110 protein-coding genes and 1 pseudogene (1 of these 111 running past the window's edge) are annotated in these 113,375 nt (G+C 76.0%); 49 read left to right on the forward strand and 62 right to left on the reverse strand.

The window, feature by feature from the left end:
* The 3 genes from ACYVOF_RS15620 to ACYVOF_RS15630 form a co-directional block, all read right to left on the reverse strand.
* Window positions 1–849: ABC transporter permease (locus ACYVOF_RS15620; RefSeq protein WP_460868057.1), on the reverse strand; the 849-nt coding region annotated here is incomplete at its 3' end.
* A complete protein-coding gene (locus ACYVOF_RS15625) occupies window positions 846–2,336 on the reverse strand; it encodes an ABC transporter substrate-binding protein (RefSeq protein WP_460868059.1) in 1,491 nt (496 codons plus the stop codon). The genes ACYVOF_RS15625 and ACYVOF_RS15620, both read right to left, overlap by 4 nt.
* Complete coding sequence (locus ACYVOF_RS15630) at window positions 2,333–3,631, reverse strand: MFS transporter (protein ID WP_460868061.1); 1,299 nt, start codon at window positions 3,629–3,631, stop codon at window positions 2,333–2,335. Before ACYVOF_RS15630 ends, ACYVOF_RS15625 begins: the two co-directional genes overlap by 4 nt.
* Before the next feature lie 138 nt (window positions 3,632–3,769).
* Between ACYVOF_RS15630 and serC the strand changes: the two genes are divergently transcribed.
* The 8 genes from serC to ACYVOF_RS15670 all read left to right on the forward strand — a co-directional run bounded on the left by serC (window position 3,770) and on the right by ACYVOF_RS15670 (window position 13,027).
* Complete coding sequence (serC, locus tag ACYVOF_RS15635) at window positions 3,770–4,906, forward strand: phosphoserine transaminase (RefSeq protein WP_460868062.1); 1,137 nt, start codon at window positions 3,770–3,772, stop codon at window positions 4,904–4,906.
* 194 nt (window positions 4,907–5,100) lie between these two features.
* The gene (locus ACYVOF_RS15640) at window positions 5,101–6,900 is read left to right on the forward strand and encodes an ABC transporter ATP-binding protein (RefSeq protein ID WP_460868064.1); all 1,800 of its coding nucleotides are present in this window, start codon (window positions 5,101–5,103) and stop codon (window positions 6,898–6,900) included.
* Window positions 6,897–8,774: an ABC transporter ATP-binding protein gene (locus tag ACYVOF_RS15645; RefSeq protein WP_460868066.1), complete on the forward strand. Its 1,878-nt coding sequence runs from the start codon at window positions 6,897–6,899 to the stop codon at window positions 8,772–8,774. The genes ACYVOF_RS15640 and ACYVOF_RS15645 overlap by 4 nt, the downstream gene beginning before the upstream one ends.
* A gap of 106 nt (window positions 8,775–8,880) precedes the next feature.
* Entirely contained in the window at window positions 8,881–9,744 is an 864-nt protein-coding gene (gene sepH, locus ACYVOF_RS15650) for a septation protein SepH (protein ID WP_460868067.1), read from the forward strand.
* Window positions 9,745–9,782: 38 nt separating this feature from the next.
* Window positions 9,783–10,169 (forward strand): hypothetical protein, encoded by a 387-nt coding sequence (locus ACYVOF_RS15655; RefSeq protein ID WP_460868069.1) that lies wholly within the window; start codon window positions 9,783–9,785, stop codon window positions 10,167–10,169.
* Between the two features lie 5 nt (window positions 10,170–10,174).
* A complete protein-coding gene (locus tag ACYVOF_RS15660; RefSeq protein ID WP_460868071.1) occupies window positions 10,175–11,188 on the forward strand; it encodes a PHP domain-containing protein in 1,014 nt (337 codons plus the stop codon).
* A gap of 89 nt (window positions 11,189–11,277) precedes the next feature.
* Window positions 11,278–11,505, forward strand: coding sequence for a DUF6480 family protein (locus ACYVOF_RS15665; RefSeq protein ID WP_460868073.1), 228 nt, complete (start codon window positions 11,278–11,280; stop codon window positions 11,503–11,505).
* Window positions 11,506–11,524: 19 nt separating this feature from the next.
* Window positions 11,525–13,027 carry an acetyl-CoA acetyltransferase gene (locus ACYVOF_RS15670; RefSeq protein WP_460868075.1) on the forward strand — a complete coding sequence of 501 codons (1,503 nt, stop codon included), beginning with the start codon at window positions 11,525–11,527 and terminating at the stop codon, window positions 13,025–13,027.
* Here the strand turns inward: ACYVOF_RS15670 and ACYVOF_RS15675 are convergent.
* Both ACYVOF_RS15675 and ACYVOF_RS15680 read right to left on the reverse strand, forming a co-directional pair.
* Window positions 13,011–13,541: a DUF2537 domain-containing protein gene (locus ACYVOF_RS15675; RefSeq protein ID WP_460868077.1), complete on the reverse strand. Its 531-nt coding sequence runs from the start codon at window positions 13,539–13,541 to the stop codon at window positions 13,011–13,013. The two genes, ACYVOF_RS15670 and ACYVOF_RS15675, sit on opposite strands and share 17 nt — an antisense overlap.
* Window positions 13,538–14,347, reverse strand: coding sequence for a TrmH family RNA methyltransferase (locus tag ACYVOF_RS15680; protein WP_460868078.1), 810 nt, complete (start codon window positions 14,345–14,347; stop codon window positions 13,538–13,540). Before ACYVOF_RS15680 ends, ACYVOF_RS15675 begins: the two co-directional genes overlap by 4 nt.
* 97 nt (window positions 14,348–14,444) lie before the next feature.
* Here ACYVOF_RS15680 and ACYVOF_RS15685 point away from each other — a divergent pair, with 97 nt between their 5' ends.
* Window positions 14,445–15,941, forward strand: a complete 1,497-nt coding sequence (locus tag ACYVOF_RS15685; protein WP_460868466.1) for a glutamate--cysteine ligase — start codon at window positions 14,445–14,447, stop codon at window positions 15,939–15,941.
* Window positions 15,941–17,131 (forward strand): GNAT family N-acetyltransferase, encoded by a 1,191-nt coding sequence (locus ACYVOF_RS15690; protein WP_460868080.1) that lies wholly within the window; start codon window positions 15,941–15,943, stop codon window positions 17,129–17,131. Before ACYVOF_RS15685 ends, ACYVOF_RS15690 begins: the two co-directional genes overlap by 1 nt.
* Window positions 17,132–17,194: 63 nt before the next feature.
* On the opposite strand, the gene ACYVOF_RS15695 is transcribed toward ACYVOF_RS15690, so the two are convergent.
* Window positions 17,195–17,626 carry a MarR family winged helix-turn-helix transcriptional regulator gene (locus ACYVOF_RS15695; protein WP_460868082.1) on the reverse strand — a complete coding sequence of 144 codons (432 nt, stop codon included), beginning with the start codon at window positions 17,624–17,626 and terminating at the stop codon, window positions 17,195–17,197.
* 91 nt (window positions 17,627–17,717) lie between these two features.
* On the opposite strand from ACYVOF_RS15695, the gene ACYVOF_RS15700 reads away from it, so the two are divergent.
* Complete coding sequence (locus ACYVOF_RS15700) at window positions 17,718–18,044, forward strand: DUF2530 domain-containing protein (protein ID WP_460868083.1); 327 nt, start codon at window positions 17,718–17,720, stop codon at window positions 18,042–18,044.
* 12 nt (window positions 18,045–18,056) lie between these two features.
* Here the strand turns inward: ACYVOF_RS15700 and ACYVOF_RS15705 are convergent, their stop codons facing one another.
* Together ACYVOF_RS15705 and ACYVOF_RS15710 are read right to left on the reverse strand one after the other, a co-directional pair.
* Window positions 18,057–19,124, reverse strand: a complete 1,068-nt coding sequence (locus ACYVOF_RS15705) for a lysozyme (RefSeq protein ID WP_460868085.1) — start codon at window positions 19,122–19,124, stop codon at window positions 18,057–18,059.
* 200 nt (window positions 19,125–19,324) lie between these two features.
* Window positions 19,325–20,449, reverse strand: coding sequence for a DUF3027 domain-containing protein (locus ACYVOF_RS15710; protein ID WP_460868087.1), 1,125 nt, complete (start codon window positions 20,447–20,449; stop codon window positions 19,325–19,327).
* Window positions 20,450–20,469: 20 nt separating this feature from the next.
* On the opposite strand from ACYVOF_RS15710, the gene ACYVOF_RS15715 reads away from it, so the two are divergent.
* The 3 genes from ACYVOF_RS15715 (at window position 20,470) to ACYVOF_RS15725 (ending at window position 23,618) form a co-directional block, all read left to right on the forward strand.
* A complete protein-coding gene (locus ACYVOF_RS15715; protein ID WP_460868089.1) occupies window positions 20,470–21,297 on the forward strand; it encodes a glutaminyl-peptide cyclotransferase in 828 nt (275 codons plus the stop codon).
* Window positions 21,298–21,363: 66 nt separating this feature from the next.
* On the forward strand, window positions 21,364–23,070 hold the full coding sequence (locus tag ACYVOF_RS15720; RefSeq protein WP_460868090.1) for an MFS transporter: 1,707 nt from the start codon (window positions 21,364–21,366) through the stop codon (window positions 23,068–23,070).
* Window positions 23,071–23,102: 32 nt separating this feature from the next.
* Entirely contained in the window at window positions 23,103–23,618 is a 516-nt protein-coding gene (locus ACYVOF_RS15725) for a DUF2771 domain-containing protein (protein ID WP_460868092.1), read from the forward strand.
* A gap of 21 nt (window positions 23,619–23,639) precedes the next feature.
* On the opposite strand, the gene ACYVOF_RS15730 is transcribed toward ACYVOF_RS15725, so the two are convergent.
* From ACYVOF_RS15730 to ACYVOF_RS15740, 3 genes are all read right to left on the reverse strand, one after another.
* Window positions 23,640–25,067, reverse strand: coding sequence for an amidase (locus tag ACYVOF_RS15730; RefSeq protein ID WP_460868468.1), 1,428 nt, complete (start codon window positions 25,065–25,067; stop codon window positions 23,640–23,642).
* The gene (locus ACYVOF_RS15735) at window positions 25,064–25,468 is read right to left on the reverse strand and encodes a cold-shock protein (protein ID WP_460868095.1); all 405 of its coding nucleotides are present in this window, start codon (window positions 25,466–25,468) and stop codon (window positions 25,064–25,066) included. The genes ACYVOF_RS15730 and ACYVOF_RS15735 overlap by 4 nt, the downstream gene beginning before the upstream one ends.
* A gap of 117 nt (window positions 25,469–25,585) precedes the next feature.
* On the reverse strand, window positions 25,586–27,199 hold the full coding sequence (locus tag ACYVOF_RS15740; RefSeq protein WP_460868097.1) for an AMP-binding protein: 1,614 nt from the start codon (window positions 27,197–27,199) through the stop codon (window positions 25,586–25,588).
* 367 nt (window positions 27,200–27,566) lie between these two features.
* Between ACYVOF_RS15740 and ACYVOF_RS15745 the strand changes: the two genes are divergently transcribed.
* From ACYVOF_RS15745 to ACYVOF_RS15760, 4 genes are read left to right on the forward strand one after another with little or no spacing between them, the layout of a single operon-like run.
* Entirely contained in the window at window positions 27,567–28,805 is a 1,239-nt protein-coding gene (locus ACYVOF_RS15745; RefSeq protein ID WP_460868099.1) for a PrsW family glutamic-type intramembrane protease, read from the forward strand.
* Window positions 28,798–29,295 carry a hypothetical protein gene (locus ACYVOF_RS15750; RefSeq protein ID WP_460868100.1) on the forward strand — a complete coding sequence of 166 codons (498 nt, stop codon included), beginning with the start codon at window positions 28,798–28,800 and terminating at the stop codon, window positions 29,293–29,295. Before ACYVOF_RS15745 ends, ACYVOF_RS15750 begins: the two co-directional genes overlap by 8 nt.
* Window positions 29,280–29,831, forward strand: coding sequence for a hypothetical protein (locus ACYVOF_RS15755; protein ID WP_460868102.1), 552 nt, complete (start codon window positions 29,280–29,282; stop codon window positions 29,829–29,831). The genes ACYVOF_RS15750 and ACYVOF_RS15755 overlap by 16 nt, the downstream gene beginning before the upstream one ends.
* A 10-nt stretch (window positions 29,832–29,841) precedes the next feature.
* Window positions 29,842–30,576 carry a hypothetical protein gene (locus tag ACYVOF_RS15760; RefSeq protein WP_460868104.1) on the forward strand — a complete coding sequence of 245 codons (735 nt, stop codon included), beginning with the start codon at window positions 29,842–29,844 and terminating at the stop codon, window positions 30,574–30,576.
* A gap of 6 nt (window positions 30,577–30,582) precedes the next feature.
* On the opposite strand, the gene ACYVOF_RS15765 is transcribed toward ACYVOF_RS15760, so the two are convergent.
* Entirely contained in the window at window positions 30,583–31,218 is a 636-nt protein-coding gene (locus ACYVOF_RS15765) for a hypothetical protein (protein WP_460868106.1), read from the reverse strand.
* 153 nt (window positions 31,219–31,371) lie between these two features.
* Between ACYVOF_RS15765 and ACYVOF_RS15770 the strand changes: the two genes are divergently transcribed.
* Window positions 31,372–31,626 carry a hypothetical protein gene (locus tag ACYVOF_RS15770; RefSeq protein WP_460868108.1) on the forward strand — a complete coding sequence of 85 codons (255 nt, stop codon included), beginning with the start codon at window positions 31,372–31,374 and terminating at the stop codon, window positions 31,624–31,626.
* 89 nt (window positions 31,627–31,715) lie between these two features.
* Here the strand turns inward: ACYVOF_RS15770 and ACYVOF_RS15775 are convergent, their stop codons facing one another.
* From ACYVOF_RS15775 to ACYVOF_RS15795, 5 genes are read right to left on the reverse strand one after another with little or no spacing between them, the layout of a single operon-like run.
* Window positions 31,716–32,609 carry an isocitrate lyase/PEP mutase family protein gene (locus tag ACYVOF_RS15775; RefSeq protein WP_460868110.1) on the reverse strand — a complete coding sequence of 298 codons (894 nt, stop codon included), beginning with the start codon at window positions 32,607–32,609 and terminating at the stop codon, window positions 31,716–31,718.
* On the reverse strand, window positions 32,602–33,222 hold the full coding sequence (locus ACYVOF_RS15780; RefSeq protein ID WP_460868112.1) for an isochorismatase family protein: 621 nt from the start codon (window positions 33,220–33,222) through the stop codon (window positions 32,602–32,604). Before ACYVOF_RS15780 ends, ACYVOF_RS15775 begins: the two co-directional genes overlap by 8 nt.
* Window positions 33,223–33,226: 4 nt before the next feature.
* On the reverse strand, window positions 33,227–35,092 hold the full coding sequence (locus tag ACYVOF_RS15785; RefSeq protein ID WP_460868114.1) for a hydantoinase B/oxoprolinase family protein: 1,866 nt from the start codon (window positions 35,090–35,092) through the stop codon (window positions 33,227–33,229).
* 3 nt (window positions 35,093–35,095) lie between these two features.
* Window positions 35,096–37,156 (reverse strand): hydantoinase/oxoprolinase family protein, encoded by a 2,061-nt coding sequence (locus tag ACYVOF_RS15790; RefSeq protein WP_460868116.1) that lies wholly within the window; start codon window positions 37,154–37,156, stop codon window positions 35,096–35,098.
* Window positions 37,153–37,839, reverse strand: a complete 687-nt coding sequence (locus tag ACYVOF_RS15795; protein ID WP_460868118.1) for a GntR family transcriptional regulator — start codon at window positions 37,837–37,839, stop codon at window positions 37,153–37,155. Before ACYVOF_RS15795 ends, ACYVOF_RS15790 begins: the two co-directional genes overlap by 4 nt.
* A gap of 138 nt (window positions 37,840–37,977) precedes the next feature.
* On the opposite strand from ACYVOF_RS15795, the gene ACYVOF_RS15800 reads away from it, so the two are divergent.
* Together ACYVOF_RS15800 and ACYVOF_RS15805 are read left to right on the forward strand one after the other, a co-directional pair.
* A complete protein-coding gene (locus ACYVOF_RS15800; RefSeq protein ID WP_460868120.1) occupies window positions 37,978–38,382 on the forward strand; it encodes a YccF domain-containing protein in 405 nt (134 codons plus the stop codon).
* Window positions 38,379–38,957, forward strand: coding sequence for a DUF3817 domain-containing protein (locus ACYVOF_RS15805; RefSeq protein ID WP_460868121.1), 579 nt, complete (start codon window positions 38,379–38,381; stop codon window positions 38,955–38,957). The genes ACYVOF_RS15800 and ACYVOF_RS15805 overlap by 4 nt, the downstream gene beginning before the upstream one ends.
* A gap of 140 nt (window positions 38,958–39,097) precedes the next feature.
* Here ACYVOF_RS15805 and ACYVOF_RS15810 read toward each other — a convergent pair whose 3' ends face one another.
* Window positions 39,098–39,859, reverse strand: a complete 762-nt coding sequence (locus tag ACYVOF_RS15810; RefSeq protein ID WP_460868470.1) for an HAD-IIA family hydrolase — start codon at window positions 39,857–39,859, stop codon at window positions 39,098–39,100.
* A 73-nt stretch (window positions 39,860–39,932) separates the two neighbouring features.
* The gene (locus tag ACYVOF_RS15815; protein ID WP_460868123.1) at window positions 39,933–40,436 is read right to left on the reverse strand and encodes a GNAT family N-acetyltransferase; all 504 of its coding nucleotides are present in this window, start codon (window positions 40,434–40,436) and stop codon (window positions 39,933–39,935) included.
* 143 nt (window positions 40,437–40,579) lie between these two features.
* Here ACYVOF_RS15815 and ACYVOF_RS15820 point away from each other — a divergent pair, with 143 nt between their 5' ends.
* Window positions 40,580–41,965, forward strand: a complete 1,386-nt coding sequence (locus tag ACYVOF_RS15820; RefSeq protein WP_460868125.1) for a hemolysin family protein — start codon at window positions 40,580–40,582, stop codon at window positions 41,963–41,965.
* Window positions 41,962–43,014, forward strand: coding sequence for a hemolysin family protein (locus ACYVOF_RS15825; RefSeq protein ID WP_460868127.1), 1,053 nt, complete (start codon window positions 41,962–41,964; stop codon window positions 43,012–43,014). Before ACYVOF_RS15820 ends, ACYVOF_RS15825 begins: the two co-directional genes overlap by 4 nt.
* A gap of 1 nt (window position 43,015) precedes the next feature.
* On the opposite strand, the gene ACYVOF_RS15830 is transcribed toward ACYVOF_RS15825, so the two are convergent.
* The 3 genes from ACYVOF_RS15830 to ACYVOF_RS15840 are packed head-to-tail and all read right to left on the reverse strand — an operon-like array spanning window position 43,016 to window position 45,310.
* Window positions 43,016–44,092 (reverse strand): sulfate/molybdate ABC transporter ATP-binding protein, encoded by a 1,077-nt coding sequence (locus tag ACYVOF_RS15830; protein ID WP_460868129.1) that lies wholly within the window; start codon window positions 44,090–44,092, stop codon window positions 43,016–43,018.
* Window positions 44,089–44,853 (reverse strand): ABC transporter permease, encoded by a 765-nt coding sequence (locus ACYVOF_RS15835; protein ID WP_460868472.1) that lies wholly within the window; start codon window positions 44,851–44,853, stop codon window positions 44,089–44,091. Before ACYVOF_RS15835 ends, ACYVOF_RS15830 begins: the two co-directional genes overlap by 4 nt.
* 52 nt (window positions 44,854–44,905) lie before the next feature.
* Window positions 44,906–45,310 (reverse strand): TOBE domain-containing protein, encoded by a 405-nt coding sequence (locus ACYVOF_RS15840; RefSeq protein WP_460868130.1) that lies wholly within the window; start codon window positions 45,308–45,310, stop codon window positions 44,906–44,908.
* 136 nt (window positions 45,311–45,446) lie between these two features.
* Between ACYVOF_RS15840 and ACYVOF_RS15845 the strand changes: the two genes are divergently transcribed.
* From ACYVOF_RS15845 to ACYVOF_RS15870, 6 genes and pseudogenes are all read left to right on the forward strand, one after another.
* On the forward strand, window positions 45,447–45,788 hold the full coding sequence (locus tag ACYVOF_RS15845) for a histone-like nucleoid-structuring protein Lsr2 (RefSeq protein WP_460868132.1): 342 nt from the start codon (window positions 45,447–45,449) through the stop codon (window positions 45,786–45,788).
* Between the two features lie 63 nt (window positions 45,789–45,851).
* Entirely contained in the window at window positions 45,852–47,054 is a 1,203-nt protein-coding gene (locus ACYVOF_RS15850) for an acyl-CoA dehydrogenase family protein (protein WP_460868134.1), read from the forward strand.
* 67 nt (window positions 47,055–47,121) lie between these two features.
* A complete protein-coding gene (gene moaA, locus ACYVOF_RS15855) occupies window positions 47,122–48,189 on the forward strand; it encodes a GTP 3',8-cyclase MoaA (RefSeq protein ID WP_460868136.1) in 1,068 nt (355 codons plus the stop codon).
* A 1-nt stretch (window position 48,190) separates the two neighbouring features.
* On the forward strand, window positions 48,191–48,475 hold the full coding sequence (locus tag ACYVOF_RS15860) for a MoaD/ThiS family protein (protein WP_460868138.1): 285 nt from the start codon (window positions 48,191–48,193) through the stop codon (window positions 48,473–48,475).
* Window positions 48,476–48,926: 451 nt separating this feature from the next.
* Window positions 48,927–49,280 (forward strand): annotated as a pseudogene (locus ACYVOF_RS15865) (transglycosylase family protein); the annotation flags it as partial.
* Between the two features lie 763 nt (window positions 49,281–50,043).
* Window positions 50,044–50,655, forward strand: a complete 612-nt coding sequence (locus tag ACYVOF_RS15870) for a LysM peptidoglycan-binding domain-containing protein (protein ID WP_460868140.1) — start codon at window positions 50,044–50,046, stop codon at window positions 50,653–50,655.
* A gap of 90 nt (window positions 50,656–50,745) precedes the next feature.
* Here the strand turns inward: ACYVOF_RS15870 and ACYVOF_RS15875 are convergent, their stop codons facing one another.
* The 5 genes from ACYVOF_RS15875 to ACYVOF_RS15895 all read right to left on the reverse strand — a co-directional run bounded on the left by ACYVOF_RS15875 (window position 50,746) and on the right by ACYVOF_RS15895 (window position 54,017).
* Complete coding sequence (locus ACYVOF_RS15875; RefSeq protein ID WP_460868141.1) at window positions 50,746–51,174, reverse strand: molybdenum cofactor biosynthesis protein MoaE; 429 nt, start codon at window positions 51,172–51,174, stop codon at window positions 50,746–50,748.
* Window positions 51,171–51,647 (reverse strand): MogA/MoaB family molybdenum cofactor biosynthesis protein, encoded by a 477-nt coding sequence (locus ACYVOF_RS15880; RefSeq protein WP_460868143.1) that lies wholly within the window; start codon window positions 51,645–51,647, stop codon window positions 51,171–51,173. Before ACYVOF_RS15880 ends, ACYVOF_RS15875 begins: the two co-directional genes overlap by 4 nt.
* Window positions 51,640–52,116 carry a cyclic pyranopterin monophosphate synthase MoaC gene (gene moaC / locus ACYVOF_RS15885; protein ID WP_460868145.1) on the reverse strand — a complete coding sequence of 159 codons (477 nt, stop codon included), beginning with the start codon at window positions 52,114–52,116 and terminating at the stop codon, window positions 51,640–51,642. Before moaC ends, ACYVOF_RS15880 begins: the two co-directional genes overlap by 8 nt.
* Before the next feature lie 143 nt (window positions 52,117–52,259).
* Window positions 52,260–53,702, reverse strand: coding sequence for a malic enzyme-like NAD(P)-binding protein (locus ACYVOF_RS15890; RefSeq protein WP_460868146.1), 1,443 nt, complete (start codon window positions 53,700–53,702; stop codon window positions 52,260–52,262).
* Window positions 53,703–53,828: 126 nt separating this feature from the next.
* Window positions 53,829–54,017 (reverse strand): hypothetical protein, encoded by a 189-nt coding sequence (locus ACYVOF_RS15895; protein WP_460868147.1) that lies wholly within the window; start codon window positions 54,015–54,017, stop codon window positions 53,829–53,831.
* A gap of 88 nt (window positions 54,018–54,105) precedes the next feature.
* Here ACYVOF_RS15895 and ACYVOF_RS15900 point away from each other — a divergent pair, with 88 nt between their 5' ends.
* From ACYVOF_RS15900 to ACYVOF_RS15910, 3 genes are all read left to right on the forward strand, one after another.
* Window positions 54,106–56,403 (forward strand): helicase-associated domain-containing protein, encoded by a 2,298-nt coding sequence (locus ACYVOF_RS15900; RefSeq protein WP_460868150.1) that lies wholly within the window; start codon window positions 54,106–54,108, stop codon window positions 56,401–56,403.
* A gap of 78 nt (window positions 56,404–56,481) precedes the next feature.
* Window positions 56,482–58,161 carry a DNA repair helicase XPB gene (locus ACYVOF_RS15905; protein WP_460868152.1) on the forward strand — a complete coding sequence of 560 codons (1,680 nt, stop codon included), beginning with the start codon at window positions 56,482–56,484 and terminating at the stop codon, window positions 58,159–58,161.
* Between the two features lie 93 nt (window positions 58,162–58,254).
* The gene (locus ACYVOF_RS15910) at window positions 58,255–58,653 is read left to right on the forward strand and encodes an SRPBCC family protein (RefSeq protein ID WP_460868154.1); all 399 of its coding nucleotides are present in this window, start codon (window positions 58,255–58,257) and stop codon (window positions 58,651–58,653) included.
* On the opposite strand, the gene ACYVOF_RS15915 is transcribed toward ACYVOF_RS15910, so the two are convergent.
* The gene (locus tag ACYVOF_RS15915) at window positions 58,650–59,306 is read right to left on the reverse strand and encodes a MerR family transcriptional regulator (protein ID WP_460868156.1); all 657 of its coding nucleotides are present in this window, start codon (window positions 59,304–59,306) and stop codon (window positions 58,650–58,652) included. The genes ACYVOF_RS15910 and ACYVOF_RS15915 overlap by 4 nt on opposite strands.
* A gap of 62 nt (window positions 59,307–59,368) precedes the next feature.
* Between ACYVOF_RS15915 and ACYVOF_RS15920 the strand changes: the two genes are divergently transcribed.
* Window positions 59,369–59,926, forward strand: a complete 558-nt coding sequence (locus tag ACYVOF_RS15920; RefSeq protein ID WP_460868158.1) for a DUF4188 domain-containing protein — start codon at window positions 59,369–59,371, stop codon at window positions 59,924–59,926.
* Here the strand turns inward: ACYVOF_RS15920 and ACYVOF_RS15925 are convergent, their stop codons facing one another.
* The 6 genes from ACYVOF_RS15925 to ACYVOF_RS15950 form a co-directional block, all read right to left on the reverse strand.
* The gene (locus tag ACYVOF_RS15925; protein ID WP_460868160.1) at window positions 59,927–60,532 is read right to left on the reverse strand and encodes a cytochrome b/b6 domain-containing protein; all 606 of its coding nucleotides are present in this window, start codon (window positions 60,530–60,532) and stop codon (window positions 59,927–59,929) included. It abuts the gene before it with no gap.
* Complete coding sequence (locus tag ACYVOF_RS15930; RefSeq protein WP_460868162.1) at window positions 60,529–61,239, reverse strand: molybdopterin-dependent oxidoreductase; 711 nt, start codon at window positions 61,237–61,239, stop codon at window positions 60,529–60,531. Before ACYVOF_RS15930 ends, ACYVOF_RS15925 begins: the two co-directional genes overlap by 4 nt.
* A 106-nt stretch (window positions 61,240–61,345) precedes the next feature.
* Window positions 61,346–62,125, reverse strand: a complete 780-nt coding sequence (locus tag ACYVOF_RS15935; protein WP_460868164.1) for an SRPBCC family protein — start codon at window positions 62,123–62,125, stop codon at window positions 61,346–61,348.
* Entirely contained in the window at window positions 62,125–62,982 is an 858-nt protein-coding gene (locus ACYVOF_RS15940) for an FAD binding domain-containing protein (protein ID WP_460868165.1), read from the reverse strand. The genes ACYVOF_RS15935 and ACYVOF_RS15940 overlap by 1 nt, the downstream gene beginning before the upstream one ends.
* The gene (locus ACYVOF_RS15945) at window positions 62,979–65,471 is read right to left on the reverse strand and encodes a xanthine dehydrogenase family protein molybdopterin-binding subunit (protein ID WP_460868167.1); all 2,493 of its coding nucleotides are present in this window, start codon (window positions 65,469–65,471) and stop codon (window positions 62,979–62,981) included. The genes ACYVOF_RS15940 and ACYVOF_RS15945 overlap by 4 nt, the downstream gene beginning before the upstream one ends.
* Complete coding sequence (locus ACYVOF_RS15950) at window positions 65,468–65,983, reverse strand: (2Fe-2S)-binding protein (protein WP_460868168.1); 516 nt, start codon at window positions 65,981–65,983, stop codon at window positions 65,468–65,470. The genes ACYVOF_RS15945 and ACYVOF_RS15950 overlap by 4 nt, the downstream gene beginning before the upstream one ends.
* Before the next feature lie 344 nt (window positions 65,984–66,327).
* Here ACYVOF_RS15950 and mqo point away from each other — a divergent pair, with 344 nt between their 5' ends.
* The 3 genes from mqo (at window position 66,328) to ACYVOF_RS15965 (ending at window position 69,927) form a co-directional block, all read left to right on the forward strand.
* The gene (mqo, locus tag ACYVOF_RS15955) at window positions 66,328–67,848 is read left to right on the forward strand and encodes a malate dehydrogenase (quinone) (RefSeq protein WP_460868474.1); all 1,521 of its coding nucleotides are present in this window, start codon (window positions 66,328–66,330) and stop codon (window positions 67,846–67,848) included.
* A 70-nt stretch (window positions 67,849–67,918) separates the two neighbouring features.
* On the forward strand, window positions 67,919–69,019 hold the full coding sequence (locus tag ACYVOF_RS15960; RefSeq protein ID WP_460868170.1) for a CaiB/BaiF CoA transferase family protein: 1,101 nt from the start codon (window positions 67,919–67,921) through the stop codon (window positions 69,017–69,019).
* Window positions 69,016–69,927, forward strand: coding sequence for a DUF1731 domain-containing protein (locus ACYVOF_RS15965; RefSeq protein ID WP_460868172.1), 912 nt, complete (start codon window positions 69,016–69,018; stop codon window positions 69,925–69,927). The genes ACYVOF_RS15960 and ACYVOF_RS15965 overlap by 4 nt, the downstream gene beginning before the upstream one ends.
* Before the next feature lie 5 nt (window positions 69,928–69,932).
* Here the strand turns inward: ACYVOF_RS15965 and ACYVOF_RS15970 are convergent, their stop codons facing one another.
* The 11 genes from ACYVOF_RS15970 to ACYVOF_RS16020 form a co-directional block, all read right to left on the reverse strand.
* A complete protein-coding gene (locus ACYVOF_RS15970; protein WP_460868174.1) occupies window positions 69,933–71,090 on the reverse strand; it encodes a glycoside hydrolase family 5 protein in 1,158 nt (385 codons plus the stop codon).
* Complete coding sequence (locus tag ACYVOF_RS15975; protein ID WP_460868176.1) at window positions 71,087–71,863, reverse strand: glycosyltransferase; 777 nt, start codon at window positions 71,861–71,863, stop codon at window positions 71,087–71,089. The genes ACYVOF_RS15970 and ACYVOF_RS15975 overlap by 4 nt, the downstream gene beginning before the upstream one ends.
* Window positions 71,860–73,539: a hypothetical protein gene (locus ACYVOF_RS15980; protein ID WP_460868178.1), complete on the reverse strand. Its 1,680-nt coding sequence runs from the start codon at window positions 73,537–73,539 to the stop codon at window positions 71,860–71,862. The genes ACYVOF_RS15975 and ACYVOF_RS15980 overlap by 4 nt, the downstream gene beginning before the upstream one ends.
* Window positions 73,536–74,825: a glycosyltransferase gene (locus ACYVOF_RS15985; RefSeq protein WP_460868180.1), complete on the reverse strand. Its 1,290-nt coding sequence runs from the start codon at window positions 74,823–74,825 to the stop codon at window positions 73,536–73,538. Before ACYVOF_RS15985 ends, ACYVOF_RS15980 begins: the two co-directional genes overlap by 4 nt.
* Complete coding sequence (locus ACYVOF_RS15990; protein WP_460868182.1) at window positions 74,822–76,273, reverse strand: glycosyltransferase family 4 protein; 1,452 nt, start codon at window positions 76,271–76,273, stop codon at window positions 74,822–74,824. The genes ACYVOF_RS15985 and ACYVOF_RS15990 overlap by 4 nt, the downstream gene beginning before the upstream one ends.
* The gene (locus tag ACYVOF_RS15995) at window positions 76,270–77,070 is read right to left on the reverse strand and encodes a glycosyltransferase (RefSeq protein ID WP_460868476.1); all 801 of its coding nucleotides are present in this window, start codon (window positions 77,068–77,070) and stop codon (window positions 76,270–76,272) included. Before ACYVOF_RS15995 ends, ACYVOF_RS15990 begins: the two co-directional genes overlap by 4 nt.
* A 323-nt stretch (window positions 77,071–77,393) precedes the next feature.
* Complete coding sequence (locus ACYVOF_RS16000) at window positions 77,394–78,695, reverse strand: hypothetical protein (RefSeq protein ID WP_460868183.1); 1,302 nt, start codon at window positions 78,693–78,695, stop codon at window positions 77,394–77,396.
* On the reverse strand, window positions 78,692–79,987 hold the full coding sequence (locus ACYVOF_RS16005) for a GAF domain-containing protein (protein ID WP_460868185.1): 1,296 nt from the start codon (window positions 79,985–79,987) through the stop codon (window positions 78,692–78,694). Before ACYVOF_RS16005 ends, ACYVOF_RS16000 begins: the two co-directional genes overlap by 4 nt.
* 137 nt (window positions 79,988–80,124) lie before the next feature.
* Window positions 80,125–82,050 carry a hypothetical protein gene (locus tag ACYVOF_RS16010; RefSeq protein WP_460868187.1) on the reverse strand — a complete coding sequence of 642 codons (1,926 nt, stop codon included), beginning with the start codon at window positions 82,048–82,050 and terminating at the stop codon, window positions 80,125–80,127.
* 66 nt (window positions 82,051–82,116) lie between these two features.
* The gene (locus ACYVOF_RS16015) at window positions 82,117–83,049 is read right to left on the reverse strand and encodes a VWA domain-containing protein (RefSeq protein ID WP_460868189.1); all 933 of its coding nucleotides are present in this window, start codon (window positions 83,047–83,049) and stop codon (window positions 82,117–82,119) included.
* Entirely contained in the window at window positions 83,046–83,936 is an 891-nt protein-coding gene (locus ACYVOF_RS16020; RefSeq protein ID WP_460868190.1) for an AAA family ATPase, read from the reverse strand. The genes ACYVOF_RS16015 and ACYVOF_RS16020 overlap by 4 nt, the downstream gene beginning before the upstream one ends.
* Before the next feature lie 125 nt (window positions 83,937–84,061).
* Between ACYVOF_RS16020 and ACYVOF_RS16025 the strand changes: the two genes are divergently transcribed.
* Window positions 84,062–84,877: a lysophospholipase gene (locus ACYVOF_RS16025; RefSeq protein WP_460868191.1), complete on the forward strand. Its 816-nt coding sequence runs from the start codon at window positions 84,062–84,064 to the stop codon at window positions 84,875–84,877.
* A 140-nt stretch (window positions 84,878–85,017) separates the two neighbouring features.
* Here ACYVOF_RS16025 and mftF read toward each other — a convergent pair whose 3' ends face one another.
* The 7 genes from mftF to mftA all read right to left on the reverse strand — a co-directional run bounded on the left by mftF (window position 85,018) and on the right by mftA (window position 91,506).
* Window positions 85,018–86,430, reverse strand: coding sequence for a mycofactocin biosynthesis glycosyltransferase MftF (gene mftF / locus ACYVOF_RS16030; RefSeq protein WP_460868193.1), 1,413 nt, complete (start codon window positions 86,428–86,430; stop codon window positions 85,018–85,020).
* Entirely contained in the window at window positions 86,427–87,143 is a 717-nt protein-coding gene (gene mftE / locus ACYVOF_RS16035) for a mycofactocin biosynthesis peptidyl-dipeptidase MftE (RefSeq protein WP_460868195.1), read from the reverse strand. Before mftE ends, mftF begins: the two co-directional genes overlap by 4 nt.
* Window positions 87,144–87,419: 276 nt before the next feature.
* Window positions 87,420–88,601, reverse strand: coding sequence for a pre-mycofactocin synthase MftD (gene mftD / locus ACYVOF_RS16040; protein ID WP_460868479.1), 1,182 nt, complete (start codon window positions 88,599–88,601; stop codon window positions 87,420–87,422).
* Window positions 88,598–89,833 (reverse strand): pre-mycofactocin synthase MftD, encoded by a 1,236-nt coding sequence (gene mftD / locus ACYVOF_RS16045; protein WP_460868196.1) that lies wholly within the window; start codon window positions 89,831–89,833, stop codon window positions 88,598–88,600. Before mftD (ACYVOF_RS16045) ends, mftD (ACYVOF_RS16040) begins: the two co-directional genes overlap by 4 nt.
* Entirely contained in the window at window positions 89,833–91,068 is a 1,236-nt protein-coding gene (gene mftC / locus ACYVOF_RS16050; RefSeq protein ID WP_460868198.1) for a mycofactocin radical SAM maturase, read from the reverse strand. Before mftC ends, mftD (ACYVOF_RS16045) begins: the two co-directional genes overlap by 1 nt.
* Window positions 91,065–91,385, reverse strand: coding sequence for a mycofactocin biosynthesis chaperone MftB (gene mftB, locus ACYVOF_RS16055; protein WP_460868200.1), 321 nt, complete (start codon window positions 91,383–91,385; stop codon window positions 91,065–91,067). The genes mftC and mftB overlap by 4 nt, the downstream gene beginning before the upstream one ends.
* 22 nt (window positions 91,386–91,407) lie before the next feature.
* Window positions 91,408–91,506, reverse strand: coding sequence for a mycofactocin precursor MftA (mftA, locus tag ACYVOF_RS16060; RefSeq protein ID WP_460868201.1), 99 nt, complete (start codon window positions 91,504–91,506; stop codon window positions 91,408–91,410).
* A gap of 70 nt (window positions 91,507–91,576) precedes the next feature.
* Here mftA and mftR point away from each other — a divergent pair, with 70 nt between their 5' ends.
* The 6 genes from mftR to ACYVOF_RS16090 all read left to right on the forward strand — a co-directional run bounded on the left by mftR (window position 91,577) and on the right by ACYVOF_RS16090 (window position 98,157).
* The gene (gene mftR, locus ACYVOF_RS16065) at window positions 91,577–92,191 is read left to right on the forward strand and encodes a mycofactocin system transcriptional regulator (protein WP_460868203.1); all 615 of its coding nucleotides are present in this window, start codon (window positions 91,577–91,579) and stop codon (window positions 92,189–92,191) included.
* A 236-nt stretch (window positions 92,192–92,427) separates the two neighbouring features.
* Complete coding sequence (gene mdo, locus ACYVOF_RS16070; RefSeq protein ID WP_460868204.1) at window positions 92,428–93,720, forward strand: NDMA-dependent methanol dehydrogenase; 1,293 nt, start codon at window positions 92,428–92,430, stop codon at window positions 93,718–93,720.
* Window positions 93,721–93,812: 92 nt separating this feature from the next.
* Complete coding sequence (locus tag ACYVOF_RS16075; protein ID WP_460868206.1) at window positions 93,813–95,063, forward strand: AAA family ATPase; 1,251 nt, start codon at window positions 93,813–93,815, stop codon at window positions 95,061–95,063.
* 3 nt (window positions 95,064–95,066) lie between these two features.
* Window positions 95,067–96,602 (forward strand): VWA domain-containing protein, encoded by a 1,536-nt coding sequence (locus ACYVOF_RS16080; protein ID WP_460868208.1) that lies wholly within the window; start codon window positions 95,067–95,069, stop codon window positions 96,600–96,602.
* Window positions 96,599–97,483, forward strand: coding sequence for a mycofactocin oligosaccharide methyltransferase MftM (mftM, locus tag ACYVOF_RS16085; RefSeq protein ID WP_460868209.1), 885 nt, complete (start codon window positions 96,599–96,601; stop codon window positions 97,481–97,483). The genes ACYVOF_RS16080 and mftM overlap by 4 nt, the downstream gene beginning before the upstream one ends.
* Window positions 97,480–98,157, forward strand: a complete 678-nt coding sequence (locus tag ACYVOF_RS16090) for a GPR1/FUN34/YaaH family transporter (protein ID WP_460868211.1) — start codon at window positions 97,480–97,482, stop codon at window positions 98,155–98,157. Before mftM ends, ACYVOF_RS16090 begins: the two co-directional genes overlap by 4 nt.
* Window positions 98,158–98,241: 84 nt before the next feature.
* On the opposite strand, the gene ACYVOF_RS16095 is transcribed toward ACYVOF_RS16090, so the two are convergent.
* The 6 genes from ACYVOF_RS16095 to ACYVOF_RS16120 form a co-directional block, all read right to left on the reverse strand.
* Window positions 98,242–98,883 (reverse strand): MadR family response regulator transcription factor, encoded by a 642-nt coding sequence (locus ACYVOF_RS16095; protein WP_460868213.1) that lies wholly within the window; start codon window positions 98,881–98,883, stop codon window positions 98,242–98,244.
* Complete coding sequence (locus tag ACYVOF_RS16100; protein WP_460868215.1) at window positions 98,880–100,250, reverse strand: MadS family sensor histidine kinase; 1,371 nt, start codon at window positions 100,248–100,250, stop codon at window positions 98,880–98,882. The genes ACYVOF_RS16095 and ACYVOF_RS16100 overlap by 4 nt, the downstream gene beginning before the upstream one ends.
* Complete coding sequence (locus tag ACYVOF_RS16105) at window positions 100,247–101,458, reverse strand: iron-containing alcohol dehydrogenase (RefSeq protein WP_460868481.1); 1,212 nt, start codon at window positions 101,456–101,458, stop codon at window positions 100,247–100,249. Before ACYVOF_RS16105 ends, ACYVOF_RS16100 begins: the two co-directional genes overlap by 4 nt.
* Before the next feature lie 145 nt (window positions 101,459–101,603).
* Window positions 101,604–102,737: an XdhC family protein gene (locus ACYVOF_RS16110; protein ID WP_460868216.1), complete on the reverse strand. Its 1,134-nt coding sequence runs from the start codon at window positions 102,735–102,737 to the stop codon at window positions 101,604–101,606.
* Entirely contained in the window at window positions 102,730–103,851 is a 1,122-nt protein-coding gene (locus tag ACYVOF_RS16115) for a vWA domain-containing protein (protein ID WP_460868483.1), read from the reverse strand. The genes ACYVOF_RS16110 and ACYVOF_RS16115 overlap by 8 nt, the downstream gene beginning before the upstream one ends.
* A gap of 43 nt (window positions 103,852–103,894) precedes the next feature.
* Entirely contained in the window at window positions 103,895–104,752 is an 858-nt protein-coding gene (locus ACYVOF_RS16120) for an AAA family ATPase (protein WP_460868485.1), read from the reverse strand.
* Between the two features lie 102 nt (window positions 104,753–104,854).
* Here ACYVOF_RS16120 and ACYVOF_RS16125 point away from each other — a divergent pair, with 102 nt between their 5' ends.
* Genes ACYVOF_RS16125 through ACYVOF_RS16140 form a run of 4 tightly spaced genes read left to right on the forward strand, consistent with a single transcriptional unit; the run spans window position 104,855 to window position 107,976 of the window.
* Complete coding sequence (locus ACYVOF_RS16125) at window positions 104,855–105,751, forward strand: alpha/beta fold hydrolase (protein WP_460868218.1); 897 nt, start codon at window positions 104,855–104,857, stop codon at window positions 105,749–105,751.
* 14 nt (window positions 105,752–105,765) lie between these two features.
* Window positions 105,766–106,188, forward strand: coding sequence for a VOC family protein (locus tag ACYVOF_RS16130; protein ID WP_460868220.1), 423 nt, complete (start codon window positions 105,766–105,768; stop codon window positions 106,186–106,188).
* Between the two features lie 14 nt (window positions 106,189–106,202).
* Entirely contained in the window at window positions 106,203–107,117 is a 915-nt protein-coding gene (locus ACYVOF_RS16135; protein WP_460868222.1) for an alpha/beta fold hydrolase, read from the forward strand.
* Between the two features lie 7 nt (window positions 107,118–107,124).
* Window positions 107,125–107,976, forward strand: coding sequence for a DUF1206 domain-containing protein (locus ACYVOF_RS16140; RefSeq protein WP_460868224.1), 852 nt, complete (start codon window positions 107,125–107,127; stop codon window positions 107,974–107,976).
* A 171-nt stretch (window positions 107,977–108,147) separates the two neighbouring features.
* On the opposite strand, the gene ACYVOF_RS16145 is transcribed toward ACYVOF_RS16140, so the two are convergent.
* Together ACYVOF_RS16145 and ACYVOF_RS16150 are read right to left on the reverse strand one after the other, a co-directional pair.
* Window positions 108,148–108,747, reverse strand: coding sequence for a nucleotidyltransferase family protein (locus ACYVOF_RS16145; protein WP_460868226.1), 600 nt, complete (start codon window positions 108,745–108,747; stop codon window positions 108,148–108,150).
* The gene (locus tag ACYVOF_RS16150; RefSeq protein WP_460868228.1) at window positions 108,740–109,603 is read right to left on the reverse strand and encodes an alpha/beta fold hydrolase; all 864 of its coding nucleotides are present in this window, start codon (window positions 109,601–109,603) and stop codon (window positions 108,740–108,742) included. The genes ACYVOF_RS16145 and ACYVOF_RS16150 overlap by 8 nt, the downstream gene beginning before the upstream one ends.
* Window positions 109,604–109,708: 105 nt before the next feature.
* On the opposite strand from ACYVOF_RS16150, the gene ACYVOF_RS16155 reads away from it, so the two are divergent.
* Both ACYVOF_RS16155 and ACYVOF_RS16160 read left to right on the forward strand, forming a co-directional pair.
* Window positions 109,709–110,893 (forward strand): GAF domain-containing sensor histidine kinase, encoded by a 1,185-nt coding sequence (locus ACYVOF_RS16155; protein ID WP_460868230.1) that lies wholly within the window; start codon window positions 109,709–109,711, stop codon window positions 110,891–110,893.
* A complete protein-coding gene (locus ACYVOF_RS16160) occupies window positions 110,890–111,537 on the forward strand; it encodes a response regulator (protein WP_460868232.1) in 648 nt (215 codons plus the stop codon). Before ACYVOF_RS16155 ends, ACYVOF_RS16160 begins: the two co-directional genes overlap by 4 nt.
* A gap of 31 nt (window positions 111,538–111,568) precedes the next feature.
* Here the strand turns inward: ACYVOF_RS16160 and ACYVOF_RS16165 are convergent, their stop codons facing one another.
* Both ACYVOF_RS16165 and ACYVOF_RS16170 read right to left on the reverse strand, forming a co-directional pair.
* Window positions 111,569–112,720 carry an acyl-CoA dehydrogenase family protein gene (locus tag ACYVOF_RS16165; RefSeq protein WP_460868234.1) on the reverse strand — a complete coding sequence of 384 codons (1,152 nt, stop codon included), beginning with the start codon at window positions 112,718–112,720 and terminating at the stop codon, window positions 111,569–111,571.
* 10 nt (window positions 112,721–112,730) lie between these two features.
* Window positions 112,731–113,375, reverse strand: the 3' portion of a protein-coding gene (locus ACYVOF_RS16170) for a hydroxymethylglutaryl-CoA lyase (RefSeq protein WP_460868237.1). 294 nt of this gene lie beyond the right edge of the window; 645 of the gene's 939 nt are visible here — the last part of the coding sequence; the start codon falls outside the window, past its right edge — the gene reads right to left on this strand; the stop codon is at window positions 112,731–112,733.

The raw sequence follows: 113,375 nt of genomic DNA on the forward strand, positions 1-113,375 counted from the left end.
CGCCGCGAGCAGCAGCGCCACGCAGGCCTGCACCACCGGCACGTCCTGGCTGCGGGCCGCCGCGGACGCCAGCCGGCCCAGGCCCGGGACCGCGAACACCGACTCGACCGCGACGGCACCGCCGAGCAGCCCCGCGACCAGCAGGGACAGCTGCGGGGCGAGGTCGGCGACGGCCCGACGTGCGGCCCCGACCAGCAGCCGCCGCGCGGGCAGCCCCGCCGCGCGCCGGGCCCGCACCCACGGCTCGCGCAGCGCGGCCCCGGCGGAGCCGCCCAGCAGCACGGCCAGCACCGCCCCGGTGGGCAGGCCGAGGGCCAGGGCGGGCAGCACGGCCGCGCGCGGCCCCGTCCACCCCGACGTCGGCAGCACCCCCCACCGGGTGGCCACCAGGGCGACGCCCACGGCGGCGAGCAGGAACTCCGGCAGCGCGGCGAGCACCCCCGCCCCCAGCGACACCGCGGGGGGACGGCCGCGCAGCACCCGGAGCACGGCCGGCGCCGCCAGCCCCACGCCGACCACGACGGCGACCAGGGCTGCCAGCAGGGCCAGGGTCAGCGACACCCCGACCGCGGCGGGGAGCGCACCGGCCACGGGTCGCCCGGACACCCAGGACGTGCCGAGGTCACCCCGCGCGGCGTCCAGCGGCCACCGCAGCGCGCGCCACCACCCGGGCTCGTCGAGCCCCAGCTCCGCGCGCACGGCCGCGAGCGCGGCCGGGTCGGCCTCCCGCTCGGCGGCGCGGGCCCGCAGCACGGCCAGCGCGGGGTCGCGGCCGCTGAGCACCGGCAGCAGCCCGGTCAGCACCACGGCGCCGAGGACGGTGCCCGCCACCGGCAGTGCGCGTCTCACCGCCGGCGGGTCGCGGCGGTGACGAGGCTGCGCTCGAACGGGTCGGCCGCCACGCCGGTGACGTCGGTGCCCACGCCGATCCGGGCGCGCTCGTGCACCAGCGGCACCACCGCCCGGGTGGCCAGCACCTGCGCCTCCACCGCGAGGGCGTCGACCCGCCGCTCGGCGACGTCGTCGACCCCGGCCAGCGCCGCCACGGCCGCGTCGATCCCCGGGTCGCAGAGCCGGGCGAGGTTGTTGCCGCCGCCGCAGGTGACGTCGGCGGCGAGGAACGCGGCCGGGTCCCCGGTGTCGAGCAGGGAGGACCGGGAGGCGACGGCCGCGTCGAACCGGCCGGCGAGCAGGTCCGCCTCGAGGTCGGCGTAGCTGCGGACCACCTGGGTGACGGTGAAGCCCGCGTCGGTCAGCGACTGCGCGACGACGGTGAGGGTCTCGGGCAGCTCGGCGCGGTCGGAGTAGGTGGCGACGGTGACGGCCCGCCCGCCCGGGTCGACCGCCGGCGCCGCGGGGAGCGGGGCCGCCCGGCCCGCGGCCCAGGGGACGGCCGGGCCGAACAGGCCGGTCGCCGCGTCCGCCTGACCCTCGAACACCCCGGCGGCCAGGGCGGCGGGGTCGACGGCGGCGGCCGCGGCCGAGCGCAGCCCGGCGTCGGAGAACACCGGGGAGGTGGTGGTGAGCAGCAGGCTGTCGGTGCGCGGCAGGGCGACCTGCTGCACCTGCCCGGCCTCGAGCAGCGGCAGCTGGGCGATCGGCAGGGCGTCGGCGACGTCGACCTCCCCGGCCCGCAGCGCGGAGGCGCGGGTGGCGGCGTCGGTGACGAAGCGCGCCTCGACGCCGGGCGCCTCCGGCGGTCCGTCGCGGTACCCGGCGAAGGCGGTGAGCGTCGCCCCCTCGGTGCCGCGGACGGACTCGAGCACGTACGGCCCGGTCCCGTGGCGGACGGGGTCGACCCCCGCCGCGGTGTACGCCGCGGGGGCGAGCACGGCCAGGGTGGGGCTGGAGAGGCGCTGCGGCAGCACGGGGTCGGGCGAGCTGGTGCGGACGACGACGTCACCGGCCTCGGCGGTGGCGCTCAGGCCCGTCCCGCGCACCGCCCGCGGCACCGGGCTCGCCGCGGTGGCCGCGGTGAGCGCCCCGACGACGGCGTCCGCGGTGACCGGGGTGCCGTCGTGGAACACCAGGTCCGGTGCGAGGGTGAACCGCCAGCTCGTCGGGTCCTGCCGCACCCACCGCGCGGCGAGCGCGGGCACCGGGGAGCCGGCCGGGTCCAGCGCGGTGAGGCCGTCGGTCACGCCGAGCCGGCTGAGCACCAGGGCGTCGTCGCCGAACGGGGAGAGCCCGGCGACCGGCGGGAAGGCCAGCGCCACCCTCAGCGGCCGGTCGGCCCCGGCCGCGGGGTCGGCCGGGGCGCTGAAGCAGCCGGCGAGCAGGACGGCGAGGCCGGCCAGGACGAGCCGGACGGGCAGGGGCAGGCGGGGGCGGGTCACGCGGGGACCTCCCGGTCGGGGGTGGGCGGGGCGACGGGGTCGAGCGCGCCGCGCCGGGCCAGGGCGGCCAGCAGCAGGGCGCCGGCGGCCGGGACCAGGGCGACGGCGAGGAACGGCAGGGCGCCGGGCACGCCCGGGCGGCCGAGCAGCGGCACGAGCAGGCCGGTCGCCGTGGACCCGACGAGCACGGCCACCCCGCCGGCGCTGGCCAGCGCGCCGTAGTAGGTGCCCAGCCGCCGCTCCCCCGCCAGCCGGGCCACGAGCTCCTGGCCGAACGGGACGGCGAGCACCTGGCCCGCGGTGAGCAGCACCACCAGCGCGACGGCCGGGCCCAGCGCCGGCCCCGGCAGCAGGGTGAGCGCCCCGGGGACGGCGAACGCCGCGGCCAGCACGGCCATCCCGAGGACCACCGCCCGCGCCGGGGACAGCCGGCGCCGCGCCCACGCGGTGGTGGGCACCTGGCCCGCCACGACCAGCAGCGAGGCGAGGGCGAACAGCCAGCCCAGCGCGGCGGCGGAGCCGGTGGCCGCGGTGAGGGCGGCGGGCAGCAGCAGGTAGAGCTGGTTGTAGCAGAGCAGGTAGGCGCTCCAGCCGAGGGCGAAGAGCACGAAGCGGCGGTTGCGGGCGACCTCGGCCCAGCCCGCCACCACCCCGTCGGCCGCGTGCGGGGCCGGACGGCGCGGCAGCAGCCGGGCGTGCGCGGCCAGCACGAGGACGAAGACCCCCGCGGCGACGAGGCACACCGTCGGGAAGCCGGCGCTGCCGCCCACCCCCAGCAGGACCGCACCGAGCAGCGGCCCGGTCACCGCGCCCACCTCGCCGGCCACCGCGAACAGGGCGAAGACGTCGCTGCGGGTGGTGCTGCCCGACCGCTGCAGCGCGGCGGCCTCGACGGCGAGCGCGGACTCCACCGCGGGGGAGAACAGCGCGGCCGCCAGGCCGGTGAGCACGGCGCCGACGAGCACCCCGGGCAGGGACGGGGCCAGGCCGAGGACGACGAAGCCGACCACGCGCACCGCGCAGCCGAGCAGCACCACCGGCCGGGTGCCCCAGCGGTCGGCCAGGGCCCCGCCGACGACGAACAGCCCCTGCTGGCTGGCGGTGCGCAGCCCCAGCACGAGCCCCACCACCCACCCGGCGAGGGCGAGGTCGGTGAGCAGGTGCACGGCCAGGAAGGGCAGCACCAGGTAGAAGCCGACGTTGAACGCCAGCTGGGTGAGCACCAGGAGGCGGACCACCGGTGGGGCCTGGGCGAGCCCGCCCAGCACCGACCACCGCGCGAGCGCAGCGCGCACGATCACCTCCTTGATGACAACGGTTGTCATTTCTATCAGACCCGTCCCGGCCTTGTTGCAAGACAGTCGCACTTGCGTGTCATCGCTGACAAGTGCCCCGTGGCTGCCGGTCGCCCCGGTCGCGGCAGGATGGTGGGCATGACCACAGCTGCGAGCGCCGTGACCATCCCCGCCGACCTGCTGCCGTCCGACGGCCGCTTCGGGTGCGGGCCGTCGAAGGTCCGCCCCGAGCAGCTCGCGTCCCTGGTCGGGCCCGGCCACGCGGTCATGGGCACCAGCCACCGGCAGAAGCCGGTCAAGGCCACCGTGGGCCGGGTGCGCGAGGGCCTGCGCCAGCTGTTCTCGCTGCCCGAGGGCCATGAGGTCGTCCTCGGCAACGGCGGCACCACCGCGTTCTGGGACGCGGCCGCGGCCGGGCTGGTCCGCGAGCGCGCGATGCTCGGCACCAACGGCGAGTTCAGCTCGAAGTTCGCCGCCGTCAACGCCGGCGCCCCGTTCCTGCGCGACCCGCTGGTCGTCAAGGCCGAGCCCGGCACGGCCACCCCCATCACCGAGGTCCCCGCGGACGAGGGCGTCGACCTCGTCGGCTGGGCCCACAACGAGACCTCGACCGGCGTGATGACCCCGGTGCGACGCCCGTCGGGGGACGCGCTGGTCGCGATCGACGCCACCTCCGGCTCCGGCGGGCTGCCGCTGGACCCGACCGAGGCCGACGTCTACTACTTCGCGCCGCAGAAGTGCTTCGCCTCCGACGGCGGGCTGTGGCTGGCCCTGATGAGCCCGGCCGCGCTGGAGCGGGTCGCCGAGGTCGGCGCCCGCACCGACCGGTGGATCCCGGAGTCGCTGTCGCTGACCACCGCGCTGGACAACTCGACCAAGGACCAGACCTACAACACCCCCGCCGTGGCCACGCTGCTGCTGCTGGCCGACCAGGTGGAGTGGATGCTCGCCCAGGGCGGGCTGGACTGGTGCGTCTCGCGCACCACGGACTCCTCGTCGCGGCTCTACGACTGGGCGCAGGCGTCGTCCTACGCCACCCCGTTCGTGGCCGAGCCCGCGCACCGCTCGCTCGTCGTCGGCACCGTCGACCTCGACGACTCGGTCGACGCCGCCGCGGTGGCCGCGACCCTGCGGGCCAACGGCGTCGTCGACACCGAGCCCTACCGCAAGCTCGGCCGCAACCAGCTGCGGATCGGCATGTTCCCCGCCGTCGAGCCCGACGACGTCACCGCCCTGACCGCGTGCATCGACCACGTGGTGTCCGCCCTGTCCTGACCCGCCCGGCCGCGCGCCGGCACCCGCTGCACCCGATCCCGGCCCGCGCGACTCCAGCTGCACCCGATCCCGGTCCCCGCGTGGGATCCCGCGGCCGGGCCGGGATCCGGTGCAGCCTGGTGCGGTCCAGCCGGGCGCGGCACCGGAAATGCGGTCGCCGCGGTCGGGGGTGCGCCGTATCGTTCGCGGCGCTCATGACACCTGCACCCGCACCCCCCGCCCCACCCACCGCGGCACCCCGCTCGACCACCCTGGCCTCGCTGCGGCGACTGGGCCCCTACGTCCGCCCGATCCGCACCCCGCTGCTCGTCTCCGGGGTGGCGGCGACGCTGGCCTCCGCGGCCGGCCTCGTCGTCCCGCTCATCACCGAGCGCGTCGTCGACGCGCTCGCCGACGGCCGCGGCCTAGGCGCCGTGACCGGGCTGCTCGTCCTCGCCCTCGCCGTCGGGCTCGCCGAGGCCGGGCTCATCGCGCTGCGCCGCTGGGTCATCGCCGGACCCACCGCGGGCGTGGAGCGGCGGATGCGGGAGGACCTTCACGCCCACCTGCTGCGGCTGCCGGTGGCGTTCCACGACCGCTGGCACGGCGGGCAGCTGCTCTCCCGCGCGGTCTCCGACCTGTCGACGGTGCGGCTGTTCCTCGCCTTCGGCCTCGTGTTCCTCGTCGTCAACTCCGTCACCACCGTGCTCGGGTGCGTCGTGCTGGTGGTGCTGTGGCCGCCGTTCGCGCTGGTCGCGCTGGGCCTGGTGGTGCCGATGGTCGTCATCTCCACCGTCTTCGAGGGCCGGTACAAGGCCGCGGCCCGGCTCTCCCAGGACCAGGTGGGCGACCTCGCCACCGAGGTCGAGGAGTCGGTGCTCGGGGTGCGGGTGCTCAAGGCCTTCGGCCGCGGGCCCCACGCCGCGCGACGCTTCGCCGTCGGCGCCCGGGCGCTGCGGGCCACCGAGCTGCGCAAGGTGCGCATCCTCGCCGTGCTGTGGGCCGCGATCATCGCGCTGCCCGAGCTGGCCGTCGGCGCGACGCTGGTGCTGGGAGGGTTCGGCCTCGCGCACGGCTCGGTCAGCCTCGGCGCGGTCGTCGCCGCCGTCACGGTCGTGGTCTACCTGCAGTGGCCGGTCGAGTCGCTGGGCTGGCTGCTGGCCGAGGCCAACAAGACCGCCTCGGCGTCCGACCGCTACTGGGAGGTCCGCGACACCGCCCCCGCCGTGACCGACCCGGCCCACCCGGTGCCCGCCGCCACCCCGGTCCGCGGCCGGCTGACGCTGCGCGACGTCGGGTTCCGGTTCCCCGACGCCGACGAGCCGGTGCTGCGCGGGGTGTCCCTCGAGCTGGCCCCCGGGGAGACGGTGGCGCTGGTCGGGCTGACCGGCAGCGGCAAGACGACCCTGACGTCGCTGGTCCCCCGGCTGCACGACGTCACCTCCGGTGCGGTGCTGCTCGACGGCGTCGACGTCCGCGACCTGGCCCTGGACACCCTGCGCACCCACGTGGCCACCGCCTTCGAGGACCCGGTGCTGTTCTCGGCCAGCGTGCGGGAGAACGTCGCGCTCGGCCCGCGGCCGGTCACCGACGCCGAGGTGCGCGAGGCGCTGGAGACGGCGCACTGCACCGAGTTCGTCGACCGGTTGCCCTGGGGCGTGGACACCCGCATCGGCGAGCAGGGGCTGAGCCTGTCCGGCGGCCAGCGCCAGCGCCTGGCCCTGGCCCGCGCCGTGCTGGGCCGGCCCGCCGTGCTGGTGCTCGACGACCCGCTCTCCGCGCTCGACGTGCACACCGAGGCCGAGGTGGAGCGCGCCCTGCGCCGTGTGCTGGTCGGGGTCACGGCGCTCGTCGTCGCCCACCGGCCCTCGACGGTGGCCCTGGCCGACCGGGTGGTGCTGCTGGCCGACGGCCGCGTCGCCGCCACCGGCACCCACACCGAGCTGCTGGCCACCTCGGCGGCGTACCGCCACGTCATCGCCGGCACCGACGCCCCGGTCGGGGTGACGGCGTGAGCACCGGGGTGGCGCAGGACCGCACCGCCGGGCCGGCGCAGGACGACACCGCCGGGCAGCAGTGGCGCGGGGTGGCGAGCGAGGACACCGCCGTCGCCGACCTCACCGCGGGCACGTCGCTCGCGCTGGCCGCCCGGTCCCGGGCGCTGCTGCGCTCGCTGCTGGCCCCCCACCGCCACCGGGCGTGGCTCGCCCTGCTGCTCGCGGTGGGCCAGACGGCCGCGGCGCTGGCCGGGCCGCTGCTCGTCGCGGCGTTCGTCGACACCGCCGTGCCCGCCGCCCTGGCCGGGGACACGGGCCGTGCCGTGGTGCTGGCCGTGGCCTACGCCGCCGTCGGGCTGGCCTCGGCGGGCCTGCGCTCGGCGTTCGTCCTCGTCTCCGGCCGCGTGGGGCAGGACGTGCTGCTCGACCTGCGGGACCGGGTGTTCCGCCACGTGCAGCGGCTCTCGGTCAGCTTCCACGAGCGCTACACCTCCGGGCGGGTCATCTCCCGGCTCACCAGCGACCTCGACAGCCTCGGCCAGCTCTTCGAGGACGACCTGGGTGAGCTGGTGAGCTCGCTGCTCTCGCTGGTGGCCGTGACGGCCGTGCTGCTGTGGCTGGACCTGCCGCTGGCCGTGGTGGTGCTGGCCGGGTTCCTGCCCGTCGCTGCGGCCACCCGCTGGTACCGGCGCCGCTCGACTGGGGTGTACCGCACCCAGCGCACCGCGATCGCCGAGGTCGTGGTGGCCTACGTGGAGGGGATGAACGGCATCCGCGCGGTGCAGTCCTACCGCCGCGAGCCCCGCAACGTCGCGATCATGGCCGAGGTGGGGGCGCCGCACCGCGAGTCCACCGCGGCCTCGGGTCGGCTGCTGTCCGTCTACACCGCCGCGCTGCGCACCGCGGGCAACGTCACCCTCGTCGTCGTCCTGGCCTGGGGCGCGCTGCGGGTGTCCGACGGGGACCTGCAGCTCGGCGTCCTCACCGCCTTCGTGCTCTACCTGCGCCGCGTCTACGGCCCGCTCGACCACCTGGCCATGTTCCTCACCTCGTTCCAGTCCGCGGCCGCGGCGCTGGAGAAGATCTCCGGGGTGCTGCAGGAGCGCCCCGGCGTCGTCGAGCCGGAGCACCCCGCGGCGCTGCCCCGCCCCACCCCGGGCGCGCTGGCCTTCCGCGACGTCGCCTTCGCCTACCCCTCGGCGCCCGGGCGCACCGTGCTGGGCCTGGACCTCGCCGTGCCCGCGGGGCAGACCGTGGCCGTCGTCGGCCCGACCGGGGCGGGCAAGTCGACCCTGGCGCGGCTGGTCGCCCGGTTCCACGACCCCACGACGGGGGCGGTCACCCTCGACGGGGTCGACCTGCGGGACCTGGCCGACGCGGACCTGCGCCGGGCGGTCGTGCTCGTCACCCAGGAGTCGTTCCTGTTCGGCGGCAGCGTCGCGGACAACATCGCGCTGGGCCGGCCCGGCGCCACCCGGGCGGAGGTCGAGGCGGCGGCCGCCGCGGTGGGCGCGGACGCGATGCTGGCCTCGCTGCCCGACGGCATCGACACCGACGTGCGCAAGCGCGGCGGGCGGCTCTCGGCCGGGCAGCGCCAGCTGGTCGCGTTCGCCCGGGCGTTCCTGGCCGACCCCGCGGTGCTGCTGCTCGACGAGGCCACCTCGAGCCTCGACCTGCCCAGCGAGGCGGCGGTGCAGGCTGCCCTGGAGCGGGTGCTGCACGGCCGCACCGCGGTCGTCATCGCCCACCGGCTCTCGACCGTGCTGGGCGCGGACCGGGTGCTCGTCGTCGACGACGGCCGGGTGGTGGAGGACGGCAGCCCCGGGGAGCTCGTGGCCGCCGGCGGCGCGTTCGCCGAGCTGCACGCGCAGTGGGAGCGCTCCCTGGCGTGATCACCCGTGTGGGTGGCGGTGCGGTGTGCCCCGATCCGGTCACGGGTGAATTACACTCGTGTCGTTCGTCTCGTCCCCGGGGCGGCGGAGGACACCGGGAGGCCACGTGCGTGCGCTGCGAGTCATCGGCCTGGACGCCGACGGGACGTCGGTGGTCTGCGAGGGCATCGGCGAGACCGGCAAGGTCCAGCAGTACTGCCTGCCGGCGGACGACAAGCTGCGCGCCGCCGCGCGGGGCGACCTGAGCCGCCTCGGCCAGATCGAGATCGAGCTGGACAGCCAGCTGCGCCCCCGCGACATCCAGGCCCGCATCCGGGGCGGGGCCAGCGTGGAGCAGGTGGCTGCCGTCGCCGGGATGCCCGTGCAGCGCGTCGAGCGCTTCGCCCACCCCGTGCTGCTGGAGCGCTCCCGCGCCGCCGACCTGGCCCGCGAGGCCCACCCCGTGCTGCCCGACGGCCCCGCCGTGGCCACCCTGGACCGCGTGGTCACCGACGCGTTCCGCGCCCGCGGCCAGGACCTCGACACCGCCGCCTGGGACGCCTGGCGCGGGGAGGACGGGCGCTGGCTGGTGCAGCTGGAGTGGCGTGCGGGCCGCTCCACCAACACCGCGCACTGGCGCTTCCAGCCCGGGGCGCACGGCGGCACCGTGACCGCCCTGGACGACGTGGCCGCCGAGCTCGTCCACCCCGACCCCACCCGCCCGCTGCGCACCGTCGCCCCGGTCGCGGCGCTGACCCGCCCCGCGGTCGAGGTCGTCGAGCCCGACGAGGTGCTCGACGCCGCCGGGCCCACCACCGGGGCCGGGTCCGACCCCGAGGCCCGGGACGAGCAGGCCCCCGAGGCCGCCGCCCCGGCCGACCCGCCGCCCGCGCCGCGCGCCCCGGCGAGCCACAAGGCCCGCAAGAACGCCAAGGGCCACGCCAGCCTCCCCTCCTGGGAGGACGTGCTGCTCGGGGTCCGCAGCCGCTAGTCCTGCCGGACCCCGCCGCGGCGGGCACGCTGGGCCGCGTGCCCACCACCGAGCTCGCCTTCCGCTTCACCACCGCCTACCGCGTGGCCGCCCTGCCCTTCACCGTCACCCCGGCCCGCAGCGGGGTCCGGGTGACCGACGACGAGCTGGTCGTCCGCTTCGGCCCCTGGACGGTGCGCACCCCGCGCAGCAACGTCGCCGGCACCGACGTCACCGGCCCCTACTCGTTCCCGCTCACCGCGGGCCCGCCGCACCTCTCGGTGACCGACCGCGGTCTCACCTTCGCCACCAACGGCGACCGCGGCGTCTGCATCACGTTCCGCGAGCCGGTGCGGGGGATCGAGCCGACGGGGCGGCTGCGCCACCCGGGGCTCACCGTGACGGTGGCCGACGTCGACGGGCTCCGGGCGGCGCTGGCAGGCTGAGCGCCGTGGACCCCGTCGCCGCGCTGCGCCGCACCGCCTTCCTGCTCGAGCGGGAGCGGGCCACGTCCCACCGCGTCAAGGCCTTCCGCGGGGCCGCCCAGATCCTCGTCGAGCTGCCGCCCACCGAGCTCGACGCCCGGCTGGCCGCGCGCACCCTGACCGAGCTGCGCGGCATCGGCCCCAAGACCGCCGCCGTGGCGCAGCAGGCCCACGACGGCGCGGTGCCGGACTACCTCGCCGAGCTGGAGGGCCGGGTGGCCCCGCTGGCGCAGGGGGGCGAGGCGCTGCGCGCGGCCCTGCTCGGGGACCTGCACGCCCACAGCGACTGGTCCGACGGCGGCAGCCCCGTCGAGGAGATGGCGGTGACCGCGCTCGAGCTGGGCCACGAGTACCTGGCCATGACCGACCACTCCCCCCGCCTCACCGTCGCCCACGGCCTGAGCCCGGCCCGCCTGGAGGCCCAGCTCGACCTGGTGGCGCGGCTCAACGCCGAGCTGGCCCCGTTCCGGCTGCTCACCGGCATCGAGTGCGACATCAACGCCGACGGCACCCTCGACCAGACCGACGAGCTGCTGGGCCGGGTGGACGTCGTCGTGGCCTCGGTGCACTCCGACCTGCGCGCCGATGCCGACGCCATGACCCGCCGCATGCTGCGCGCGGTCGCGAACCCGCACACCGACGTGCTGGGGCACTGCACCGGCCGGCTCGTCGAGGGCGGCCGCGGCACCCGCCCGGAGAGCAGCTTCGACTCCGCCGCCGTGTTCGCCGCGTGCGCGGAGCACGACGTGGCGGTGGAGGTGAACAGCCGGCCCGAGCGGCTCGACCCGCCGCGGCGGCTGCTCCGCGAGGCCGTCGCCGCCGGCTGCCTGGTCAGCATCGACACCGACGCCCACGCCCCCGGCCAGCTCGACTGGCAGCTGCTGGGCTGCGCGCGGGCCGAGGAGTGCGGGGTGCCGGTGGAGACGGTGGTCAACACCTGGCCGGTGGACGACCTGCTGGCCTGGACCGGCCGGGGCTGAGCGTCCCGCAGGGCGGCCCGGGCGTGAGAACCCTCTCGCCGCACCGGGTCCAGCGCGCACGACGCCGGTCCCCGGCGCACCCTGGGGCCATGACCAACCCCGAACCGTCCAAGACCGTCGGTCTCGAGGCCGGCGGCAGCGTGACCCCCGGCGACACCCCGCCCATCGAGTCCAGCACCTCGGCGCTGACCGGGGACTCCCAGCACACCCCGGAGCAGCGGGGCCTGGCGCTGCCGTTCGGCGCGATCGTCATCATCCTCGTCGTCGTCGCCCTCATCGTCATCGGCATCTTCGGCAAGATGGGCGGGTTCTTCTGACCCGATAGCCTCGGCGCCCGTGGACGCGACACGGGTGCCGGTGGTCGTCGGGGTCGGGCAGGTGGTCGCCAACCGCGGCCGCACCGTGGCCGGGGCCCGGGAGCCCCTCGAGCTGGTGGTGGACGCTGCCCGCGCGGCGGCGGCCGACGCCGGCGCGGACGTGCTCGCCGAGGTCGACACCGTCCTCACCGTCGACGTCGCCAGCTGGCGCTACGACGACCTGCCGGGCCTGCTCGCCGCCCGGCTGGGCACCCGGCCGGGGCACCGCTTCGCCAGCGGGGTCGGCGGCCAGTGGCCGGCCCGGCTGCTCGACGAGGCCGGGGCCCGGGTCGCCGCCGGGCAGACCCGGGCCGCCTTGGTGGCCGGGGGTGAGGCGCAGGCCTCGGTGATGGCCCACGACCGGGCCGGGGTGGAGCCGGCGTGGTCCCGGGAGCCCGGCGGGCGGGCCGTGTTCGACCTCGCCGACGTCGGCAGCCGAGCGATGGTCGACACCGGCCTGCTGCTGCCCGTGCGGGTGTACCCGCTGCTGGAGAGCGCGCTGAGCCACGCCCTGGGCCAGTCCCCCGCCGAGGCGGCCGCGTGGTCGGCGCAGCTCTACGCCGACTTCTCCGTCGTCGCGGCCGACAACCCCGCCGCGTGGGTGCCGGAGGTGCGCACCCCGGCCGAGGTCGGCACCGTCGGGCCGGCCAACCGCGTGGTGTGCGAGCCGTACCCGCTACGGGTCAACGCGCTGCCCCACGTCGACCAGGCCGCCGCCGTGCTCGTCACGTCCCTCGCCGTGGCCCGCGAGCTGGGCGTCGCCGACCGGTGCGCCCACCTCTGGGGCGGTGCGGGCGCGGCGGACGAGGCGGACCTGCTGCGCCGGGCCGACCTGTCCCGCTCGGCCGCGCTGGCCTCGGCGCTGACCCGCACCCTCGACGCGGGCGGGGTCGGTGCGGCCGAGCTCGACGTGCTCGACGTGTACAGCCCGTTCCCCGTCGTGCCCAAGCTCGCGGTGTCCGCGCTGGGCCTGCCGCGGGACACGGTGCCGACGGTGACGGGCGGGCACTCCAGCTTCGGCGGGCCGCTGAACAGCTACAGCCTGCACGCCGTCGTCGCGGCGGTGGCCCGGCTGCGCGACGGCGCGCACCTGGCCCTGGTCCACGCCAACGGCGGCTTCCTCACCTCCCAGCACGCGGTGCTGCTGGCCGACCGCGCCCACCCGGACGGCTTCGTCGGGGACCCGGAGCCCGTGGCCACGTCCACCGGGCCGGCCCCCCGGCTGGTGGCGCCGGCCGACGGCCCCGTCGTCGTGGCGGCGGCGACGGTGAGCCACGCCAAGGCCGGGGGCCCCGAGCAGGCGTTCCTCGTCGCCCGCACCGCGGCCGGCGACCGGGTGGCGCTGCAGACCACCCCCGGCGACGTCGACAGCGCCCGGGCGCTGTCGCAGGGCTGGCCGGACGGCCCGCTGCGCGACGTCGTCGGCACCACCGTCGAGCTGGCGGTGACCGACGCGGGCACCCGGGTCAGGTCAGCGCGGTGAGCAGCAGCCACAGCCAGCCGAGGACGACCCCGGCGGCCGCACCGTGCACCACCCAGCGCCACACCGGCAGCCACCGGTAGCGCAGCCCCGTCGGCACCAGCAGGACCACGACCACGGCCAGCACCCCCGCGGCGAGCAGCGGGCTCAGCGCGGCCAGGCCGGAGTACAGGGCCAGGAAGGCGACCAGCACCACGGCCCCGGTGGCGCCGGCCAGCGTCAGCCCCGTCCCCCACGGCGTCGGCTCCGACTCGGGCGCCTCGGGTGCGCCGAAGGTGCGCACCTCGTCACCGGCCACCACCGCCACCACGGTCGAGGTCTCGGTGGCAATCCGCTCGGCCAGCTCCTCCGCCCGGGCCCGCAGCACGTCCTGGGCAGCGCCCGCCCCGGCCGGGGCCAGCGAGTGCCACTCGGCGAGCTCGCGGCGCGCCTCGTCGGTGAGCCCGGGGGGCAGCCAGCCGTCGGGCACGCCCCCGGCCAGCTCGACCCCGCGGCCCAGCCGCAGCACGAGGCTCACCGCACGCGCTCGTAGCAGGCCAGGGCGGCCGCGGTGGCGACGTTCAGGGAGTCGGTGCCGGGGGCCATGGGGATGCGGGCGCGGACGTCGGTGGCCGCCATGGCCTGCTCGGTCAGCCCGGGCCCCTCCGCCCCGACCAGCAGCGCCACCCGCTCCGCACCGAGGGCCTGGCTCAGCGGCACCGCGTCCGCCGCCGGGGTGAGCGAGACCAGCCGGAACCCCTGCGCCCGCAGCACGTCCAGCCCGCGGGGCCAGTCCGGGACCGTCGCCGTGGGCACCCGCAGCACGTGGCCCATGGAGACCCGCACGCTGCGGCGGTAGTACGGGTCGGCGCAGCGCGCCCCGAGCAGCACGGCGTCCACCCCCAGCCCGGCCGCGTTGCGGAACATCGAGCCCAGGTTCTCGTGGTCGTTGACGCCCTCGAGGACGACGACGGTCCGCGCGCCGGGCAGCACGTCGGCCAGGGCCAGCGGGGCGGCCCGGTCGGCGGCGGCCAGCACCCCGCGGTTGAGGTGGAAGCCCACGACCTCGGCCATGACCTCGGCGGTGACGAGGAAGAACGGCACGTCGGCGGTGGCGTCGTCGAACGTCGGGTCGGTGCGCAGCTCGTCGAGCCGGCGGGCGACGCCGAGCAGCGCGCGCAGCGGGAAGCGGGAGTCCAGGACGCGCTGGACGACGAGGACGCCCTCGGCGATGACGAGGCCCTTGCCGCTGGGCAGGTCGGGGCGGCGGTCCAGGGAGTTGAGGTGGCGGAAGTCGTCGAGCCGCGGGTCGGACGGGTCGGTCACCTCGAGCACAGCCACCACGTCGGCGAGTCTGCCAGGCCGCTCGTGGCGTCCCGGGGCCCGGCGTGCGACGGTGGGCGCATGGGTGATCACGCACGCGTCGTCCGGGGTGGCCGACGTGGGTGACGCCGTCGAGCGCACCGAGTTCACCCGGGAGGACCGGGCGCGCTTCCGGCAGAAGGTCCAGACCGACATGGACGCCCTGGGCCGCATGCTCGCCGACGAGGCGTTCGCCGCCGCGGAGCCGCAGCTGGGCATGGAGGTCGAGCTCAACCTGGTCGACGCCGAGATGAACCCGGCCATGGCCAACGCCGAGGTGCTCGACGCCATCGCCGACCCGGACTTCCAGACCGAGCTGGGGCAGTTCAACATCGAGATCAACGTGGCGCCGCAGCCGCTGGCCGGGGAGAGCCCGGGCGCGCTGGAGCGGGCGCTGCGGGACTCGCTCAACGCCGCCGAGGAGCGGGCCGCCTCCCTCGGCAGCCACCTGGTCATGGTGGGCATGCTGCCGACGCTGGACCACGAGCACTTCCAGCGGCAGTGGTTCTCCGCCAGCCCCCGCTACGACCTGCTCAACGAGCAGATCTTCGCCGCCCGCGGGGAGGACATCGAGCTCGACATCGAGGGCGTCGCCCTGCCGGGGCGCACCGAGCGCGAGCACCTGCGCAGCGTGACCGACACGATCCTGCCCGAGGCCGCGTGCACCTCGCTGCAGCTGCACCTGCAGGTCGAGCCGGACCGGTTCGCCGACCACTGGAACGCCGCGCAGTGCCTGGCCGGGGTGCAGGTGGCCCTGGGCGCGAACTCGCCCTTCCTGGCCGGGCGCGCGCTGTGGCACGAGAGCCGCATCCCCGTCTTCGAGCAGGCCACCGACACCCGCCCCCTGGAGCTGAAGAACCAGGGGGTGCGGCCGCGGGTGTGGTTCGGGGAGCGCTGGATCACCTCGATCTTCGACCTGTTCGAGGAGAACTCGCGCTACTTCCCCGCGCTGCTGCCGGTGTGCTCCGACGAGGACCCCCTCGCCGAGCTCGACGCCGGGCGCACCCCGGGCCTGGCCGAGCTGCGGATGCACAACGGCACCGTCTACCGGTGGAACCGGCCCATCTACGACACCGTCGGCGACACCCCGCACCTGCGCGTCGAGAACCGGGTGCTGCCCGCCGGTCCCACCGTCGTCGACACCATGGCCAACGCCGCGTTCTACTACGGCACGCTCCGCGCCCTGGTCGACGCCGAGCGTCCCCTGTGGAGCCAGATGTCGTTCGACGCCGCCGAGGAGAACCTGCACTCGGGGGCGCGGGAGGGGATGGACGCGCAGCTGTACTGGCCCGAGGTCGGCTGGGTGCGCCCCGACGAGCTGGTGCTGCGCCGGCTGCTGCCGCTGGCCCACCAGGGGCTCGAGGCCTACGGGGTGGGCGCGGCGGCGCGCGAGCGCTACCTCGGCGTCATCGAGGCCCGGGCGCTGAGCAGGCAGACCGGGGCGTCGTGGCAGCGCGAGGCGGTGGTGCGCGCCGAGGACCGCGGGCTCGACCGGGCCGGTGCGCTGCAGGAGATGCTGCGGCGCTACGTGGTCGGGATGCACGCCGGCGAGCCGGTGCACACCTGGGAGAGCTGATGGACGTGGCCGTCCGCACGGCGGGACCGTCCGACTGGGACGCGTTCGTCGCCCAGGACGAGCGCGCCTTCGGCGTCGCCTACGACGAGTCCGAGGTGGTGCTGGCCCGGGCCGCGCTGGCCGGGGGTGACGCGTTGGTCGCCGAGGCCGACGGCCGGGTCGTGGGCGCGGCCAACCACTTCCGGCTCGGGATGACGGTGCCGGGCGGGTCCTGCGTGGACGTGCCCGGGGTGTCGTGGGTGTCCGTCGCGGCCACCCACCGCCGCCGCGGGGTGCTGCGCGAGCTGATGGCGGTGCAGCACCGGCGGTTCCTCGACGAGGGGGCGGTGCTGGCCGCGCTCACCGCCAGCGAGGCGACGATCTACGGCCGCTTCGGCTACGGAGCCGCCACCCGGCGCACGGAGTGGGAGGTCGACCGGCGCCACGCGGTGCTCCGCGACGACGCCCCCGACCCGGGCGGGGTCCGCTACGCCGATCCCGAGGAGGCCCGCGCCCACGCGCCCGGGTCGTACGCCCGCTGGGCGGCGCGCACCCCCGGCGCGATCACCCGGCCCGCCGCGTGGTGGGACTTCCTGCTCGCCGACCGGCCGTCCACCCGCGGCGGGGCCAGCGGGCTGTTCCACCTCGTGCACCCCGACGGCTGGTGCTCCTACCGGGTGCGCGGCAGCCGCGTCGAGGTGGCCGACCTCGTCGCCGCGACCGACGCCGCCCACGCTGCGCTGTGGCGGGTGCTGCTGGGCCTCGACCTGGCCGACGTGGTCGCGGTGCAGTCCAGCCGCGACGACCCGGTGGCCGCCATGCTCACCGACCCCCGGCTGGCCCGGGTGGTGACCAGCCGGGACGGGCTGTGGCTGCGGGTGCTCGACGTGCCCCGGGCCCTGGAGCTGCGGGCGTGGGCGGCGCCGGTCGACCTGGTGCTGGCCGTGGCCGACCCGTTCCTGGGCCGCAGCGCGACGGTGCGGCTCGTGGCGGGCCCGGACGGGGCGCGCTGCGAGGCCACGACCGCCGAGCCCGACCTGGCCTGCGACGTCGCCGACCTGGGCGCGCTCTACCTCGGGGCGCACCGGGCGCGGGTGCTGCACGCGGCGGGCCGGCTGCGGTTGCGCGACGGGGCCGGGGTGGCCGCCGTGGCCGCGCTGGACCTGGCGCTCACCCCTGAGCGCGAGCCCCGCCACGGGACCGGCTTCTAGGGGTGTGGCTCTCCCGGGGTGTGAACGCAAGCTCGCGTCCTGGGTGCAGGAATCACACCCGGGTCAGGTGTCGCTGCCGACCATCCGGTCGATGAGGGCGACCGCGCGGGCCAGCACCTCGACGTCGTCGGGGCTGAGCTCGCGCATCCGGGCGTCCATCCAGGCGTCGCGGGCCGAGGTCTCCGCCGCCACGTACTCCGCGCCCGACGCGGACACCGAGACGATCACCTGGCGGCGGTCGGTGGGGTGCGGCTCGCGGTCGATGAACCCGAGCTGCTCCAGCGCGGCGATCACCCGCGTCATCGAGGGCGGCTGCACCCGCTCGCGGGCGGCCAGCGCCCCCGGCGTCATCGGTCCACCGAGGACCAGCGTCACCAGCGCCGAGGCCTGGGTGAGGCTCACCCGGGCGTCCCGGCGCTGCACGCGCAGCCGCCGGTTGAGCCGGAGCGCGGCGAGGCCCAGGTCGGCCCCGACCTGGTGCGGGTCGGCAGTCACGTCGTGACCCTACGACACGACCACCCCAGAACCGGCAGAACCGGCAGGTCACGGCGCTCGGCCGGGGTGCGGCCCGGCTAGCCTCGACCCCGTGGACGAGACCCCTGACGCCCGGCGCCCGGACCCCGGCGCCGAGAGCGGGGCGCCGTCCGGGCCCGCCGCGCCGGACCCGGCGCCGGCGGTGCCGCCGCTGCCCGGGCCGCTGGCCGACCCGCGCCCGGTCATGGTCGTCGGCACCCTCGCGTGGCTGGTGGCCACCGTCGTCGTGACGGTCCGCGGGGTGAGCGGTGACGGCCTCGGCGAGGCGTTCGCGACCTGCCTGGTCGGGCTGGCCCTGGGTGCGGTCGGCTACACCATCTTCTTCCTGCAGCGCCGCCAGGTCCGTCGCGGCGGACGGGGCCAGCAGGGGCTGCGCTGACCCCGTCCGGTCCTAGACGGGGAAGCCCAGGGAGCGGAAGAACTGGGTGAGCAGGGCCAGGAGCACGGCGAAGAAGTCCGTCGGCGCCGGCGGGGGCGTCGTCGTCGGCGGGGGCGTCGTCGTGGGCGGCGGCGTGACGACGGGGCCGCCCGCACCGCCGCGGGCGAATGTGACCAGCTGGTCGTAGCTGCCGTTGAAGATGTCCTGGTCGCCGGGGAAGATCCCGGAGTCCGACCACTGCCAGATGGTGTGGAAGCCCCACTGCGACGGCACCGCCGGGGTGCGGCCGTAGGGCGAGGAGAAGTAGCTGGCCACGAACAGCGGGTTGTCCTGGCCGAAGGTCCCGCCGGAGCCCACGCACTGGTTCCACCAGTAGGTGTTGGTGTAGATCGTCGGGTAGCGGCCGGTCAGCCGGTTCACCGTCTGGGAGAAGTCGCTGATCCAGGCCTGCATGCGGCTGGTGGACAGGCCGTAGCAGGTGTCGCCCAGGCTCTGGTACGGGTTGAACTCGATGTCGAGCATCGGCGGCAGGGTGCGGCCGTCGGCCGACCAGCCGCCGCCGTTGCTGACGAAGTACTGCGCCTGGGTGGCGCCGCTGGACAGGCTGGGCAGGGCGAAGTGGTAGGCCCCGCGGATCAGGCCCGCCGCGTAGGACCCGTTGTACTGCTGGCCGAAGTAGGGGTTGGTGTACGCCCCGGCGCCGGGCGAGCCCTCGGTGGCCTTGACGTAGGCGAAGCGGCCCTGGTTCGCCGCGACCTGCGCCCAGTTCACGTTGCCCTGGTAGCTCGCCACGTCGAGGCCGAGCGGCTGGCCCTGGACGGCGGACGCGCTGACCCCGCCGGGGGCCGCGGGCTGCGCGGCCTCGGGGTGGTCGTCGAGGGTGGAGCCGAGCGAGTCACCGGCCGGGTCGTAGTCCGGGGGCACCGGGAGGTACTCGCCGGCGGACGGGGACGCCGCGGCGGTCGTGGCGCCGGGGTCGCTGGTCTGCGCCGCACCGGTGCCGGCGCCGACGACGGCCGCCAGCAGCCCGGCGAGGGTGGCCGCGGCGAGCAGCCGGGACGGGTGGTGACGCAGCAGCACGAGGACTCCCCAGTCGCTCAGAGTGGTCGTCCCCCCACGGAACGCCACCGGGAGCATGCCCCACACGCCACCATGGTCACAAGAGGGCCACTACTCCCCCTGCGACCTGCTGTCACGCAGGCCGGCGTGGCGGCGTGTCGCGGCTGGCCGGCCGGACGGGGCCTCACAGGTCGGGCTCGCGCCGGGCGGCCGGGGTCAGGTCACTCCTGGCGTGCGGGCTCGTCCTGCTCGACGGACTTGTCGGGGTCCACCGGGGCGTCGTCGTCCGGCGCCGCCGGGTGCGACTCGGCGGGGATCTCGCCCGGCGACGGGTCGGGGGTGTCGGTGTCGGGCTCGGGTCGCCCGGCGGGCAGCGGCTCGCCGGGCACGGTCCCGGGGCCGGTCTCCTCGCCGTCGGTGTCGCCGGGGACCTCCTCGCCGGACTCGACCGGGTCCCCGGGCGAGCTCTCGTCGGCGGCCCGCTCGGGCCGGGCGGCGGCTCCCGCGGCGGCGGCCGGGTCCCGGCGGGGCAGCGCCTCCACGTCGAGCTGGGTGTCGTCGTAGGTCAGCTCGGTCACGGGGGCGACCGGCGGCACCTCGACGACCACCTCGGAGTGCGCGCCGCACCCGTGCTCGGCGTGGACCACGCGGCCGTCGGCGGCCATCTCGTTGCCGCAGACGCCGAACGCGGCCCCCAGGGAGCCCGCCACGGGGAGGTAGAACCCGCAGGTGCCGCATGTGAGGTCGGTGGCCTTCGCCCAGTCCGAGCCGGGCCCGGTGTCGCCGGCCTCCCAGCGCTCGGCCGTGTCGAGGCGGCCCTCGCGGCTCATCACGTGGACCCGGCCCAGGCCGAGCTCGAGCGCGACCTCCTCCACGGCGGGGTCGTCGCTGGCCAGGTACGCGGGCGCGAGGCGGGGGTCGTCCGCCGGCGGGGGCAGCAGGTCACCGGCGCCGAGGTCGCCGGCGCGCACCCGCTCGCTCCAGGGCACCCAGGCCGGGGAGACCAGGGCGTCGGACCCGGGCAGCAGGACGACCTCGCTGACGGTGACCTCGTCGACGTCCGTGGCGTCCGGGGTCGCGGCGACGACGACGGCCCACTCCCAGCCGCGGTAGCCGGGCAGCGCGGCCGCGAAGCGGTGGGTGGCGGCGCCGCCCTCCTCGGCGACGACGCCGAGGTGCTCGCCGACCCGCTCGGCCGCGCCGGGCTCGAGGCCGTCGAGCACGGAGGCGCGGGCGACGTCGACGGCCTGCGCCAGCACGGGCCGGACCTCGGGCGCACCGCCGCCGGCCTGCTCGGTGGTCGCGGGCTCGGCGGTCGGGGTCTGGGCGCTGCTCACCGCACCCATGATGCCGCAGACTGGGGGGCGTGCCGCGCCACCGCCCCCTGCCCGTGCTCGCCGCGCTGCTCGCGACCGTGGTGCTCGCGGGGTGCGGCTCCGGGCCGTCGCAGGCCCAGCCGGCGCCGGCGAGCACCACCGCCCCGGGCGTCGAGCACCTGCGCCCCGACGTGCTGGCCACCACCCCGCACGACCCGCAGGCCTTCACCCAGGGCTTCGAGCTCGACGGCGGCGTGCTGTTCGAGGGCACCGGGCTGGAGGGCCGCTCGTCGGTCCGCCGCACCGACCCGGCCACCGGGGCCGTCACCGCGCAGGTGGCGCTGGACCCGTCGCTGTTCGGGGAGGGCCTGACCCTGGCCGGGGACAGCCTGTGGCAGATCACCTGGCAGGACCACGTCGCCTTCCGCCGCGACCCGGTGACCCTGGCCGAGACGGGGCGGGCGTCCTACGAGGGCGAGGGCTGGGGCCTGTGCACCCAGGCCGACGCGCCCGGCGGCCCGCGGCTGGTGATGAGCGACGGCACCGACCGCCTCACCTTCCGCGACCCCACCACGTTCGCCGCCACCGGCGGCGTCGCGGTGACCCTGGCCGGTGCACCCCTGCGGGAGATCAACGAGCTCGAGTGCGTCGACGGCCAGGTGTGGGCCAACGTGTGGCAGACCGACTCGATCGTCCGCATCGACCCCACCAGCGGGGACGTCACCGCCGTGGTCGACGCCACGGGCCTGCTGCCGACCGACCAGCGCCGCGGCGCGGACGTGCTCAACGGCATCGCGGCGGTGCCGGGGACCGACCGCTTCCTGCTCACCGGGAAGCTGTGGCCGACCACGTTCGAGGTGAGGTTCGTCCCCGCCTGACCCGACCCCGCGACACCGCTCACGGCTCGCGACGGCCCGCCCCGCCGTGCGGCAGGATGGGTCGACGTGGGCGCACACGACGGACGGCCGGGCGAGCCGCGCCGAGCCGTGCCCACGGGGAACCGCTCGCGCGGCGCCGGCAGCCCCGCGGACGACCAGCCCACCGTGGCCCTGCCGCGGCACGGGGCGCCCGGCCCGGCCGCGGACGACGCCCCCACCGAGGCGGTGCCGCTGCTGCCGGTGACGCCGGCGTCGATCGGCCCGTCCCCGCTGCCGCCGCTGCCCCCCGCCCCGTGGGAGCGGGTGCGCCGCGCCGGCTGGCGCGGGGGTGCGGACGGCGCCGGTCCGGACGGGCCGCGCAAGGTCACCGTGACGCGGGTCGCGGCCCAGCGCAGCCGCGACCTCACCCGCAGCGGGCTGCGCACCTTCCACCGGGCCGCCGCCGCGGACGGCGCCGACGAGTCCGGCCTGACGTCGCTGACCTACGCGGTGATGGCCGGGTACGCCAGCGACGCCGCCATCGCCGTCTCCCTGGCCAACACGCTCTTCTTCGCCGCCGCCACGGCCGAGTCGAAGGCCAACGTCGCGCTGTACCTGCTCATCACCGTCGCCCCGTTCGCGGTGATCGCCCCGCTCGTCGGCCCGGCCCTCGACCGGGTGCAGCGGGGCCGGCGGCTGGCGCTGTCCGGGTCGTTCGTGCTGCGCGCCGTGCTGGCCGTGGTCATGGCCGTGAACTTCGACAACTGGCTGCTCTACCCCGCCGCCCTGGGCGTGCTGGTGCTGAGCAAGTCCTTCGGCGTGCTCAAGTCCTCGGTGATGCCGCGCGTGCTGCCCCCGGGGATCAGCCTGGTCACCAGCAACTCCCGGCTCACGGTGTTCGGCCTCGTCGGCGGCGGGGTGGTCGGCGCGGTCGCCTCCGGCGTCGCGGCCGTGACCGGCTCCGCCGGCTCGCTGGTGTTCACGGCCGCGGTGATGCTGGTGGGCGCCTGGCTGTGCCTGCGGATCCCGTCCTGGGTGGAGGTGACCGAGGGCGAGGTGCCCACCACGCTGATCCACCACCAGGACCCGGGGCCGAACGGCACCGCGCGGCTGCCCCGGCTCGACCCCACCGCCCCGGCGGCCGAGCGCCCCCGGGGCCGGCGGGCCCCCCGCGAGCCCATCGGCCGCCGCGTGCTCATGGCGCTGTGGGGCAACACCACCACCCGGGTGCTCACCGGGTTCCTCACCCTGTTCGCCGCGTTCGTCGTCAAGGCCCACACCGAGCAGGAGCCGGGCGTGCAGCTGGCCATGCTCGCCGTCATCGGGGCCGCGGCGGGCACCGGCAGCTTCGTCGGCAACGCCGCCGGGGCCCGGCTGCCCATGGGCCGGCCCGACGCGGTGGTGCTGTGGTGCACCTCGGTGGCGCTGGCCTCGGTGGTGCTGGCGGCCGCGGTGCCGGGCCTGGCCACCGCGGCCGTGGTGGGGCTGGTGGCCGGCTCGACGAGCTCGCTGGCCAAGGTCAGCCTGGACGCCACCATCCAGCGCGACGTGGCCGAGGAGTCCCGGGCCTCGGCGTTCGGCCGCTCCGAGACGGTGCTGCAGCTGGGCTGGGTGCTCGGCGGCGCGCTCGGCGTGCTGCTGCCCGCCGAGTGGTGGATCGGCTTCACCGTCATCTCGGTGGTGCTGGGCCTGGGCCTGCTGCAGACCGAGCTGACCCGGCGGGGCTCGACGATGGTGCCGAACCTCGGGGGCCGCCGGCCCCGCCGCTCGGCCCGGGCCGCCCGCGTCCGCTGAGCCGGCCCCGCGGCGTCCCTACACTCGGCGCCGTGACCCGCACCCGCCTCACCGCCGCCGTGCTGGCCCTCGTGGCCCTGGTCCTCGCCGGTGCGCTCACCGCCGCCGTCGTCGTCCTGCTGCCCGGGGGCACCCCGGAGAACCCGCAGCTGACGGCCTACGCCGGCGGGGAGACGATCACCGTGCCCCCGACGCTGTTCTGCAACGTGGCCATCACCTCCTGCGAGGTCGGCGCCACCGCGACCCTGCCGGTGCCCCGCGGCAAGTCGCTGCAGATCTCGCTGCCCTCGGAGATCGCCGACGCCCCGTGGCGGCTGATCAGCGTGTTCACCGAGCCCGACGGCACCCAGCGCACCGAGGACCGCTTCTTCCGGCCCGGCGAGCGCCTGGCCGTCACCGTGGGCTCCGCGGACCCGCGGGAGCAGGTCGCGGGCGCCGAGGTGCAGCTGCCCTCGTCGGTGGTCGACGCCCAGGGGGTGCCGCAGGCCAGCGCGACGTGGGGCATCTCCACCGACCCCGCCGTCATAAACCAGGTCCAGGGCGGCTGAGCCGGCTCCCGGGCCGACCGGTCAGCGCAGCGGCGGGGGGACCCAGCCGCCCATCGCCCGCTCCAGCTCCTGGGCGACGGCGATGGTGACGTGGTCGTCGCCGTCGGCCGCGGCGACCTGCACCCCGAGTGGCAGGCCCTGCCGGTCGAGGCCGAGCGGCACCTGCGTGGTGGGCAGGGCGAGCAGGTTGAACGCGAGGGTGTTGCCGAACACCCAGGGCTGGGCGACGGTGCGGCCGTGGTGCGGCGCGGCCCGCGGGAACGGCGGGTGCAGCAGGACGCCCCCGTCGAGCGCCTCGGTGAGGTCGTCGGCCGTGCGGCGCACCGCGTCGAGCGCGCGCCCGGCGGCGGCGGAGCGCAGCGCCCGCACCGGGGAGCGCTCGAGCAGGCCCAGCGCCCCCAGCGGGGCCTCGACGTACCAGGCGCCGCGCCGGCCGCGGGGCAGGAACGTCGGGGTGAGGATGTCGCGCAGGCTCTCCCCCGCGTCGAGGTCGGCCAGCACGAGCGCCAGCATGTGCCCGACGGTCCACCGCAGCTGCGTCAGCGGGTACTCCCCGACCCGGGCGCCGCGGGCCTCGAGCGCCTCCGCGGCGTGGCGCCGGGCGGTGAGCAGCTCCTCGCGCACCGGGACGAGGGTGTGGTCGGTGCTGAGCAGCACGGTCATCCCGTCGAGGTCGACCGTCGCCGGGTCGCCGATGGCCGTGGGCACCACGGCGGGGTCGCCCGGGTCCGGGCCGGCGATGGCGCGCAGCACCGGCTCGAGGTCGGCGGCGCGGCGGGTGATCGGCCCCAGCGCGATGGCGCGGCGGATGCGGCCCGACGGCATGGGGAAGTGGCCGGTCGTCGGCACCAGGCCAGGGCTGGGCAGGTGGGCGAACACGCCGTTGAGCGCGGCGGGGATGCGCAGCGAGCCGGCCAGGTCGGAGCCCAGTGCGAGCACCGAGCCGCCCGAGCCGACGGCCGCACCGTCCCCGCCGGACGAGCCGCCCGCGGTGCGTGTCGGGTCGTAGACGTTGTTGGTGCGGCCGTGCACGAAGCTCAGCGTCTCCGCCCAGTACAGCGGTCCGGCGGCGTTGCCGGTGCCGACGACGATCGCCCCCGCCTGCCGCAGCCGGGCCACCACCGGCGCGTCGGCCCGGGGACGGTAGTCCTTGCGGAAGCCGAACCCCCCGGTGTTGGGCATGCCCTCGACGGCGATGAGCTCCTTGACCGTGGCGGGCACCCCGAGCAGCGGGGGCAGCACCTCGTCCGGCGCGGCCGCGGCCACCCGGGCGTCGGCGGCGTCGGCCTCGGCCCGCGCGGCGGCGTACCGGGTGGCGACGACGGCGTTGGTCCAGGACGCGCGCTCGAGCACCTCGAGGTGGGCCTCGAGGACGTCACGGGCGCTGACCTCGCCCCGGCGGACCAGGCCGGCCAGCTCGACGCCGGCCAGCCGGGTCAGCTCGCTCAGGAGTCCAGCTCCCGGGCCACCGCCCGCACGACCTCGGAGATGCGCTGGGCCATCTTCCGGTCCGGGTACTTGCCGCGCCGCAGCTCGGGCTGCACCCGGGACTCCAGCAGGCTGATCATGTCCTCGACCATGCCGTGCAGCTCGTCGGGCGTGTGCTTCTTGGGCGCGGCGCCGGGCCCGCTGTTCTTGATCGACGGGGCCGGCTCGACGAGGGAGACGCTCAGCGCCTGCGGCCCGCGGCGGCCCGAGGCCATGCCGAACTCGACCTTCTGCCCGGCCTTGAGGGTCTCGACGCCCGCGGGCAGCGCGGAGCTGCGGACGTAGACGTCCTCCCCCTGCTCCTGGGAGACGAAGCCGAAGCCCTTCTCCGCGTCGTACCACTTCACCTTGCCGGTCGGCACCGCACACACCCTCTTCGTCTCGTGTCGCCCAGCGGTCCCGGCGCGACGAAACGCGCCCACCAGGGGCGCGTCGTGCTTCAGCCTAGCCCGGCGGGCCCCGTCGGGTCGCGCGGGAATTCAGCCCCTCGCGAGCTCGGCGGCCGCGACCTCGCGCATCTCGACCTTGCGGACCTTGCCGGTCACGGTCATCGGGAACTCGTCGACGACCTTGACGTAGCGCGGCACCTTGTAGTGGGCGAGCTTGCCTGCGCAGAACGCGCGGACGGCGTCGGCGTCGAGCGGGGTGGCGCCCTCACGCATCCGCACCCACACCATGAGCTCCTCCCCGTACTTCTCGTCCGGGACCCCGATGACCTGGGCGTCGAGGATGTCGGGGTGGGTGTAGAGGAACTCCTCCACCTCGCGGGGGTAGACGTTCTCCCCGCCCCGGATGACGAGGTCCTTGATGCGGCCGGTGATCTGGACGTAGCCGTCGTCGTCCATCACCGCGAGGTCCCCGGTGTGCATCCAGCCGTCGACGAGCACCTCGTCGGTCTTCGCCTGCTCCTCCCAGTAGCCGAGCATCACCGAGTACCCCTTGGTGCACAGCTCGCCGGTCTCGCCGCGCCCCAGGGTCTCCCGGGTGGCCGGGTCCACGACCTTGACCTGCAGGTGCGGGCCGACGCGGCCCACGGTGCCGACGCGGCGCTCCAGGGAGTCGTCGGTGCGGGTCTGCAGCGACACCGGGGAGGTCTCGGTCATGCCGTAGGCGATGGAGACGTCGTCCATGTGCATCACGTCGATGACCTTGCGCATCACCTGCTCCGGGCACGGCGAGCCGGCCATGATGCCGGTGCGCAGGCTGGACAGGTCGTAGCCGTCGAAGCCGGGCAGGGCCAGCTCGGCGATGAACATCGTCGGCACCCCGTAGAGGGAGGTGCAGCGCTCCTGGGCGACGGCGGTGAGGCTGGCGACGGGGTCGAAGCCCGGGCCCGGGATGACCATCGTCGCACCGTGGGTGGTGCACGCGAGGTTGCCCATCACCATGCCGAAGCAGTGGTAGAAGGGCACCGGGATCGCGACCTTGTCGGCCTCGGTGTAGCCCACCAGCTCGCCGACGAAGTAGCCGTTGTTGAGGATGTTGCGGTGGCTCAGGGTGGCGCCCTTGGGGAACCCCGTGGTGCCCGAGGTGTACTGGATGTTGATCGGGTCGTCCGTGGTGAGCCCGGCCGCGACCCGTGCCACCGCGTCGTCGTCGGCCTCCCCCTCGGCCAGCGCGGTCCACTCGTCGCTGCCGATGAGGACGACCTCCTGCAGCGCGGGGCAGCGGGGGCCGACCTCGGCGAGCATGCCGGCGTAGTCGGAGGTCTTGAACTGCCGCGCGGCGACGACGGTGCGGATGCCGGCCTGGGTGAGCACGTACTCCAGCTCGTGCACCCGGTAGGCGGGATTGACGTTGACCAGCACCGCCCCGATCTCCGCGGTGGCGTACTGCACCAGGGTCCACTCGGGCAGGTTGGGCGACCAGATGCCGACGCGGTCGCCGGGGCCGACCCCGAGGCGCAGGAGCCCGGCGGCGAGGCGGCGCACGGCGGCGAGCAGCTCGTCGTAGGTCCACCGCCGGCCCGTGGGCACGTCGACCATCGCGTCGCGGCCGCCGAACCGGGCGACGGTGGCGGCCAGGTTCGCCCCGATCGTGTCCTCGAGCAGCGCGGGGGTGGACGGTCCGGTGTCGTGCGCGGGTGCAGCCATGACGGGCTCGGCCTCCAGGTGCTCGTGCGGGGCTCTTCTCGGGTCTCCTGCGGTGTGACCTGAACCATAGCGAGCGGGCGGTCGTCGTCGGCTGTCCGGTTTCCGGACACCGGTGCTCGCCGGTGGTGACCGGCGGCGGTCATCAGGACGTCAGGGCGGCTCCCGGTCGCGGACGGCGCCACCACGTCCTGGTGATCACGGCGCCGTACCGCGCGGCTGCCCGGTTCGTCCCGCGCCGTCCGGACCACGGTCACGGATCGGTGTCCGAGGTGGTGATGGGCGGGTCGGAGTCGTTGCCGCGGTGCACACTCCGGCCTGCGGGGCACCCGGGTCCGACGGGCGGCCGGGCCCCCCGGGGGAGCGCACCGTGGCCGAGCCGGACACCAGGGAGCTCGGCGGCGCGCCGGGCCCGGACCCCCGCCCGCCGCTGCCCCCGCCGCCGGTGCCCGCCGCGGCGTCGAGCCCCTACGACCGGCTGCGGCACTCCCGGGGGGCCGGCCCGCTGCCCGGCCCCCGCCCCGTCGTCGCGTCGGTGCCCGCGGACCGGCCGGTGGGGTCGGTCGGCCTGTGGCGCACCGGGCGGCCCGGGCTGGTCCGCCACTGGGACGGCCACGCCTGGACCGGGCCGCTGCTCGCCGACCCCGCCGTCGGTGCGCCCGGCTACTCCCGACGGCTGCTCGCGCTGGTCGGCTCGCCGCGGGTGTGGGTCGCCGTCCTGGGGGTCGTCGCCGGGGTGGTCGCGGTGGTGCTGGGCACCGCCTCGGCACCGCCGGACCGGGTGCTGCTGGGCGTCGGCGCCGCGCTGGCCTGCGGGGCGACGCTCGCCGCGGCGGTGTGGTCGCTGGAGCGTCGGGTGCACGTCGGGCGGGCCGGGCCGGTGCGCGCGGTGCTGGGCTGGGGCCTGGCCGGTGGGGCGCTGGCGAGCGTCGTCGCGATCGGCCTCGAGCTGGCCCAGCAGCACCTGCCGGGGGTGGCGTCGTCGCTGACGGCGCGGCTGGCCATGGCCGGCCCGATCGAGGAGACGGCGAAGCTGCTGCTGGCGGCGCTGCTCTGGTACCGCCGGCCCCGCTGGCGCGACCCGCGGCTCGGGGTCGGGGTGGTGCTGGTCGGGTCGGCGGTCTTCGGGCTGGGCGAGGGCGTCTCCTACCTGGTGCGGCTGCGCGGTGCGAGCACGGCGGCGGCCGGGGACGCGGCGGCCGGACGGGTGGTGGGTCTCTCGCTGCTGCAGGTCCGCTCCCTGGTCGAGCTGCTGCACCCGTGGGTGACGACGGCGGCGGCCGCCGTGGTCTGGCTCGCGGTGTGGCGCAGCGGGTCCCGGCTGCTGGGCCGGACGGCGCTGGTGGCCTGGCTGGGCGCGGTCGCGCTGCACGACGTGCAGGACGTCGCCATCGGCCGGGTGCTGGGCCGCTACGCCCCCGGGCTGGTCACCCTGGCCCTGCTGGTGCTGCTCGTGGTGGCCTACCAGTGGCTGCGCCGCTCGGTCCGGGAGCTGGTGCCCCCGGAGGAGGTGGGGCTGCAGCCACCGCGGTGGCGCCCGGCGGGACCGCGCCGCGGCCAGGTGCCGCCGCACGTCTCGACGGGGGCGCCGGGGGTGGACCGTGGCTGACGACGCGTACGAGCGGCTGCGGCAGTCGAGGCCCGAGGACCGTCGCCGCGGGCCGTCGCCCGCCAGCTTCGGGCCGCCCGGGTTCTACCGCGGGGCCGTGCTGGCCGGCGTCGGGCTGTTCGGGTGCGTCGCCGTCGCCGTGGTCATCGCCTCGGTGCGCACGGCGCACCCCCCGGTGCTGTTCACCGCCGCGTGGGTCGCCGCCCTCGCCTGGAACGCGTACTGGTTCCTGCTGCGGGTGTGCAGCCGGGTGTCGGTCGACGCCGACGGCGTGCGGTGGGCGACGCCGCTGCGGTCCGGGGTGATCGACCTCGACGACGTGACCAGGCTCGGCGCGCTGCCCCTGGGCCGGGGGGCCCAGCTGCTGCGGAGCCGCTCCGGGCCCGGCCTCGTCATCATCACCCGCTACGGGTTCCAGGGTCTTGCCGAGTCGCTGCAGGAGTGGGCCCCGCACGCCGACGTCCGGCTTCCGGGGTGGTGGTCGCGGTGACGTGGCGGCTGTCCGTCGCGCCGTGGTGGGTGCGGGGCACCACCCGGGGCGTGCTCAGCGGGGTGTACTTCGCCGCGTTCCAGGCGGTGGCCCACCACCTCGGCCGGCAGGCGCTGCCCTGGCCCGCCGCGGTGCGGACCGGGCTCGTCATCGGTGCGCTGTTCGGCGTGGGCGTCGGTTCGGCGTCGGCGTGGCGCGAACGGACCCGCGGCCCCCGTCCCGAGCTGGCGGGGCTCACCCGGGCGCAGCAGCGCGAGGCCGCACGGGCGACGGCGCGGGGCCCCGCCCCGGCCGACCCGGCCGCCCGGACGGCGGCGCTGAGCATCGTGCGGCTCGACCTCGACGCGTGGCGGGGACGTCGCGCGGTGACGCTCGGGACCTGCGGGGCCCTCCTGGCGGCCGGACTCGTCCTCGCGCTCACCGCGCACGACCGCGTGCTGGTCCTGTCGGCCCTGCTGCTCGCGGTCGCCCTGGGCGGCCTCGCGACGCGCGGTCGGCGGCTCGAGCGGCGGCTCGCCGTGCTGGGCGCAGCCTGAGGCCGCGGCCGTGATCGTCGGGCTGGCCGTGGTGGCCGCGCTGCTCGTCGGGCTGCCGGTCGCCGCGCTGCTGGTGGCGCCGCGGCTGCGGCCGCCGAGGCCCCGGCCCCGGCTCGGCACGGGTGACCGCGCCTTCCACCTCGCCCGGGAGGTCGACGGCCCCACCCGGTTCGACGGGCCCGCGGCGGTGCCGCCGGGCGAGCTGGGCGCCCTCGTGCTGCCCGACGCCGGCTACCAGCAGGTGACGGCGACGCTGCTCGACCTCGCGCGTCGCGGACACCTGCACCTGACCCTGCGCTTGGGTGGCACCGGGGCGGGCGACACCCCGTGGTGGACCCTCACCGCCGCCGACGGGGAGGACGAGCTCGCCGCCCACGAGCGCGTGCTGCTGCACGTCGTGGGGGTCGACGCCGGGGACGTGCGGTTCCCGAACCTGACCCGGGGCGCGGTGGCCCGGGTCGTCCGACCGCTGCGGGAGGCGGCACGGGCGCACACCGGGGCGGCTCCCGAGGCCCGCGCGCTGCAGCGGGGTATCGCCCAGTACCCCGGCCGGGTCGACGCCCGCTGGTTCGCGCACGCCGTCGCGCTCGACGTGAGCCCCGTGCTCGCCCGCTCCCTCGACCACCGCGGTGCGGCGCTGCCGGCGTGGGTGACCAGCGGCGGGGGCACCGCGGTGACGTGGACGCTGCTCGACCGCTTCGCGCTGCTCGGCTCGCCCCTGCTGCCGCGGTCCCCGATGTGGTGAGCGCGGTCAGCCCGGGGGCGTCGTCGTGGGGGTGACCGTCGGGGTCGAGGACGTGGTCGTGACCGGGGCCGGGCTGGTCGTCGTCGGGGCCGGGGCGGGCGGGACGAACGGCGGCAGCGGGAACGCGGGGGCACCGGGGTCGACCGGGGCCGGGTCGAGGGGCACCGGGGCCGGGGCGGCGGGGGCCGGTCCCGGGTCGGCGGTGCCGGGGTCGACGGTGCCGGGGTCGGCGGTGCCGGGGTCGGTGGTCGGGTCGTCGGTCGTGGTCGTGCGCGCCGCGGTGGTCGGCCGTGCCGGGGCCGCGGTGGTGCTCGGCGGTGCCGCCGGGGCGGTGGTCGTGGTGGCCGGCGGGGTGGTCGTGGCCGTCACCGGGGCCGAGGTGGTCGGGGGCTGCGTGCCGGTGGGCGCGGCGGGCACGGCGTCGGAGCTGACCGCGGCCGGGGTGCTCAGCCCGGTGCCGCTGACGCCCATGGTCACCGCCGCCGAGACGAGGGCAGCGGCGACCACCCCCAGCGCGCCGAGCCCGATCTTGACTGGCCGGGAGAGGGTCGAGGCGTCGGTGGTGCGCCAGGGCGCGCCCCGGCCGACCCCGCCGTCCCCGTGGGCGGCGTGCCTGCCCCCCGGACGCTCCTGCTCCCCCACCGCACCACTCCCACGCTCGTGCCGACGCCGGGTCCAGGGTGGCACAGCCGTGCACCGACGTCTCCGCGACGGGTGCGCCCGGCCCTGGTGCTCGCCGCACCGGTCGGCCAGGCTCCCCCCACCGGGGACGGGCCCCGCGCGGAGGTGGTCGTGGTGACGACGGTGATCGTCGTGGTGGTCGTGGTCGGGGTGGTCGCCCTGCTGGTGGCGCGGCGGGGACGCGGCGTCCGGGGGTCCGGGGACGGCGGTGACACCGGCCCGACCTGGTACGGCGACAGCGGCCCCGGCCACCACCACGGGGGTGCGTGGGACGGCGGGGCGGACGGCGGGGCCGACGGGGGCGCGGACAGCGGCGGCTCGGACGGCGGGGGCGGTGGCGGCTCGGACGGCGGCGCGGGCAGCGACTGAGCCGCACCCGCACGGGCAGCGGGGTCGAGCGCCGGTGTGTGGCGGGGCAGCAGGCCCCCGGGCACGCAACACACCGGCGCTCGGCGGGCTCAGCCGGCGAAGCGCTGCTCCAGGGCGCGCACCTCCGGCAGGCCGATGACGTCGAGGAAGTCGTCGAACCCGTGCAGCTGCGGCCCGCCCTCCCCGGTCGAGCTGCCGGTGGCGCGCAGCGTGTCCAGCACCCCGCGCATGGCCGTGGTCGCCGCGAGCAGCGTGCTCACGGGCAGGATCACCAGGCGGTAGCCCATCTCGTGCAGCGCGGGCATCGACACCGGCGCGGTCCTGCCGCCCTCCACCCAGTTGAACAGCAGCGGGGTGCCGGCGAGCTCGGTCGCCACGCGCTCGACGTCGGCCTCGGTGCGCGGCGCCTCGACGAAGAGCACGTCGGCCCCCGCGTCGCGGAACGCCTTGGCCCGCTCGATCGCCGCGTCCGTGCCCTGCGTCTCGGCGACGTCGGTGCGGGCGATGACGACGAGGTCCGGGTCCTGCCGGGCCGCCACGGCGGCCGCGATCTTGGCGACCATCTCCGAGGTGTCCACGACGGCCTTGCCCGTCATGTGCCCGCACCGCTTGGGCGCCACCTGGTCCTCGAGCTGCAGCGCGGCCACCCCGGCCTGCTCGTACTCCCGCACGGTGCGCACCACGGTGACGGCGTTGCCGTACCCGGTGTCGGCGTCGGCGATGAGTGGGACGTCGACGGCCTGGGCCATGCGGCGGGCGTTGTCGGTCATCTCCGCACCGCCGAGCAGCCCGACGTCGGGGCGGCCGAGCAGCGAGGCGGCCGTGCCGAACCCGGTCATGTAGACGGCGTCGAACCCGGCCTGCTCGACGAGGCGTGCGCTGAGCCCGTCGTAGGCGCCGGGGGCGATGACGGGCGCGTCGGCGGCGAGCAGCGCGCGCAGCCGGGCGCGGGGGTTGGGGCGGGCGGTGATCAGGTCAGCCACGGGGTCCTCGTCTCAGCTGGGTGAGCGCCTCGTCGGTGTCGACGACGTCGGCGTACTTGGCGTCCAGGTCGTGCAGGTTGGCCTCGTGCACCGCGGCCGTGCGGTCCCCGCAGGCGGGGCCGACGACCACCGGGGCGAACCCGTGCGCGGAGGCGTCGGTGGCGCTCGCGCGCACGCACCCGGACGTGGAGAACCCTGCCACCACGAGGGTGTCGACCCCCAGCGAGGTCAGGGTCGCGGCCAGGGAGGTGCCGTGGAACGCCGACGCGTGCTGCTTGCGCACCACCAGCTCGCCCGGTGCCGGAGTGAGCTCGTCAGCCTCGGCGCCCCAGCCGCGCGGGTCGTCGTCGGCGAACACGGCCAGCGCGGGCACCTTGCGGCCGAACGGGCCCGCGTCGGCCATGCCCGCGGTGTAGGCGACCAGGGTGTGCACCACCGGCACCCCGCCCTCGCGGGCCGCGGTGAGCAGGCGCAGACACCCGGCGAGCGCGGGGCCGCCGCGCTCGCCGAGGTCGAAGGGGCTGCCCGGGGTGAGGTAGGCCGTCACCACGTCGACGAGCAGCAGGGCCGGACGCTCGCCCCAGCCCAGCCGCCCGCCGAACGGCGTGCTCACCGGCTCACGTCCACACCGGCGCGGTGGGGGCGGGCAGCCCGGTCTCGGCCTCGCAGTTGGCGAGGATGGTGGCCAGGTCGGGGCCGCGGTCGAACGTCGCGAGCTCACCGCGGCTGCTGCGCAACGACTCTCGCAGCTCCTCGGTGGCCTCCGCGTCGACCGCCGCCCCGTCGAGCACCACGCCGTAGCGCTCGGCCCCGTCCGTGCTGACCAACCCGCGGCGCACCTCCAGGGCCACCAGGGCGGGGTCGCGCTCGAGCGGGTCGCCCCAGCCGCCGCCGCCCCAGGTGATGAAGTGCAGCAGGTCCCCCGCACCGACGGCCACGCCGTCGCACTTGCTGGGCAGCACCTCGGTCGAGCCGTCGGCCCGCTCGAGCACCTTGCGCCCGCGCGCCCCGGGGGTGCCGCCGTTGACGCCCCACGGGTAGGTGAGCCAGCGGTCGTCGTGGATGGTGATGGTGCCGGGCTCGAGGAACCGGTAGGCGACGTCGACGCCGTTGCCGCCGCGGTGCAGGCCCGCGCCCCCGGTGTCGGGGATGGTCTCCCAGCGCTCGATGCGCAGCGGGTAGTAGGACTCGAGGAACTCGCACGGGATGTTGGTGAAGCTCGGCCACAGCGAGTGCCCGTCGGGCCCGTCGCCCAGCGGGCGGCCCGGGATGCCGCCGAACCCGATGGAGTACAGCTGGAACCACTCCCCGGCCCGCTCCCCGGTGGTGTGGTGCCCGGAGTACATGAAGTGCGGGGACGAGGAGAAGCCGGCCGCGTTGAGCAGCGCGGGGTTGGTCTGGCCGAGCAGCCCGCCGAACAGGTCGAACACCCGGCCGATGCCGTGGTTGCGGGCGTTGAGCGCCGCGGGGTGCTCGGGCTTCCAGAACGACTTCTCGGGGATGGTCACCTCGATGAGCGGGTAGAAGCCGTCGTTCCACAGGATCTGCGGGTCGGCCACCGTGATCATGTAGATGCCGAAGAACATCCGGATCAGGTTCTCGTTGATGTAGTAGTTGATCGGGCCCACCGCCTGCGGGGAGGAGCCCGTCAGGTCCAGGTGCACCACGTCGCCGGTGCGGGTCAGCGAGATGACCAGCTCGTAGGGGCCGTAGCCGACGCCGTCGTCGCAGATGTGGTCGGTGAAGGTGAGCGTGCGGCCCTCCTCGAACACCAGGTGCAGCAGCGCCTTCATGGCGGAGTGGTTGCGCGCGAGCAGGTCCTCGAGCGCCGAGAGGTAGGTGTCGGTGCCGAAGCGGTCGCACATCTCGGACACCCGGCGCCCCGCGGTGCGGCACGCGGCGACGAGGCCGTTGAGGTCGGCGCGGTTCCAGTCGGGCACGCGGACCTGGTTGAGGATGATGCGCAGCGCGTCGGAGTTCAGCACCCCCGCCCGGTAGAGGGTGAAGGGCGGGATGACGACGCCCTCCTCGTAGATGGTGCGGGCGTCGGTCGGCATGGACGACGGGGTCTTGCCGCCGACGTCGGACATGTGGCCGAACATCGAGCTCCACCCCACGAGGCGGCCCTCGTGGAAGATCGGCACCACCACGAGCCAGTCGTTGGCGTGGCTGATGGCCGCCCCGCAGGCGTAGGGGTCGGAGGTGAGCAGCACGTCGCCCTCCCCGATCTCCCCGTCGAAGCCGTCGAGGAAGTCCGGGATGGACAGTCCGAACTGGCCGACGACCATCTTGCCGCTGGGGTCGGCGATGAGCGGGAACTCGTCGTGCTGCTCGCGGATGCCGGGGCTCAGCGCGGTGCGGAAGAGCACCTCGTCCATCTCGTGGCGGGCGTTGCGCAGCCCGTTCTCGATGAGGTCGAGGGTGACCGGGTCGACGTCGACGCGGGGCAGCTCGTCGGTCGCGGTCTGGGTGATGGTGGCCATGGCTCAGCCCTCCTGGGTGGGGTTGATGAGCAGGCTCCCGGAGGCGTGGGTCAGCGCCTGGTGGCCGGGCAGCACGAGGGTGGTGGAGTCCATCTCGGTGATGACGGCGGGGCCGGTGACGACGTCACCCGCCCGCAGCGCCGCCCGGTCGAACACACCGGCGTCGACGAACGCGCCGTCGACGTAGACCGGGGCGGTCCGCTCCGGTGCGGGGCTGCCGTCGCCGTCGGGCAGGGTCGTCGGCTGCACGTGCGGGCGCGGCCCGGAGACGGTGGCGCGGGCGTTGACCAGCTCGTGGTCGGCGGGGACGAGGAAGCTGAACAGCCGCTCGTGGTCGGCGTCGAAGGCCGCCGCGACCTTCTCGAGCGCCGTTCCCGGGTCGTCGAGCCACGCCGGGTCGACAGGGACGGGGATGTCGAAGCCCTGGCCGAAGAAGCGGACGTCGACCTCGAGGCGGACCACCTGCTCCTCGGCCGGCACCCCCTGGGCGGCGATGCGCCCGGCCGTGGCCTCGCGCAGCTCGCCGAGGATGCGGGCCAGCTCGTCGCCGTCGAGGTCGCCGAAGCGGCGCAGGCAGGTGCGGGCGGACTCGTCGCGCACCGAGGTGGTGGCGTCCCCCAGGGCGCAGAGCACGCCGGGCGAGGGCGGGATGACCACGGGCCACGCCCCGGTGAGCTTGCCGAGGGCGTTGGCGTGCAGCGGTCCCGCCCCACCGAACGCGGTGAGCGCGAAGTCGCGGGGGTCGAAGCCCTGCTGCACGCTGACCAGCCGCAGCCCGCCGAGCATGTTCTCGTTGACGATGTCGATGATCCCCGCCGCGGCCGCCTCGGCGCTGGGCAGCCCGACGGCGTCGGCCACCGCCTGCACGGCGCGGCGGCTGGCCTCGACGTCGAGCGTGATCTCGCCGCCGGCCAGGCTCGCGGGCAGGTAGCCCAGCACGACGTTGGCGTCGGTCACCGTGGCCTCGGTGCCGCCCTTGCCGTACGCCGCGGGGCCGGGCTCGGCGCCGGCGGACTGCGGCCCGACGCGCAGCGCCTTGGTCAGCTCGGGGACGTGGGCGATCGAGCCGCCGCCGGCGCCGACGGTGCGGACGTCGACCGACGACGCCCGGACGGTGAGGTCACCGACCTGGGTCTCGCGGCCGATCCGCGGCTGCAGGCCCTGCACCAGGGCGACGTCGGTGGAGGTGCCGCCCATGTCGAAGGTGAGCAGGTCGGGCACGCCGCACTGCTCGGCCACCCACACCGCCCCGGTCACCCCGCCCGCGGGCCCGGACAGCAGCAGCGTCACCGGGTCCGACGCGGCGACCTCGGCGGCGGCGAGCCCGCCGTCGGAGCGCAGCACGGCCAGCTGGCCGCCGACCCCGCTGGACTCGAGCTCGCGCTGCAGCGACCCGACGTAGCGCGCCACCCGCGGCTGGACGTACGCGTTCGCGACGGTGGTGACCGTCCGCTCGTACTCCCGCATCTCCGGCAGCACCTCGCAGCTCAGCGAGACGGGCACGCCGGGCAGCTCCTCGGCCGCGAGCTCGGCCACCCGCCGCTCGTGGCGGTCGTCGGCGAAGGAGTTGATGAGGCTGACCGCCAGGGCCTCGATGCCGTTGTCGCGCAGGCTGCGCAGCGCGGCGCGGGTGGCCTCCTCGTCCAGCGGGGTCACCTCGGTGCCGTCGCTGGCCAGCCGGCCGGGCACCTCGACGGTGTTCTCCAGCGCGGCGAGGGGCTCCGGCTTGGGCCAGATGATCCAGCCGGCCAGCCCGCCGGGGACGAACGAGCGCGCGATCTGCAGCACCTGCCGGAAGCCCTCGGTGGTGACGAGGCCGACGGTCGCGCCGGCGCCCTCGAGGATCGCGTTGGTGGCCACCGTGGTGCCGTGCAGCACCGAGGCGATGTCACCGCGGGCCACCCCCGCCCGCCCGCACACCAGGTCGATGCCGTGCAGCACCCCGGTGGACTGGTCGGCCGGGGTGGACGCCGTCTTGGCGCGCCACGTCTCGCCGCTGTCCTGGTCGACGAGCAGGACGTCGGTGAACGTCCCTCCCACGTCGACGCCGAGTCGGTAGGTCATGCGGGCTCCTCCTGTGCTGCTGGGTCCGGGGCGGGGGTCGGGACGAGCTGGGCGCGGGCGGCGAGGACGTGGCTGCGCATGACCGACTCCGCCCACCCGCCGTCGCGCGCCTCGAGGGCGTCGCACAGCTCGCGGTGGTGGTGCTGGCTGCGGGCCAGGGCGTGGTCGGAGTAGCGGACGAAGGTGCGCATCACCACCGGCACGTGGATGACGGCGTCGACCATCGCCTCGAGCCGCGCGCTGCCCGCCACGCGCAGCAGCTCGTGGTGGAACCGGCTGTTCAGGGTGGTGAGCGCGTCGAGGTCGCGGGGCGCACCGGGCGGGATCGTCTGCTCCATCCGGGTGCACAGCGCGCGCAGGCCCGCGACGTCCTCCGGGGTGGCCCGCTCCGCCGCGCGCCGCGCCCCGAGGCCCTCCAGGACGGCGCGCAGCTCGAAGGTCTCCTCCAGGTCCTCGGCCGACCAGCTCGACACCCGGGCGCCGCGGTGGGCGAGGTGCTCGACGAGGCCCTCGGTGCCCAGGCGCGCCAGGGCCTCGCGCACCGGGGTGCGGCTCAGGCCCAGCTCCTCGGCCAGGGTGTCCTCCCGCAGCCGGGTGCCGGCGGGGCGGGTGCCGTCGAGGATCTCCGCGCGCAGGACGGCGTGCGCGCGCTGCGTGGCCGTCGTCACACCCGGACCGGTCATCCGCCGATCTTGTGTGCAATCCGGCGCGAAGTCCAGGGTCGTTCGGGACGTTCCCGTGACAGGTGGTCCGGTTGCATGCAATCGGGTGGCGTCGTCTCGCCCGGGGCCGCACCGGTGGCCCCGGCCTACCCTGGAGGCGTGCGCCTCGTCCTCAACGTCATCTGGCTCGTGCTGGCGGGCTTCTGGCTGGCCGTCGGCTACGTCGTGGCCGGCCTCGTCGCGTGCGTGCTCGTCGTGACCATCCCGTTCGGCATCGCGTCGTTCCGCATCGCGGCGTACGCGCTGTGGCCGTTCGGCCGCGAGGTCGTCGCCCGGCCCACCGCCGGCCTCGGGTCCGCCGTGGGCAACGTGCTGTGGCTGGTGCTGCTGGGCTGGTGGCTCGCGCTGGGCCACGTCGTCTCCGCCGTCCTGCTCGCGGTGACGATCATCGGCATCCCGCTGGCGTGGGCGAACCTCAAGCTGGTGCCGGTCTCGCTGCTCCCGCTGGGCAAGGAGATCGTCGACTCCGACGCGCTCGTCCCCCGCTACCAGGGCGCCCGGTGACCACCACCGGCCAGGACCGCCGCGCCCCGCTGCTCACCGCGGGCCTGGTCTGCTTCGGCCTGGGGCTGCTGGCCATCGTCGCGGTGTTCGTGGTCGCCGCCGCCACCGGGTCGGAGCCGCCGCTGGCCCTGACCCTGCTCTGGCTGCTCATGCCGCTGGGGCTGCTGCTGGCCGGGCTGCATCTCATGAGCGGGACGCGCTGGTGGGCCGGCGTGCTCGCCCGCGGCCCGCTGCCGGCGTGGTCGGCCGCCGACCGGGCGCGGCTGCACCGCCAGCTCACGGTGTTTCGGGTGGTGGCCGTGGCCGAGGCGGTCACCTGGGCGGGGCTGCTCGTCGGCATGGTGTTCAAGTACCTGGTGGTGCACGACGAGATCGGGGTGAAGATCTTCGGCCCGCTGCACGGGGCGGTGTTCTCGCTGTACGTGCTGACCACGCTGTGGGTGGCCGCGCCGCTGCGGTGGGGCCGGCTCTCCACCGTGATCGGGCTCGTGGCCTCGCTGCCGCCGTTCGGCACCGTGCTCTTCGAGCGCTGGGTGTCGAGCCGCGATCCCGTCAGCACCCTCGCCCGTCCCTGACCCGCGCCCCCTGGGCTCGCGCCGGGCGCACTATTCGCGGTCCAGCGCACCCGCCGGCCGCGCTCGGCGCACTATTCGCGGTCCAGCGCACCCGCCGGCCGCGCTGGGCGCACTTTTCGCGGCCCAGGGCGCTCCCGGGGCTAGGCGAAGGGGTCGGCCGTGCGGCCCACGAGGTCGGCCACCGAGTCCAGCACCGCGGTCGGCCGGTACGGGTAGCTCTCCACCGACTCCGGCGTCGAGATCCCGGTGAGCACCAGGATGGTCTGCAGCCCCGCCTCGAGCCCGGAGAGCACGTCGGTGTCCATCCGGTCGCCGATCATGAGGGTGTTCTCCGAGTGCGCCCCGATCTTGCGCAGCGCCGAGCGCATCATCAGCGCGTTCGGCTTGCCCACGTAGTACGGCGCCTTGCCGGTGGCGGCCGTGATGAGCGCAGCCACCGCCCCGGTCGCGGGCAGCGACCCGTCGCGCGACGGACCGGTGGTGTCGGGGTTGGTGGCGATGAACCGGGCCCCGCGCTCGACGAGCCGGATGGCCTGGGTGATGGCGGTGAACGAGTAGGTGCGGGTCTCCCCGAGCACCACGTAGTCGGGGTCGCGCTCGGTGAGCACGTAGCCGACGTCGTGCAGCGCCGTCGTCAGCCCCGACTCCCCCACCACGTACGCCGAGCCGCCGGGCCGCTGCTCCTGCAGGAACGCCGCCGTGGCCAGCGCCGAGGTCCAGATCGCACCCTCGGGCACGTCGAGACCGGTGGCCAGCAGGCGGGCCCGCAGGTCGCGCGGGGTGCGGATGGAGTTGTTGGTCAGCACGACGAACGGCACGCCGCGCCCGGTCAGCTCGGCCAGGAACGCGTCCGCCCCGGGCACCAGGTGGTCCTCGTGGACGAGCACGCCGTCCATGTCCATGAGGTAGGTCCAGCCGGCGGGGGCCGGCTCGCTCGCGGGGGTGCTGTCCTGGGTCGTCTCGGGGTCCACCCCCTCATCGTCCCAGCCCGACGAGGTCGTGGGCGAACCACGCGACGTCGTGCCAGCGGCCGAGCTTGTGGCCCGCCTCGGTGAACACCCCCACCGGGGTGAACCCGACCCGGGCGTGCAGCGCCTCGCTGGCCGGGTTGGGCAGGGCGACCCCGGCGAACGCCCGGTGCACCCCCAGCGCGGGCAGCCCGCCCAGCAGCGTCCGGTACAGCGCGCCGCCGAGCCCGCGGCCCCGCGCGTCCGGCGCCAGGTAGACGCTGGTGGAGACGGACGCGTCGTAGGCGGCGCGGGCGTTGAACACCCCGGCGTACGCGTAGCCCAGCACCGTGCCCGCCTCCTCGGCGACCAGCCAGGCCCGGGCGGCGTCGATCCGGCGCGCCACCTCGGCCGCGTCGGGGGCGACGGCCTCGAAGCTCACCGCGGTGCCCTCCACCCACGGCCGGTACACCGCGGCGCACCCCGGCGCGTCGGCCCGGGTCGCGGGACGGATCGTCGCGGACGGGACCACCGGGCCATCGTCCCCCGTCCGGCCACCCCTGGGCGCGCGGCCCGCGCGGCGGGCAGGATGCGCCGGGTGTCCGTTCCGGGGTGTTCGCCAGGTCCAGGTCCAGGTCCAGCTCGGCGCGGGCGACCGACCGCGGGGTGGTCGGCGTGCTGACCGAGTGGCTGCTGCTGGCCGTGGCCGTGGCCCTGGTGGCCGCGAACTCGCTGTTCGTGGCGGCCGAGTTCTCGATGGTGACCGCGGACCGCGCGGCGGTGGAGCGGGCCGCCGAGGGCGGGGACCGCCGCGCCGCGAGCCTGCGCACCGCACTGCGCTCGATGTCGACGCAGCTCTCGGGCTCGCAGCTGGGCATCACCGTCTCCAGCCTCGTGGTGGGGGCGCTGGCGGAGCCGTCCCTGGCCCGGCTGCTGCGCACCCCGCTGGGCCTGCTGGGCCTGGGCGGGGGTGCCGTCGTGACGGTGTCGGTGGTCGTCGCCGTCACGGTCGCGACCGCCTTCCAGGCCGTGCTCGGCGAGCTGGTGCCCAAGAACTGGGCCATCGCGGAGCCGCTGCGGGTGGGCCGGGTCGTCATCGGGGCGCAGCGCGCGTTCACCGCCGTCACCCGGCCGGTTATCGCCGTGCTCAACGGCAGCGCGAACGCCCTGCTGCGCGCCGGGGGCATCGAGCCCCGCGAGGAGCTGGCCTCGGCCCGCAGCCACCAGGAGCTGGGCAGCCTCGCCGCCCGCTCCGGCAGCGAGGGCACCCTCGACGCCCGCACCGCCGAGCTGGTGGAGCGGGCGACGAAGTTCAGCTCGCGGACCGCGGCCGACGTGATGACCCCCCGCGCCCGGGTGCGCACCCTCGGCGTCGACGACACCGCCGAGGCCGTCATCGCGCTCTCCGCCCGCACCGGCTTCGCCCGCTTCCCCGTGCTGCGCCACGGCGTCGACGACGTGCGCGGCGTCATCCACTTCAAGCACGCCCTGGCCGTGCCCGAGGCGGAGCGCGCCACCCGCACCGTCGGCGAGCTGGCCACGGTCGTGCCGGTGGCCCCGGCGACGATGCCGCTGGACGGTCTGCTGCGCGAGCTGCGGGCCAGCCCCACCCAGTGCGCCCTGGTCGTCGACGAGTACGGCGGCACCCACGGCCTGGCCACGCTGGAGGACCTGGTCGAGGAGATCGTCGGGGAGATCCAGGACGAGCAGGACCGGCCGCTGTCGCGGGTGCGCGAGCTCGAGGACGGCGGCTGGTCGCTGTCGGGCCTGCTGCGGCCCGACGAGGTCGAGGACCTCACCGGCCTGGAGCTGCCGGAGCCGGCCGAGACCGACACCCTGGCCGGGCTGCTCACCGAGCGGCTCGAGCGCCTCGCCCAGGTCGACGACGAGGTCGAGGTCGACGCCCGCGACACGGTCGGCACCGACGAGGACGGCCTGCCCACCCCGGTGCGGGTGGGCCTGCGGGTCACCCGGCTCGACGGGCTGCGGGTGGACCGGGTCCGCCTGGACCGCCGCGGCACCCCCACGGACGGCGCCACCGCCGACGGGGAGCAGGCGTGAGCGCCGGGCCTGCCGTCGTCGTCGCGCTGCTGCTGCTGGCGGGCAACGCCTTCTTCGTCGGCGCCGAGTTCGCCCTGGTCTCCGCGCGCCGCTCCCAGGTGGAGCCCCGCGCGCTCGAGGGCTCCCGCGCCGCCCGCACCACCCTCAAGGCGATGGAGCACGTCTCGCTGGTCATGGCGGGCTCGCAGCTGGGCATCACGCTGTGCTCGCTGGGCCTCGGTGCCGTCGGTGAGCCCGCCGTGGCCGCGCTGGTCGAGGTGCCGCTGCACGCCCTGGGCCTGCCCGACGGGCTGCTGCACCCGGTGTCGCTGGCCATCGCCCTGCTGGTGGTCGTCTACCTGCACATGGTGCTCGGGGAGATGGTGCCCAAGAACCTGGCCATCGCCGGGCCGGAGCGCGCCGCCCTGGTCCTCGGCCCGCCGATGTACGCGGTGGTGCGCGCCCTCAAGCCGCTCATCGTCGCGCTCAACGCGTCGGCCAACGCGGTGCTGTGGGTGCTGCGGGTGGAGCCGCAGGACGAGGTCGCCTCCAGCTTCACCGCCGAGGAGGTCGTCGGTCTGGTCGAGGAGTCCGGGCGCGAGGGGGCCATCGACGCCGAGGACCAGCAGCTCATCACCGCCGCCGTGCAGCTCGAGGAGGCCACCGCGGAGCAGGTGCTCATGCCGCTGGCCGACCTGGTCACCGTGGCGCCGGGCGCCACCGTCCGGGAGCTGGAGGAGCTCTGCGCGAGCACCGGCTTCTCCCGCTTCCCGGTGCGCGACGAGGACGGGGGGCTGAGCACCTACGTCCACGTCAAGGACCTGCTCGGCACCCCCGCGGAGCGCCGCGACGACGCCCTGGACCCCGACCGGGTGCGCCGGCTGGCCGACGTGGCGCCGGCCGACTCGCTGCGCGAGGTGCTGGGCCGGCTGCAGCACCGGGGCGCCCACCTGGCCCGGGTCCGCCGCGGCGACACCGGCGAGCTGGTGGGCCTGGTCGCCCTGGAGGACGTCGTGGAGGAGCTGGTCGGCGAGGTGGCCGGGCTGGCCGGGTCCCGCGAGGCCGGCTGACTCAGGACGGGTGGACCGCCACCTCGGTGGCCTTGACCGCGAACCACGCCCGCCCGCCGGGGACGAGCTCGAGCTCGGCGGCGGACGCGGCCGTGACGTCGGCCAGCAGGCCCGCCCCGGTGGGGCCGTCCGCCGCCCGCACCCGCACGAGGTCACCGCGCGGCTCCACCGAGGCGATCTCCACCTCGACGGCGTTGCGGGGGCTGCCGCCGGGCCGCCCGAGGTGCACCGCGACGGCCCGGGGGCCGAAGACCGCCACCGCGGGCGTGCCGGGCGCGCACCCGGGGCCGAGCACCCCCGCGACGAGCCCGCCCCCGGGCAGCCGGACCCCCTGGGCCTCGACCGTCCCGGCCAGGAGGTTCAGCCCCGACACCCGGGCGGCGAAGGCGCTGCGCGGCCGGGCGAGGACGTCGCGGGTCGGCCCGGCCTCGACCACCCGGCCCGCCTCCACGACCACCACCCGGTCGGAGAGCACCAGCGCGTCGAGCACGTCGTGGGTGACGAGCAGGGCGGCGCGGGCCTGCCCGGGGGTGCGCAGCACGGTGCGCAGCAGCTGGCGCAGCGCGGGCGCGGCGGTGACGTCGAGCGCCGCCATCGGCTCGTCGAGCAGCAGCAGCCGGGGGTCGGCCGCCAGCGCCCGGGCCACGGCCACCCGCTGCGCCTGCCCGCCGGAGAGCTGCGCGGGGCGCCGGTCGGCCAGCCCCGTGGCGTCGACGGCGGCCAGCCACCGGTCGGCCGCCACCCGGGCCGCGGCCCGCCCACCGCCGCGGCTGCGCGGCCCGAAGGCGACGTTCTCCCGCGCGGTGAGGTGGGGGAACAGCAGCGCCTGCTGGGCCAGCAGCACCACCCCGCGCCGGTGCGGCGGCACGTGGGTGCCCGCCGCTGCGTCGGCCAGGACCGTGCCGTCGAGGGTGATGCGGCCCCGGGTCGGCGCGAGCAGCCCCGCGACGAGCGAGAGCAGCGTGGACTTGCCCGCCCCGTTGGGCCCGAGCACGGCGACGACCTCGCCGGGGCCGACCTCGAGGTCCAGCTTGACGTCACGCCCGGCCAGCCCGGCGCGGACCACGAGCCCGCTCACCGCACGGCCTCCCGGCCGCGGGCGGCGACCACGACCACCACGGCCACCACGACGAGGACCAGCGAGAGGGCGACGGCCGCGTCGGGGTCGGTCTCGCGCTGCAGGTAGATCTCCAGCGGCAGGGTCCGCGTCACCCCCTGCAGGCTGCCGGCGAAGGTGAGGGTGGCCCCGAACTCGCCGAGCGCGCGGGCGAAGGCGAGCACCGCGCCGGAGACCAGGCCCGGCAGCACCAGCGGCAGCGTCACCCGCCACAGCACGGTCGAGGGCCGCGCCCCGAGCGTCGCGGCCACCGCCTCGTACCGGTGGCCCGCGGTGCGGACCGCGCCCTCCAGGCTGACCACCAGGAACGGCAGGGAGACGAAGGTCTGTGCCAGCACGACGGCGGTGGTGGAGAACGCGATCCGCAGGCCCAGCGCCTCCAGCGTGCCGCCCAGCAGCCCCACCCGGCCGAACGTGTAGAGCAGCGCGATGCCGCCGACGACGGGCGGCAGCACCAGGGGCAGCAGCACCAGCGACCGCAGCACCGACTGGCCGCGGAACCGGGTGCGGGCCAGCACCAGCGCCATCGGCACCCCCAGCACCACGCACAGCACCGTGCTGGCCGACGCGGTGCGCAGGCTCAGCGCCAGCGCCGCCCGGGAGGACTCCGAGGTGACCAGCGGCCAGAACTGCGACCACCGGACCTCGAGCACCACCGCGAGCAGCGGCAGCAGCACCAGCAGCGCCCCCACCGCGGCGGGCAGCAGCAGCCAGCGCGGCAGGGCCGTGTAGGGACGGGACGGGGCCGGGTGGGTGCGGGCCGGGTGGGTGCGCCTAGCCCTGCGCACCGGCGACCTCGACCACGACCGTGGTCGCCTTCACCACGGCCGTGGCGACGACGCCGGGCTCCAGGCCCAGCTCCCGGACCGCCTCGCTGCTCATGAGGGAGACCACGCGCTGGCGGCCGCAGGCCAGCTCGACCTGGGCCATGACGCCGTCGGCGACGACCTTGGTGACGAGGCCGACGAAGTGGTTGCGCGCGGAGCGGGCGACGCCGGACGGGTCGCGCGGCGAGCTGGCGTGCGAGACCGCGAGCCGGGCGAGGTCGGCGCCGTCGACGACGAGCCGGCCGGCCTCGTCCTTGTGGGCGCCCAGGGTGCCGCCGTCGACCCACCGCCGGACGGTGTCGTCGCTGACGCCGAGGAGGTCGGCGGCGTCGCGGATCCGCATCATCGGCACGATCGCCCACCCTAGGGCCGCACGTGCGACGGTGTCACGGGGCTGCCAGACTGCAGGACCGCACTGCGGGAACGGTCCGGACACAGCTGGGTTACCGTTCGTGTTGATCATCTGACCCAGGAGGGACGAGCGCGGTATGGCGAGCAAGACGGTCGTGGAGCTGATCGACGACCTGGACGGGGACGGGGTGGCCGAGGAGACGGTCAGCTTCGCCCTCGACGGGGTCGAGTACGAGATCGACCTGTCGGTCGAGAACGCGGGCAAGCTGCGCGACGACCTGGCGCACTGGGTCGACCACGCCCGCCGCACCTCCGGCCGCCGCTCGTCGGGCAGCCGCTCCGGCACGACCGTGCGCAAGGCCGCGGACCGCGAGCGGACCGCGGCCGTCCGGGAGTGGGCGCGCAGCAACGGCTACGACGTGTCGGACCGCGGGCGGATCCCCACCGCCGTGGCCGACGCCTACGAGGCCGCGCACTAGCCGTCCCCGCACGGGGCCTCCCCGTGTGGTCGGGGTCACGCCCGCGGTGGCACAGTGCGGAGCATGGACTTCGCCCCCTCCGCCACCGCCGTCGAGCTCACCGCCCGGATGCGCGCGTTCCTCGACGAGGACGTGCTGCCCGCCGAGGCCGGGTACGACGCGTGGCGCGCCGAGCGTCGCGGCACCCCCGGCGAGCACGAGCTGCCGCCCCAGGTCGAGACGCTCAAGGCCCGCGCCCGCGAGCTGGGGCTGTGGAACCTGTTCCTGCCCGCCGTCTCGGGGCTGTCCAACGTGGACTACGCCCAGCTCGCCGAGGTGACCGGCTGGTCGCCGGACCTGGCCCCGGAGGCGACGAACTGCGGGGCGCCCGACACGGGCAACATGGAGACCCTGCACCTGTTCGGCAGCCCGCAGCAGAAGGCGGAGTGGCTCGACCCGCTGCTCGACGGGCAGATCCGCTCGGCCTTCGCCATGACCGAGCCCCAGGTGGCCAGCTCGGACGCCACCAACATCGAGACGTCCATCCGGCGCGAGGGCGACGAGTACGTCATCAACGGGCGCAAGTGGTGGATCTCGGGCTCGGCCGACTCCCGCTGCGCCGTCTTCATCGTCATGGGCAAGACGGACCCCGAGGCGGCCCGGCACCGCCAGCAGTCGATGGTGCTGGTCCCCCGCGACACCCCGGGCCTGACCATCGAGCGCCACCTGCCGGTGTTCGGCTACCAGGACCAGCACGGGCACTCCCAGCTGCGCTTCGAGGACGTGCGGGTGCCGGTGAGCAACCTCGTCGGCGAGGAGGGCGGGGGCTTCGCCATCGCGCAGGCCCGCCTCGGCCCCGGGCGCATCCACCACTGCATGCGGCTGATCGGCATGGCCGAGCGCGCCATCGACCTCATGGTCCGCCGCGCCCAGGAGCGCGTCGCCTTCGGCCGGCCGCTCGCCGAGCAGGGCGTGGTGCGCGAGCAGATTGCCGAGAGCCGCCTGGAGGTCGAGCAGGCCCGGCTGCTGGTGCTCAAGACGGCGTGGCTGATCGACCACCACGGCGCGCGCGGCGCAGCCACCGAGATCGCGGGGATCAAGGTCATCACCCCCCGCATGGCGTGCCGGGTCATCGACCGGGCCATCCAGGTCCACGGCGGGGCCGGGGTCAGCGACGACACCCCGCTGGCCGGCTTCTACGCGGGCGCCCGCACGCTGCGGCTGGCCGACGGCCCCGACGAGGTGCACCTGCGCAGCGTGGCCCGCACCGAGCTGGGCAGGCACTGAGCACCCGGGGTGTCGACGCGGCCCCCGGGCGGGCGCGCCGGTGTGCGGTCGTCGTTAGGCTGGTCACATGAGCACCGTCGCGCTGGGACTGCCCAGCCCCGCCTCCACCGGGGGCGTGGGGCGCGACCCGGCGCGCCCGGCCACCGAGGCGCTCGTCGACTCCCACGGCCGCGTGGCCACCGACCTGCGCATCTCGCTGACCGACCGCTGCAACCTGCGCTGCACCTACTGCATGCCCGCCGAGGGCCTGGACTGGATGCCGTCGCAGGACGTGCTCACCGGTGAGGAGATCGTCCGCCTGGTCCGGCTGGCCACCGACCGCCTCGGCGTCACCGAGGTCCGCTTCACCGGGGGCGAGCCGCTGCTGCGCGCCGACCTCGTCGACGTCCTCGCCGCGTGCTCGGCGATGCCGCACCCGCCCGAGACGTCGCTGACCACCAACGGCCTGGCCCTGCGCCGCAAGGCCCCGGCCCTGGCCGCCGCCGGGCTGCACCGGGTGAACGTCTCGCTGGACACCGTGCGGCCCGAGGTGTTCGCGGCCATCACCCGGCGCGACCGGTTCCACGACGTGGTCGACGGGATGGCGGCCGCGGCCGAGGCCGGCATCACCCCGGTCAAGGTCAACGCCGTGCTGCAGCGGGGCGTGAACCACACCGAGGCGCCGGACCTGCTCGCCTTCTGCCTGGCCCACGGCTACGAGCTGCGGATCATCGAGCAGATGCCGCTCGACGCCCAGCACGCGTGGGAGCGCACCGAGATGGTCACCGCCGAGGAGATCCTGGCCTCGCTGCGGGCGCGCTTCACCCTCACCCCCGACGGCGAGCCCCGCGGCGCCGCCCCGGCCGAGCGCTGGCTGGTCGACGGCGGGCCCGGCACCGTCGGGGTCATCGCCTCGGTCACCCGGCCGTTCTGCGGGGCGTGCGACCGCACCCGGCTCACCGCCGACGGCCAGATCCGCAACTGCCTGTTCTCCGCCGGGGAGACCGACCTGCGCGCGCTGCTGCGCGGGGGCGCCTCCGACGACGAGGTGGCCGCGGCGTGGCAGGACGCGATGTGGGTCAAGCTGCCGGGGCACGCGATCAACGACCCGAGCTTCCTGCAGCCCGACCGCCCGATGAGCGCGATCGGGGGCTGACGTGGCGCAGACCGACACCGGCACCACCACCGGGGTCCGGGTCACCGTCCGCTTCTTCGCGGCGGCCCGGGCGGCCGCGGGGGCGGAGCAGGCCGAGCACGCGCTGCCCGCCGGGACGGCGTCGGTGGCGGACCTCGTGGTGACCCTGGGCGAGGGCCGGCCCGAGCTGGCCCGGGTGCTGGCGCGGTGCTCGTTCCTCGTCGACGAGGTGGCCGTGCGCGACCGGTCTGCGGCGCTGCGCGACGGCGCCGTGGTCGACGTGCTGCCGCCGTTCGCGGGCGGCTGAACAGGGACTTCACCGCCCCGATGTGATCTGCATCACATCACGGACGGGTCTCAGGACGGTGTCGACACGCCACCGGGGTGGGCCTGACCTGCACCGACGGGGTCGATCGCCGCACCCTCGACGCGTGTTACCCGTCCGAGACCTGGTCGTGCCCGCGACGTGACGCCACCCCGTTCGACCCGTACGGTCGCGTCCGGCCGGTGATCGCCGGCCACGAACGGACCGCAGCGCCAAAGCCTGCCCCGCGGCAACCGGATCGACCCCAGTGACCACCAGGGGCAGGCAGCGGGGGACCCACGTCCCACCGGACCGGCCACCGCCCCACCGGGCGGTGCCGGACCTCGGGGTGAAGCCCCACCGCCCTGCCCGGGCGGTGCGGCCGGGCGCCCTCCCAGCCCGAACCCGACAGCTGACCCCGCAGGCGCGCAATCGAGAGGAAACCAGAAACCTGATGACCCGTTACCACGGCCGCCACCGCAAGCCCGCCTCCAGCTCCCGCGTCGTCGCCCGCGTCGCCGTCACCGGTGCCCTCATCGGCGCCCCGGTCGCGCTGACCGCCGGCACCGCCAACGCCCAGTCGGGCAACAACTGGGACGCCGTCGCCCAGTGCGAGAGCGGCGGCAACTGGGGCATCGACACCGGCAACGGCTTCCAGGGCGGGCTGCAGTTCACCCCGAGCACCTGGGCCGCCAACGGTGGCACCGGCAGCGCGGCCAACGCCTCGCGCGAGCAGCAGATCGCCGTCGCCGAGAACGTCCTGGCCACCCAGGGCCCCGGCGCGTGGCCCGTGTGCGGCGCGAACCTGTCGTCCTCGGCCAGCTACTCCGGCACCAACACCGGCGGCTCCTCGCAGAGCAGCTCCAGCTACGACCAGGGCTCCAGCTACAGCAGCGGGTCCTCGAGCAGCCAGGGCTCCAGCAGCTACGAGAGCACCCCGCAGCAGAGCTCCGGCAGCAGCTACACCCAGTCGGCGCCGGTCCAGGCCGCCGCCCCCGCCGTCATCATGAACAAGGAGGGTGGCGACTACACCGTCAAGGAGGGCGACACCCTCTCCTCGATCGCCACCGCCAACGGCATCGCCGGCGGGTACACCGCCCTGTTCGAGAAGAACTCCGACGTCCTCACCAGCGCCGACATGATCTACGTCGGCCAGGTGCTGCTCGTCAACGGCTGATCCAGCCACCAGCTCCACCCCGACACCCCCGCCCGGTCCCCGGTGCGGGGGTGTCGTGCGTCCAGGGATCGGTGCGTGATGCACAGGTGCGTCGAGAGGCACGTGAGGCGCGCCGTGCTGATGTGCATCTGTGACCGGGACGACGTAGCGTCGTGTCCGGTTCGTGACAGGACGGACCACCCGGACCGCACGCCGAGCCCCGTCCCGCGGACCCCCGGGCACCACCCCAGCCGGATCCAGGGACGGGGACGGAGAACCCACCGCCCGGCTCGCGCCGGGCACCGGTCGCAGCGTCCCACGCCGCGACCTCGGGGTTGAGCCACCCCCCGGTGGCCGGGCGCCTCCCGGGCCCGCACCCGACAGCTGACTCCGCAGGCGACCCGAGAGGACCCCGATGTCGAGCTACCGAGGCCGCCACCGCAAGCCCACCACCACCTCCCGCGCCGTCGCCCGCGTGGCCGTGACCGGCGTCGTCGCCGGCGTGCCGCTGGCCATGGCCGCCGCCCCCGCGTCCGCAGCCCCCGACTCCGACTGGGACCGCCTGGCGCAGTGCGAGTCGAGCGGCAACTGGGCCATCAACACCGGCAACGGGTTCTACGGCGGGGTGCAGTTCACCAACTCCACCTGGCTGGCCTTCGGCGGCGGGCAGTTCGCGCCCCGCGCCGACCTCGCGACCCGCGAGCAGCAGATCGTCATCGCCGAGCGCACGCTGGCCGGCCAGGGCTGGGGCGCCTGGCCCGCCTGCTCGCAGCGGCTCGGCCTCACCGCACCCCCGACGCTGCGCGACGCCCCGTCCGCCGTCCCGGCCCCCGCGCCCGCCCCGGCGGCCGACCCGTTCGCCGCGTTCAACGACGGGCTGCGCTTCTACGTGGTGCAGCTGGGCGACACCATCAGCTCCATCGCCGCCTCGCTCGGCCTCCCGCAGGACCTGCTGGTCCAGCTCAACGCGTGGCTGAGCGGCAACATCAACGCGATCTTCCCGGGCCAGCAGATCGTCATCGGCTGACCCGACCGCACGCCACCACGGCAGGTAGCGGGCTTCCTGCCCCCCACGGGCCCTCCCGGGGGCAGGAAGCCCGCTCCCTGCCCGGGGCGGTCAGGCGGAGCCGACCCACTCGTCGGTGCCGTCGTCGAACTGCTGGCGCTTCCACACCGGCAGCCGCGCCTTCACCTCGTCGACCAGCAGGGCGCACGCGGCGAAGGCCGCGCCCCGGTGCGCGGCGGACACCGCGCACGCCAGCGCCACGTCCCCGACCACGAGCGGGCCCACCCGGTGCGACACCGCCACCGCGATGACGCCCTCGGACCGCTCGGCGACGTCGGCCGCCACCTCGGCGACCAGGGCACCGGCGCTGGGGTGCGCCTCGTAGTCCAGGGCGTGCACCCCGCGGCCGTCGTCGTGGTCGCGGACGACGCCGGCGAAGCTCACCACGGCCCCCGCGGCGTCGTCGGCCACCATCGCCTCGTGGCCCGCGACCGAGAGCTCGTCGGTGGTGACGGCGGTGTGGACGACCCGCGCGCTCACCGGTGGTCCCCGCCGCGCAGCTGGTCCAGCGCGTGCGCGAGCACCGGGTCGAGCACGGCCAGGCCGTCGCGGACGCCCCCGGTGGACCCGGGCAGGTTGACCACCAGCGTGCGTCCTGCCACCCCGGCGACCCCGCGGGACAGGATCGACGTCGGCACCGCGTCGGAGCCCGAGGCGCGCACCGCGTCGGCGATGCCCGGCACCTCGTAGTCGAGCAGGGGCCGCGTCACCTGCGGGGTGAGGTCCGTCGGGCTGATGCCGGTGCCGCCGGTGGTGAGCACCAGGTCGACCCCCGCCCGGATCGCGGCCAGCAGCGCCTCGGCCACGGGCTCGCCGTCGGGCACCACCTGCGGCTCGCCGACCTCGTGACCGCGCTCGCGCAGCCAGGCCACGATCACCGGGCCCGTCCGGTCCTCGTAGACCCCGCTCGACGCCCGGTTCGAGGCGACGACCACCGCTGCCGTGCTACCCACGTGACCACTCCCCGCTCTTCCCGCCGGCCTTGCTGACCACCCGGACCCCGTCCATCACCGCGCCGGGGTCCACGGCCTTGACCATGTCGTGCAGCGTCAGCCCCGCCACGGCCACCGCCGTCAGCGCCTCCATCTCGACCCCCGTGCGGCCGGTGGTGCGCACGGTGGCCGTCACCTCGACGCTGGACTCCCCCAGCGCCAGATCCACGACCACGCCGGTGACGGGCAGCGGGTGGCACATCGGCACCAGGTCGGGGGTGCGCTTGGCGGCCATGATCCCGGCGATCCGCGCGGTGGCCAGCGCGTCGCCCTTGGGCAGGCCCTCGCTGGAGATCAGGCCGACCACCTCGGCGGTGGTGCGGAAGGTGCCCGTCGCGGTGGCGGTGCGGGCGGTGACGGCCTTGTCGGTGACGTCGACCATCCGGGCGGCACCGGTGGCGTCGGTGTGGCTCAGCCGGGCGTCGGTCATGGCGCCGACTCTAGGCGCGCGGTCCGGGCCTCCGGTGGCCGCGGTGGGACGCGCGGCACCACCGGATCGGACCACGGGGGCCCCTGGTCCGGTCGGGGGCCGGAGGAACGGGCACGGCGTCCCCCGGACCGGTCGGGCGTCGGTCAGGCCTCGTCGAGCTCGGGGATGCCGCGCTCGTCGGCCTCCGCGGCCGCCTGGGCCGGGTCGAGGCCCTCCTCCGCCGCCGCCCGCACCGCTGCGGCCACCGCGGGGGCGACGGACGTGTCGAACACGCTGGGGATGATGAAGCTCGCGTTGGGCTCGGCCACCACGTCGGCGATCGCGGCCGACGCGGCCACCATCATCCCGTCGGTGATGTCGCGGGCCCCCGCGTCGAGCAGGCCCCGGAAGATGCCCGGGAACGCCAGCACGTTGTTGATCTGGTTCGGGTAGTCGCTGCGGCCGGTGGCGACGATCGCGGCGTGGCGCTGCGCGGCGGCCGGGTCGACCTCCGGGTCCGGGTTGGCCAGGGCGAAGACGATCGCGTCGTCGGCCATCGTGGCCACCTCGTCGGCGCCGAACAGCCCGGGCGCGCTGACCCCGATGAACACGTCCGCGCCGACGAGGGCCTCGGCCAGGGTGCCGGTGCGGCCCTCGGCGTTGGTGTGCGAGGCGATCCAGGCGAGGTTGTCGTCCATGCCCTCGCGGCCGGAGTGCACGATGCCGTCGACGTCCACGGCCGTCACCGAGGCCGGGGCCAGCGGCAGCAGCAGCCGGATGATCGCGCTGCCCGCGGCGCCGACCCCGCACACCGTCACCCGGACGTCGTTCATCTCCTTGCCCACCACCCGCAGCGCGTTGCGCAGCGCGGCCAGCACCACCACCGCGGTGCCGTGCTGGTCGTCGTGGAAGACGGGGATGTCGAGCATGTCGCGCAGCCGGGCCTCGATCTCGAAGCAGCGGGGCGCGGCGATGTCCTCGAGGTTGATGCCGCCGTAGACGGGGGCGATGAGCTGGACCGTGCGGATGATCTCCTCGGTGTCCTGGGTGTCCAGGCACACCGGCCAGGCGTCGACGTCGGCGAACTTCTTGAACAGCGCCGCCTTGCCCTCCATGACCGGCAGCGCTGCGGCGGGGCCGATGTTGCCGAGGCCGAGCACGGCGGAGCCGTCGGTGACCACGGCGACGGTGTTGCGCTTGATCGTCAGCCGGCGGGCGTCCTCGGGGTGGTTCGCGATGGCGGTGCACACCCGGGCCACCCCGGGGGTGTAGGCGCGGGAGAGGTCGTCGCGGGTGCGCAGCGAGACCTTGGAGCTGACCTCGATCTTGCCGCCGAGGTGGATGAGGAAGGTGCGGTCGGAGACCTTGCGCACCCGCACCCCGGGCAGCGAGCCCAGGTGGTCGGTGATCTGCTGCGCGTGCTCCTCGGAGGTGGCGTTGCAGGAGATGTCGACGACGATCGAGCGGGTGTGGGACTCGACGACGTCGAAGGCCGTCATGACCCCGCCCTGCTCCCCGATCGCGGTGGTCAGGTCACCCGCGGCGCTCACCGAGGCGGGGGCCTCGAGCCGGACGGTGATGGCGTAGCCGGGACCGGGCAGGGACATGTTCGGACGACCTCCAGGGCGCGACGAGCGGGGCCGCTCGACCCTAGGCCCGTCCGGGGGCCCGGTGAGGCTACCGACCGGTAGGGCCGGGTTGCGTGCGTTGAGTTCGCCCGCGGGGCCGGCCGACTACCGGTTGATCTCGGTGTGCGGGTGGTCGTAGGGCACCTCGGGCAGCGGGAACTCCACGTCCCCGAACGGCGAGAGGCCACCCGCGACCGGCGAGGCGAGCTCGGTCACCGCGTGCTCCCCGTCGGGCAGCGTCGGCCAGCCCTGGTCGACGAACTGACGGCTGCGCTTCTCGTCCTTCTTGGCCACGCCCCCCAGTGTCCCAGGCCCCGCGCCGCGGCGTCCAGCCGGCTCCTCGGGCGGTCGGTGTCGGCACCCGCGGCTACCGTGAGCAGCGATGACCGACCCCGAGAGCCTCGCCGCCTGGCTGGCCGAGCGCACCGACGACGAGCTGGTCGAGCTGCTCGCGCTGCGGCCCGACCTGGGCGTCCCCCCGCCCGCGGACTCCCGGGTGCTCGCCACCCGGGCCGCGTTGCGCGCCTCGGTGTCCCGCGCCGCCGACGAGCTCGACGCGTTCACCCTGGCCACCCTCGAGGCCGTCGTCGTGGCCGGGGGCGGGGGGCCGGTGGACGCCGCCGAGGTGGTGGCGCTGCTCGGCCCGGACGTCGACCCCGCCGCCGTCGAGCGGGCGCTGGCCGCGCTGCGCGAGCGCGCCCTGGTGTGGGGCCTCGGCGACGACACGTCCCCGCTGCAGGTCGTCCCCGGGGCGCGGGAGGCCGCCCACCGCGGCGCCGCCCGCTTCGGCCGCTGGTCGCACGCGCTGGCCGACGTCGACGTGCCCGCCCTGGTGGCCACGCTGCCCGAACCGCAGCTGCGGCTGCTGCAGGCGCTGGCCACCGGCTCCCCCGTCGGGCGCACCCGCGATGCCGCCGCGGGTGCCCCCGCCGACCGCCCCGTGCCGCAGCTGCTGCGCGCCGGGCTGCTGGTGCGCATCGACGACGAGACCGTCGAGCTGCCCAGCCAGGTCGGCAGCGCGCTGGTGGCCGACCCGCGCACCACCGCGGTCAGCCCGCCCAGCACGGCCCCGGCGCCCGGGGGTACCCGCGTGCCGGTGGCCGACGTCGACGCCGCCGCCGGGGGCGAGGCCCTGGAGCTGCTGCGCCACGCCGATCAGGTGCTCGACGCGCTCGGTGAGGCCCCCGCGCCGGTGCTGCGCTCGGGCGGGCTGGGGGTGCGCGAGCTGCACCGCGTGGCCAAGGCCGCCGAGCTGTCCGACGCCCGCACGTCGTTCCTGCTCGAGGTGCTCCACGGGGCCGGCCTGCTCGCCGTGGGCGACGCCGGCGAGGCCGAGGTCAGCTGGGCGCCGACGACGGTGGTGGACACCTGGTCGGTGGCCGAGCCGGGGGCCCGCTGGTCGGTGCTGGCCCGGGCGTGGCTCGACCTGCCGCGGCTGCCCGGCCTGCACGGCCGCCGCGACGGCAAGGACCGCCCGCTCGGGGTGTTCGCCGAGGAGATGGGCTCCCCGGGCGCCCCCCGCGACCGCCGCCGGGTGCTGGGCGTGCTGGCCGAGCGGCCCACCGGGACGGTGCTCGAGGCCACCGCCGTGGAGGAGGTCCTGGCGTGGCTGCGGCCGCGCTGGGGCGGGCGGCTGCGCACCCAGCTCATCGGCTGGGTCCTCGACGAGGCGGGCACCCTCGGCCTGCTGGGCCGCGGCGCGCTCTCCACCCCCGGCCGGGCCCTGCTCGACGGTCCCGACGCCCCGCCCGCGTCCCGCGAGCAGCCCGACGCCGCGGCCGCCGCCGCCATGGCCGCCGCGCTGCCCGCCCCCGTCGACCACGTGCTGGTGCAGGCCGACCTCACCGTGGTGGCGCCCGGGCCGCTCGAGCCCGAGCTGGCCCGCGAGGTCGCCCTCGTCGCCGACGTGGAGTCCGCCGGGGCCGCGACCGTCTACCGGGTGGGCCCGGACTCGGTGCGCCGCGCGCTCGACGCCGGGCGCGGCGCCGCCGAGCTGCACGCGCTGTTCGAGCGCCGCTCCCGCACCCCGGTGCCGCAGGCGCTGACCTACCTCATCGACGACGTCGCGCGCCGCCACGGCCGGCTGCGCGCGGGCGTGGCCTCGTCGTTCCTGCGCTCCGACGACCCGGCGCTGCTGGCCGAGGTGCTGGCGTCGTCCGTCGCCGCCGACCTGGGCCTGCGGGGCATCGCCCCCACCGTGGCGGTGAGCGGGGTCCCGCTGCACGACGTGCTCACCGCGCTGCGCGGCGCCGGGTTCGCCCCCGCGGGCGAGGACGCGTCGGGCTCGGTGCTCGACCTGCGCCCCGCCGGTGCCCGGGTGGCCGCCCGCCCGCCGCGGCGGCGCAGCCCCGGCTCCGGGCAGCCGGGCGAGGCCCAGCGCCTCGGGGTGGTGCAGGCGCTGCGCGCGGGTGACCGGGCGCTGGCCGCCACCACCTCGCAGCGCCTCGTCACCGACGGCACCCGGGCGAGCGGGCTGGCCACCCTGGACGTGCTGACCCGCGCCACCCGGGAGCGCCGCAGCCTGGCGCTGGGCTACGTCGACGAGAACGGCGTGGCCAGCCAGCGCGTGCTGGACCCCATCAGCGTGGGTGGCGGGGTGCTCACGGCGTACGACGCCGGGTCGGGCGCCGTGCGCCGCTACGCGCTGCACCGCATCACCTCGGTGGCCCTCGCCGGCTGACGCGGCAGCGCGCCGGGCCGCGACGGTGGATGATGGAGGGCTGCCCCACCCGGGCACACCGAGATCGGGAGGAACTGCGTGACCGACGGACCGCTCATCGTCCAGTCCGACAAGACGCTGCTGCTGGAGGTCGACCACCCGCAGGCGGGGGCGGCCCGGCAGGCCATCGCCCCGTTCGCCGAGCTCGAGCGCGCGCCGGAGCACGTCCACACCTACCGCGTCACCCCGCTGGCGCTGTGGAACGCCCGCGCGGCGGGCCACGACGCCGAGCAGGTCGTCGACGCGCTGGTCAGCTTCTCCCGCTACGCGGTGCCGCAGCCGCTGCTGGTCGACATCGTCGACACCATGGGCCGCTACGGCCGGCTGCAGCTGGTGAAGAGCCCGGTGCACGGCCTGGCCCTGATCAGCCTGGACCGCGCCGTGCTCGAGGAGATCCTGCGGCACAAGAAGATCGCGCCGATGCTGGGCGCCCGCGTGGACGACGACACCGTGCTGGTGCACCCCTCGGAGCGGGGCCGGCTCAAGCAGCAGCTGCTCAAGGTGGGCTGGCCCGCGGAGGATCTCGCGGGCTACGTCGACGGCGAGGCGCACCCCATCGAGCTCGACACCGAGGGCGACGGGGAGTCCCCCGCCTGGCACCTGCGCGACTACCAGGAGATGGCGGCCGACTCGTTCTGGGCCGGCGGCTCGGGCGTCGTGGTGCTGCCCTGCGGCGCGGGCAAGACGATGGTCGGCGCCGCAGCGATGGCCCGGGCCAAGGCGACCACGCTGATCCTGGTGACGAACACCGTCGCGGGCCGGCAGTGGAAGCGCGAGCTCGTGGCCCGCACCTCGCTGACCGAGGACGAGATCGGCGAGTACTCCGGGGAGCGCAAGGAGATCCGCCCGGTGACGATCGCCACGTACCAGGTGGTGACGCGCAAGTCGAAGGGCGAGTACCGCCACCTGGAGCTGTTCGACTCCCGCGACTGGGGCCTGGTCATCTACGACGAGGTGCACCTGCTGCCCGCCCCGGTGTTCCGGATGACGGCCGACCTGCAGTCGCGGCGCCGCCTGGGCCTGACCGCGACGCTGGTTCGCGAGGACGGCCGCGAGGGCGACGTGTTCTCCCTCATCGGGCCCAAGCGCTACGACGCGCCGTGGAAGGACATCGAGGCACAGGGCTGGATCGCGCCGGCGGACTGCGTCGAGGTGCGGGTGACGCTGACCGACGCGGAGCGCCTGGCCTACGCCACGGCCGAGCCGGAGGAGCGCTACAAGCTGTGCTCCACGGCGCGGACCAAGCTGCCGGTGGTGCAGTCGATCCTCGACCGCCACCCCGGGGCGCCGACGCTGGTCATCGGGGCCTACCTCGACCAGCTCGACGAGCTCGGCCAGGCCCTCGACGCCCCCGTCATCCAGGGGTCGACGTCGAACAAGGAGCGCGAGAAGCTCTTCGACGCGTTCCGCCGGGGCGAGATCACCGTGCTCGTGGTGAGCAAGGTGGCGAACTTCTCCATCGACCTGCCCGAGGCGTCGGTGGCCGTGCAGGTGTCGGGGACGTTCGGCTCGCGGCAGGAGGAGGCGCAGCGCCTGGGCCGGCTGCTGCGGCCCAAGCACGACGGCGGGCAGGCGCACTTCTACTCCGTCGTCGCGCGGGACACCCTCGACGCCGACTACGCCGCGCACCGGCAGCGCTTCCTGGCCGAGCAGGGCTACGCCTACCGCATCACCGACGCCGACGACCTGCTGGGCCCGCCGATCCCCGACGTCGGCTGACGCCCTCCCCGGCCGTTGGAGTGCCAGTGGTGGTCATTCCCACCGGGTGACGACCATTGGCACTCCAACCGCGGTGGGGCACAGTGGTGGGGCATGGGCACCCGACCTGCACGCACCCTGGCCGTCACCATCGACCGTCCGCCGGGCGACGTCCTGGCGTTCGTCCGCGACCTGCAGCAGCTGCCCCGCTGGGCGCCGGGCATGGCCCGCGACGTCCGGTGGGAGGACGGCCGCTGGCTGGTCACCACGGCCGCCGGCGGCGAGGTCCACGTGGAGTTCTGCCCCGAGAACGACCTGGGGGTGGCCGACCACCGGGTGCGCGACGCCGACGGCCTCGACCTGACGGTGCCGCTGCGCGTGGTGGCCAACGGCGACGGCGCGGAGGTGGTGCTCACCGTCGTGGGCGACCTCGGCGGGGACCTCGAGCGCGACGCCGACGCGGTGCGCGCCGACCTCGACCGGCTGCGCCGGGTGCTCGAGGACCGCGACTAGCCCGACCCGCCCCAGCGGCGCACGGCGTGGTGGGCCTCGGCGACGTCGCGCAGCACGTCGAGCAGCCGGCCGTAGACCACCTTGCCCACGACCACCTGGGCGAGCATGTCGGCCGGGTCGTCGGCGTCGATCGCGGCGATGTCGGACGCCCCGAGCTCGTCGGCCACCCGGGCGTAGCTGCGCACGTGCTCCTCGATCGGTCCCGGGCCCTCGCGCTCGAACTCCAGCGCCGTCGCCAGCACCTCCGTCAGGCGCGCGTAGGAGTCCGAGCCCGGCGGCAGCGCCCAGCCGTGCGCGGCGAGCAGGTCGTCCGCGAGCCGGGTGGCGCGGTCGTCCTGCGCGTGGGCCGGGCCGCGCGGTGCGGGCGCCAGCGCGGCCACCCCCGAGCCCACCAGCTCGAGCCCCGGGCCGCCGGACTCCAGCACCTCGACGAGGCCGCGCAGCCGGTCGATGGGCACCTCGCCGACCTCGCGGAGCAGGCGCAGCAGGCGCAGCCGCCGCAGGTGCTCGTCGTCGTAGTCGGCCCGCGTCGCGCTGCGCAGCCGTCCCGGGGGCAGCAGGCCCTCGCGCAGGTAGTACTTCACCGTGCCGACCGGCAGCCCCGCCGCCTCGGCGAGCGCACCCAGCCCGTAGGACCCCGGGGTTGACGTCATTGATGGATAGTGCCACTCTCCAACTAGGAAGTAGCACTACCCAATCAACCCTGGAGCCCGCCGTGACCGCCACCCTGCCGCCCGCCTACCGCGGCGCCGAGACCCGCACCACCCGGGGTGTCGTCGCCGGCGTCGCCTCCGCCGACCTCCCCGAGGAGACGGTGCTGTTCCTCATCGGCATGCGCGTGAACCGGCTGCGCCGGCCGGACCGCTGGGTGCCGGTCGCCACGGCGATGGGCACGATGCTGCGCGAGCTGCTCACCCAGGACGACTCCCCGCTGCTCGGGGCCCGCAGCTGGCTCTCGGGCCGCGACATCATGACGGTGCAGCACTGGCGCTCGGCCGAGGAGCTCGGCCGGTTCGCGACGAACCCGGAGCACTTCCACGCCACCGCCTGGCGCGACTTCAACCGGAAGGTCGCCGCCACCGCCGACGTCGGCATCTGGCACGAGACCTACGTCGTCGGCCCGGACCAGGTGGAGACGCTGTACGGCAACATGCCCGCGTTCGGGCTCGGTGCCGCCCACGGCCTCGTGCCGGTCGGGAGCCGCCGCCGCACGGCCGCCACCCGGCGGGTGCACGACTCGGCCGGCGGTCTCGAGGTGGGGCGCCAGGCCTGATCAGTCGTCCGGGTCGGCCGCCCAGGCGGGGTGGTGCCGCCGCGCCCACGCCGGGCCGACGCGCCCGGTGCGCATGCCGTACCGCGCCTCGGGGTCGTTCTGCGCCTGCCAGGCGTGCCCGGCGACGAGGAGGCCGAACAGCAGCGCGGTGACGTCGTGGACGAAGGTCGCCCCCGTGCGCTGCGCCACCGGGGCCGGCCACGTCCAGGCCATGATCGAGCCGGTGCCCAGCAGGACCAGCAGCGAGGCCCCGCTCAGGGTGGTGTTGAGCTTCTGGCCGGCGTTGAACTTGCCGACCTCCCGGTTGCGGGCCCGCACGGCCCGGTCGGCGAGCCACAGCCGGTCCCGGGTGTCCATCCGGTTCAGCCGTCCCAGGTCGGCGCGGTACGCCTTCGAGGCGAGCCCGCCGAGCAGCGGCACCACGAGCGCGACGCCCGCCCACACGTGCAGGAACGTCACCACCGGCCGGTGCCCGACCAGGGTGGCCAGCGGCTCGAGGTAGAGCACCGCCGCGGTGAGCACGCAGACGCCGACGAGCACGGCTACGCTGCGGTGCACCAGGCGCTCGGCCCGGGTGAAGCGGAGCAGGTCCGGCTCGTCGCTCACGTCGGCGAGTCCTGACGGCCGTTGCTGGCGCCCACGGTGCCGTCGACGTCGTAGCCCCGGCGCTTCCAGTACCCGTCCACCTGCCCGCGGGTCACGGTGATGCCGGAGAGCCACTTGGTGCCCTTGTAGCCGTACATCGACCCGACGTGGGTGCGCACCGGGCCGCCGTGGTCGTGGGTGACGGGGGCGCCGAGCATCGACGTGGCCACGATCGCGTCGGAGGCCCGGGCCTGGGCCATGGTCAGGCTCTCGGTGTAGGTGCCGTCGAACGAGGTGAAGGTGACGCCGTCGGCACCGTCCTGCGCGCCGGCCGCGTCGAGCAGGGTGGCCACGGCGACCCCGGAGAAGGCGACGTCGAGCACCCGCCACCCGGTGACGCACTGGAAGTCGCGGGTGTAGCCGGTCTGCGGCAGCGTGGCGAGGTCGTCGAGGGAGTACGACCCGGGGCGCTGGACCAGGCCGTCGACGGTGAGCCGGTAGGTGGCCGGGTCGGCGGGGGTCACGGCGCCGGTGACGGAGTAGAAGCGGAACTCGTTGCCCAGCGGCAGCAGCGCGGTCAGCCCGGTGGGGTCGCGCAGCTGGACGGGGGCCAGCGCCTCGCTCAGGCCGCGCTGCACCGGGGCACCGACGGCCACCCCGAGCGCGCCCAGCCCGACGAGGCCGAGGAACACGCGCCGCCCCACCGGCGCCCCCCGCTCGTCCCCCACGCCCCCGACGGTACGCACCCCCGGACGTGCGTCCAGCGGGCTCGATGCACGCACCGGGGGTCCGGGAGTGCATCGAGCCCGCTGGATGCCGAGCGGGCCGAGAGGGTTACTTCTTGCGCATGACCAGCCAGACGACCAGCCCGCCGACCACGGCCGCACCGGCCACGGGGGCGACGCGCTTGGCCACGGCCGAGCCGCCGGAGTCCAGCAGGTCGATCGCGTCCGGCGTGGGCGGGTAGTTGACCGGCTTCTTCGCCGCCGGCGCGGGCGTGGCCGGGGCCGCCGAGGGCGTCACCGTCCCCGCCCCCGTCGACGGACCGCCGACACCACCCGCGGTCGACGCCGCCGACGGGGTGCCCGCCAGCGTCGACGCCGCCCCGTCGGTGACGGGGGCCGCCGGGGCCTCGGTAGCCGCCGCCGGCTCGGACGCCGCCTCCTGCTCGGCCCCGAGACGCTGGCCGAGGCAGTCCGCGAACTGCCCGATGATCTTCCCGCCGACCTCGGCGATGAGACCGCGGCCGAGCTGGGCCGGCTTGCCCGTGATGGACAGGTCGGTCAGCACGACCACGTCGGTCTTGTCGTCACCGTTCGCGGTCAGCGTGGCCGTCACCTTGGCGCTGGCCTGGCCGTTGCCGCGCGAGTCCTTGCCCCGGGCGTCGATCACGGCCCGGTGCGCGGCCTCGTCGGTCTCGACGAACTCCCCCACGCCCTTGTAGAGCATGGCGATCGGGCCCAGCTTGACCTTGACCGTGCCGGTGAACGTGGTGTCGGTCGAGTCGGTCAACGTCGCACCGGGGAAGCACGGGGCCACCCGGTCCGGCTCGTTGAACGCCTTCCACACCACGTCGATCGGCGCGTCGACGGAGAAGCTGTGCTCGAGGTCCATCAGCTGACCCCGGCTGCCGCGGTCAGCGCCCGGCCCGTGAGGACCCCGGCCAGGTGCGACCGGAAGTCGGCGTCGGCGCCGATGTCGGACCCCGGCGACGTGCCCTCGGCGGCGTGGGCCGCGGCGGCGGTGATCGCCTCCGTCGTGGCCGGCTGGCCGACGAGCGCCTGCTCCACGGCCGCCGCCCGCAGCGGGGTGGAGCCCATGTTGGTCAGCGCCACCTTGGCCTCGGCGATGGTGTCGCCGTCGAGGCGCACCGCCGCGGCCACGGCCACGATCGACCAGGCCTGGGCGACCCGGTTGAGCTTCTCGTACCGCGCGCCCCACCCGGTGTGCTTGGGGATGCGGATCGCGGTGAGCAGCTCGGTCGGCTCGAGGGCGGTGGTGAAGATGTCGACGAAGAAGTCCTTCGCCGCCACCGTCCGCTGCCCGTCGGGCCCCGTGATGACCATCTCCGCGTCGAGCGCGAGGACGGGGGCGCCGAGGTCGCCGGCCGGGTCGGCGTGGGCCAGGGCCCCGCCGAGGGTGCCGCGGTGGCGGATCTGCGGGTCCGCCACCGTCGAGGTCGTCAGCGCCAGCAGGGCGGCGTGCTCGCCGACCAGCGGGTCACCGATGACGTCGTGGTGGGTGGTCATGGCGCCGATGACGATGGCGTCACCGTCGTCGCGAACACCCTTGAGCTCGCTGACCCGCGACAGGTCGATGACCACGCTGGGGTCGGCCATGCGCAGCCGCAGCACCGGCAGCAGGCTCTGCCCGCCGCCCAGGACCTTGGCGTCCTCACCGCCGTCGGCGAGGGCCTGCAGCGCCTCGGCGACCGTGGTGGGGGCGACGTACTCGAACGGTGCGGGGATCATGCCTGGGCTCCCGGGGTGGACTGGTCGACGTTGGAGGAGGAGTCGGTGCTGCCGAGGCCGCCGCCGGCCTCCGGGGTGTCCTGCCCGCCGGGGCCACCCGAGCCGAGGGTGCCCTTGGCCTGCTGGATGGCCCGCCACACGCGCTGCGGGGAGCAGGGCATCTCGACGTCGGTGACGCCGAACTGCCGGACCGCGTCGAGCACCGCGTTGACCACGGCGGGGGTCGAGGCGATGGTGCCCGCCTCGCCGACGCCCTTGACGCCCAGCGGGTTCGAGGTGGCCAGGGTCTCGGTGCGGTCGACGTTGAAGAACGGCAGGTCGACCGCCGACGGGACCAGGTAGTCGGCCAGGGTGCCGGTGAGCAGGGTGCCCGACTCGTCGTGCACGGCCTCCTCGTAGAGCGCCTGGGCGATGCCCTGGGCGAGCCCGCCGTGGATCTGGCCCTCGACGATCAGGGGGTTGACCACGGCGCCGATGTCGTCGACGCAGGTGTAGTTGCGGATCTTGGAGAACCCGGTGTCGGTGTCGACCTCGATGGCGCAGAGGTGGGTGCCGTGCGGGTAGTTGAAGTTCTCCGGGTCGAAGGTGGCCTGCGAGTCGAGGCTCGGCTCGATGCCGTCGGGGAGGTTGTGCGCCGCGAACACGGCGAGCGAGATGTCGCCGAGCGCGACCCCCGCGTCGGTGCCCTTGACGGAGAACTTCCCCTCCGCGAACTCCAGGTCGTCGACCGAGCACTCGAGCAGGTGCGCCGCGATGGGCCTGGCCTTCTCGATGACCTTGTCGGCGGCCTTGACGATGGCGATGCCCCCGACGACCAGCGAGCGCGAGCCGTAGGTGTCCAGGCCCTTGGGCGAGGACTGGGTGTCGCCGTGGATGAGCTCGACGTCCTCGAACGCCACGCCGAGGCGGTCGGCGACGATCTGGCTGAACGCCGTCTCGTGGCCCTGCCCGTGCGGGGTGGCGCCGGTGACGACCTCGACCTTGCCGGTGGGCAGCATGCGGATGGCCGCGTGCTCCCAGCCGCCCGCGCCGTAGTTCAGCGAGCCGAGCACCCGGGAGGGGGCCAGGCCGCACATCTCGGTGAAGGTGGAGATGCCGATGCCGAGCTGGACCGGGTCGCCCGACTCGCGGCGGCGCTGCTGCTCCGCGCGCAGCTCGTCGTAGCCGAACAGCTCCATGGCCTTCTCGGTCGCGGCCTCGTAGTTGCCCGAGTCGTAGGTGAGCCCCGCGACCGTGGTGAACGGGAACTCCTCGTGGGTGATCCAGTTCTTCTTGCGCAGCTCCATCGGCTCCATGCCGAGCTCGACGGCCAGCTCGTCGACGATGCGCTCGATGCCGAACGTCGCCTCGGGCCGGCCCGCACCGCGGTAGGCGTCGGTCCAGGCCTTGTTGGTGAAGACGTTGGTGCAGGCGAAGTGGTACGCGGGGATCTTGTAGATCGAGTTGAACATGAAGGCCCCGAGCACGGGCACGCCGGGCGTGACCAGGCCGAGGTAGGCGCCCATGTCGGCCATCAGCTCGACCTTGAGGCCGGTGATGGAGCCGTCGCGGGTGGCCGTGATGGTGATGTCCTGGATCTGGTCGCGGCCGTGGTGGGCGGCGACGAGGGACTCCGAGCGGGACTCGGTGTACTTCAGCGGCTTGCCCAGCTTGCGGGCGATGACCACGGCGAGGAGCTCCTCGGGCGTCATCTGCAGCTTGCCGCCGAAGCCGCCGCCCACGTCGGGGGCGACGACGCGCATCTTGTGCTCGGGGATGCCGAGCGTCATCGACATCATCAGCCGCACGATGTGGGGCACCTGGGTGGCCGAGTACAGGACGACCTGCTCGCCGGTGGGGTCGCAGACCACGGAGCGGGGCTCCATGAAGGCGGGGATGAGCCTCTGCTGGCGGAAGCGGCGGGTGACGGTGACCTCGGCGTCGGCGATGGCCTGCTCGACGTCGCCGCCGGAGCCCGCCTCGGCGGAGTCGAAGACCCACAGCGCGTTGCGGTTGGTCTCGAGGTCGGGGTGGACGAGGTCGGCGCCCTCGGCCAGGGCGGCCTCCATGTCGAGGACCACGGGCAGGTCCTCGTAGTCGACGTCGATGCCATCGAGGGCGTCGATCGCCTCGGCCTGGCTGCGGGCCACGACCACGGCGACGGCCTCACCGGCGAACTTCACCGTGTCCACCGCCAGCGACGGGTGCGCCGGCATCTTGGAGTCCGGCGTGATCTGCCAGGCGCAGGGCAGCGAGCCCTGCTCGTCGGCGAGGTCCTTGCCGGTGTAGATCGCGATGACGCCCGGGCGGCTCAGCGCCTCCGAGGTGTCGATGTTGGTGATGGTCGCGTGGGCGAAGGGGCTGCGCAGGATCGCGGCGTGCACCATGCCGGGCAGCACGATGTTGTCGGTCCAGCGGGTGCGACCGGTGATGAGGCGGGCGTCCTCCTTGCGCAGGCGTGCGCGCCCCATCTCCTTCTGGGTGCCGGCACCGTCCAGGGTCGCGGTCATGCCTGCTCACCGACCTTCGCGGACTCGGGGGCGCTCGCGTGGGCGCCCGGCTTCATGGCCTGGGCGGCGGCGCGGACGCTCTTGACGATGTTCTGGTAGCCGGTGCAGCGGCAGAGGTTGCCCTCCAGGCCGTGGCGGACCTGCTCGTCGTCGGGGTCGGGGTTGTCCCCGAGGAGGTCGATGGACTGCATGATCATGCCGGGGGTGCAGAAGCCGCACTGCAGGCCGTGGTTCTCGTGGAAGGCCTTCTGCACCGGGTGCAGCTCGCCGTCCTTGGCCAGGCCCTCGACGGTGGTGATGTCGGCGCCGTCCGCCTGCACGGCGAGCACGGAGCAGGACTTCACGCTCTGGCCGTCGAGGTGGACGGTGCAGGCCCCGCAGTTGCTGGTGTCGCACCCGACGACGGTCCCGACCTTGCCGAGCCGCTCGCGCAGGTGGTGGACGAGGAGGGTGCGGTTCTCTACTTCGTCGACGTAGTTCGTACCGTCGACGGTCATGCTCACGCGCGCCATCGAGACTCCTTAGGTCGGTCGAGCCCGCGGGGGTTCCCACGTGACTCGGGTCACCCCACCAGGGTGTCCGACGTCACGTCCGCGGGCAACCGTTGCACCGAGGTTTCAGGCACCGGGTGCCACCGCGCCGCCGTGACGTGCAGCGACCCGCCCGCCCGCCCCCGTCGGGGCCCGGGAGCGGCGTCCGCACCGAGCGTCACGGGCCCGCCCGCGCGCTGAGACCGGGGTCACTCCGCTTTGCCTCCGGGGCGCCCGAGAACCATTGTCCAGGTGAACTTTCCTGGTCCGGCGGTGCGATCCACCGCGGGACCGACCGGGTCGACGACGACGAGGTGGCAGAGGTCATGGGCAGCAGCACGGGGCGCGCCGAGCAGGTCGACGCCATCCTCATCGGGGCCGGGATCATGAGCGCCACGCTCGCCACGATGATCAAGACCGTCGCCCCGCACTGGACCGTCCGGGTGTTCGAGTCCCGCGACGCCGCGGCCACCGAGTCCTCCGACCCGTGGAACAACGCCGGGACCGGCCACTCCGCCTTCTGCGAGCTGAACTACACCCCCGAGACGGCCGACGGCGGCATCGACACCAGCAAGGCCCTCGTCATCGCCGACCAGTTCGAGCAGTCCCGCCAGCTGTGGGCGTTCCTGGTCCGCACCGGCCAGCTCGACCGGCCGTCGCGCTTCATCAACTCCATCCCGCACATGAGCTTCGTCGAGGGCCCGGCCGACGTGGAGTTCCTCCGCAAGCGGCACGCGGCGCTGACCCGCAGCCCGCTGTTCGCCGGCATGGAGTTCTCCGACGACCGCGACCAGCTCGAGCAGTGGCTGCCGCTGATGTTCGCCGGCCGCGAGCGGGCCACCCCCGTCGCCGCGACCTCGATGGGCCTGGGCACCGACGTCGACTACGGCGCGCTGACCGGGGCGCTGCTGACCCGGCTCAAGGAGCAGGACGTCGACATCGCCTACTCCCACCGGGTGAAGGACCTCGAGCGGGGCAGCGACGGCGCCTGGACGGTCACCGCCGAGGACACCACGACCGGGACGACCACCCGGGCGCGCTCCACGTTCGTCTTCGTCGGTGCCGGCGGCGCGGCCCTGCCGCTGCTGCAGCGCACCGGCATCGCCGAGGTCAAGGGCCTGGGCGGGTTCCCGGGCAGCGGGCAGTTCCTGCGCTGCACCAACCCCGAGGTCGTCGCCCGGCACCACGCCAAGGTCTACGGCAAGCCCGCCCTGGGCGCCCCGCCCATGTCGATGCCCCACCTCGACACCCGCGTCATCGGCGGGCAGCGCGGCCTCATGTTCGGCCCCTACGCCGGGTTCACGCCGAAGTTCCTCAAGGAGGGCTCGCTGCTGGACCTGCCGCGCTCGGTGCGGCCCAACAACATCATCCCGATGATGGCCGTGGGCCGGGACAACCTGGACCTGGTGCGCTACATGGTCTCCCAGGTGTTCCAGTCCCGGGGCACCCGTTTCGGCGAGCTGGAGAAGTTCGTCCCCGAGGCCGACTCGGCCGACTGGGAGCTGATCACCGCCGGGCAGCGCGTGCAGGTCATCGAGAAGGACCGCCGCCGCGGCGGGGTGCTGCAGTTCGGCACCAAGGTCGTCACCTCGGCCGACGGCAGCGTGGCCGGCCTGCTGGGCGCCTCGCCCGGGGCCTCGACGGCGGTGCCGATCATGCTCGACGTGCTCGAGCGCTGCTTCCCCGAGGAGCACGCGGGCTGGCTGCCGGAGCTCCGCGAGATGATCCCGTCGGCCGGGCTGGCGCTGGCCGAGCACCCCGACCTGCTGGCCGAGATCCGCGAGGACACCTCGACCACCCTGGGCCTGGACCGCGCGTCGCGGCCCGAGCCCGCCCTCGCCCGCTGAGCCGCGGCGGGTCCCCGACGCCCGCCCGGCCTCCCCGACCGGGCGGGTCGTGCTCGATAGGGTCGGCGCCATGAGCAGTGGTCCCCTGCAGGGCGTCCGGGTCGTCGAGCTGGCGGGGATCGGGCCCGGCCCGCACGCGGCGATGCTGCTGGGCGACCTGGGCGCCGACGTGGTGCGGGTGCAGCGCGCCGGCGGGCTGCCCGGCGAGCACGGCAGCGCCGACCAGCAGCAGCGCGGCCGCCGCGTGGTCGAGGTCGACCTCAAGGACCCGGCGGGCCGCGACGCCGTGCTCGACCTGGTCGCGGCGGCCGACGTGCTGCTGGAGGGGTTCCGCCCCGGGGTCACCGAGCGGCTGGGCCTGGGGCCGCAGGACTGCGCCGCCCGCAACCCGCGGCTGGTCTACGGCCGGATGACGGGGTGGGGCCAGGACGGGCCCTGGTCCCCGCGGGCCGGTCACGACATCAACTACATCTCCGTCACCGGGGCGCTCGCCGCCATCGGCCGCGCCGGGGAGCGGCCCGTCCCGCCGATGAACCTCGTGGGCGACTTCGGCGGCGGCTCGATGTTCCTCGTCGTCGGCGTGCTGTCCGCGCTGCTGGAGCGGGAGCGCTCCGGGCAGGGGCAGGTCGTCGACGCGGCCATGGTCGACGGCGTCGGCGCGCTGGCCCACATGATCTGGGCGATGCGCGGCGCCGGGGCCTGGCGCGACGAGCCCGGGGTGAACCTGCTCGACACGGGCGCCCCGTTCTACGACACCTACACCTGCGCCGACGGGCGGTTCCTCGCCGTCGGGTCGCTGGAGCCGCAGTTCTACGCCCAGCTGCTCGCCGGGCTCGAGCTCGACCCCGCCGCGCTGCCCGGGCAGGGCGACGTGGCCCGCTGGCCGGAGCTGCGCGCCGCGCTGACCGAGCGCATCGCCACCCGCACCCGCGACGAGTGGGCCGCGGTGTTCGACGGGACCGACGCGTGCGTCACCCCGGTGCTGACGTGGGGCGAGGCGTCCGCGCACCCCCACATGGCCGCGCGGGCCAACCTCGTCGAGATCGACGGCGCCACCCAGCCCGCCCCCGCGCCCCGCTTCTCCCGCACCGCGCCCGCGACCCCGGCCGCCCCGCCGCGGGCCGCCTCGACCGTCGCCGACGTCCTCGCGGGCTGGGGCGGGCCACGGTGAAGGTCGTCGTCGCCGGCGGCACGGGCGCGCTCGGCCGGCCGCTGTGCGACCACCTGGCCGAGCGCGGCCACGAGGTCGTCGTGCTGACCCGCGACCCCCGGCCGCACGTGCACCGCCAGGTCGGCTGGGACGGCCGCACGGTGGGCGGCTGGGCCGACGAGCTGGCCGGTGCCGCCGTGGTGAACCTGTGCGGCGGCCTCGTCGACGGCCGGCCCACGGCCGAGAACGTGGCCCGGGCCCGCGCCTCGGTGGTGGACCCGACCCGCGCGCTGGCCACCGCCGCGGCCGCGCTGGACGAGCCGGTGCCGGTGTGGCTGCAGGCCTCGACCCTGGCCGTGCACGGCGACGCCGGGGACACCGAGGTCGACGAGACGACGCCCCCGGCCGACGGCCCGCCGCAGCTGGCCGGGGTCGCGCGGGCCTGGGAGCAGGCGGCGGCCGACGTGGCGGCGACCCGCACCGTGCTGCTGCGGACGGCGACCGTGCTCGACGTCGGGGCGCCCGCCCTGGAGCACGTCGTCGAGCTGACCCTGCGGGGCCGCGGCGGCCGCATCGGCAGCGGCGCGCAGTGGGTGAGCTGGGTGCACGCCGAGGACTGGGTGGCCGTGGCCCACCGCGCGCTGACCGACCCGGGGCTGAGCGGGCCGCTGGTGGTGGCGGCGCCCGGGCCGGTGCGCAACGCCGAGCTCATGGCCGCGCTGCGCGCGCGGCTGGGTCGGCGCCTCGCCCTGCCCACCCCGGCGGCGCTGGTCCGGGTGGCGGCCCGCTTCGAGCACACCGACCCCGCGCGGACCCTCGGCGGGTGCCGGGCCGTGCCCCGGGCCCTGCTCGCCCACGGGGTGGAGTTCCGCTTCCCCGACCTCGACGCCGCGCTGGACGACCTCGTGGGCCCCGCCCCCGGCCGCTGACGGGCTCAGCCGGCGGCGGGCGCGGAGCAGGGACCCCAGCCGGCGGCGACCGCGTCGGCCACCGTCGCGTCGTAGTCCTGCGTGTAGGTCCCGGCGCCGGTGCTGTCGAAGTACTGGTGCGCCTCGTAGACGACCGGTCCCAGCGCCGGGTCGACCCACGGCTGCGGGTGGGTGGTCCCGAAGCCGTCGATGCCGGAGTAGTCGTAGCCCCCGACGAGCAGGGGGGTGCTCGGGTCGACCTCGCGCACCGCGCGGGCGGCCGCGACGGAGTCCGCCTCCCAGCCGCGGGCGCCCCCGGGCAGGTCGTGCGGCTCGTTCATGAGCCCGTAGCCGACGACCTCCGGACGGCCCGCCAACGCGCCGGCGAGCCGGCGCCACAGGTCGGCCAGCGCGGCGGCGGGCAGCGCGTCCGAGCCCAGCAGCAGCACCTCCCGGCCGCCGTCGCCGTCACCCCGGGCGTAGCGGCCGTAGCTGTGCAGGTCGAGGACCACCGCGAGGCCGCGGTCGCGGGCCGCGTCGAGGGTCGCGGTGAGGCGGGCGAGCTCGCCGTCGGCCAGCGGCCCGTCGAGCGCGGGCTGCAGCCGCTCCCAGGTCACGCCGAGGCGCACCTGCGTCACCCCGTCGGCGGCCAGGGCGTCGAGCTCGGCGGCGGAGGGGTACTCGTAGTCGGTGCCGGGGACCCCGGGGGCGGTGGAGGAGTAGCTGGCGCCGTCGTCGAGGGAGGCGCCGAACGTGGCGTCCGCCAGCGCGACCCCGCGGGTCACCCCGGGCGCGGCCGGGTGCCCGGCGACGACGGCGGCCTGCGCGCCCGCGACGACCTGCCCGGTGTCGTCGGTGCGGTAGACCGCCATCGGGTAGTCCTCGGGCCACCACTGCGCTGCCGCCCAGGCGAAGACCCCGACCTGGTCGGTGTCGGCCTGCTGGTACCACCGGTCGGCCAGCGCTCCCCACTGGTCGCCCTCGGGCCAGCCGACCTCGCCGACCGTGCCGCTGGCGCCGTGGGTGCGCAGCCAGTCGGAGAACCCGGTCAGCCCGGCGAGGGAGCGGGTGACCAGCGGGTCGGTCGTGCAGGCCGACGACCCCACCGAGCCGCAGCCCACCAGGGCGGACGCGGCCAGCACGAGCGCCACGGCCGCACCGGCCGCGTGGCGCGGCGGTCTCACGGGTGCCCGGCCGGCTCCCGCACCGCCGCCGGCCGTCCCGCACCGCGGTCGACGGTGAGCCGCACCAGGTGGCGTAGGAAGATCCGGCCCTGCTTGAGCTCCGACTTCGAGGTGCCCCGCTCCCGCGCGGCGAAGGTGTACGGCACCTCGACCACCCGGTCCCAGCGGCCGCGGGCCAGCAGCTCGAGCAGGATCTTGTACCCGGTGGGGCGCAGCACGGTGCCGTCGATGACGCTGCGGCGCAGCACGAAGTAGCCGCTCAGCGGGTCGCGCACCCGCCACAGGCCGGGCCGCACCACCCACACCAGGGCGCGGCAGGCCTGCGAGACGGCCAGCCGCCAGGGGCCGTCGAGCCCGGCGGTGGCGTCGGGCGCGGCGCCGGCGCAGTAGCGCGAGCCGACGGAGACGTCGGCCCCGCCGTGGACCACGGCCCCGACGAGGTCGGCGAGCAGCTCCGGGGGGTGCTGCAGGTCGGCGTCCATGACGGCGAGCACGTCCCCCGCCGCCTCGGCGAACCCCGCGGTGACGGCCCCGGAGAGGCCGTCGACGCGCTCCCCCGCCTCGCGGTGCAGCACCCGCACGGGCAGCCCGGCCGCGGCGTGCCGCCGGGCCCGGGCGGGGGTGTCGTCGTCGCTGTCGTCGACGAGCAGCAGCTCCCAGGACAGGGCCGCACCGCCGAGGGCGTCGCTGGTGCGGCGCACCAGCTCGTCGACGTTGTCGGCCTCGTCGCGGGTGGGGACGACGACGGTCACGTCGGGCCGCACGGCGGTCACTTCTGCACCTTCCCGACGACGACCTCGTTCGAGCCCGCGCCCCACGAGGCGACGGGGGTGGCGTTGCGCAGCGCGTCCTGCACGGTGCCCCCGTTCTGCCGGGAGGTGCGCATGATGTCGCTGGCGACGACGTAGTCGATGGCGCGGTAGTCGGGCACGCGGACGTCCACCGCGGAGTCGGCGTCGGGCTTGGTGAACCAGATGAGGTCGTCCTCCGGGTACCCGGCCTCGACGAGGCTGGTCCAGGTCACGTTGTCCACCAGCAGCGTCGCGCCGCGGGGCACCTTCGCCTCGATCCAGGCCGTGGAGTCGAGGTAGGGCCGGTCGAAGCTGGTGTCCATCAGGGACACGTCGCGGTAGTACCAGTCGGGCGCGGCGGCGCGCACCCCGGCGACGACGCCACCGAGCACGGCGAGCAGCACGAGGCCGGGCACGACGGCGTGGGTGAGCGCACCGACGGCCCCCGGGGGCGTGCGGCGCACCCGGGCCAGCAGCCCGGTGACGACCGCGCCGGGCACGGCGGTGACGACGAGCGCGGCCAGCGGGACCACCGCCACCACGTAGGGCACCGGGAGGTAGCCGGGGCGCAGCACGAACAGCAGGGTCAGCAGCAGCGCGGCGGCGACGGGGCGGGCCCGGCGCAGCAGCAGCGCGGGCAGGACCAGCGCCGCGGCCGCCACCAGCAGCCAGGGGTCGATGGACAGCCACCCGGAGACGACGGCGTGCGCGTCGGTGGTCGGGTCGAGCACGCTGCCCGAGCCCTGCCGGCCGGCGAGCTGGAAGTAGACGCCCTCCCACAGGCTGACGTGGTCGGGGCCCGGCAGCAGCTCGCCCTTGGTCAGCGCGAACAGCGGGTACACCAGCGTCGGCAGGGCCAGGCCGAGGCCGAACACCGTCAGGCACATCTTCCGCGTGGGTCCCGGGAAGCTGCGCCACAGCGCCCACAGCACGAACGGCACCATGAGCAGCAGGGTCTCCTTGACCAGCACCGCGCTGGCGGCCAGCACGCCGCTGGCCAGCGCCGCGGAGAGCCGGCGGCCCGGCGAGAGGGCCAGCAGGAACGAGGCCAGCAGCAGCGGCACCGCGATGTTGTCCAGCAGCACCATGCGGTGGTAGGTCAGCGCCAGCGGGGAGAGGCCGAACAGCAGCCCCGCCGCGGCGGCGAACAGCCGCGGGGTGCCGATCCGGCGGGCCAGCAGCACGACGAGGACGACGGAGACGACGTCGAGCACGAGCATGAGCTGGCGGCCCGAGCCGATGAGGTTGGGCGCGCTCCACAGCGTCGCCGGCCCGGCCAGCCACCCGGCCAGCAGCACCCAGCCCAGCGGCGGGTGGTCGTACCAGTACGTGTACGGCGCGAGCCGGCCCTCGGTGACGATGCTGCGCGCCTGCGCGACGTAGGTGCCCTCGTCGTCGAACCGGATGGGGGCGGTGTACATCCCGCGGGCGTGCACGACCCCGACGACGAGGGCGCAGCCGGCGGCGACGAGCACCGTCCAGCCGGGCCAGCTGCGCCAGTCGCGGACGGGACCCGCCGCGCGGGTGGCCCCGGCCCGGCCGGTGGGCTCGTCGAGCGCGCGCGAGCGGGTGCGCGACCCGGGGGCGGCGCGGTGCAGCAGCGGGCTGGGCGCCGCGACGCCGAGGGCGTGCCGGGGCCGGGTGAGGACGTCGGTCATCGGAGGGACTCCACGGGGGTCGGGGGCACCGGCGCGGCGCTGCTGCGGTGGGCGTTGGTGTGCTCGGTCTTCTCCCAGCCGCGTTCGTGGCGCAGCTCGCGGTACACCGCCCGCACCGCCGCGGCGGCGAGCAGCCACTGGTAGGGCAGGGTGCCCAGGACGAGGCGGACGTAGTCGCGCAGCCGCACCCGCACGTCGAAGCTGGTGCCGAACTCGCGCAGCGCGACGACCTCCACCGCGACGGAGGCCACCACCATGAGCAGCGGCACGTAGGCCAGCAGCGTCACCACGACCGGGGTCGACGCGACGAGCACCAGCACCACCGACAACGGGACGAGCAGGCCGGTGCCGGCCTGCAGGAAGGGCGTCAGCAGGGTGTAGCGGGCCAGCAGCCGCTGCCGCCGGGTGGGCAGGCCACGCCACTCGCCCTTGCGCAGCACCTGCAGGAAGCCCTGGTTCCACCGGGTGCGCTGCTTGACCAGGCTGCGGATCGTGCCCGGGGTCTCCTCGCGGGTGGCCAGGGCCGGCTCGTAGGCCACGCTCACCCATGCGCCGAGCGAGCTGAGCCGCACGCCCAGCTCGCAGTCCTCGGCCAGGCACTCGGGGTCCCACCCGCCGACCGCGCGGAGCAGGGCGGTGCGGACGAAGACGGTGTTGCCGCCCAGCGGGATGAAGTCGCGGTCGGCGTGGAAGTGCAGCCGGCTGCGGAACCAGAAGAAGTACTCCATCCAGTTGCGCAGCGACCACCAGCTCGACCCGACGTTCATCAGCTGGACGCCGCCCTGCACCACGTCGGCCTCGTCGTGGTGGAAGGCGGACTCGATGGCCCCGAGCAGGTCCGGCGCGACCTCGTCCTCCGCGTCGAACACCCCGACCACGTCGCCCAGGCAGTGCGGCAGCGCGGTGTTGAGGGCCTTGGGCTTGTTCTTGGGCCAGGAGTGGTCGACGACGACCTGGACGCGGCCGGGGTGGCGGTCGGCCGCGGCGTGGGCCACCGCCGCCGTGCCGGGGTCGTCGTGGCCGACGACGCAGATGATCTGCACCGCGCCGTGCCGCAGCGCGGCCAGGGTGTCGAGGGTGTGGCCGAGGACCTGGTCCTCGTGCCGCGCGGGCACCACCAGCGAGAAGGTCAGCGGCGCGACGTCGCCCCCGGGGCGGGAGAACGACGTGCGCTCCAGTCCCTCCGGGCTGCGCCAGGCGTAGAGCATCCACGTCAGGGTGAGCGCCGCGACGCCGCCCATCAGGACGGAGGTCAGCACCACCAGGGGCACGACGAGCAGGCTCACCGGGGTCCTCCACTCAGGACGGTTCGAGCAGGGGCGGGCGGGGCCGGGGAGGGCCGGGTCGCGGAGCCGGCGGTGAGCAGCAACGCCTCCTGCTGCCCGGCGACGGAGACGGCCACGCGGCCGCCGTCGACGAGCGCGGCGGGCACGCCCTCCCGCAGCAGCAGGGCCACCACGGCGGCGTGGTCGGCGCCGTGGACCAGCAGCCGGACCTCGGTGGCGTCGCGGACCAGGCCGTCGCCGGCGCGCAGCCGGGGCGACCAGTCCGCGGGCAGCTCGGCGCGCGGCAGCCGGACGACGGTGGCGAGATCGCTGGGCACCCGCTGGTCGGTGGCCAGCCGCAGCCGGTGGGACTCCCCGGCCAGCAGCGCGGCCAGCGCGGTGGCGGTGCGCTCCCAGGTGTAGGACGCCGCCCAGTCGCGGGCCGCGGTCTCCATCCGGTCCCGGGTGCCGGGGTCGGCGAGCTCGGCCAGCGCCGCGGTCACCGCGGGGGCCAGCGGCGCCGCGGGGTCGACGAGCCAGCCGGTGACGCCGTCGACGACGGAGTCGCGCACCCCGTCGACGCGGTGGGCCAGCGCGGTGACGCCCAGCCGGTTGGCCTCGAGGATGGACAGCCCCCAGCCCTCCCCCGCGGTGGGGTTGACCGTCAACCAGCTCTCGGCGAGCAGCTGGTCGCGGCGGGCGTCGGTGACGCGGCCGTGGAAGACCACGCGGTCGGCCACCCCGAGCCGGTCGGCCAGGGCCACCAGCGACGCGCGCTCGGGGCCGTCCCCGACGACGTGGAGCACCACGGGGCCCGCGGCGGCGGTGACCTGGGGCAGCGCCTGCACCAGCAGCGCGAGCCGCTTGTGGGGCACCAGCCGGCCCAGGGCCACCAGGGTGGGGGTGGCGGAGCGCCGCCGGGGTGGGCCGCCGGGGCCCTCGAGCCCGCAGGGGGTCAGCGAGATCGGGCCGCGCAGCCGCAGCCGCCGGCGCACCGCGGACCGGGTCGACGGCGAGACCGCGGCCACGGCGCGGCGGCCGTAGACGGCGCGGGCGGCCGGGCCCTCGAGCCAGCGGCCCAGCGCGGCGACGGGGCGGGGGAAGTAGAGCGCGAACTGGTCCTGGTGCACGTGGTGGACCAGCTGCACCACCGGGGTGCGGGCGGGCACCGCGAGCGGGGAGAAGAACGGGATCCCGTTCTGGGAGTCCAGGACCGCGTCGACGTCGCGGCGGTGGCGCAGCAGCCAGGCCAGGACGGCGGGGTACACGCCGAGGCGGCCGCCACGGCGGACCACGGTGTAGCCGTCGGCGTGCTCCTCGCGCCGGGGGGCCCGGCCCGGGCGGGCCGTGACGTAGGTGACGGTGTGCCCGGCGGCCACCAGCTCGCGGGACACCTGGTGGCAGTAGAGCTCGGCCCCACCCGCCTCGGGGTGCACCTCGTCGCGCCAGTTCAGCACCGCGACCCTCACCGGCGCTCCCCCGCCGCCGTCGCGCGCTGGGCCGCCGAGTGGAGCCGTCGCAGCGTCCGCAGCTCGCGCAGCACCTGCGGGCCGTGCTCGAGGGGCCGCAGGGTGGAGCCGCGCTGGTCCGTCCACTCGACGGGCAGCTCGACCACGGGGACGGACCGGCGGTGGGCGGCCGCGAGCAGCTCGACGTCGAAGGTGAACCCCGTCGAGGTCACCCCGGCGAACAGCGCGGCGGCCACCTCGCGCCGGAAGAACTTGAAGCCGCACTGGGTGTCGGCCACGTCGCCGGTCAGCGGCCGGGCCAGCGCCCGGAAGGCCCAGCCGCCGGCGCGGCGCAGCGGGGGCTGGGCCGTGGCGTAGGCCGCCCCGTCGCACCGGCGCGAGCCGATGACCACCGGGGCGCCCGTGGCGAGCAGGGCGACGACGCCGTCGAGGGCGCTCACCGGGGTCGAGAGGTCGGCGTCGCAGAACCCGACCCAGGGGGACGCGGATCCCAGCACGCCGGCCTTGACGGCGGCGCCCTTGCCCCGGGTGCGACACCCGATGAGCCGCACCGGGACGCGCCCGCGCGCGGCGCGCTGCACCACGTCCGCGGTGGCGTCGGCGCTGCCGTTGTCCACCACGACGACGCCCGCGGTGATGGGGAGCCGCGCCAGGTGGTCGGTCAGCGTCACCAGGGTCGACCCGATCCGCGCCTCCTCGTTCAGGGCGGGGATGACGACCTCGAGCTGGGGCGGGACGCCGGGGTCGGGGTCGCCGGCGCCGGGCAGCGTGACGCGGGCACGGTCGGACAGGGGCATGATCGACACGACGGGACCTTCCGGGACGGGCGGGCAGGGCGCTGCAGCGGCCGGGGGGTACCCAGCCAGCGGACGCACCCTTGCGTCCCGTCGACCGCGCGGCTCGAGGCCGCCGTCGCCAACTACGCATTGCAGCGTAGGTACCCGATCGGGTGGATGCAGAAGAGGTTTTGGCTGGTTACCGCACACGCTGCGTAGGTATGTGTCACCCACACGGAGGACAGCAGGTCAGCGTGTCGCACCGCGTGATCGTCGGGGCCGGCGCCGGCCCGCACGGGCGCCCGGGCAGTGACGCACCCCACCCGGGTGGCGGGTGCGAGGGGTCAGCGGCCAGCCGCCGCGCGCAGCAGCCCGACCATCACCGGGTCGTCGAGGACGTCGGCCTCCGTGCGCCAGGACAGGGCCACGAGCCCGTGCTCGCCCACCTGGGCCAGGCTGCGGCGCAGCGCGTCCGGCCCCCCGCCCCCGGTGCCCCCGGCCCCGGTGCCGCCGGTGTTCTCGCCCCCGACGCGGACGCCGAGCGGCGCGGCCAGCTCGGCCACCCGGGCCACGGGGGCGCGCTGCGCGGGGCGCGGGCCCGAGTCGGCGGCGTCGAGCCAGGTGGTCCAGGCGACGCCCCGCGGGCCGACCTCGGCCAGCAGCGGCACCTGGCGCTCCCAGTCGAGGCCCTCGCTGACGGCATCGGTCGCCTCGCCCGGGGTGCTGCCGTCGAGCCGGGCGTCCGCGGCTGCCGCGACCTGCCCGGGGCGCAGCCCCCAGCTGGGCAGCAGCAGGTCCAGCTCCACGTCCGGGAAGCGCGCCGCGACGGTCCCGAGCAGCCAACGGCCGTAGCCGGTGATGCTGTCGAGGTAGTACTCGAGGCTGCGCCGCGCGTCGTCGGGGGTCCCCGTGCCCGGCCGCCACCCCGGCACGGGAGCCCCCGCCTGGGCGGCGGCGCCGTACATCCACAGCGACGTGCGCCCGGGGACGGACGGGGGGTAGCCCAGCTGCCCGCGGTACAGGCCGCCGACGCGGACCGCGGTGAGCGACGACGCCGGGAGCGCAGCGGCCACCCGGTCGAGGTAGCGCTGCTGGGCGTCGCGGACGGCGGGCACGAACACGGCGTCGACCAGCCGCCCGCCGGGGCCCCGGTCGGAGACGGCGCCGTCCTGGTCGGTGAAGCGCTCGGCCCCCGGGAGGTCCAGCACCCAGTCCGGGGGGTACTGCAGGCCCAGGTCGAGCGCGGCGGTGAGGCCCGCGGCTCGCAGCCCGGCCACCCGGTCCGCCACCGCCCCGACGTAGGCGGCGTCGACCTCGCCGGGCCGCGGCTCCCACCGGTCCCAGGCCAGGGAGAGGGTCACCGCGGTGATCCCGGCCGCCCGGGCCTCGCCGTCGCGGGCCGGGTCGGCCTCGAGCACCCCGAGGCGCACCCCGTCGGCGACGCCCGCACCAGGGGCCCCGGACGTGGCCGACGCGGCCGGGCCGGACGGGTCGTCCGCCGTGCGGCCGGCCACGACCACCGCCGCCACGAGCCCGACGACGGCGAGCAGGACGAGGCCGAGCAGCACCCCCCGGCCGGCCGCGGTGCGGGGCGGGCGGTGCTCGGTCGGCGGGCGGTGCTCGGGGTGCGGGCGGTGCTCGGTCACGGACGGCGGAGCAGGCTCAGCCGCGCCCGCACCAGGTCGGCCGACGGGGAGCGCGGCGGCAGCGAGCGCAGGCACGCCTCCCACAGCTCGGCGTCGCCGTGCCCCTGCTCGGTGGCGGTCCACGCCAGCAGCAGCTCGGGGTCCGGCTCGCGCAGCAGCGATCCCCGCACCTCGGCGGCCAGCTCGGCGCGGAGCGCGACCACCGCCGGGGCGTGCGAGCGGGGCAGCACCGCACCGGGCAGCCGGCGCAGCGCGCCCGCCCGGTCGCCCGCGGCCAGCAGCGCCCGCACCTCGTCGACGTCGGTCCGCAGCGGCACGAGCAGCCGGTAGGGCCGGGACTCGAGCAGGGTCGGGCCGACCGCCCGGCGCAGCCGGGACACCTCGGCTCGGACGGTGACGGTGTCGAGCTCGCGGTCGTCGAGCAGCACGCCGAGCTCGTCGGCGGTGAGGCCGTCGGGGTGCTGGGCGAGCAGCAGCAGGATCTCGGCGTGGCGCAGGGACAGCGGGGTGCTGGCGGGGCCGCGCCGCAGCGTCGGCCGGCTGCGGCCCAGCACCGTGAGCAGGGCCGTCGGGGGCCGGGAGCGCTTGCGGCCCCGCATCCGGTGCAGCCGCAGCTCGGCCTCCATCGCCGCGGCGGTCGCGCGGACCAGGGTGAGCACGTGCGGTGCGGCCACCTGGTCGCCCCCGGTCAGGTCGACGGCACCGAGCAGGTCCCCGGTGTCGGGGTCGTGCACCGGGGCGGCCGCGCAGCTCCACGGCTGCACCGGCAGGCCGAAGTGCTCGGTGCCGAAGATCTGCACGCTGTGGTCGAGCTCGAGGGCGGTGCCCGGGGCGTTGGTCCCGGCGGAGCGCTCGGACCAGTCCGCGCCCTCGACGAACCGCATGCCCTGGGCTCGCTCGCGCAGGTCGGGGTCGCCGACCACCCACATCATCCGGCCCGTGGCGTCGGTGATGGCCACGACCAGGCCGGAGTCGCCGTCGTCGGCCACCCCGTCGACGAGCAGCCGCTGCACCACCGGGAGCACGGCGGCCAGCGGGTGGGCGCGGCGGTGGGCGTCGAGCTCCTCGGCGTCCATCACCCGGCTCGTGCCTCCCGGGCGCTCGGGGTCGACCCCGCCGGCGCGGCTGCGGACCCACGACTGCGCGACCACGGGCCGGACGTCGGGGGAGGTGGAGCCGGGCAGGCCGGAGGACGGCCAGGCGCTGAGGAAGTGCTCGTGCGCGCGGCGCACCCGCCGGGAGACCGCGAGCGGGCTGTCCCCGGCGCGCAGCGCGACCCACGGGCTGCTCACGCGGGTCCCACGGTCGACGTGGGGGCACCGGTCCGCTCCATCGCGACCCCCTCCCCTGCTCCCGGCCGAGACTACGCGGGTGTGGTCCGCGCCACTGGCACTCGGGCCCGGCGGAGTGCCAGTGGCGCGGGGCGCCGCTAGAAGTTCAGCCGCCGCAGCACGTCGGGGTCGGCGACCGGCACCTCGAACACCGGCCCGGCCCCGTCCGGGTCGACCACCGTGGCTCCCCCGGAGGCCAGGAACAGCGACATCTGGGTCTGGCCGAGCACGTCGCCGGGCACGAAGCTCGGGTCGAGCAGGAAGCCGTGCGGGTTGCGTCCGGCGCTCGCGGTGAGGTCGTTGCGGTACAGGGTGGTGCGGTCGAGCAGGCCGCCGGCGCGCACCAGCGTGCCCGCGGTCGGGTTCGGCACGGTCATGTCCCCAAAGGCCGACTGCACCAGGGTGCGGTCGTGCGGGGCCAGCGGCGCGAACGTCTCCGGGCTGCCCGGCCGGTTCAGCCAGGTCCCGTCGGCCAGGAACTGCTGGATCTCCAGCGCCCCCGGGGCGGGGTCGGTGACCGGCGCCTCGCCCGCGAGCGGCATCGACTCGGTGAACCCCGCGACGCCGCCGTTCAGCAGGGAGGGCTGGGCGCCGGCGAGGGACTGGGTGACCAGCAGCCGGAACGACGGGGAGAGCCGCGCGATCTCGCTGATGGGCCCGCCGGGGACGTTGAGCCCGAAGGCCGCGACGGAGCGGTCGACGCCGGCGAGCATGGTGCCGTAGATCCCGCCGAAGCTCTGTCCGTAGTAGACGGTGCCGGTGGTGCGCAGCGGCACCCCGGCCAGGGTCGGGGTCCGGCCGACCGCGCGGACCAGGGTGGCGACGTCGGCCACCGTCTGGCGCAGCCCGTCGCGGTTGTTCACCTGCGCGACCGGGGAGGGCTGGGGCAGCGTGGCCACGCCCTCGGTGGAGTCGATGGTGCCGTTGCCGTCGCGGTCGACGCCCCGGGCGTGGGCGTCGAGCACCGTGGTCGCGGCGCCGGGGGTGCCCGTGCCGGTGGTCACCTCCCAGGTGCTGCGCGGGCCGTAGCCGTGCCCGACGACGTCGGTGGCGATCGTGGCCAGGCCGCGGGTGGCGTTCTGCTGCGCGGCGAGGAACAGGTCGGCGTCGGAGCGGGTGAAGCCGTGGCCGAACACCGCGACGGGCCAGCCCCCGGCCGGCGCCGGCCCGGCGGGCAGGATGGCGACGAACGGCAGCCGGGCGCGCCCGGTCACCACCGGCCCGGGGTCGCGCGTCGGGGTCTGCGGGATGACGCCGTCCGCGTCGAGCCACGACGGGGCGTCGTAGGAGCCGAAGACGTAGGTGCCCGCCCCCGCCGCGGACGCGTTCGGCACCGGGTCGGTCCGCAGCGACGAGCCGAGGTCGCTGGTGTAGCGCAACGTGGTGCCCGCGGCGGGGAACGACCCCTCGACGGTCAGCCCGGCCGGGGCGATCCCCGCCGCGGCGAGCGCGGAGCCGTCGTCGAGCTGGCGGACCATGTCGGTGAGGCCGTCGGTGGCCGACATCGTGGTGAACAGGCTGAAGCCCAGACCGGCCGGACGCCCGCCGGCCCCGGTCCCGCCGAGCCCGGAGAGCAGGACGTAGGTGGTGCCGGGCCGCAGCTGGGAGACGGGGTGGGCGTAGACGGTGTAGGTGGCGGCGTCGTAGACCACCCGCTCGAGGCCGATCCGCGGCCCGCCCAGGCTGAACAGGGACGACCCCGCGGCCACGGCGGCCGGGTCGACGGGGCGGTCGAAGCGCAGCGCGACCCGGGGGTCGAGGTCGAAGCCGTCGAGCTGGTCGAGCAGCCGCACCGTGCTGCAGTCCGTCGGCCGGGTGGTGCAGTCGGGCAGCGGCAGGTCGACCCGCCGCCCGGTGCGCTGCGCCGGGTCGCGCACGGTGAGGCTGTTCGACGGGAAGACCGAGACCGCCCGCGCCACCCCGGTCGGGCTCGGGGGTGGTGCGGCCGTGGCGCTCGCCCCGCCGACGGCCAGCGCCGTGGCGACGGTGGTGAGCAGGACCGCGAACCGGGTGGCAGTGCGCACGGGGACCTCTTCCCTCGACGAGGCGCCCACTGTGGCACGGCTGTGAGCCCGGTCACGAACGAGGGCTCAGCCCAGCAGCTCGGCCAGCGCGGCGGGGGCCTGCGACGCCCCCTCGACGGCCGCCCACCGCGCGCCCGCGGCCAGCGCGAGGGCCTCGGCGGCGTCGGGGTCGTCGGCCGGGGCCAGCACCACCAGCTCCGGCAGGCCCGCGGCCGCGGGCACCGGGTCGACCTCGTCGGTGGCCCGGCAGTCCGACAGCAGAACCACGACGCGCCGCTCCGCGCGGCTGGCGGCGAGCTGGGTGGCGGCGGCACCGAGCGCGGTCGCCAGGGCCGTCACCCCGTGCCCGCGCAGCCCCAGCACCGCGTCGACCACCTCGCCGCCGGGGCGCTGGGACACCATGGGGCGCAGCACCTCCACCTCGCGGGAGAACGCCAGCACGGCGTGCTCCCCCGGCGCGCGCCAGGCGCAGGCGGCGGCGGTCAGCGCGGCGGCGGCCAGGCGCGCCCCGCCCATCGAGCCGGACCGGTCGACGAGCAGGCACACCGCCAGCTCGGGGCGGCCCCACTGCCGGGCGCGCAGGTCCTCCAGGTCGGGGGCCACCCCGGCGGCGCGGGCGGCCACGACGGCGTCCATCGAGCCGTCGAGGTCGAGGTCGCCCCCGCGGTCGGCCCGCACCGTGCGCATCCGGGACACGCCCCGGGCGCGGGGCACCGAGGTGCGGGTGCGGTCGAGCGCGATGCGGGCGGCGAGCCGGCGGGCCAGGGCGCGCAGCCGCTCGTCGGTGGCGCGGCCCATGTCGGCGAGCATCGCCAGCGCGGCGTCCGGGTCGTCGCCGAGCAGGGCGTCGAAGGCGTCCTCGTCGAGCTCGCCGACCTCCGGGGAGACCTCGGCGAAGCGGGGGTTGCGCTGCAGCTCGGAGCGCGGCGTGCTGCGCTGCTGCGGGCCCTGGCGCCGGCGCCGGTCCTCGGGGTGGCCCGCCTCGGGCGGCGGGCTCACGCTCCCCCCGGCGCACCACCGTCCCCGCCGTCACCGTCGGCGTCCCCGGCCGCGTCGTCGGTCGGCTCGGCGCCGAACACGGCCTCGTAGAGCTCGCGCACCACGGCCTCCGGGTCGCGCGGGCTCGACTCCTGCATGCGCACCCGGCCGGACAGCGCGACCAGGGCCGCGTCGAGCCCGGTGCGCCAGGTGATCCCGGTGCCGCGCCGGGTGCCCAGCGCGTCGGCCAGCCGGACCAGGTCGATCGCGCCGCGCACCGAGGAGCCCACCCGGACGTCGGCGTGCTCCCGGGTGCGTCGCACCAGGTCGACCACCTGGGCCCGCCACGCCGCGGGCACGTCCGCGGAGCGCAGCGCGACCACGGCGGCCTCGTCCGCGGCGCTCTGGTAGCCCATCCGGATGCGGCAGCACCGGTCGTAGACCGCGGCGGAGATGCGGGCGGTGCCGACGGCGTCGTAGGGGTTCATGGCCGCGACGAGGCGGAAGCCCGGGGCGGCGGCGACGCGGCCGAGCCGCGGCACGTGCAGCTCGGCCTCGCTCATCACCGTGATGAGGACGTTGAGCGTCTCCTCGGGGACGCGGTTGACCTCCTCGACGTAGAGCAGCGCCCCCGCCCGCAGCGCCTCGACGAGCGGGCCGTCGACGAACACGTCGGGGGTGTAGCCCTCCGCGAGCACCTGGGCCGGGTCGAAGTGGCCCACGAGCCGGCCCGGGGTCAGCTCGGCGTTGCCCTCCACGAACACGAACGGGGTCTCGGCGTCGGTGGCCACCGAGCGCAGCACGGTCGTCTTGCCCGTGCCCGGCGGTCCCTCGAGCAGCACGTGGGCGCCGCAGTCGAGCGCGGCGACGAGCAGCTCGACCTCGTGGGAGCGACCGACGACCTGCACGGGCGGTGACGCTACGGGGGTGCCCGGGCGTCCCGCGCGGCGGCTGGGGATCCCCCACCCGACGGGGTAGACCCGGGTGCGACGGCTGGGCACCGGCCGCGACCCCACCAGCTGAGGAGCACCCCGTGACCGACGGCCAGGACGGCACCCTCGACGGCACCACCGGCACGCTGCGCACCCGCACGTGGCGCGGCCCCTCCCCCCGGTGGGTGGCGGTGCTGGTCCACGGCTACGGCGAGCACGTCGGCCGCTACGAGCACGTCGCCGACGTGCTGGTGCGCGCCGGGGCGGTCGTCCACGGCCTCGACCACGTCGGGCACGGCCGCAGCAGCGGCGAGCGGGTCGTCGTCGCCGACTACGAGGACGTGGTGACCGACGTGCACGCCCTCGTCGCCCGGGCCCGCGAGGAGGACCCGGGCCTGCCGGTGGTGCTCCTGGGCCACTCGATGGGCGGGATGATCGGGGCGCGGTACGCGCAGCGCCACGGTGAGGACCTCGCCGCGCTCGTGCTGTCGGGGCCGGTGCTGGGCCGGTGGGCGGTGGTCGACGAGCTGGTCGACGCCGAGACGATCCCGGACGAGCCGCTGGACCCCAGCACGCTCTCCCGCGACCCGGCCGTGGGGCGGGCGTACGAGGCGGACGACCTGGTGTGGCACGGGCCGTTCCGGCGGACCACGCTGCGGGCGCTGCAGGCCGCGCTCGCCACCATCGCCGACGGCCCCGGCCTCGGCGAGCTGCCCACGCTGTGGGTGCACGGCGAGGACGACCAGCTGGTGCCGATCGAGGACACCCGGGCCGGGCTGGACCGGCTGCGCGGGCCCGCCACCGAGCAGGTCCTCTACCCGGGCGCGCGCCACGAGGTGCTCAACGAGACCAACCGTGACGAGGTGCTCGGCGACGTGCTGGCCTTCGTCGACCGGGTGCTCGACGCCCGGCGGTAGTCCGGCGCTGCGTGCCCCGGCGCACCATCTCCTGCGGCTGGTCACCAGGACACCAGCGCCGCCGTCCCGGCTCCGGACCACCACCAGGTCCTGGTGATCACCGGCCGGGCGGTGGGGTTCGTCGCGCGTCCGGGAGCGGCTCAGCGACGGCGGCGCTGCACGGTGGGGCGCAGCGCGGCCGGGCTGCGGGCCCGCCACGCCCCCCACCAGACCCCGGTGCCGTACGCGAGGTCGTCGGCCCGCTTGGCCAGCACGTGGCGCACCGGGTCGAGCTCGAGGCGGCCGGGCTCGCGGTGGGTGGCCCAGTCGAGCAGGCCCTCGGCCACCGCCAGCACGGCCAGGGTGCGCCGGGCCCGGGGGGAGAGCACCGCCGCCACGGCCGAGAGCGGCCACCACGGCCGCAGCGCCGCCGAGGCCAGCTGCACCACCGCCCCCTGCAGGCCCTGGGGTCCCAGGGTGGCCGCGGCCCGGTAGGGGTGCTCCAGGCCGGTGAGCGAGCGGGCCAGGCGCACGGCCGCCACCACGGTGACGGCGCCCGCGGCCCCGACCCCGGGGCGGGTGGCGGTGAGCAGGGCGGGGGCGGCCACCGCCGTCCACGGGGCCAGCACCACCGGCGCGACCCGGCCCTCGTGGCGCCCGGCGAGCGGCGCCGCGCCCGTGCCGTAGAACCACTTGCGGCCCAGCCACGCCCGCGCCCGGGTGCGGTGGGCGTGGGCGACGCGGGCCGCGGGCTCGTAGCGCAGCCGCCGGCCCTCCGCGTGCAGCCGCCAGCACAGGTCGACGTCCTCGGCCACCGGCATCGTCTCGTCGAACGGGCTCGCCCCCACCGCGTCCCGGCGCACCAGCAGCGCCGCCGACGGGACGTAGGCCACCCGGCTCAGCGGCACGACCGGGGCAGCGCGCGGGCCGAGGTCGAGCGAGGACCGGGCCGACTCGTAGCGCGCCAGCCAGCCGCGGCCGAGCTCGTGGGCGACGACGCGGGGGGCGACGAGGGCGAGCGCCGGGTCCGCGCCGTGGGCCAGCAGGAGCTCGAGCCAGCCCGGCCGGGGCACCACGTCGGAGTCGAGGAACGCGACCCACTCGGTGTCGGCCGCGACCGTGCCGGTGTTGCGGGCCGCGGCCGGGCCCCGGGACCGGTCGTGGCGCAGCACGGTGGTCGGGAGGTCGTGCGGGGGCAGGGCCAGCGGGGGCGTCGAGCCGTCGTCGACGACGACCACCCGGGCCACCCCGCTGCCCGCCAGCGCGTCGAGCAGCCGTCCGACGCCGGTGGGGTTGTCGCGCACCGGGACCACCACGGTGACCCGGTCGGGCGTCGGGCTGGGGGCGGTGCCGGCGACGGGGTGTGCGACGCCCGCGTCGAGCAGGGTGCGGGCCAGGCCGGCGGTCCGGGCGTCGGTGACGCGCAGCGGCGCCGCGGTGAGCAGGGCCCGGGCGGCGGGGGCGAGCCGCAGCAGCCGGGGCGGGGACCCGCCGAGCAGGGCCGCGCCCCCGTCGAGGCGGCGGGTGGTGGGGTCGAGCGCGACCGCGAACCCGTCGGGCAGGCGCGGCGTCACCCGAGCACCCCGTGCTCGCTGACGGTCCAGCGCCCCAGCGCGTCCCGGCCGCGGTCGACCAGGTCGGCCAGCAGCCGGGCGCCCTCCTGGGCCGATGCGCCGGCCGGGTCGCCGAGCACCCCGTTGGGGCTGACCGCAGCCACGCCGCCCGCGCGCAGCAGCGGCATGAGCTCCGCGGTGGGTCGGGTGTCCCCCGCCGCGGCGCGCCCCAGGTCCACGGCGGCGGGGTCGAGGTGCAGCAGCAGCGAGGTCTCGGTGCGCCCGGCGTGGGCGTCGGCGGGGTGCTCGGGGGTGCGGGGCACCGCGCACGGCCACCACGCGGCGTCGCGGCCCTCCTCGCGCAGCTGCGGCACCGCCCGGACCAGGGCGGGACCGTTGCCGCCGTGGCCGTTGACGAGCAGCAGCCGCGGCGCCCACCGTCCCGCCGAGCGGCCGAGCTCGAGGAGGACCCGGGCGAGGACGTCGGTGCCGATGCTGACGGTGCCGGGGAAGTGCTCGTGCTCCCCGCTCGCGCCGTAGGCGACCGGGGCCCCGAGCAGCGCGCCGGGGGTGGTCTCGACCAGGCGGGCGGCGACCGCGGCGGCGACGCGGGTGTCGGTGTCGAGCGGCAGGTGCGGGCCGTGCTGCTCGGTCGAGCCCACGGGGACGACGAGCACGGCACCGTCGGGCACGTCGGGCCAGCGCAGCCCCGCGAGTGCGGTCACCCCGCGCACGCTAACCCCCTCCGCCGACCGCACACTGCGGGCGATCGGCCACCGCTGCCGCGTCCGTCGAGCCACACCGCGGGCAGTGTGCGCTCCCGGGACCCCGCATGTAGCGGGCTACCTGCGGATGCCGCGGCGGCTGGGGACGCATGTAGCGGGCTACCTGCGGGGGCCGGACCGGGGACGGGCGCGTGTAGCGGGCTACCTGCGGGGCCCGCGGCGGTTGGGGACGCACGTAGCGGGCTACCTGCGGGGGCCGCGGCGGCTGGGGGCGCAGGTAGCGGGCTACGTGCGGGGGGCACCGAGCACCCGGACGAACCCCGGCGGCACCACGACGTCGGCCGGGGACAGCTCGTGCACCGAGCGGCGCCCCAGCCGCAGCAGCGCGGCGTCGACCCCGCGGCGCAGCACGTCGAGCACGTCCTCGACGCCCGCCTGCCCGTCCGCGGCGAGACCCCACAGCGGCGCCCGGCCGAGCAGCACGGCCCGTGCCCCCAGGGCGAGCGCCGCGACCACGTCCGACCCGCGGCGCACCCCCCCGTCGGTGAGCACCTCGACCTCGTGGCCCACGGCCTCGGCCACGGCGGGCAGCGCCCGGACCGCGGCCGGGGTTCCGTCGAGGTTGTTGCCGCCGTGGTTGGACACCGAGATCGCGGTGACGCCCGCGTCGACGGCTCGGTGCGCGTCGTCCACCCGCACCACCCCCTTGAGCAGGAACGCACCCCCCCACTGCTCGCGCAGCCAGGCCACGTCCTCCCACGACGGCGGCGGGGTGTCCAGCCACTCCCGGTAGGCGCTGAAGAAGCCGTGCTCGGACCCGTCCGCCCGCAGCAGGTTCGGTGTGCCCAGCGTGGGCGGTGCGCCGGTGCGGGCGTAGCGGGCCAGCCAGCGGGGCCGGGCCAGGCACTGCGGGCCGAACCGCAGCGCGGTGCGCAGGTCGACGCGCTCGGGGATGGCCGGGCTGCCCCAGTCCCGCCCCTGCGAGAACGACCAGTCCGTGGTGAGCACGACGCCCGCCGCCCCCGCGGCCCGGGCCCGCTCCAGGGTGGCGGCCAGCCGGTCACGCCCGCCGATCCAGTGCAGCTGCACCAGGGTGGGCGCGCCGGCGGCGCACACGTCCTCCACGGACCGGGAGGCGAAGCAGGACAGCGCCGTCGAGACGCCCCGGCTCGCCGCGGCCCGTGCCACCGCCACCTCGCCCTCGGGGTGCACGGCCTGCACCCCGACCGGCGAGATCATCACCGGCAGGGCCAGCGGCACCCCCAGGACGGTGGTCCGCAGGTCCCGCTCCCCCACCGCGACGCCGGGGCGCGCGACGAGGCCGAGCCCGCGGTAGGCGGCGGTGTTGTCGTCCAGGGTCTGCCCGCGCTCCGAGCCGGCGTGCAGCGCGGCGTGCACGGAGCGGGGCAGCCGACGCCGGGCCCGCGCCTCGGCGTCGGCGACCGTGCTGAGCCGGCTGCGGCTCAGACGGCCTCCCGCACGGCCTCGGTGACGTGCTTGGAGCCGTTGACGCCCAGCACCCGCGGGAAGCCCGGGGGCACCACGACGTCGGACGGGGACAGGTCGTGGACCGACTTCTGCCCGAGCCCGAGCACGGCGGAGTCGATGCCGCTGCGCAGGATGTCGAGGACGTTCTCCACCCCGGCCTGGCCATTGGCCGACAGGCCCCACAGGTACGCGCGGCCGATCATGGCGGCCTTGGCGCCGAGCGAGAGCGCCTTGACCACGTCGGACCCGCGACGGATGCCGCCGTCGGTGACGATCTCGACCTCGTGGCCCACGGCCTCGGCGATGGCGGGCAGCGCCCGGATCGGTGCCGGGGTGCCGTCGAGGTTGTTGCCGCCGTGGTTGGACACCGAGATGGCGGTGACGCCGGCGTCGACGGCCTTGTGCGCGTCGTCCACCCGCATCACGCCCTTGAGCATGAACGGCCCGCCCCACTGCTCGCGCAGCCAGGCGACGTCCTCCCACGTCGGCAGCGGGGTGCCCATCCACTCGCCGTAGGCGCCGAAGAACGTGGGCGCCGGGCCACCGTCGGGCGGGGCCAGGTTCGGGGTGGTCAGGTCGGGGATGGTGCCGGTGCGGGCGAAGTCCCACAGCCACTTCGGCCGCAGCGCGCACTCGGGGCCGAACTTGACGGCGGCCTTGAGGTCGACCTTCTCCGGGATGGCCGGGGAGCCCCAGTCGCGCCCCTGGGAGAACGACCAGTCCAGCGTCATGATGAGCCCGACGGCGCCGGCCGCGCGGGCCCGCTCCATGCGCTGCACCAGCACGTCGCGGCTGCCCACCCAGTACATCTGGAAGAACGTCTGCGGGCTGGCCGCGCACACGTCCTCGATCGACTTGGACGCGAAGCTGCTGAGTCCCATGGTGATCCCGCGGGCGGCGGCCGCCCGGGCGACGGCGACCTCGCCCTCGGGGTGCACCGCCTGCACACCCGTCGGGGAGATCATCACGGGCATGCTCAGCGGCTGGCCCATGACCGTGGTGGACAGGTCGCGCTCGCCCTGCAGCCCGGCGACGTGCGGGGCGAACCCCAGCTCGCCGTACGCGGCGGTGTTGTCGTCGACGGTGAGCCCGCGCTCCGAGCCGGCGATGAGCGCGTCGTAGACCGACTTCGGCAGCCGCTTCTTGGCCCGCCGCTGCGCCTCGGCGACGGTCTCGAACCACGGGTTGCCCGCAAACCCCAGCAGCGCCATCAGCGCGTCACCTCCAGGCCCGCGACCGGGCTCTCGTCGCACAGGCTGACCGGCGGCCGGGTCATCAGGGTCAGCGGCACCGGCTTGGGCGCCTGCCCGCGCACCGGTCCGCTGTGGGAGTGGTCCCCGGTCGGCTTCGGGTTGGTGCTGCGGTCGACCTCGCCGAGCGCCAGCTCGCCGTAGCCCTGCACGCACTCCGGGTCCGGGCCGTCCAGGGGCAGCCCGGTGAAGAACTTGGCCGCCATGCAGCCGCCGCGGCAGGAGTCGAAGTGCTGGCACTTGGTGCAGGCGCCGCCGGTCTGCGGGCTGCGCAGCTCGGTGAACAGCTCGGAGTGCTGCCACACCTGCTGGAACCCGCCGTCGTGCACCAGGTTCCCGGCGAGGAACGCGTCGTGGATGGCGAACGGGCAGGCGTAGACGTCACCGATCGGGTCGATCAGGCACACCACCCGGCCGGCGCCGCAGAGGTTCAGCCCGGGCAGCGCGTCGCCGAACGCCGCCAGGTGGAAGAACGAGTCCCCGGTCAGCACGCCCTCGCCGTGGGCGACGAGCCAGTCGTAGAGCTCGCGCTGCTGCTCCATCGTCGGGTGCAGCTCGTTCCACACGTCGGCGCCGCGGCCGGCGGGGCGCAGCCGGGTCAGCCGCAGGGTGGCGCCGTAGCGGTCGGCCAGGGCCTTGAACTCGTCGAGCTGGGAGATGTTGTGCCGGGTGCAGACCACGGAGATCTTGGCGTCGGAGAAGCCGGCGTCGGCGAGGTTCTGCAGGGCGCGACAGGCCATGTCGAAGCTGCCCGCGCCGCGCACCGCGTCGTTGACCTCGGCGGTCGCGCCGTCCATCGAGATCTGCACGTCGACGTAGTCGCTGGCCGCGATGCGCCGGGCGACCTCGGCGGTGATCTTCACGCCGTTGGTGGAGAACTTGACGCCCACCTGGTGGCTGGTGGCGTAGTCGACCAGCTCCCAGAAGTCGGGCCGCACGGTGGGCTCGCCGCCGCCGATGTTGACGTAGAAGACCTGCATCCGCTGCAGCTCGTCGATGACGGCCTTGCACTGCTCGGTGCTCAGCTCGCGGGGGTCACGCCGGCCCGAGGCGGACAGGCAGTGCACGCAGGCGAGGTTGCAGGCGTAGGTCAGCTCCCACGTCAGGCAGATGGGCGCGTCCAAGCCGAGCTCGAACTGGTCGACCAGCCGGCCCACCTTCGGGGTGTCGGTGCGCGGTTCGGCGACGGCGGTCACGGGGTCTCCTGGGAGTCGGGGGCGGCGGGGTCGCGGCGGACGATCATGTTCGAGTCGACGAGGGTCTGCAGCGCCCTCGCGTAGGCGGGCAGCGCGGCGTCGGAGACCCCGGCGGCCACGCACGCGGCGCGGCCGTCGGGGTGCTCCGCCAGCGAGTCCACGATCCCGACGACGGTGCGGTTCTTGAGGAACGAGAGCCGCCGCGTCCCGAAGTGGTAGAGCAGCGCGCCGAAGGGCTCGGGGCGCACGGCCACGCGGGGGTGGACCTGCCAGGGCAGGTCGAGGACGTCGGTCGTGGTCACGCTGGGGCTCGTCATCGCGGTGGGGTGCCGGGCCGGGTCAGTAGACGCCGCACATGCCGTCGATGGAGACCTCCTCGACGAGGGTCTCCTCCACGAGGACCTCGTCGTGCTGCGGGCTGTTCGGGGTGGCGGCCATGGTGTCTCCTCCTGGTCGGGACTTGTGACGTGGACCATAATGGCACCGAGTGCCAGGGGGAAGGGGTCCGGTGGACGATCTCGGAGACGTCGCGTCCCGGGTGGGGCGACGCCCCGCCACCACGGTGACCCGGGTCAGCCACGTCGGTCTCGAGCTCTTCGCCCGCGACGGCTTCGAGGCCACGAGCGTGGAGGCGATCGCCGAGGCCGCGGGCATCTCGCGGCGCACCTTCTTCCGGTACTTCCCGTCGAAGAACGACGTGGCCTGGGGCGACTTCGACTCCCAGCTCGGCCACATGCGCCGCTTCCTCGCCGGCCTCGACGGCGGCCTCCCGCTGCGCGAGGAGCTGCGCCTGGCCCTGCTGGACTTCAACACGTTCCCGGCCGAGGAGGCGGGCTGGCACCGCGAGCGGATGTCGCTGCTGCTCGAGGTGCCTGCGCTGCAGGCGCACTCGGCCCTGAAGTACGTCGGGTGGCGCCAGGTGGTGGCCGAGCACGTCGCCCGCCGCCGGGGCCTGGCGCCGGGGGACCACCTGCCCCGCACCGTCGGCTGGGTGCTGCTGGGGGTGGCGCTGGCCGCCTACGAGCAGTGGCTGGACGACCCGCGCCTGGACCTGCTCGACCTGCTGGCCGCCGGCACCGACCTGCTCGGGGCCACGCTGGGACCGGACCCCACCGCGCGCTGAGGGTGCCGACCTGCCCGACCGGGCAGGTCCCCGACTGCCCGACCGGAGCGGCTTGGCTGCCGTCCGGAGGGTTGTGACCCGGGCCACTTACCGCGGGGCGGGGGCGCTCCTACCGTCACGGCCACGCCCCGGCGTGCACCCCCGGACCCCGGCCACGCCCCGCGCGGCCCGGCTGCCGCGGCGACGCGGCCGGACCCCCGGCTCCCGTCCCACCCCCCACCCGAGAGGACACGACCATGAAGGTCGACGACCTGCTGAAGCCGTTCCCCATCAAGGAGTTCCACCCGTTCCCCCGGGCGATGATGGGTCCGGGAGCCCACGAGATGATCGGGCCCGAGGCGCTCAAGCTGGGCTTCAAGAAGACCCTGGTGATGACGTCGGGGCTGCGCGGCACCGACATCGTCCACAACATCGTCGAGTCGATGCGCTACCACGGCCTCGAGGTCGAGGTCTACGACCAGGTGGAGTCCAACCCCAAGGACTACAACGTCATGGACGCGGTCGCGCAGTACCAGTCCACCAAGTGCGACTCTTTCGTCTCCATCGGCGGCGGCTCCAGCCACGACGCCTGCAAGGGCGCCCGCATCGCGGTGGCCCACGACGGCCGCAACGTCAACGAGTTCGAGGGCTTCAACCAGTCCGAGAACCCCAAGAACCCGCCCCACATCGCCGTCTCCACCACCGCGGGCACCGGCTCGGAGACGTCGTGGGCCTACGTCATCACCGACACCACGACCGACCCGGACAACCCGCACAAGTACGTGGCCTTCGACGACGCGTCGGTCACCACCCTGGCGATCGACGACCCGGTGCTCTACTACGACTGCCCCACCGACTACACCGCGCAGTGCGGGTTCGACGTCCTGGCCCACGCCTCCGAGCCCTACGTCTCGCGGCTGAACTTCCAGCCGTCGCTGGGCAACGCGCTGCACGCCATCAAGCTGACCTCGGAGAACCTCCGCGCGGCGGTCTGGAACGGCCAGGACCTCGCCGGCCGCGAGGGGATGATGTACGCGCAGTACATCGCCGCCCAGGCGTTCAACTCGGGCGGGCTGGGCATCATCCACTCGATCAGCCACGCGGTGTCGGCGTTCTACGACACCCACCACGGCCTGAACAACGCGGTCGCGCTGCCCCGGGTGTGGGCGTTCAACATGACGGCCAACTACCCCAAGTTCGCCGACATCGCCCGCGCCATGGGCATCGACACCCACGGCATGACCGACCAGCGGGCCGCGCACGCCGCCCTCGAGGCGTCCATCCAGCTGCTCCGCGACGTCGGCATCACCGAGAAGTTCACCGACGTCACCAAGGACAGCTACTCCAAGAACCGCCTCGGCACCGGCCCGACGAAGTTCTACGAGAACGCCGGCGTCATCACCGGCGACGACGCGGACGTCGACCGCATCACCCGCCACGTGCTCGGCGACGCCTGCACCCCGGGCAACCTCAAGGAGTGCACGTTCGAGACCGTGCGCCCCGTCGTCGACCACTGCATGAACGGCGACCTGGACGACCTGCTCGGCTGACGCCGGGCCCGCTCGCCCGCCGCGGGCGGCACCGGTACCCACCCCGGTGCCGCCCGCGGCGCACCACCCCACCCCGCCTGGAGAGGCCCGCAGTGAGCGACCCCACCCCCACGTCCACCGGCACGACCTTCGAGACCGTCGACGACGTGGTGACCGCCTTCGCCGAGCACGGCTACATCGCCGACACCAAGCTCGCGACCACCGTCTTCCTGCAGACCCGGCTCGACAAGCCCGTCCTGCTGGAGGGCCCGGCCGGGGTGGGCAAGACCGAGCTGGCCAAGACCCTGGCCCTGGCCAGCGGCCGCAAGCTGCTGCGGCTGCAGTGCTACGAGGGCCAGGACGAGACCAAGGCCCTCTACGAGTGGGACTACGGCAAGCAGCTGCTCTACACCCAGGTGCTGCGGGAGAAGATCGGCCAGCTCGTCGCCGACGCCCCCGACATGGCCTCGGCCGTGGAGCGGATCGCCGCGCAGGACAGCGTCTTCTTCTCCGAGCGCTTCCTCGCCCCCCGCCCGCTGCTCGAGGCCGTGCGCTCCGAGCAGCCGGTGGTGCTGCTCATCGACGAGGTCGACCGCGCCGACGAGGCCCTCGAGGCCGTCCTGCTCGAGGTGCTCGGCGAGGGCCAGGTGTCGGTGCCCGAGCTGGGCACCTTCACCGCCACCACCCCGCCGTGGGTCGTGCTGACCTCCAACAACACCCGCGACCTGTCCGCGGCCCTCAAGCGCCGCTGCCTGCACCTGTTCCTCGACTACCCCACCGCCGAGCGCGAGCTGGAGATCGTCGAGACCAAGCGGACGGGCCTGACCACGGCGCTCGCCACGCAGCTGGTCGAGGTGGTCCGCGGCCTGCGCGAGCTGGACCTGCGCAAGAGCCCGTCGATCTCGGAGACCATCGACTGGGCCCGCACCCTGGCCGTGCTGGGCGCCACCGAGCTCACCCCGCGGCTGCTCAACGACACCGTCAGCGTGGTCGTCAAGTACGACAAGGACGTCCGCAAGGCCAGCGAGGCGCTGCCCCGCCTCGTCGACCCCAACGCCGTCGTCGAGGAGGCCCACGGGCACGGCCACGGTCACGGGCACGGCCACGACGAGCCCCCCGCGCCGCCGGTCACCGCGCCGCCCGCCGCCCGTGGGCGCCGCGACGACCCCGAGGACGCGCGCAACGACGACACCGGCCGCGCCAAGCGGGCGGGCAAGGACGCCCCCGGCCGCCACGACGACGGCTACTACGGGGGCAGCGCGGGCGCCGACGGGGCGGGCAGGCCGGCCGCGCCCCGGGCCCCGGTGCCCTCGAGCCAGGGCAGCCGCAGCTTCCTCGGCAGCCGGCCGAGGAAGAAGGCCTGAGCGGTGGAGCGCAGCGTCCACCGGTTCGTCCGCATCCTGCGGCTGCGCGGGGTCCGGGTCTCGGTGCCCGAGCTGCTCGACGCGCTGCGGTGCGCCGCCCAGCCCGGGATGCTCGCGGACCGCGACCTGCTCCGCGAGGCGCTGCGGGTGGCCCTGGTCAAGGACCGGGCCGACGACGAGGTGTTCACCGAGGTCTTCGAGAAGTTCTTCCGCCTCGTCGCGGTCAGCCCCGCGCAGACCGGGCACGGCCACGGGCACGGCCACGACGACCTCTCCGACACCGGCTCGCTGGACCAGTTCACCCTGTCCGAGGAGCCGGGCCAGCTGCCGCAGCAGGGCCACGAGCACGGCAAGCCCGCGGACATCAAGGACTTCTTCGACCCCGACGACATGGCCACCCAGTACAACCTGCACCAGGAGGCCAACAAGATCGACCTCGCCGCGATGACCGACGAGATCGTCTTCTCCAAGGACTCCACCGAGCTGCTCGGCGAGGGTGCGCGGGTGCAGATCGAGGCCGACCGGCTGCACGGCGGCGGCGCCCCCGGCAGCATCTCGACCTCCACCGGCACCCGGGTGGCCGCCGACCTCTCCGTCGCCGAGAGCGAGGCGCTGTTCGGCTGGCTCGACGACCTGCCCGTGGACGAGGCCAGCGCCGGGGACATGTCGGACTCCGCGTCCGACCTGCGCCGCCGCCTCGCCGGGGTGCTGAACAACCTGCCCGCCGCGCTGAAGAAGCACCTCGAGAGCCTGCTGGCGCTGGAGGACCGCGTCGTCGAGGGCGGGGACGACGAGCGCGTCGCCGAGGTCGACCACGTCGGGGAGCACGAGCGCGCCGAGCTCGAGGACTCGCTGCGCCGGCTCACCGCCAGCCTGCACGGCGCGCTGACCCACCGGCACAAGGTCGGGGCGCGGGGACGCATCGACTCCGGGCGCACCATGCGGCGCAACCTGCGCTACGACGGGGTGCCCTTCCGCCCGGTGACCGTGATGCGCACCGAGGACAAGCCGCGGCTGGTGCTCCTGGCCGACGTGTCGCTCTCGGTGCGGGCCACCGCACGCTTCACCCTGCACCTGGTGCACGGCCTGCAGGACCTGGTCAGCCAGGTGCGCACGTTCGTCTTCGTCGACGAGCTGGCCGAGGTGACCGACCTGTTCGCCGACCACCCCGCCGAGCACGCGCTGGGCATGGTCTTCGGCGGGGACGTCATCGACGTCGACGCGCACTCCGACCACGGCGCGGCCTTCGCCCAGTTCCTCGACGAGCACAGCGGCGCGCTGAACCGCCGCACCACGCTCATCGTGCTGGCCGACGGGCGCAGCAACGGCGCGGACCCGCAGCTGGAGCGCTTCGCCGAGATGAGCCGCCGGGTGCGCGAGACCATCTGGCTGACCCCGGAGCCGCGGTACTCCTGGGGCCTGGGCAGCTGCGACCTGCCCGCCTACGCCGAGCACTGCGACCGGGTGCGGGTGGTCCGCGACCTCACCGGGCTCTCCCACACCGCGCAGGACATGGCCGCGGAGACGGCGGGCCGGTGAGCGCGCCCGCGGTGGTCGACCCGGCCGGTACCACCGCGGCCCGGCCGGTGCTCGACGCCCTCGCCCGCGGCGTGCGCGGCCGCTTCGTCCACGGCCACGTCCGCGTCGTCCGCGAGGCCGGGCCGCGCCGGGTGCGGGTGCACCGCGCGGGGCCGCGGCTGCTGGTGCGCCACGGCCTGCTGCCCGCCGACCTCGACGAGCGGCTCGTCCCGCTGCTCGCCGCGCAGCTCGACGACGTCGACGAGCTGGCCGTGGTGCTGACCGGGGTGGTGCTGTCCACGGTGGACGACCCGCTGCGCGCCTGGACCCGGTACTACCGGCAGAGCCTGGCCCAGCTCGAGCGCGGCGCCACCGGCCTGGGCCCGGTGCACGCGCACGCGGTGGGGCTGCTGCGCGGGCGCGACGTGCTCGAGCTGGGGTCCTGCTTCGGCTTCCTCGCCCTCGCCGCGGCGGCCCGCGGGCACCGCGTCACCGCCACCGACGTCAGCCCGGGCACGGTGGCGCTGCTCGAGGCCGTCGCGCCGCGGCTCGGCCACGCCCTGGGCACCGCGGTGTGCGACGCCGCGGCCGTGCCCCGCCCGGACGGCTGCGCCGACACGGTGCTGGCCGTCCACCTGCTCGAGCACGTCGACGCGGCCCACGGTGCCGCGGTCGTCGCCGAGGCCTTGCGCCTCGCGCGGCGGCGGGTCGTGCTCGCCGTCCCCTTCGAGGACGTCCCGGACGCGGCCTACGGGCACGTCCGCACCTTCACCGCGGCACAGCTGCGTGCCACCTGCGTCGACGCCCGTCCCGGAGACGACTGGTCGATCGACGTCCACTCCCACCACGGAGGCTGGGTGGTGCTCGACCGCGTCACCCGTTCACGGACAGGAACCCCATGACCACGACCGACACCGGCGTCGCGTCCACCCCGGCGCGCACCGTCACAGACCAGTCCCACGTCCACGACGCGGGCGAGCTCGCCCCCGCGGCCAACCCCGGGATGGTGGGCGTCCCGACGTTCCTCGTCGGCGCGATCGCGCTCGGGCTGACCTCGGTGGGCTACGTCCCGGCCACCGCCGCCGCCTCGATCATCGCGATCGTCCTGGGCGCCACCGGCGTCGGGCAGGTGATCGCCGCGGTGTGGGCGATCCGGGAGGGCCAGGCCGCCGTGGCCGCGGTGTTCGGCATCTTCGGCGGGTTCTGGCTCAGCTACGCCATGCTGGTGATGGGGCTGACCCACGGCTGGTACACCTCGGCCGCCGGCGAGGCCTCCGCCGCGACCGACGCCGTGGCCGCGCAGAAGGTCTTCCTGCTGACCTGGCTGATCGCGGTGGTCGTGCTGACCCTGGCCTCGCTGCGCCTGCCGCTGGCGTTCACCGTGCTCTTCGCGCTCGTCGCGCTCTCGCTGCTGCTCTCCTTCCTCGGGGTGCAGACGTCCTCCACCGCGCTCGGCGAGGCCGGCGGCTACGCGGTGTTCGCCTTCACCCTCGTCGGCGTCTACCTGTTCTTCGACGCCTTCTCCGTCGCCACCGGCGGCAAGGCCCTGCCCCTGGGCAACCCCGTCGTCGGCTGACCCCCGCCCCTGCATCCCGCGGGCTCGACGTCGCGCAGACCCTGTGGGGACGGCATCGAGCCCGCGGGACGCATCCTGGCGGTGTCAGATGAGGCCGGCCTTGGAGGCGGCGTAGACGGCCTCTGCGCGCCGGGACACGTGCAGCTTGCGCATGATGTTGCTGGCGTGGAACTTCACCGTGGTCGCCGAGATGTACAGCCGCCCACCGATGTCGGCGTTCGACAGGCCCGCCGCGAGCAGCCGCAGCACCTCCAGCTCGCGCTCGGTGAGCTGCTCGCGCTCGGCCGGCCGGTGGTTGAGCGAGCGCACCACGGCGGCGGCGCTGCGGGCGTCGAACGCGCTCTCCCCCTGCGAGACCGCGCGGATGGCCCGGACCAGCTCGGTGGTGTCGACGTCCTTGACCACGTAGCCGCGGGCCCCGGCGTGCACCGCGCGCACCACCAGGTGCTCGTCGAGGAACGTGGTCAGCACCAGCAGGCCCAGCCCGGGGTGGGCGCGGGAGAGCTGCGCGCACAGCTCGAGGCCCTCGTCGTCGCTGCGGGAGGAGAGCTTGAGGTCGAGCACCACCACGTCGGGGGTGCGGCGGGCGACCTCGACCACCGCCGCCTCGAAGGACGCGGCCTCGCCGACCACGTCGAGGTCGTCCTCCCGCTGCAGCACCGAGCGCAGCCCCTCGCGCAGGATGGCGTGGTCGTCGACCAGCACCACCCGCACCGGCGCGCTCACGACCCGGCCCCGGTGGGCAGCGGCACCCGGGCCCCGATGCGGATGCCGCCGAGGCGCGCCGTGCGGATCTCGAACGTCCCGCCCAGCTCGCGGGCGCGCGTGGCCATGTTCGCCAGCCCCCGGTGCTGGCCGTCGACGTCGCCCGCCTCGGCCACGGCCAGCGCCCGGCGCAGCACCTCGGGCCGGCCGTGGCCGTCGTCGGCCACCGACACCGCGACCTCGCCGGCCCGGTAGGACAGCCGCACCACCGCGCGGGAGGCACCGGCGTGCACCGCGGTGTTGAACAGCGCCTCCCCCGCGATCCGCAGCAGCGCGTGCTCCACGTCGACCCCGAGCTCGCGCGGGCTGCCCTCCACCCGGACCGTCACGGCGAGCTCCTCGGGCTGGTGGACCGTGGTCAGCTGCTCGAGCAGCTCGGGCAGCGAGGCCCGCTCGGGCCCGTCGTCGTGGTTCAGGGCGTAGATCGCGGTGCGCAGCTGCTCCACGGCGCGGCGGGTGAGGTCCTTCGCGGTGCCGAGGCGCTCGACGACGACGGCCGGGTCGACGCCCGGGTCGCCCACCTCGGCGCGGCACAGCTCGATCTGCATGCCGGCCGAGAGCACCCGCTGGGTGACGCTGTCGTGCAGCTCGCGGGCGATGCGGTGGCGCTCGGCGTCGAGGGCCTCGCGGCGGTGGGCGACACCGAGCTGGCGCTGGGTCAGCTGCAGCTCGGCGTTGCGCTCGGCCAGGGCGGCCGCGTGCCGGGTGGACTCGGCGTAGGCGTGCTCCGAGCGCTCCAGCAGCACCTTGCCGGAGGTGAACAGGGCCGAGTTCTGCAGCGCCACCGCCGTCTGCCCCGCCAGGATGGTCAGCACCGCGGTGTCGGTGGCGTCGATGGTCCGCTCGGCCGGCGTCCACGCGACGAACGCCCCCACCACCCCGCCGTCGAGCACGATCGGGACGTGGGTGTGGTGGGCGGGCCCGTCGTCGTGGTGGGCCAGCCCGCCCTCGCGCGTGGCGCCGAGGTGCGCCAGCACGGGGGCGGGCAGCGGCAGGTCGGTGGGGTGCGGGTAGCCGTCGGGGCCCAGGACGAGCTGGCGGGGCCGGGCCTCGGGCAGCGCGCCGTCGGAAAGGGCGAACACCACCCACTCGGCGGAGAGGTGCTCCGCGGCGGCCTCGACGACCGCGCGGACCAGCGTGTCCGGCCCCTCCACGGTGCGCACCAGGGCACGCGAGATCGTCTCCAGCGCGTGCACCACCCGTTCCAGGCGCTCCGCGACCCCCCGGTACTCCGGGTAGAAGCTGCCCTTGCCGGAGCGGACCCCGGTCAGCGCGGCCAGGTCCGGCCAGGGGCTGCCCCCGGCCTCCGGCTCGCGCGTCCGGCTCACAACGCAGCCGCGAACAACGCCTCGATCTCGGCGTGCGTGGCGGTACGGGGGTTGGTCGACATGCAGGCGTCGCGCAGCGCGAGCTCCGCCAGCCGGGGCAGGTCCGCCCGGCTGACCCCGAGCTCGCCGAGCCCGGCGGGCACCCCGATGCCGCGGGAGAGCACCCCGACGGCGTCGGCCACCGCGTCCGCGGCCTCGGCCGCCGCCCCCGCCGCCTCGGTGAGCCCGAGCGCGCGGGCCACCTCCCGGTAGGGCTCCGGGTCGACCCGGGCGTTGAACCGGATGACGTGGGGCAGCAGCACCCCGTTGATGACGCCGTGGGGCAGGTCGAGCATGCCGCCGACGGGGTGGCTCATGGCGTGCGTGGCACCGAGGATCGCGTTGGTGAAGGCCAGGCCCGCCTCGAGGCTGGCCTGCGCCATCCGCTGCCGGGACCCGACGTCGCCCGGGTGGTGGATGGTGGCGGCGAGGTTGCCCGAGACCAGCGAGACCGCCCGCAGCGCGTGGCCGTCGGTGAGCGGGTTGTGGGCCAGGGAGACGAACGCCTCGATGCCGTGGGTGAGGGCGTCGAGCCCGGTGGCCGCGGCGAGCCAGTGCGGCATGGTCGTCAGCAGCCGGGGGTCGATGACGGTGACGTCGGGGACGAGCACGCGGCCGATGATGGTGATCTTGGTCAGCCGGGTGGTGTCGCTGACGATGCAGAACTGCGACACGTCGGCCCCGGTGCCCGAGGTCGACGGCACCATGACCAGCGGCGGGATGGGCTGGGTGACGCGGTCGACGCCCTCGTAGTCCAGGATCGACCCGCCGTTGGCCGCCAGCACGGCGATGCCCTTGGCGCCGTCGATCACCGAGCCGCCGCCGAGGCCGATGAGCACGTCGCAGCCGGACGCGGCGTAGAGCTCGTGGCCCGCGGTGATCTCGTGGTCCTTGGGGTTCGGGGTGAGCCCGTCGTAGACCACGGGGCGCAGCCCGGCGTCGACGAGGTGCGCCCGCAGCTCGGCCACCCAGCCGGCGTCGGTGAGGCCGCCGTCGGTGACGAGCATGGGCCGCACGGCACCCAGGCGGGCCGCGGCGAAGGCGGCCTCGCCCAGCGAGCCGGGCCCGAAGACGATCTCCGGGGCGTGGAACTTGGAGATCCGCGGTGCCCCGTCCCGCGGGCCCGCGCCGGGTCCGAGTCCGCCCGGTGCGCCGTCTGCCCGCGGCACGTCGTGGTCGGTCAGCAGCACCGCACACCCCCCTCGACCCGGCTCGTGTGACCGAGGTTACATGCCGGGTCGGCGGCCCCTGCTGCAACGAGGTCGCAACCCCGGACCTGCTGCGGCCCACCGGCAGCGGACCGCGCCCGAGCCGTCACGCGGTGCGGTGGATGCTGCCCTCGGTCTCGGTGAGCCGGCGCCCGTCACCGCCCCAGCGGCCCGCGATGATCTCCGCGGCGATGGCCACCGCGGTCTCCTCCGGGGTGCGCGCGCCCAGGTTGAGCCCGATGGGGCTGTGCAGCCGGGCGAGCTGCTCCTCGGTCACCCCCGCCTCCCGCAGCTGGGCCTCCCGGTCGTCGTGGGTGCGCCGGGAGCCCATCGCGCCGACGTAGGCGGGACGGGCGTCCCAGCCGTCGTCCCCGAGGGCCAGGGTCAGCAGCGGCACGTCGAACTTGGGGTCGTGGGTGAGCACCGCGAGCACGGTGCGCTCGTCGAGCCGGCCCGCGTCCCGCTCCGCCCGCAGGTAGCGGTGCGGCCAGTCGACGACGACCTCGTCGGCCTCCGGGAAGCGCTGAATGGTGGCGAACACGGGTCGCGCGTCGCACACGGTGACGTGGTAGCCGAGGAACGCGCCCATCGCCGCGGTGGCGGAGGCGAAGTCGATGGCCCCGAACACCAGCATCCGGGCCTTGGGGGCGTAGCTGGCGACGAAGACCTCCATGCCCTCGCCGAGCCGCTCGCCGTCCGGGCCGTAGCGCAGGGTGGCGTTGCGCCCGCCGGCGAGCAGGCCCCGGGCGTCGTCGGCCGCGGCGGCGTCCGCGCGCGGCGAGCCGAGGGTGCCGCTGACCGAGTCCGGCAGCAGCACCAGGCGCTGGCCGACGCGGCGGTCGTCGGGGTGGCGGGTGGTGGTGGCGACCGCCACCGGGACCCCGGCCGCGATCGCGGCGGCGACGTCCTCGAGCTCGGGGAAGGTCTGCCGGTCCACCTTCTCGACGAACACGTCGAGGATGCCGCCGCAGGTCAGGCCGACCGCGAACGCGTCGTCGTCGGAGACGCCGTAGCGCTGCAGCTGCGGCACCCCGTCGGCGACCACCTCCTTGGCCAGCTCGTAGACCGCGCCCTCGACGCAGCCGCCGGAGACCGAGCCCACCACCGACTCGTCCCCGGCCAGCAGCATCGACGCGCCGGGCTGGCGCGGCGAGGACCGCCACGTGCCCACCACGGTGGCCAGGCCCACGGGCCGGTCCTCCCGCCACCACCTCAGGACGTCGTCCAGCACCTCACGCACGGGCGATCACCTCCACGAGCTCCTCGAGGGCCACGAGCGAGTGGCCCGAGACCAGGGTGTCGATGGCGGGCAGCGCCGCCGCGATGCCCGACTGCACCGGGGCGTAGCCGGCGCGCCCGGCGTGCGGGTTGGCCCACACGAGCGAGCGGGCCAGCCGGGAGAGCCGGGCGGCCTGCCGGCCGAGCAGCTCCGGCCCGCCGCGCTCCCAGCCGTCGGAGAACAGCACCACCACCGCGCCGCGGGCCAGGCCGCGCTGGCCCCAGCGGTCGGTGAAGACCTTGAGCGTCTCCCCCAGCCGGGTCCCGCCCGCGTAGTCGGGCACCGACGCGGCCACGGCCCGCAGCGCCACGTCGATGTCGGGGTGGCGCATCGCCCGGGTCAGCCGGGTCAGCCGGGTGCCCAGGGTGAAGGTCTCGACGTGGGCGGGGGCGCAGCGGGTGAGCACGTGCGCGGTGCGCAGCAGGGAGTCCGCGTAGGGCGACATGGAGCCGGAGACGTCGATGAGCAGCACCAGCCGGCGCGGGCGGCGGTCGCGGGCGTGGTGGGCGGGCCGGACCACCTCGCCGCCGGCGTGCAGCATGCGGCGCACCGTGGCCCGGGGGTCGACCGCACCGCGCCGGGCCGGGGTGCGGCGCAACGCGCGGCGGGTGGCGGGCCGGTAGCGCAGGCCGGCCAGCAGCCCGGCCACCTCGTCGCGCTCGGCCTGGCTGAGCTCGCTGAAGTCCTTGCGGCGCAGCACCTCCTGCTCGCTGGCGGCGGTGGACAGCGAGTCCTGGTCGTCGTCGCGGTCCCCGCTGCGCTGCGGCGGCGTGCCGGTCAACGACGCTATGGCCGACGGCTTCGGCGCCTGCGGCGGGGTGCGGGTGGTGACGACCTCGCGCCCGGAGTACCAGGCGGCGAAGGCGGCGTCGTAGCGCGGCAGGTCGTCGGGCTGGGCGCACAGCGTGATGCGCCCGGCCCAGTAGGTCTGCTCCGGGCTGGCCACGTCGACGCAGGACAGGGCGGTGAGGAAGCTGCGGCCGCGGGTGGCGTCGGCGGCCACCCCGCAGGCGCGCAGCACCCGGACGAAGCCGAGGTAGCCCAGCAGCGGGTCGGGCGGCTCCTGGGTTCGCACGGCGGTGACGAGGCCGTCACCGTTCCCGGGGGGCGTCACGGCGTCACGAGGCCAGCAGCTGGTCCAGGCCGATCTGCACAAGCTTGTCGGCGTCCTCCCGGTACTTCAGCACCGCCCCGAGGGTGGCGGCGGCGGACTCGACGTCGAGGGTGGTGCGGCCCAGCGCGGTGAGCGCCGCGGCCCAGTCCAGGGTCTCGGCCACCCCGGGGGGCTTGAGCAGGTCGAGGCTGCGCAGCGCCCGGCTGGCCACCGCCACCTGGTGGGCCAGCGACGCGCTCACCCCGGGCTGCGCGGTGCGGACGATCTCGATCTCGCGGGCCAGGTCGGGGTGGTCCACCCAGTGGTAGAGGCAGCGGCGCTTGAGCGCGTCGTGCACCTCCCGGGTCCGGTTGGAGGTGAGCACGACCAGCGGCGGGGTGGTGGCGACGACCTCGCCGAGCTCGGGGATGGAGACGCGGTTCTCGGCCAGCACCTCGAGCAGGAACGCCTCGAACTCGTCGTCGGCGCGGTCGATCTCGTCGACCAGCAGCACGCAGGGGGCGCGGCGCAGCGCCTCGAGCAGCGGCCGGGCCAGCAGGAAGCGCTCGGTGTAGAGCTCGGACTCCGCCGCGTCGACGGTGCCCGCGGCGTCCGCCCCGGTGGCCTCGAGCGCGCGCAGGTGCAGCAGCTGGCGGGGGAAGTCCCAGTCGTAGAGCGCCTGGCTGGCGTCGATGCCCTCGTGGCACTGCAGCCGGATCAGCGGCAGCTCGAGCGCGGTGGCCAGGGCGCTCGCCAGCGCGGTCTTGCCGGTGCCGGGCTCGCCCTCGCAGAACAGCGGGCGCTTCATCGCGTGGGCCAGGAACGCGGCCGTGGCCACGCCGTCGTCGGGCAGGTAGCCCACCGAGCGCAGCGCCGTGGTCATGTCGGCCGGCGAGGAGATGTCCACGCGACCACCCTAGGCTCGGGTGTGACGACGGCCACCACCGACGGTGTTTCGGCAACGCCTCTGCAACCCTGCCGTGCGATGACCGCCGAGCCGACCCCCGAGCCGACCGCCGAGCCGCTGCCCGTCGTCCTGCCCGACGGGACGGCGCTGCCCGCGACCGTGCACCCCGGCCCGCCGGGGGCGCCCGTCCTCGTCGTCCTGCCCGGCATCGGCGTCGCTGCCCGGTCCTACCGCCACCTCGCCGCGGCCCTGGTGCAGCGGGGCCTGCAGGCCGTCGTCGTCGAGCTGCGCGGGCAGGGCAGCAGCACGCAGGTCGGCCGCGGGAGCACCCACGGCTACCACGCGCTGGCGTCTGAGGACGTCCCCGCGGTGCTCGCCGCCACCGCGCGGCGGCTGCCCGGCGCCCCGCTGCTGCTGCTCGGGCACAGCCTCGGCGGGCAGGTGGGGGTCATCGCGGCCGCGCTGGCCGCCGACCGGGGCGCGCCGCCGGCGGGGGTGGTGCTGGTGGCCGCGGCGACACCCCACTTCCGGGCGTACCCGCCGGTGCTCGCGGCGCGGAACCTGCTGGGCACGTCCGCGGTGGCCGCGGTCGCGGGCGCGCTGGGCTACTGGCCGGGTGACCGGCTGCGCTTCGCGGGGCGGCAGTCCCGGGTGCTGGTGCGCGACTGGGCGCGGCTGGCCCGCACCGGCCGCTACGCCCCCGCCGGGGCCGGGGAGACCGACTACGAGGCGCTGCTCCCCCGGCTGGCCGTCCCCGTGCTGGCCGTCTCGCTGGCCCGCGACGGCATGGCCCCGGCTCGCGCCGTGGACCGGTGGGCGCAGCGGCTGCCCGCCGCGGCGCTGACCCGCGCGCACGTGCCCGAGCCGCTGGGGCACACGGGCTGGCTGCGCCGGCCGGGGGCCGTCGCCGACCTCGTCGCCGCGTGGTGGGCGGCGGGACGTGGCACGGTCGGGGACAACACCCCCACCCCCTGAAGGAGACCCCCACCGTGCCCATCGCCGGCATCCAGGACTACAGCCACGTCCGCGTCACCGTCACCGACATCGACCGCAGCCGCGCCTTCTACGACGCGGTCTTCGGCTTCGACGTCTACGCCGAGCTCCCGCCGGACGCGGACGAGGAGACCCGCGAGAAGCTGTGGTTCGTCTTCGGCGGCGTGATCTACCAGTTCGCCGGCGGGCTGCTGGGGCTGCGGCCCGTGGCGCAGGCCGGGGACGCCTTCGACCCCGACCGCGTCGGCCTGGACCACCTCAGCTTCACCGTCGCCGACGAGGACGCGCTGCACGCGGCCGCCGCGGTGCTCGACGAGCTCGGCGTCGCGCACGAGGACGTCAAGGTCGCCGACGGCATGGGCCTGCTGGAGTTCAAGGACCCCGACGGCATCGCGCTCGAGATCTTCGCCGCGGTCTGAGCGGTGGGCCGCTGATGTTCACCGGCTTCGACCACACCCGGGTCCCGACCGACGGCGCCACGATCGACGTGGTGCACGCCGGCTCGGGGCCCGCGGTGCTGCTGCTGCACGGCTTCCCGCAGACGAGGGCCATGTGGTCGCGGGTGGCCGAGGACCTCGCCGCGGACCACACCGTGGTGGCGCTGGACCTGCGCGGGTACGGCGACTCCAGCCGGCCCGCCGACGGCGACGACCACGCCGGGCACAGCTTCCGGGCGATGGCCGCCGACGCGGTCGCGGTGATGACGGCGCTGGGCCACGAGCGGTTCACCGTCCTGGGCCACGACCGCGGCGCCCGGGTGACCCACCGGCTGTGCCTGGACCACCCGGAGCGGGCGGTGCGGGCCGCGGTGCTCGACGTGCTGCCCACGCGCCACGTCCTGGCCACCGCCGACCGCGTCGTCGCCCAGGCGTACTACCATTGGTTCTTCCTCACCCAGCCCGAGCCGCTGCCGGAGACGCTGGTCGGGGCCGACCCGGGGTGGTACCTGGACTGGTGCCTGCAGGCGATGAGCGGCGGCGGGCCGGGCGGGTTCACCGACGCCGCGCGCGCGGAGTACCGCCGGGCGGCGGGGCTGGCGGGCTCCGTGCACGCCTGGTGCGAGGACTACCGGGCGGCGGCGAGCGTCGACCAGGTCCACGACGAGGCCGACGCGGCGGCAGGACGGCGCGTCACCGTGCCGCTGCTCGTGCTGTGGGGCAGCCGCGGGCTCGTCGGCGGGTACTTCCCCGACGGTGCCGACCCCCTGGAGGTGTGGCGGCGCTGCGCCGACGACGTCCGCGGCCACGTCGTCGAGGGCGGCCACTTCCTCGTCGAGGACAACCACGCCGACACCCTCGCCGCGCTGCGGGCGTTCCTGGCCGAGGAGCCGCCCGCGTCTCGGGGATGATGGGGCGGTGTCCGGACTCGAGCGCTCGGCGGTCCCCGCCGGGCTGCGCCGCCGGGCCCGGGACGCCCCCGACTCCGCCGCCGTGCTCGGGCTCGCGCGGGTGGGGCTCGCCGCCTACGGCGTGGTGCACCTGCTGATCGCCTGGCTGGCGCTGCAGCTGGCGTGGGGGTTCCGGGGCCGCGACGCCGACCAGAACGGCGCGCTCGGTGCGGTGGCCGACACCACGTGGGGACCGCTCATGCTGCTCGTCCTGGCCACCGGGCTGGCGGCGCTCGCGCTGTGGCAGGTGGGCGAGCTGCGCTGGCTGTGGCGCGACGCCGGGCCCGACGGCGGCCGGCGCGCCGCGGTGATCGGGACCGTCGAGTCGGTGGGCAAGGCACTGGTCTACCTGGCGCTGGCCGCGCTGGCCGTGCGGTTCGCCACCGCGACGGCCTCACCGGTCGACGCCGGGGAGCGGACCACGGCCGGGGTGTTCGCGCTGCCCGGCGGGCGGCTGGCCGTGGGGGTGGTCGCGGTGGTGGTGGCCGGGATCGGGGTGCGGCAGTGGGTGACCGGGCTGCGCGCTGACTTCCTCGAGGAGGTCGACACCGACGGCGCCTCCCCGGCACGGCAGGCCGTGGTGCGCTGGCTCGGCCGGGTCGGGTTCCCGGCCAAGGGCACCGCGCTGGTCGTCGTCGGGGCGCTGTTCGCCACGGCCGCGTGGACGTTCGACCCCGCGCAGGCCACCGGGCTCGACGGTGCGCTGCGGGCCATCCTCGCCGCGCCGTACGGCCGGGTGCTGCTCAGCGTGGTCTCGCTCGGCATCGGGGCGTTCGGGTTGTTCAGCCTGGTGCGCGCCCGCTACCCGTCCCGCACCTGACCCGGCCGGCCGTTCCCCCGCACACTGCGGGCAGTGTGCGGCCTCGTCCGCCCGGCCCCGGCCACACCGCGGGCAGTGTGCGCCGCAGGTCGCGGGCTACCTGCGCGCTGCGACGGCTGGGCCGACGCAGGTCGCGGGCTACCTGTGGTTGGGGGCGGGGCCGCGGGGGCGTCAGGCGGGGTGGTCGTCCTCGGGGGTGTCGACGTCGCGGCCGGTGGCGAGGTCGCCGCACTCGACGAGCTCGACGCCGGCACGGCCGCGCAGGAACGCCCGCGCCCCGCGGTCGCCCGTCGCCGACGCCGCCACGGCCACCCAGTGCTCCCGGGCCAGCAGCACCGGGTGCCCGGCCACCCCGTCGTACGCCGCCCGCGCCACGTCCGCGCCCCGCACCCGCCCGGCCTCGAGCACCCGGGCGACCACGTCCGCACCGACGTCGGGGGTGTCGACGAGGTGCAGCACCGCGTGGGTGGCGTCGGTCGCCGCGGCCGCACCCAGGCCGGCCCGCAGCGACGCCCCCATGCCCGTCTGCCAGCCCGTCGCCACGACGACCTCGGCCCCCGCGGGCACCAGCGCGCGCGCCTGCCCGGCGGCCGCGCCGAGCACGACCACCACCCCCGCGCACCCCCCGTCGGTCAGCGCGGCGACGGCGCCCCGCAACCACCCGCCGTCGTGGGCCAGCGCCTTGGGCGAGCCGTAGCGGGTGCCGGACCCGGCCGCGAGCAGCACCCCCTGTGAACGAAACCTCGCGTCCTGGGTGCAGCTATCACACACGGACGACCTGCTCGATCGCGTCGCACAGGGTCGGCCACACCGCGCGGGGCAGGTCGTGGCCCATGCCGGGGACCTCGACCAGCGCGCACCCGGGGATGGCGGCCGCGGTCGCCCGCCCGCCGGAGGGGCGGATGACGCGGTCCCGGTCCCCGTGCAGCGCCACCGCGGGGATGCGCAGCCGCCCCAGGTCGGCGGTGCGGTCCCGCTCGGCGACGCACGCGGCGAGCTGGCGGCCGCCCCCGGTGCCGTCGGTCTCGTCGCGGGCCGCGGCCCGGCGGGCGGCCACCCGCACGTCCTCGTCGTCCACCTCGTCGCGGCCCACCGACCCGATGCGGCGGAACGAGGCGACGAGGCCCTCGACGGGGTCGGCGGCCGGCGGGCGCAGGAACTCCGGCACCATGCGCGGGCTCACCTTCCCGGTGCGGCCGTCCCCGGGGCGTCCCATCACCGACACCAGGCCGGTGACGAGGTCGGGGTGCCGGATCGCGACCTCCTGGGCCACCATCGCGCCCAACGAGGCCCCGACCACGGTCGCCCCGCCCGGCGCCACCTGCCGCAGCAGCCCGCCCGCGTCGTCGGCCATGTCGGCCAGTGTGTACACCGGGTGGGCCCGGCGGCGGACGAAGCCCCAGGCACTGATCCCGGGCCCGTTGAACGCCGTGGATCGGCCCACGTCGCGGTTGTCGAACCGCACCACGCGCAGCCCGCGGGCGACGAGGGCCGCGCACAGGTCGTCGCGCCACCAGTCCAGCGACAGCCCGAGGCCCATCACCAGCAGCACCGTGGGGTCCCCCTCGTCCCCGAGGACCTCGTGGCACAGGCGGACGGCGCCGACGTCGGCGAGGCGCTCGGTCATGCCCCCGGGTTCGCCCGGCGCGCCGATCACGGTTCGGCCGCGACCGTCCGCCCACCCGGCCGTGGTGGTGACGTGGGCCACTCCGGGTGTGGAACGCTGGGACCCGTGAGCACCGGGCGGCGCGGACGGGCGGCGCGCGCGGCAGCCGAGGACGGCCCGGCCGTCGCCGCGCTGCTCGACGAGCGTGCCGCCGTGCTGGACGTCCTGGACCGGGTCAGCACCCTGAGCAGCACCTCCCGCACCATCCGCGACGCCACCGGGGCGCAGGCGGCCTTCGTCGCCGACCTGCCCGAGCGCGACGGCCCCGCGGTGATCCGGTGGACCTCCGGCACCCGCGGCACGGCGCTCTCCGAGCTGGTCGTGCCCACCGGTCGCGGCATCGGCGGGCAGGTGCTGGCCACGGGCGGCCCCGCCGCGGTGCCCGACTACCTCACCTCGAGCCGCATCACCCACCACTACGACGCCCCCGTCAGCGCCGAGGGCCTGGGCGCGATGATCGCGGTGCCGGTGACGAGCCGGTCCGGGGACATCGTCGCCCTGGCCTACGCGGCGCGGCGCGGGGACGGCGCGTTCGGCGACGTGGCGCTCGACCAGCTGCGCGGGGTGGCCGCGCAGGCGGGGGCGGCGCTCGACGTGGCCGCGGGCGTCGAGCACCGGCTGCGGGAGGCGGTGGCCGACGAGCGCCGTCGCATGCAGCTGGCCATGCACGACTCGGTGGGGGCGATGCTGTTCTCCATCGGCGCCCAGGTGCACGACCTGCACGAGGCCTCGCGGCGCAACCCGGCGCTGGGCCGCCGGCTGCGCCGCATCGAGGCCGACGTCTCCGCCGCCTCGGCCGCGCTGCGGGAGTCGCTGCTGGCCCTGGGCGAGGCGCGCAGCGAGCCGCACACCGCGGCCGCCGTCGCCGCGGCCGCGCACTGCCGCTCCTTCGAGTCCCGCACCGGGGTGCCCGCCCGGCTCGTGGAGCTCACCGCGCTGCCCACGCTCGACACCGACCGCACCGCCGCGCTCGTCGCCGCCGTCCGCGAGGGCCTGGCCAACGCCGAGAAGCACGCCCGCGCCTCGTCGGTCGTCGTCAGCATCGGGGTGTGCGGGGGCGGCGTGCAGGTGGCGGTGAGCGATGACGGGTCCGGCGACGGCCCGGCCGACGCGTGCTTCTCCTCCGGGCTCGGGGTGGCCGCGCTCTCGGAGCGGGCGGAGAACCTGGGCGGCCGGGTCAGCCTGGTCCGCGACACCGACGGCGCCACGCTGCGCACCTGGGTGCCGCTGGACGGCGAGGCGGCCTCGTGACGACGGTGACGGACCCGACCACCCCGTCGCGACCGGCCACCGTGCGGGTGATGGTCGTCGACGACCACCCCGTGGTCCGCGACGGCGTGGCCCTGCTGCTGCGCACCGACCCGGGCTTCACCGTCGTCGGCGGGGCGAGCACCGGGCGCGCGGCGGTCGAGGCCGTCGCCGACGTGGCCCCGGACGTGGTGCTGCTGGACCTGCGGCTGCCCGACGGCCCCATCCCCCCGGTGGTGGCGGGGCTGCTGGAGCGCCGCCCTGGGCTGCGGGTGGTCGTCTTCACCGCCCACGGCGAGCGCCACGCCGTGCGCGCGGCCCTCGACGCCGGCGCGCACGGCTGCCTGCTCAAGGACGCCGGGACCACCGACCTCGTCGCCGCGCTGCGGGCGGTGCTGCGCGGGGAGCGGGTGGTGGACCCCCGGGCCGACCCGGGCGCGGCCGCCACCGGCACGCCGGAGCTGACCCGTCGGGAGTTCGAGGTGCTGCGGCTGGCCGCGCAGGGCAACACCAACCCGGAGATCGCCACGGCGACCGGCCTGGCCCGCAACACCGTCAAGACCTACCTGCAGACCACCCTGCAGAAGCTCGGCGCCCGCAACCGGGTCGAGGCCATCGCGATCGCCAGCGAGGCCGGCCTGCTCTGAGCCGTGCGTGACAGCTGCAGCCAGGGCCCGTTCACAGCCCCAGCGAGCGGGCGACCAGCATCAGCTGCACCTCGGTGGTGCCCTCGCCGATCTCGAGGATCTTCGAGTCCCGGTAGTGCCGCGCCACCACGTACTCGTTCATGAACCCGTACCCGCCGTGCACCTGGCAGGCGTCGCGGGCGTTGTCCATGGCGGCCTCGCCGGCGACGAGCTTGGCGATGGACGCCTCGGTCTTGAACGGCAGGCCGGCCAGCATCCGCGCGGCCGCGTCGTAGTAGGCGGTGCGCGCGGTGTGGGCGCGGGCCTGCATCCGGGCGATGGTGAACGCGATGGACTGGTTGGCCCCGATGGGCCGGCCGAACGCCTCGCGCTCCTTGGCGTAGCGGACGGACTCGTCGACGCAGCCCTGCGCCACCCCGGTGGCGACGGCGGCGATGGCGATGCGGCCCTCGTCGAGGATGCGCAGGAAGTTGGCGTAGCCGCGGCCCCGCTCGCCGAGCAGGTTCTCCTCGGGCACGCGGACGTCGTCGAGCGAGAGCGGGTGGGTGTCGGAGGCGTTCCAGCCCACCTTGTCGTACGCCTTCTGCGCGGTGAAGCCCTCGGTGGGCACGGGCACCAGGAACGCGCTGATCTCCGGGCGGTCCCCGGCCAGGGTCCCGGTGACGGCGGTGACGGTGACCAGCCGGGTGATGTCGGTGCCGGAGTTGGTGATGAACTGCTTGCTGCCGTTGATGACCCACTCGTCGCCCTCGAGCCGGGCGGTGGTGCGGGTGCCCCCGGCGTCGGAGCCGGCCTGCGGCTCGGTCAGCCCGAACGCGCCGAGCGCCTGCCCGGTGACGAGCTGGGGCAGCCAGGTCGCCTTCTGGGCGTCGGTGCCGAAGCGGTGCACCGGCATGGCGCCGAGTGACACCCCGGCCTCCAGGGTCATGGCCACGGACTGGTCGACCTTGGCCAGCTCCTCGAGCGCGAGGCAGAGGGTGAAGTAGTCCCCGCCCATGCCGCCGTGCTCCTCCGGGAAGGGCAGCCCGAACAGGCCCATCTCCCCCATCTGCTTGACCACCTCGTAGGGGAACGTGTGGTCGTGGTCGTGCTGCGCGGAGACCGGGCGCACCACCTCGTTCGTGAACTCCCGGACGGTCTCGACGAGCTGGGTCTGCTCGTCGGTGAGCTGGGTGTCGAGCACGGTGGGTCTCCTAGCTGACGGGGGTGGCGAGGGCGGTGACGACGCGGGACGGGCTGGGCCGGCCGAGCCGGGCGGCCATCCACGTCGAGGTCTCGACGAGGGAGGCCAGGTCGACCCCGGTGTGGACGCCGAGGTGGTCCAGGGCCCACAGCAGGTCCTCGGTGGCGAGGTTGCCGGTGGCCGACTCCGCGTAGGGGCAGCCGCCGAGGCCGCCGGCGGAGGAGTCCACGCAGGTCACCCCGTGGCGCAGCGCGGTGACGGTGTTGGACAGGGCCTGGCCGTAGGTGTCGTGGAAGTGCACGGCGACGTCGTCGACACCCACCCCGGCGCCGGTGACGGCGTCGAGCACGGTGACGACGGACCCGGGCGTGCCGACGCCGATCGTGTCGCCGAGGCTGATCTCGGCGGCCCCGGCGTCGTGCAGCACGGCCGCGGCGCGGGCGACGGCGGCGGGCTCGACCGCTCCCTCCCACGGGTCGCCGAAGCACATCGACACGTAGCCCCGCACGGCCAGGCCGGCGTCGACGGCGTCGCGGGTGGTGGCGGCGAGGACGTCGAGGGACTCGGCGAGGCCGCGGTTGAGGTTGCGCCGGGCGAAGGTCTCGGTGGCGCTGGCGAACACGGCCACCTCCCGCACCCCCGCGGCCCGCGCCCG

This window comes from Rhodococcus aerolatus, assembly GCF_054783215.1.

Coding starts and splice junctions, on each gene's coding strand:
- serC (WP_460868062.1), top strand. CDS start 3,770: ATGACCACAGCTGCGAGCGCCGTGACCATCCCCGCCGACCTGCTGCCG.
- ACYVOF_RS15640 (WP_460868064.1), top strand. CDS start 5,101: ATGACACCTGCACCCGCACCCCCCGCCCCACCCACCGCGGCACCCCGC.
- ACYVOF_RS15665 (WP_460868073.1), top strand. CDS start 11,278: ATGACCAACCCCGAACCGTCCAAGACCGTCGGTCTCGAGGCCGGCGGC.
- ACYVOF_RS15690 (WP_460868080.1), top strand. CDS start 15,941: ATGGACGTGGCCGTCCGCACGGCGGGACCGTCCGACTGGGACGCGTTC.
- ACYVOF_RS15710 (WP_460868087.1), bottom strand. CDS start 20,449: ATGGGTGCGGTGAGCAGCGCCCAGACCCCGACCGCCGAGCCCGCGACC.
- ACYVOF_RS15740 (WP_460868097.1), bottom strand. CDS start 27,199: ATGGCTGCACCCGCGCACGACACCGGACCGTCCACCCCCGCGCTGCTC.
- ACYVOF_RS15785 (WP_460868114.1), bottom strand. CDS start 35,092: ATGGCCACCATCACCCAGACCGCGACCGACGAGCTGCCCCGCGTCGAC.
- ACYVOF_RS15790 (WP_460868116.1), bottom strand. CDS start 37,156: ATGACCTACCGACTCGGCGTCGACGTGGGAGGGACGTTCACCGACGTC.
- ACYVOF_RS15795 (WP_460868118.1), bottom strand. CDS start 37,839: ATGACCGGTCCGGGTGTGACGACGGCCACGCAGCGCGCGCACGCCGTC.
- ACYVOF_RS15810 (WP_460868470.1), bottom strand. CDS start 39,859: ATGGACATGGACGGCGTGCTCGTCCACGAGGACCACCTGGTGCCCGGG.
- ACYVOF_RS15845 (WP_460868132.1), top strand. CDS start 45,447: ATGGCGAGCAAGACGGTCGTGGAGCTGATCGACGACCTGGACGGGGAC.
- ACYVOF_RS15850 (WP_460868134.1), top strand. CDS start 45,852: ATGGACTTCGCCCCCTCCGCCACCGCCGTCGAGCTCACCGCCCGGATG.
- moaA (WP_460868136.1), top strand. CDS start 47,122: ATGAGCACCGTCGCGCTGGGACTGCCCAGCCCCGCCTCCACCGGGGGC.
- ACYVOF_RS15870 (WP_460868140.1), top strand. CDS start 50,044: ATGTCGAGCTACCGAGGCCGCCACCGCAAGCCCACCACCACCTCCCGC.
- moaC (WP_460868145.1), bottom strand. CDS start 52,116: ATGACCGACGCCCGGCTGAGCCACACCGACGCCACCGGTGCCGCCCGG.
- ACYVOF_RS15890 (WP_460868146.1), bottom strand. CDS start 53,702: ATGTCCCTGCCCGGTCCCGGCTACGCCATCACCGTCCGGCTCGAGGCC.
- ACYVOF_RS15900 (WP_460868150.1), top strand. CDS start 54,106: ATGACCGACCCCGAGAGCCTCGCCGCCTGGCTGGCCGAGCGCACCGAC.
- ACYVOF_RS15910 (WP_460868154.1), top strand. CDS start 58,255: ATGGGCACCCGACCTGCACGCACCCTGGCCGTCACCATCGACCGTCCG.
- ACYVOF_RS15915 (WP_460868156.1), bottom strand. CDS start 59,306: ATGACGTCAACCCCGGGGTCCTACGGGCTGGGTGCGCTCGCCGAGGCG.
- ACYVOF_RS15935 (WP_460868164.1), bottom strand. CDS start 62,125: ATGGACCTCGAGCACAGCTTCTCCGTCGACGCGCCGATCGACGTGGTG.
- ACYVOF_RS15940 (WP_460868165.1), bottom strand. CDS start 62,982: ATGATCCCCGCACCGTTCGAGTACGTCGCCCCCACCACGGTCGCCGAG.
- ACYVOF_RS15945 (WP_460868167.1), bottom strand. CDS start 65,471: ATGACCGCGACCCTGGACGGTGCCGGCACCCAGAAGGAGATGGGGCGC.
- ACYVOF_RS15950 (WP_460868168.1), bottom strand. CDS start 65,983: ATGGCGCGCGTGAGCATGACCGTCGACGGTACGAACTACGTCGACGAA.
- mqo (WP_460868474.1), top strand. CDS start 66,328: ATGGGCAGCAGCACGGGGCGCGCCGAGCAGGTCGACGCCATCCTCATC.
- ACYVOF_RS15960 (WP_460868170.1), top strand. CDS start 67,919: ATGAGCAGTGGTCCCCTGCAGGGCGTCCGGGTCGTCGAGCTGGCGGGG.
- ACYVOF_RS15980 (WP_460868178.1), bottom strand. CDS start 73,539: ATGACCGACGTCCTCACCCGGCCCCGGCACGCCCTCGGCGTCGCGGCG.
- ACYVOF_RS15995 (WP_460868476.1), bottom strand. CDS start 77,070: ATGCCCCTGTCCGACCGTGCCCGCGTCACGCTGCCCGGCGCCGGCGAC.
- mftD (WP_460868196.1), bottom strand. CDS start 89,833: ATGGCGCTGCTGGGGTTTGCGGGCAACCCGTGGTTCGAGACCGTCGCC.
- mftB (WP_460868200.1), bottom strand. CDS start 91,385: ATGACGAGCCCCAGCGTGACCACGACCGACGTCCTCGACCTGCCCTGG.
- mftA (WP_460868201.1), bottom strand. CDS start 91,506: ATGGCCGCCACCCCGAACAGCCCGCAGCACGACGAGGTCCTCGTGGAG.
- mdo (WP_460868204.1), top strand. CDS start 92,428: ATGAAGGTCGACGACCTGCTGAAGCCGTTCCCCATCAAGGAGTTCCAC.
- ACYVOF_RS16090 (WP_460868211.1), top strand. CDS start 97,480: ATGACCACGACCGACACCGGCGTCGCGTCCACCCCGGCGCGCACCGTC.
- ACYVOF_RS16120 (WP_460868485.1), bottom strand. CDS start 104,752: ATGACCACGGCGCTGCGCTCGGTGGGCTACCTGCCCGACGACGGCGTG.
- ACYVOF_RS16125 (WP_460868218.1), top strand. CDS start 104,855: ATGACCGCCGAGCCGACCCCCGAGCCGACCGCCGAGCCGCTGCCCGTC.
- ACYVOF_RS16135 (WP_460868222.1), top strand. CDS start 106,203: ATGTTCACCGGCTTCGACCACACCCGGGTCCCGACCGACGGCGCCACG.
- ACYVOF_RS16150 (WP_460868228.1), bottom strand. CDS start 109,603: ATGACCGAGCGCCTCGCCGACGTCGGCGCCGTCCGCCTGTGCCACGAG.